The organism is Rhodococcus sp. NPDC055024, assembly GCF_053608585.1.
The window spans coordinates 1-115,343 of record NZ_JBSGVT010000003.1 but is presented as its reverse complement, the minus strand read 5'-3'; the positions used below and the strand labels follow the sequence as shown (position 1 = coordinate 115,343).

General features: G+C 62.9%; 105 protein-coding genes, 2 tRNA genes, 2 rRNA genes and 1 riboswitch (1 of these 110 running past the window's edge). Of the genes, 41 read left to right on the top strand and 68 right to left on the bottom strand.

Annotation, left to right across the window (positions count from 1 at the left end; all coding sequences use genetic code 11):
* The 6 genes from ACWF6P_RS09425 to pafA all read right to left on the bottom strand — a co-directional run.
* Positions 1–82: the 5' end (the start) of a DEAD/DEAH box helicase gene (locus ACWF6P_RS09425; RefSeq protein ID WP_452620853.1), read on the bottom strand. 2,630 nt of this gene lie to the left of the window's left edge; 82 of the gene's 2,712 nt are visible here — the first part of the coding sequence; its start codon is at positions 80–82; its stop codon lies beyond the left edge, outside the window.
* 48 nt (positions 83–130) lie between these two features.
* Entirely contained in the window at positions 131–1,159 is a 1,029-nt protein-coding gene (gene tatC, locus ACWF6P_RS09420; protein ID WP_452620852.1) for a twin-arginine translocase subunit TatC, read from the bottom strand.
* A gap of 73 nt (positions 1,160–1,232) precedes the next feature.
* Positions 1,233–1,508, bottom strand: a complete 276-nt coding sequence (tatA, locus tag ACWF6P_RS09415) for a Sec-independent protein translocase subunit TatA (protein WP_452620851.1) — start codon at positions 1,506–1,508, stop codon at positions 1,233–1,235.
* 134 nt (positions 1,509–1,642) lie between these two features.
* Complete coding sequence (locus tag ACWF6P_RS09410) at positions 1,643–2,620, bottom strand: helix-turn-helix transcriptional regulator (RefSeq protein WP_452620850.1); 978 nt, start codon at positions 2,618–2,620, stop codon at positions 1,643–1,645.
* Complete coding sequence (locus tag ACWF6P_RS09405; RefSeq protein ID WP_378544066.1) at positions 2,620–3,630, bottom strand: helix-turn-helix transcriptional regulator; 1,011 nt, start codon at positions 3,628–3,630, stop codon at positions 2,620–2,622. Before ACWF6P_RS09405 ends, ACWF6P_RS09410 begins: the two co-directional genes overlap by 1 nt.
* A 110-nt stretch (positions 3,631–3,740) precedes the next feature.
* Positions 3,741–5,099 carry a Pup--protein ligase gene (gene pafA / locus ACWF6P_RS09400; protein ID WP_230815667.1) on the bottom strand — a complete coding sequence of 453 codons (1,359 nt, stop codon included), beginning with the start codon at positions 5,097–5,099 and terminating at the stop codon, positions 3,741–3,743.
* Positions 5,100–5,243: 144 nt separating this feature from the next.
* Between pafA and ACWF6P_RS09395 the strand changes: the two genes are divergently transcribed.
* The gene (locus tag ACWF6P_RS09395) at positions 5,244–6,662 is read left to right on the top strand and encodes a phosphatase PAP2 family protein (RefSeq protein WP_452621000.1); all 1,419 of its coding nucleotides are present in this window, start codon (positions 5,244–5,246) and stop codon (positions 6,660–6,662) included.
* Positions 6,663–6,680: 18 nt separating this feature from the next.
* Here ACWF6P_RS09395 and prcA read toward each other — a convergent pair whose 3' ends face one another.
* From prcA to dop, 4 genes are all read right to left on the bottom strand, one after another.
* Complete coding sequence (prcA, locus tag ACWF6P_RS09390) at positions 6,681–7,448, bottom strand: proteasome subunit alpha (RefSeq protein WP_452620849.1); 768 nt, start codon at positions 7,446–7,448, stop codon at positions 6,681–6,683.
* On the bottom strand, positions 7,445–8,323 hold the full coding sequence (prcB, locus tag ACWF6P_RS09385; RefSeq protein ID WP_378544057.1) for a proteasome subunit beta: 879 nt from the start codon (positions 8,321–8,323) through the stop codon (positions 7,445–7,447). The genes prcA and prcB overlap by 4 nt, the downstream gene beginning before the upstream one ends.
* Positions 8,320–8,514: a ubiquitin-like protein Pup gene (locus ACWF6P_RS09380; protein WP_003944925.1), complete on the bottom strand. Its 195-nt coding sequence runs from the start codon at positions 8,512–8,514 to the stop codon at positions 8,320–8,322. Before ACWF6P_RS09380 ends, prcB begins: the two co-directional genes overlap by 4 nt.
* A 148-nt stretch (positions 8,515–8,662) precedes the next feature.
* Positions 8,663–10,162, bottom strand: coding sequence for a depupylase/deamidase Dop (gene dop / locus ACWF6P_RS09375; RefSeq protein ID WP_452620848.1), 1,500 nt, complete (start codon positions 10,160–10,162; stop codon positions 8,663–8,665).
* Between the two features lie 58 nt (positions 10,163–10,220).
* On the opposite strand from dop, the gene ACWF6P_RS09370 reads away from it, so the two are divergent.
* Positions 10,221–10,778 carry an NUDIX hydrolase gene (locus ACWF6P_RS09370; RefSeq protein WP_452620847.1) on the top strand — a complete coding sequence of 186 codons (558 nt, stop codon included), beginning with the start codon at positions 10,221–10,223 and terminating at the stop codon, positions 10,776–10,778.
* Positions 10,779–10,796: 18 nt separating this feature from the next.
* Here ACWF6P_RS09370 and ACWF6P_RS09365 read toward each other — a convergent pair whose 3' ends face one another.
* The 4 genes from ACWF6P_RS09365 to arc all read right to left on the bottom strand — a co-directional run bounded on the left by ACWF6P_RS09365 (position 10,797) and on the right by arc (position 14,525).
* Positions 10,797–11,474, bottom strand: coding sequence for a TIGR00266 family protein (locus ACWF6P_RS09365; protein ID WP_230815672.1), 678 nt, complete (start codon positions 11,472–11,474; stop codon positions 10,797–10,799).
* Between the two features lie 105 nt (positions 11,475–11,579).
* Positions 11,580–11,933 (bottom strand): hypothetical protein, encoded by a 354-nt coding sequence (locus ACWF6P_RS09360; RefSeq protein WP_452620846.1) that lies wholly within the window; start codon positions 11,931–11,933, stop codon positions 11,580–11,582.
* Positions 11,934–11,977: 44 nt separating this feature from the next.
* A complete protein-coding gene (locus ACWF6P_RS09355) occupies positions 11,978–12,604 on the bottom strand; it encodes a nucleotidyltransferase domain-containing protein (RefSeq protein WP_452620845.1) in 627 nt (208 codons plus the stop codon).
* A gap of 145 nt (positions 12,605–12,749) precedes the next feature.
* Complete coding sequence (gene arc / locus ACWF6P_RS09350; RefSeq protein WP_003944870.1) at positions 12,750–14,525, bottom strand: proteasome ATPase; 1,776 nt, start codon at positions 14,523–14,525, stop codon at positions 12,750–12,752.
* Positions 14,526–14,720: 195 nt separating this feature from the next.
* Between arc and ACWF6P_RS09345 the strand changes: the two genes are divergently transcribed.
* Positions 14,721–15,245: a hypothetical protein gene (locus ACWF6P_RS09345; RefSeq protein ID WP_003944789.1), complete on the top strand. Its 525-nt coding sequence runs from the start codon at positions 14,721–14,723 to the stop codon at positions 15,243–15,245.
* A 64-nt stretch (positions 15,246–15,309) separates the two neighbouring features.
* On the opposite strand, the gene ACWF6P_RS09340 is transcribed toward ACWF6P_RS09345, so the two are convergent.
* Entirely contained in the window at positions 15,310–16,233 is a 924-nt protein-coding gene (locus ACWF6P_RS09340) for a tRNA (adenine-N1)-methyltransferase (RefSeq protein ID WP_452620999.1), read from the bottom strand.
* Between the two features lie 138 nt (positions 16,234–16,371).
* Between ACWF6P_RS09340 and ACWF6P_RS09335 the strand changes: the two genes are divergently transcribed.
* On the top strand, positions 16,372–17,262 hold the full coding sequence (locus tag ACWF6P_RS09335; protein ID WP_452620844.1) for a RecB family exonuclease: 891 nt from the start codon (positions 16,372–16,374) through the stop codon (positions 17,260–17,262).
* A 1-nt stretch (position 17,263) separates the two neighbouring features.
* Positions 17,264–18,073 carry a thioesterase family protein gene (locus ACWF6P_RS09330; RefSeq protein ID WP_452620843.1) on the top strand — a complete coding sequence of 270 codons (810 nt, stop codon included), beginning with the start codon at positions 17,264–17,266 and terminating at the stop codon, positions 18,071–18,073.
* A 46-nt stretch (positions 18,074–18,119) separates the two neighbouring features.
* Here ACWF6P_RS09330 and hisG read toward each other — a convergent pair whose 3' ends face one another.
* The 6 genes from hisG to metH form a co-directional block, all read right to left on the bottom strand.
* Entirely contained in the window at positions 18,120–18,971 is an 852-nt protein-coding gene (hisG, locus tag ACWF6P_RS09325; protein WP_095970083.1) for an ATP phosphoribosyltransferase, read from the bottom strand.
* Positions 18,972–19,068: 97 nt separating this feature from the next.
* Positions 19,069–19,332, bottom strand: coding sequence for a phosphoribosyl-ATP diphosphatase (locus tag ACWF6P_RS09320; RefSeq protein WP_003944933.1), 264 nt, complete (start codon positions 19,330–19,332; stop codon positions 19,069–19,071).
* 59 nt (positions 19,333–19,391) lie between these two features.
* On the bottom strand, positions 19,392–20,252 hold the full coding sequence (locus ACWF6P_RS09315) for a pseudouridine synthase (protein ID WP_452620998.1): 861 nt from the start codon (positions 20,250–20,252) through the stop codon (positions 19,392–19,394).
* A gap of 57 nt (positions 20,253–20,309) precedes the next feature.
* Positions 20,310–21,170, bottom strand: a complete 861-nt coding sequence (gene trhO / locus ACWF6P_RS09310) for an oxygen-dependent tRNA uridine(34) hydroxylase TrhO (RefSeq protein WP_452620842.1) — start codon at positions 21,168–21,170, stop codon at positions 20,310–20,312.
* A 12-nt stretch (positions 21,171–21,182) separates the two neighbouring features.
* Complete coding sequence (locus tag ACWF6P_RS09305) at positions 21,183–21,881, bottom strand: HAD family hydrolase (RefSeq protein ID WP_452620841.1); 699 nt, start codon at positions 21,879–21,881, stop codon at positions 21,183–21,185.
* Positions 21,874–25,443 carry a methionine synthase gene (gene metH, locus ACWF6P_RS09300; protein ID WP_452620840.1) on the bottom strand — a complete coding sequence of 1,190 codons (3,570 nt, stop codon included), beginning with the start codon at positions 25,441–25,443 and terminating at the stop codon, positions 21,874–21,876. The genes ACWF6P_RS09305 and metH overlap by 8 nt, the downstream gene beginning before the upstream one ends.
* Before the next feature lie 168 nt (positions 25,444–25,611).
* On the opposite strand from metH, the gene ACWF6P_RS09295 reads away from it, so the two are divergent.
* From ACWF6P_RS09295 to ACWF6P_RS09270, 6 genes are all read left to right on the top strand, one after another.
* Positions 25,612–26,466 carry a PAC2 family protein gene (locus ACWF6P_RS09295; RefSeq protein WP_452620997.1) on the top strand — a complete coding sequence of 285 codons (855 nt, stop codon included), beginning with the start codon at positions 25,612–25,614 and terminating at the stop codon, positions 26,464–26,466.
* Positions 26,463–27,626, top strand: a complete 1,164-nt coding sequence (locus ACWF6P_RS09290; protein ID WP_452620839.1) for an MFS transporter — start codon at positions 26,463–26,465, stop codon at positions 27,624–27,626. The genes ACWF6P_RS09295 and ACWF6P_RS09290 overlap by 4 nt, the downstream gene beginning before the upstream one ends.
* 147 nt (positions 27,627–27,773) lie before the next feature.
* A complete protein-coding gene (locus ACWF6P_RS09285) occupies positions 27,774–28,859 on the top strand; it encodes a hypothetical protein (protein ID WP_452620838.1) in 1,086 nt (361 codons plus the stop codon).
* 33 nt (positions 28,860–28,892) lie between these two features.
* Positions 28,893–30,398 carry a TIGR02677 family protein gene (locus ACWF6P_RS09280; protein WP_452620837.1) on the top strand — a complete coding sequence of 502 codons (1,506 nt, stop codon included), beginning with the start codon at positions 28,893–28,895 and terminating at the stop codon, positions 30,396–30,398.
* Positions 30,395–31,837 (top strand): TIGR02678 family protein, encoded by a 1,443-nt coding sequence (locus tag ACWF6P_RS09275; protein WP_452620836.1) that lies wholly within the window; start codon positions 30,395–30,397, stop codon positions 31,835–31,837. Before ACWF6P_RS09280 ends, ACWF6P_RS09275 begins: the two co-directional genes overlap by 4 nt.
* A complete protein-coding gene (locus ACWF6P_RS09270) occupies positions 31,834–36,009 on the top strand; it encodes a TIGR02680 family protein (protein ID WP_452620835.1) in 4,176 nt (1,391 codons plus the stop codon). The genes ACWF6P_RS09275 and ACWF6P_RS09270 overlap by 4 nt, the downstream gene beginning before the upstream one ends.
* A gap of 57 nt (positions 36,010–36,066) precedes the next feature.
* Here ACWF6P_RS09270 and mshC read toward each other — a convergent pair whose 3' ends face one another.
* On the bottom strand, positions 36,067–37,308 hold the full coding sequence (mshC, locus tag ACWF6P_RS09265) for a cysteine--1-D-myo-inosityl 2-amino-2-deoxy-alpha-D-glucopyranoside ligase (RefSeq protein WP_378532915.1): 1,242 nt from the start codon (positions 37,306–37,308) through the stop codon (positions 36,067–36,069).
* A 10-nt stretch (positions 37,309–37,318) separates the two neighbouring features.
* Positions 37,319–39,406: an MMPL family transporter gene (locus tag ACWF6P_RS09260; RefSeq protein WP_452620834.1), complete on the bottom strand. Its 2,088-nt coding sequence runs from the start codon at positions 39,404–39,406 to the stop codon at positions 37,319–37,321.
* Positions 39,407–39,539: 133 nt separating this feature from the next.
* Here ACWF6P_RS09260 and ACWF6P_RS09255 point away from each other — a divergent pair, with 133 nt between their 5' ends.
* Positions 39,540–40,001: a MarR family winged helix-turn-helix transcriptional regulator gene (locus ACWF6P_RS09255; RefSeq protein WP_378544032.1), complete on the top strand. Its 462-nt coding sequence runs from the start codon at positions 39,540–39,542 to the stop codon at positions 39,999–40,001.
* Here ACWF6P_RS09255 and ACWF6P_RS09250 read toward each other — a convergent pair.
* Genes ACWF6P_RS09250 through ACWF6P_RS09235 form a run of 4 tightly spaced genes read right to left on the bottom strand, consistent with a single transcriptional unit; the run spans position 39,998 to position 43,063 of the window.
* The gene (locus ACWF6P_RS09250) at positions 39,998–40,804 is read right to left on the bottom strand and encodes an SCO1664 family protein (protein ID WP_378544029.1); all 807 of its coding nucleotides are present in this window, start codon (positions 40,802–40,804) and stop codon (positions 39,998–40,000) included. The two genes, ACWF6P_RS09255 and ACWF6P_RS09250, sit on opposite strands and share 4 nt — an antisense overlap.
* 4 nt (positions 40,805–40,808) lie before the next feature.
* Positions 40,809–41,408, bottom strand: coding sequence for a DUF3090 domain-containing protein (locus ACWF6P_RS09245; protein WP_030537532.1), 600 nt, complete (start codon positions 41,406–41,408; stop codon positions 40,809–40,811).
* A gap of 55 nt (positions 41,409–41,463) precedes the next feature.
* On the bottom strand, positions 41,464–42,159 hold the full coding sequence (locus tag ACWF6P_RS09240; RefSeq protein WP_452620833.1) for a histidine phosphatase family protein: 696 nt from the start codon (positions 42,157–42,159) through the stop codon (positions 41,464–41,466).
* Positions 42,160–42,217: 58 nt separating this feature from the next.
* Positions 42,218–43,063, bottom strand: coding sequence for an undecaprenyl-diphosphate phosphatase (locus tag ACWF6P_RS09235; RefSeq protein WP_378446071.1), 846 nt, complete (start codon positions 43,061–43,063; stop codon positions 42,218–42,220).
* A gap of 228 nt (positions 43,064–43,291) precedes the next feature.
* Here ACWF6P_RS09235 and ACWF6P_RS09230 point away from each other — a divergent pair, with 228 nt between their 5' ends.
* The 5 genes from ACWF6P_RS09230 to ACWF6P_RS09210 all read left to right on the top strand — a co-directional run bounded on the left by ACWF6P_RS09230 (position 43,292) and on the right by ACWF6P_RS09210 (position 48,031).
* A complete protein-coding gene (locus ACWF6P_RS09230; protein WP_003946175.1) occupies positions 43,292–44,227 on the top strand; it encodes an aldo/keto reductase in 936 nt (311 codons plus the stop codon).
* Positions 44,228–44,319: 92 nt separating this feature from the next.
* Complete coding sequence (locus ACWF6P_RS09225; protein WP_452620832.1) at positions 44,320–45,006, top strand: biliverdin-producing heme oxygenase; 687 nt, start codon at positions 44,320–44,322, stop codon at positions 45,004–45,006.
* Complete coding sequence (locus tag ACWF6P_RS09220) at positions 45,003–46,010, top strand: heme/hemin ABC transporter substrate-binding protein (protein WP_452620831.1); 1,008 nt, start codon at positions 45,003–45,005, stop codon at positions 46,008–46,010. The genes ACWF6P_RS09225 and ACWF6P_RS09220 overlap by 4 nt, the downstream gene beginning before the upstream one ends.
* A gap of 138 nt (positions 46,011–46,148) precedes the next feature.
* Positions 46,149–47,171, top strand: coding sequence for a FecCD family ABC transporter permease (locus tag ACWF6P_RS09215; RefSeq protein WP_347873118.1), 1,023 nt, complete (start codon positions 46,149–46,151; stop codon positions 47,169–47,171).
* Positions 47,168–48,031: a heme ABC transporter ATP-binding protein gene (locus ACWF6P_RS09210; RefSeq protein ID WP_452620830.1), complete on the top strand. Its 864-nt coding sequence runs from the start codon at positions 47,168–47,170 to the stop codon at positions 48,029–48,031. Before ACWF6P_RS09215 ends, ACWF6P_RS09210 begins: the two co-directional genes overlap by 4 nt.
* Here the strand turns inward: ACWF6P_RS09210 and ACWF6P_RS09205 are convergent.
* Positions 48,012–48,434, bottom strand: a complete 423-nt coding sequence (locus ACWF6P_RS09205) for a hypothetical protein (protein WP_378446075.1) — start codon at positions 48,432–48,434, stop codon at positions 48,012–48,014. The two genes, ACWF6P_RS09210 and ACWF6P_RS09205, sit on opposite strands and share 20 nt — an antisense overlap.
* Positions 48,435–48,617: 183 nt before the next feature.
* Here ACWF6P_RS09205 and ACWF6P_RS09200 point away from each other — a divergent pair, with 183 nt between their 5' ends.
* From ACWF6P_RS09200 to ACWF6P_RS09190, 3 genes are all read left to right on the top strand, one after another.
* Positions 48,618–49,643, top strand: a complete 1,026-nt coding sequence (locus ACWF6P_RS09200) for an NHL repeat-containing protein (RefSeq protein ID WP_378446076.1) — start codon at positions 48,618–48,620, stop codon at positions 49,641–49,643.
* Positions 49,643–49,891 carry a DUF5703 family protein gene (locus tag ACWF6P_RS09195; protein WP_007733391.1) on the top strand — a complete coding sequence of 83 codons (249 nt, stop codon included), beginning with the start codon at positions 49,643–49,645 and terminating at the stop codon, positions 49,889–49,891. Before ACWF6P_RS09200 ends, ACWF6P_RS09195 begins: the two co-directional genes overlap by 1 nt.
* A 75-nt stretch (positions 49,892–49,966) precedes the next feature.
* Positions 49,967–51,037, top strand: a complete 1,071-nt coding sequence (locus ACWF6P_RS09190; RefSeq protein ID WP_452620829.1) for a quinone-dependent dihydroorotate dehydrogenase — start codon at positions 49,967–49,969, stop codon at positions 51,035–51,037.
* A 58-nt stretch (positions 51,038–51,095) separates the two neighbouring features.
* Here ACWF6P_RS09190 and ACWF6P_RS09185 read toward each other — a convergent pair whose 3' ends face one another.
* Both ACWF6P_RS09185 and ACWF6P_RS09180 read right to left on the bottom strand, forming a co-directional pair.
* A complete protein-coding gene (locus ACWF6P_RS09185; RefSeq protein WP_452620828.1) occupies positions 51,096–51,632 on the bottom strand; it encodes a YbhB/YbcL family Raf kinase inhibitor-like protein in 537 nt (178 codons plus the stop codon).
* Between the two features lie 65 nt (positions 51,633–51,697).
* A complete protein-coding gene (locus ACWF6P_RS09180) occupies positions 51,698–53,050 on the bottom strand; it encodes a M20/M25/M40 family metallo-hydrolase (protein ID WP_378532893.1) in 1,353 nt (450 codons plus the stop codon).
* 118 nt (positions 53,051–53,168) lie between these two features.
* Between ACWF6P_RS09180 and ACWF6P_RS09175 the strand changes: the two genes are divergently transcribed.
* From ACWF6P_RS09175 to ACWF6P_RS09145, 7 genes are all read left to right on the top strand, one after another.
* A tRNA-Leu gene (locus tag ACWF6P_RS09175) sits at positions 53,169–53,254 on the top strand.
* 108 nt (positions 53,255–53,362) lie between these two features.
* Positions 53,363–54,904 carry an SDR family NAD(P)-dependent oxidoreductase gene (locus tag ACWF6P_RS09170; RefSeq protein ID WP_378446080.1) on the top strand — a complete coding sequence of 514 codons (1,542 nt, stop codon included), beginning with the start codon at positions 53,363–53,365 and terminating at the stop codon, positions 54,902–54,904.
* Between the two features lie 184 nt (positions 54,905–55,088).
* Positions 55,089–55,520 carry a universal stress protein gene (locus ACWF6P_RS09165; protein ID WP_347872800.1) on the top strand — a complete coding sequence of 144 codons (432 nt, stop codon included), beginning with the start codon at positions 55,089–55,091 and terminating at the stop codon, positions 55,518–55,520.
* 44 nt (positions 55,521–55,564) lie between these two features.
* Positions 55,565–56,815 (top strand): saccharopine dehydrogenase family protein, encoded by a 1,251-nt coding sequence (locus tag ACWF6P_RS09160; protein ID WP_452620827.1) that lies wholly within the window; start codon positions 55,565–55,567, stop codon positions 56,813–56,815.
* 152 nt (positions 56,816–56,967) lie between these two features.
* Complete coding sequence (locus ACWF6P_RS09155) at positions 56,968–59,151, top strand: malate synthase G (protein ID WP_452620826.1); 2,184 nt, start codon at positions 56,968–56,970, stop codon at positions 59,149–59,151.
* A gap of 159 nt (positions 59,152–59,310) precedes the next feature.
* A complete protein-coding gene (locus ACWF6P_RS09150; RefSeq protein WP_452620825.1) occupies positions 59,311–61,005 on the top strand; it encodes a VWA domain-containing protein in 1,695 nt (564 codons plus the stop codon).
* Positions 61,005–62,153: a metallophosphoesterase gene (locus tag ACWF6P_RS09145; protein ID WP_452620824.1), complete on the top strand. Its 1,149-nt coding sequence runs from the start codon at positions 61,005–61,007 to the stop codon at positions 62,151–62,153. The genes ACWF6P_RS09150 and ACWF6P_RS09145 overlap by 1 nt, the downstream gene beginning before the upstream one ends.
* A gap of 22 nt (positions 62,154–62,175) precedes the next feature.
* Here the strand turns inward: ACWF6P_RS09145 and gcvP are convergent, their stop codons facing one another.
* From gcvP to ACWF6P_RS09090, 11 genes are all read right to left on the bottom strand, one after another.
* Complete coding sequence (gcvP, locus tag ACWF6P_RS09140) at positions 62,176–65,034, bottom strand: aminomethyl-transferring glycine dehydrogenase (RefSeq protein WP_452620823.1); 2,859 nt, start codon at positions 65,032–65,034, stop codon at positions 62,176–62,178.
* Positions 65,035–65,087: 53 nt separating this feature from the next.
* Positions 65,088–65,217: riboswitch (glycine riboswitch) on the bottom strand.
* Positions 65,218–65,426: 209 nt separating this feature from the next.
* A complete protein-coding gene (locus tag ACWF6P_RS09135) occupies positions 65,427–65,981 on the bottom strand; it encodes a MerR family transcriptional regulator (protein ID WP_021344354.1) in 555 nt (184 codons plus the stop codon).
* A 332-nt stretch (positions 65,982–66,313) separates the two neighbouring features.
* Positions 66,314–66,787, bottom strand: coding sequence for a bifunctional nuclease family protein (locus ACWF6P_RS09130; protein WP_003946194.1), 474 nt, complete (start codon positions 66,785–66,787; stop codon positions 66,314–66,316).
* Positions 66,788–66,880: 93 nt separating this feature from the next.
* Complete coding sequence (ftsR, locus tag ACWF6P_RS09125) at positions 66,881–67,618, bottom strand: transcriptional regulator FtsR (protein ID WP_452620822.1); 738 nt, start codon at positions 67,616–67,618, stop codon at positions 66,881–66,883.
* Positions 67,618–68,112 (bottom strand): glycogen accumulation regulator GarA, encoded by a 495-nt coding sequence (garA, locus tag ACWF6P_RS09120; RefSeq protein WP_003946166.1) that lies wholly within the window; start codon positions 68,110–68,112, stop codon positions 67,618–67,620. Before garA ends, ftsR begins: the two co-directional genes overlap by 1 nt.
* Before the next feature lie 211 nt (positions 68,113–68,323).
* On the bottom strand, positions 68,324–68,728 hold the full coding sequence (gene gcvH / locus ACWF6P_RS09115) for a glycine cleavage system protein GcvH (protein ID WP_317552772.1): 405 nt from the start codon (positions 68,726–68,728) through the stop codon (positions 68,324–68,326).
* A 45-nt stretch (positions 68,729–68,773) separates the two neighbouring features.
* A complete protein-coding gene (locus tag ACWF6P_RS09110) occupies positions 68,774–69,553 on the bottom strand; it encodes a DUF881 domain-containing protein (RefSeq protein ID WP_214889796.1) in 780 nt (259 codons plus the stop codon).
* 3 nt (positions 69,554–69,556) lie between these two features.
* Entirely contained in the window at positions 69,557–69,907 is a 351-nt protein-coding gene (locus tag ACWF6P_RS09105; protein ID WP_003946178.1) for a small basic family protein, read from the bottom strand.
* Between the two features lie 13 nt (positions 69,908–69,920).
* The gene (locus ACWF6P_RS09100) at positions 69,921–70,787 is read right to left on the bottom strand and encodes a DUF881 domain-containing protein (protein WP_452620821.1); all 867 of its coding nucleotides are present in this window, start codon (positions 70,785–70,787) and stop codon (positions 69,921–69,923) included.
* Positions 70,784–71,383, bottom strand: coding sequence for a CDP-alcohol phosphatidyltransferase family protein (locus tag ACWF6P_RS09095; RefSeq protein ID WP_378446087.1), 600 nt, complete (start codon positions 71,381–71,383; stop codon positions 70,784–70,786). Before ACWF6P_RS09095 ends, ACWF6P_RS09100 begins: the two co-directional genes overlap by 4 nt.
* A 109-nt stretch (positions 71,384–71,492) precedes the next feature.
* Positions 71,493–72,107 (bottom strand): NUDIX hydrolase, encoded by a 615-nt coding sequence (locus ACWF6P_RS09090; RefSeq protein ID WP_378446088.1) that lies wholly within the window; start codon positions 72,105–72,107, stop codon positions 71,493–71,495.
* 138 nt (positions 72,108–72,245) lie between these two features.
* On the opposite strand from ACWF6P_RS09090, the gene ACWF6P_RS09085 reads away from it, so the two are divergent.
* Both ACWF6P_RS09085 and ACWF6P_RS09080 read left to right on the top strand, forming a co-directional pair.
* Positions 72,246–74,381 (top strand): bifunctional lysylphosphatidylglycerol flippase/synthetase MprF, encoded by a 2,136-nt coding sequence (locus ACWF6P_RS09085; RefSeq protein ID WP_452620820.1) that lies wholly within the window; start codon positions 72,246–72,248, stop codon positions 74,379–74,381.
* Positions 74,382–74,385: 4 nt separating this feature from the next.
* Entirely contained in the window at positions 74,386–76,653 is a 2,268-nt protein-coding gene (locus tag ACWF6P_RS09080; protein WP_452620819.1) for a DUF2254 family protein, read from the top strand.
* Here the strand turns inward: ACWF6P_RS09080 and ACWF6P_RS09075 are convergent.
* The 5 genes from ACWF6P_RS09075 to ACWF6P_RS09055 form a co-directional block, all read right to left on the bottom strand.
* Positions 76,615–77,904 carry an alpha/beta hydrolase gene (locus ACWF6P_RS09075; protein ID WP_452620818.1) on the bottom strand — a complete coding sequence of 430 codons (1,290 nt, stop codon included), beginning with the start codon at positions 77,902–77,904 and terminating at the stop codon, positions 76,615–76,617. The two genes, ACWF6P_RS09080 and ACWF6P_RS09075, sit on opposite strands and share 39 nt — an antisense overlap.
* 65 nt (positions 77,905–77,969) lie before the next feature.
* Entirely contained in the window at positions 77,970–80,453 is a 2,484-nt protein-coding gene (gene pepN / locus ACWF6P_RS09070; protein WP_452620817.1) for an aminopeptidase N, read from the bottom strand.
* A 48-nt stretch (positions 80,454–80,501) separates the two neighbouring features.
* Positions 80,502–81,302: a bifunctional hydroxymethylpyrimidine kinase/phosphomethylpyrimidine kinase gene (thiD, locus tag ACWF6P_RS09065; protein WP_003946192.1), complete on the bottom strand. Its 801-nt coding sequence runs from the start codon at positions 81,300–81,302 to the stop codon at positions 80,502–80,504.
* A 93-nt stretch (positions 81,303–81,395) separates the two neighbouring features.
* On the bottom strand, positions 81,396–81,989 hold the full coding sequence (locus ACWF6P_RS09060; RefSeq protein WP_452620816.1) for a class F sortase: 594 nt from the start codon (positions 81,987–81,989) through the stop codon (positions 81,396–81,398).
* A gap of 17 nt (positions 81,990–82,006) precedes the next feature.
* Positions 82,007–82,744: a hypothetical protein gene (locus ACWF6P_RS09055; RefSeq protein ID WP_452620815.1), complete on the bottom strand. Its 738-nt coding sequence runs from the start codon at positions 82,742–82,744 to the stop codon at positions 82,007–82,009.
* A gap of 342 nt (positions 82,745–83,086) precedes the next feature.
* Here ACWF6P_RS09055 and ACWF6P_RS09050 point away from each other — a divergent pair, with 342 nt between their 5' ends.
* The gene (locus ACWF6P_RS09050; protein ID WP_452620814.1) at positions 83,087–83,530 is read left to right on the top strand and encodes a DUF7144 family membrane protein; all 444 of its coding nucleotides are present in this window, start codon (positions 83,087–83,089) and stop codon (positions 83,528–83,530) included.
* A gap of 21 nt (positions 83,531–83,551) precedes the next feature.
* Entirely contained in the window at positions 83,552–84,373 is an 822-nt protein-coding gene (locus ACWF6P_RS09045; RefSeq protein ID WP_452620813.1) for a class II glutamine amidotransferase, read from the top strand.
* Positions 84,374–84,458: 85 nt separating this feature from the next.
* On the opposite strand, the gene ACWF6P_RS09040 is transcribed toward ACWF6P_RS09045, so the two are convergent.
* A complete protein-coding gene (locus ACWF6P_RS09040; RefSeq protein ID WP_378532852.1) occupies positions 84,459–85,016 on the bottom strand; it encodes a QsdR family transcriptional regulator in 558 nt (185 codons plus the stop codon).
* 275 nt (positions 85,017–85,291) lie between these two features.
* On the opposite strand from ACWF6P_RS09040, the gene ACWF6P_RS09035 reads away from it, so the two are divergent.
* The 8 genes from ACWF6P_RS09035 (at position 85,292) to ACWF6P_RS09000 (ending at position 92,925) form a co-directional block, all read left to right on the top strand.
* Complete coding sequence (locus ACWF6P_RS09035) at positions 85,292–86,203, top strand: ABC transporter ATP-binding protein (RefSeq protein ID WP_452620812.1); 912 nt, start codon at positions 85,292–85,294, stop codon at positions 86,201–86,203.
* Complete coding sequence (locus tag ACWF6P_RS09030; protein WP_452620811.1) at positions 86,203–87,177, top strand: oligopeptide/dipeptide ABC transporter ATP-binding protein; 975 nt, start codon at positions 86,203–86,205, stop codon at positions 87,175–87,177. The genes ACWF6P_RS09035 and ACWF6P_RS09030 overlap by 1 nt, the downstream gene beginning before the upstream one ends.
* A 130-nt stretch (positions 87,178–87,307) precedes the next feature.
* A complete protein-coding gene (locus ACWF6P_RS09025) occupies positions 87,308–88,840 on the top strand; it encodes an ABC transporter substrate-binding protein (RefSeq protein ID WP_452620810.1) in 1,533 nt (510 codons plus the stop codon).
* A 98-nt stretch (positions 88,841–88,938) separates the two neighbouring features.
* Positions 88,939–89,883 (top strand): ABC transporter permease, encoded by a 945-nt coding sequence (locus tag ACWF6P_RS09020; RefSeq protein WP_452620809.1) that lies wholly within the window; start codon positions 88,939–88,941, stop codon positions 89,881–89,883.
* Complete coding sequence (locus tag ACWF6P_RS09015; protein WP_452620808.1) at positions 89,880–90,740, top strand: ABC transporter permease; 861 nt, start codon at positions 89,880–89,882, stop codon at positions 90,738–90,740. Before ACWF6P_RS09020 ends, ACWF6P_RS09015 begins: the two co-directional genes overlap by 4 nt.
* 65 nt (positions 90,741–90,805) lie before the next feature.
* Entirely contained in the window at positions 90,806–91,690 is an 885-nt protein-coding gene (locus tag ACWF6P_RS09010; RefSeq protein ID WP_452620807.1) for an SCO6745 family protein, read from the top strand.
* A gap of 177 nt (positions 91,691–91,867) precedes the next feature.
* Entirely contained in the window at positions 91,868–92,548 is a 681-nt protein-coding gene (locus ACWF6P_RS09005; RefSeq protein WP_452620806.1) for a hypothetical protein, read from the top strand.
* 35 nt (positions 92,549–92,583) lie between these two features.
* Positions 92,584–92,925, top strand: a complete 342-nt coding sequence (locus tag ACWF6P_RS09000; protein ID WP_452620805.1) for a hypothetical protein — start codon at positions 92,584–92,586, stop codon at positions 92,923–92,925.
* On the opposite strand, the gene ACWF6P_RS08995 is transcribed toward ACWF6P_RS09000, so the two are convergent.
* Complete coding sequence (locus ACWF6P_RS08995) at positions 92,926–93,381, bottom strand: hypothetical protein (protein ID WP_452620804.1); 456 nt, start codon at positions 93,379–93,381, stop codon at positions 92,926–92,928.
* 337 nt (positions 93,382–93,718) lie between these two features.
* Here ACWF6P_RS08995 and ACWF6P_RS08990 point away from each other — a divergent pair, with 337 nt between their 5' ends.
* Together ACWF6P_RS08990 and ACWF6P_RS08985 are read left to right on the top strand one after the other, a co-directional pair.
* Positions 93,719–94,135 carry a hypothetical protein gene (locus tag ACWF6P_RS08990; RefSeq protein WP_452620803.1) on the top strand — a complete coding sequence of 139 codons (417 nt, stop codon included), beginning with the start codon at positions 93,719–93,721 and terminating at the stop codon, positions 94,133–94,135.
* A gap of 324 nt (positions 94,136–94,459) precedes the next feature.
* Positions 94,460–94,621 carry a hypothetical protein gene (locus ACWF6P_RS08985; RefSeq protein WP_452620802.1) on the top strand — a complete coding sequence of 54 codons (162 nt, stop codon included), beginning with the start codon at positions 94,460–94,462 and terminating at the stop codon, positions 94,619–94,621.
* A 62-nt stretch (positions 94,622–94,683) separates the two neighbouring features.
* Here ACWF6P_RS08985 and ACWF6P_RS08980 read toward each other — a convergent pair.
* The 20 genes from ACWF6P_RS08980 to ACWF6P_RS08885 all read right to left on the bottom strand — a co-directional run.
* A tRNA-Pro gene (locus ACWF6P_RS08980) sits at positions 94,684–94,757 on the bottom strand.
* 102 nt (positions 94,758–94,859) lie between these two features.
* Positions 94,860–96,287, bottom strand: coding sequence for a ribosome biogenesis GTPase Der (der, locus tag ACWF6P_RS08975; RefSeq protein WP_452620801.1), 1,428 nt, complete (start codon positions 96,285–96,287; stop codon positions 94,860–94,862).
* Entirely contained in the window at positions 96,284–96,964 is a 681-nt protein-coding gene (cmk, locus tag ACWF6P_RS08970; protein ID WP_452620996.1) for a (d)CMP kinase, read from the bottom strand. The genes der and cmk overlap by 4 nt, the downstream gene beginning before the upstream one ends.
* Before the next feature lie 11 nt (positions 96,965–96,975).
* The gene (locus tag ACWF6P_RS08965; protein ID WP_452620800.1) at positions 96,976–98,397 is read right to left on the bottom strand and encodes a pseudouridine synthase; all 1,422 of its coding nucleotides are present in this window, start codon (positions 98,395–98,397) and stop codon (positions 96,976–96,978) included.
* A 77-nt stretch (positions 98,398–98,474) separates the two neighbouring features.
* Positions 98,475–99,203, bottom strand: coding sequence for an SMC-Scp complex subunit ScpB (gene scpB / locus ACWF6P_RS08960; protein WP_452620799.1), 729 nt, complete (start codon positions 99,201–99,203; stop codon positions 98,475–98,477).
* Positions 99,200–100,021: a segregation and condensation protein A gene (locus tag ACWF6P_RS08955; protein ID WP_452620995.1), complete on the bottom strand. Its 822-nt coding sequence runs from the start codon at positions 100,019–100,021 to the stop codon at positions 99,200–99,202. The genes scpB and ACWF6P_RS08955 overlap by 4 nt, the downstream gene beginning before the upstream one ends.
* Positions 100,022–100,071: 50 nt before the next feature.
* On the bottom strand, positions 100,072–101,085 hold the full coding sequence (locus tag ACWF6P_RS08950; protein WP_452620798.1) for a ParA family protein: 1,014 nt from the start codon (positions 101,083–101,085) through the stop codon (positions 100,072–100,074).
* A 143-nt stretch (positions 101,086–101,228) separates the two neighbouring features.
* On the bottom strand, positions 101,229–102,152 hold the full coding sequence (xerD, locus tag ACWF6P_RS08945; RefSeq protein WP_230817918.1) for a site-specific tyrosine recombinase XerD: 924 nt from the start codon (positions 102,150–102,152) through the stop codon (positions 101,229–101,231).
* 1 nt (position 102,153) lies between these two features.
* The gene (locus tag ACWF6P_RS08940) at positions 102,154–102,786 is read right to left on the bottom strand and encodes an NUDIX domain-containing protein (RefSeq protein WP_452620797.1); all 633 of its coding nucleotides are present in this window, start codon (positions 102,784–102,786) and stop codon (positions 102,154–102,156) included.
* Between the two features lie 6 nt (positions 102,787–102,792).
* A complete protein-coding gene (locus ACWF6P_RS08935) occupies positions 102,793–104,553 on the bottom strand; it encodes a CTP synthase (protein ID WP_003946139.1) in 1,761 nt (586 codons plus the stop codon).
* A 155-nt stretch (positions 104,554–104,708) separates the two neighbouring features.
* Positions 104,709–105,662 (bottom strand): copper transporter, encoded by a 954-nt coding sequence (locus ACWF6P_RS08930; RefSeq protein WP_283304820.1) that lies wholly within the window; start codon positions 105,660–105,662, stop codon positions 104,709–104,711.
* Positions 105,659–106,843, bottom strand: coding sequence for a putative cytokinetic ring protein SteA (gene steA / locus ACWF6P_RS08925; protein WP_452620796.1), 1,185 nt, complete (start codon positions 106,841–106,843; stop codon positions 105,659–105,661). The genes ACWF6P_RS08930 and steA overlap by 4 nt, the downstream gene beginning before the upstream one ends.
* Positions 106,844–106,929: 86 nt before the next feature.
* Positions 106,930–108,708, bottom strand: a complete 1,779-nt coding sequence (gene recN, locus ACWF6P_RS08920; RefSeq protein ID WP_452620795.1) for a DNA repair protein RecN — start codon at positions 108,706–108,708, stop codon at positions 106,930–106,932.
* Positions 108,709–108,710: 2 nt separating this feature from the next.
* The gene (locus ACWF6P_RS08915; protein ID WP_378446109.1) at positions 108,711–109,658 is read right to left on the bottom strand and encodes an NAD kinase; all 948 of its coding nucleotides are present in this window, start codon (positions 109,656–109,658) and stop codon (positions 108,711–108,713) included.
* On the bottom strand, positions 109,655–110,494 hold the full coding sequence (locus ACWF6P_RS08910; RefSeq protein ID WP_452620794.1) for a TlyA family RNA methyltransferase: 840 nt from the start codon (positions 110,492–110,494) through the stop codon (positions 109,655–109,657). The genes ACWF6P_RS08915 and ACWF6P_RS08910 overlap by 4 nt, the downstream gene beginning before the upstream one ends.
* 1 nt (position 110,495) lies before the next feature.
* Positions 110,496–110,738: a hypothetical protein gene (locus ACWF6P_RS08905; protein ID WP_452620793.1), complete on the bottom strand. Its 243-nt coding sequence runs from the start codon at positions 110,736–110,738 to the stop codon at positions 110,496–110,498.
* A gap of 76 nt (positions 110,739–110,814) precedes the next feature.
* A complete protein-coding gene (locus ACWF6P_RS08900) occupies positions 110,815–111,798 on the bottom strand; it encodes an HAD-IIA family hydrolase (RefSeq protein ID WP_452620792.1) in 984 nt (327 codons plus the stop codon).
* Positions 111,795–112,733, bottom strand: coding sequence for a hypothetical protein (locus ACWF6P_RS08895; RefSeq protein ID WP_452620791.1), 939 nt, complete (start codon positions 112,731–112,733; stop codon positions 111,795–111,797). The genes ACWF6P_RS08900 and ACWF6P_RS08895 overlap by 4 nt, the downstream gene beginning before the upstream one ends.
* Before the next feature lie 61 nt (positions 112,734–112,794).
* Positions 112,795–112,911: ribosomal RNA gene (gene rrf / locus ACWF6P_RS08890) — 5S ribosomal RNA — on the bottom strand.
* A gap of 146 nt (positions 112,912–113,057) precedes the next feature.
* Positions 113,058–115,343: ribosomal RNA gene (locus tag ACWF6P_RS08885) — 23S ribosomal RNA — on the bottom strand; the annotation flags it as partial.

Below are 115,343 nucleotides of genomic sequence, written 5' to 3'. Positions count from 1 at the left end.
GCGCAACGCATGCCTTCACCTGGAATGGATCGAGTTCGAACTTCAGGCTGGACGCAAACGTGCTCAGTTCACTCTTGTTCATAACCACCTCGTCAGGGTTTCACACGCCGCCGACGTGGTGGCAGGGCGCTCAGAGAGTGTCAGTGAAATCCTGGCCGGGCGCGTTGTCGCCGGCGGTGTCGGATTTCTCCGCGACCGGAGCCTTGGACTTGGACTTACGTCCGAACAAGCCACTCGATTCGGCCTTGGGTTTGGTCGGGTTGTCGAAAGCCTCGTTCAGATCGGACGGAGCCGAGATGGAAGAAGCTTCCTCGTCGGAGATTGCGCCCCAGTCTTCACCGGCTCGCTTGGCCTTACGTTTGTCGTTGAGGCGAGCGATCTGGACCGCGACCTCGAAGAGAAGCGTCAGGGCCAGTGCGAGCGCCAGCATCGAGAACGGATCCGAACCCGGTGTGGCAACTGCGGCAAATACGAACAGCCCGAAGATCAATCCTCGACGCCAGGCCTTCAAACGCTCGTACGTCAGAATGCCGGCAAAGTTCAGTACGACCACGAGCAACGGAATCTCGAAGCTGACACCGAAGATGAGCAGCAGATTGATGATGAAGCCGAAGTACTCCGAACCACTGAGCGCCGTGATCTGGACGTTGTCGCCGATGGTCAGGAGGAAGTGCAAAGCCTTTGCCACGACGAGGTACGCCAGGATCGCGCCGAGAATGAAGAGGGCGGCACCCGCGGTGACGAATCCGACCGCGTATCGACGTTCCTTGGCGTAGAGGCCCGGGGTGATGAATGCCCACAATTGGTACAGCCACACTGGGCAGGCGAGAACGATGCCGGCGGTGAGCGCCACTTTGAATCGCAGCATGAACTGCTCGAACGGCCCGGTCGCCAACAATCGGCACGCGTCGTCGGTGCTGAGGTTGGCACGACTTTCGGACGGAAGCTCGCAATACGGTCCGCGAAGCAGATCGCCCAGACTCTCGAGACCGAGTATCGAGTGTGAGTACCAGAAGAAGCCGAACGCCGTGGTGATGATCACGCCGAGGAATGCGAACAACAAACGAGTCCGCAATTCGTACAGGTGGTCGACCAACGACATGGTGCCGTCTGGATTGACCTTCCGCTTGCGGTTACGCGGGTCTAACGGAATACGCACTGTGCATCCTGGTCTTGGTCAGCAGACAACCGGGGTGAACGAATATTTCACCCCGGCTTGAACGCAGTGTGTACTAGAGCGGCTTGACTTCGGTCGGCTGCGCAACAGGTGCTGCTGCACCGTTTGCGACCACCGCGGTGTTGGCCGTCGGCAACTGTGCCGGAGCAGGCTGTGCGACCGGCGCGTTTGCGGGCGCCGCATCGTCGTTCTGCATTTCCTTGACTTCGCTCTTGAAGATGCGGAGGGATCGACCCAGACCGCGTGCTGCATCGGGAAGCTTCTTCGACCCGAACAGAATTACGACGACAACAGCGACAATCAGCCAATGCATCGGCTGCATTGCACCCATAACGACCTCCCATGATCAGATTCCTCGATGCTACCGGACACAACCGGCGCTCGGAGGTGCCAAAGCACTTACTTCAGCTACCTTTTACCTGTTTGTTTCCTGCGAACACACTGAAGGTGAAGTTTCCCGAAGTTTTACGAACCGATTACGTCGTACGCGTCGAGTGCCGCAGCGGCCCGATCATGTACTTCGGAAACCAACTCCGGCGGATGCAGGACCCGAACACCCTCACCGAACCCGAGGACCAGCCTTGCCATCCATTCGAGAGTTCCGAAACTCATCGTCGCCTCGACCGACCCGTCGTCGTTCACATGCACGACGTCCATCGGGTAGTAGTCGAGCATCCACACCCACTCCCTGGTGATGAACAACCGAGCTTCCGGAAGAGAACCGTCGCCGCTGAACAACTCGAGATTCGAATCCTCCTCCAGGGCTTGCGGCGGAGGATCGGCAGGTTCGTCGAGTTGGACGGCGGCGTCGATCCGATCGAACCTGAACAACCGCACCCCCTCGGCCTGGCGGCACCAGGCCTGGAGGTAGCTGTAGTTGTCGACCAACACGATACGAACGGGATCGACGATGCGCTCGGAAACCGCGTCTCGCGAAGCCGAGTAATACGTCAGGCGGAGGGCAGTCTTGTCTGCGAGCGCGGCTCTGACCGTCGCGGCGATCGGATCTTCGGCGATATCCGGAGTCGGCGAAGTATCGCGGTCTTGGCCAACGGCTCGCGCCGCGGCCGAGCCTGCTGCGTCCTCGATCTTCGCGATAGCGCGCTGGGCCGAGGACGGATCAACCATGCCCGGCATTTCGACCAACGACCGGAGGGCAATCAGCAATGCAGTCGCCTCCGTGGAGGTGAGGCGCAACGGACGATCGATCCCCGCCGAGAACGTGACCTCGATGCTCTCCTCGGAGAAAGACAGGTCGATGAGATCGCCCGGACCGTAACCGGGCAGTCCACAGACCCACAGCTGATTGAGGTCGGTCATCAGTTGAGTGGTGCTGACGCCGAGTTCCTCGGCGGCCTCGGCGGGACTGATTCCCGGATTCGCGATGAAGTACGGCACGAGGTTGAGCAGCCGCGCCAACCGTGATGACAGTCGATTGCTCATCAGTTCTCCCCCTGTCCGTCGTTGCCGGTGATCGGGCTCGCCGCGGCGCGTAGCTTCGCGACGACCTCCGCACGCAAATCCGGTGGGTCCAACACCAGTGCATCCACCCCATGTCCGGCGATCAACCGAGCGGTCCACTCCCAGGATCGGACGGGGATGGACAGCACGCTGCCGTCGCGATCGGTCAACCGCCGATCGGACGACGCCGTCGCAAGCCGGCGAAGCTCGTGTGCGCGACCGTCTGCGACCCACACCGTAGCGGTCCCGGTCACCACGCCCGACCCGGTCACCCGGTCGACGACCTCGCGAAGATCGACACCCTCGGGTTTGTGGACCGATCCGGCGGGCCCGAACTCCCTGACGTCGTCACCGATCCGGGAGAGCCGGAAGGTTCTCACCGCATCACGGTCGACGTCGTGCCCGACCAGGTACCACTTGCCGTTGTGCGTGACGACGCCCCACGGTTCCACAGTGCGTTCGGTGAACGGTTCGTTCAATGCGCCGCGGTGCTGAAAATGAACTGCTCGGCCGGCGTCGACCGCTGCAAGCAGCTTTCCGAGGGCGGGCTCCGAGCCGCGGGTGCGTGCGGGAATCGCAGTGACCGGTGCGGCACTGACTTCTGCGTCGACCTGCACGCCGGCTGCTCGGAGTTTGAGTAGCGCACTCTGGGCTGCCGAAATAAGTTCCGGGGATTCCCACAACTGCACTGCGACGGCGACGGCGGCAGATTCCTCGCTGGTGAGGTCCACGTCCGGAAGCTCGTAGGCATTGCGATTGATCCGGTACCCCTCGACCGTCGAGAACCGTCCTGCCAGACCGGTTTCCAAAGGGACACCCAGGTCACGAAGTTCGTTCTTGTCGCGCTCGAACATGCGACTGAACGCTTCGTAGTTCGCGGAATCGTTGTACCCGGCCACACTGTCGCGGATTTTCTCCGCCGTGAGGAACTGTCTGGTGGACAGCAATGCGATCACCAGGTTCATCAACCGCTCGATTTTTGATGTCGCCACGCCGAAATCCTAGTGGCTATCCGATAACCGAACGCGCGCCGGACACTTTCGTGCCCGGCGCGTCGCCGCAAAACAGACCTGCCGTCTTGTACATCTCGAAAATGAGTGACCTACATCGAAGCGATCAAACGCTCGACACGCTCGTCGACAGAACGGAACGGGTCCTTGCAGAGCACAGTTCTTTGCGCCTGATCGTTGAGCTTGAGGTGAACCCAGTCGACCGTGAAGTCCCGGCCGGCGGCCTGGGCTGCGGTGATGAAGTCGCCCCGCAGCTTGGCGCGGGTGGTCTGCGGCGGATTCTCGACGGCCTCGTCGATCGTCTCGTCCTCGGTGACCCGCTTGACCAAGCCTTTGCGCTGCAGCACGTCGAAGACCCCGCGGCCACGTTTGATGTCGTGGTAGGCCAAGTCGAGCTGCGCGATCTTGGGATCGGACAGATCGAAGCCGTGACGGTCCTGGTAGCGCTGGAACAGCTTGCGCTTGATGACCCAGTCGATCTCCGTGTCGACCTTCGCGAAATCCTGAGCTTCGACGGCGTCGAGGGTACGACCCCAGAGATCGACAACCTGCTCGACCTGCGGGTCCGGTTCGCGGTTACGCAGATGTTCGACTGCCTTGGAGTGGTACTCGCGTTGAATATCGAGAGCACTGGCCTGACGTCCACCGGCCAGACGGACCGGCTTCTTGCCGGTCACGTCGTGGCTGACCTCGCGGATGGCACGAATCGGGTTGTCCAGGGCGAAATCGCGGAACGAAACTCCGGCTTCGATCATTTCGAGCACGAGTGCTGCAGAACCGACCTTGAGCATCGTCGTCGTTTCGGCCATGTTCGAATCGCCGACGATCACGTGCAGACGGCGGTACTTCTCGGCATCCGCATGCGGTTCGTCGCGGGTGTTGATGATCGGACGCGAGCGAGTGGTCGCCGACGAGACGCCCTCCCAGATGTGTTCCGCACGCTGCGAGAGGCAGAACGTCGCAGCCTTCGGTGTCTGCAGCACCTTGCCGGCGCCGCAGATCAACTGGCGCGTGACGAGGAACGGCAACAAGACATCCGAAATCCGGGAGAACTCCCCGGCGCGCGCGACGAGGAAGTTCTCGTGGCATCCGTACGAGTTTCCGGCCGAGTCGGTGTTGTTCTTGAAGAGGTAGATGTCGCCACCGATCCCCTCCTCGGCGAGTCTCGCCTCGGCATCGATCAGCAGTTCTTCGAGCACACGCTCACCGGCTCGGTCGTGATTGACCAATTGGATGAGGCTGTCGCACTCGGCCGTCGCGTACTCCGGGTGCGAACCCACATCCAGGTACAAGCGGGCTCCGTTGCGGAGGAAGACGTTGGAGCTGCGACCCCACGACACGACACGACGGAAGAGGTAACGAGCAACCTCGTCGGGGCTCAGTCGCCTGTGCCCGTGAAAGGTGCAGGTAACGCCGAATTCCGTCTCGATACCCATGATTCGTCTCTGCACACTTCGACAGTACAACCAGAATGCGAGGTTCACCCCTGTACTTCGATCGCGTCGTAAGTCACGACTCGACAACGTCGGGCGGCGGCATAGTGTGACGGTGTGAGCCTTATTCGCCGAAAAGTTGTCCGAAGCGACGTCAAAGTCATGGAAAGCACTGGAGCACTGCGCCCTTCCGTGCTCGACCCGACCATGCGGTTTCTCTCCAGAGCGGCCGATCACGGCGTTTTGTGGATGGTCGTCGCCGCCTTGCTCGCGCTGATCGGTGGCCGGCCCAGGAGGGCCGCGGCACGTGGGATGCTCGCACTTGCCGGTTCGAGCGCGCTGGCCAACGGCATACTCAAGCCCCTGTTTCCCCGGCGGCGCCCACCGGCGCGTGTCTGGCTGAGCCCGAAGCGAGGAGTCGACATTCCGACGTCGTCCTCGTTCCCCTCCGGTCATTCGTCATCAGCGGCGGCATTCACCGCGGCAGTGGCCATGGAATCCCCGGTGGCGGGCGCGGCCATCGCACCATTGGCCGCAGCGGTCGCGTACTCACGCGTTCACAACGGAGTGCACTGGCCGTCCGACGTGTTCGCCGGCCTCGCGGTTGGCGGCGCAATCGCTGCCGGCACACGACGTTGGTGGGCGGTGCGCGACGAAGAGCCAGCCGAACTCGGACCCGAGTGCGTAGTTCCCGCACTCCCTCGGGGAGTAGGCTCGTTGGTCTTCACCAATCCGGGTTCCGGCTCCGAGGACGACGGGATCGTCGAATCGATTCGAGAATCACTACCGGCAGCGATCATCTACGAATTCGACGCCGACATCGACTTCGACATGCAGATCGACGCCAAGATCCCCGAACTCTCGCCGAAGGCGTTAGGCGTATGCGGGGGCGACGGAACAGTGGTCACGGTCGCGACCGCGGCAACAAAGCACGACCTACCCCTTGCGGTTTTTCCCGGCGGAACGTTGAACCATTTCGCCCGTGACGTCGGCGCGGTGAACGTCGAGGAGACCGCGCAGGCAGTCGAGTCCGGGCAGGCCGCATTTGTCGACCACGCTGTGGTGCGCACGGATTCCGGCGTAACTGCACGCTTTCTCAACACCGCCAGCCTGGGTGGATACCCGGACGCCGTGCGACTTCGAGAGAAGTGGGAACCGCGATTCGGAAAGTGGCCGGCCGCGGGCGCCGCAATGATCCGTGTTCTCGCGGCGGCGGAGCCGATGACTGTCACCATCGACGGGAAGCGGAGCACCATCTGGATGCTGTTCGTCGGAAACGGGCGATACTCCCCCGCTGATCAGGTGCCGATGTCGCGTCCGGAGATGAACCGTGGACTACTCGACGTCCGCTATCTGCGCGCTGACAAGAAGTTCTCGCGCTCACGTCTTCTGTTTGCAGCTGCCACAGGAACATTGGGCAGCTCGCGGGTCTACGTTCGCGAACTCGTGTCGTCGATGTCGGTGCGGGTGGCCGATTCACCGGTAGCCATAGCCACCGACGGTGAAGTGGTGGCAGACGCGCGCCGGTTCGATTTCGACACCGAACCGGGCGCGGTGGCCGTCTACAGAATCACGCAGTAACTCCCAGACCTGCAGTAACTACGAGGGTGCGTCGCCGTTAGCCGGCGGCGCATCCTCAGTCGCTGCCGGAGCTGGAAGCATCTCTTCCAAAACCGTTCCAGCGATTCGTTTGAACGCGCGGCGTGGACGGTTGCTGTCGAGGACGGCCACCTCGAGCGCACTCACATCGAGTGTTCGTGGTTCCGCCTCAGTGGTTCCGGCCGGTGCCGGGCCACCCTTTTGAAGCGCGCCCACCGCGATCCGCACTGCGGATTCGAGGTCGAGATCTCGCTGGTACGACTCACGCATCGCCGTCACGATCGGTTCGGTTGTACCGCCCATGACGACAAATTCCTGCTCGTCCGCGATGGAACCGTCGTACGTGATCCGGTAGAGCTGAGCCGGCGTACTGCTTCCGAAGCGGCCGATCTCGGCAACGCAGATCTCGACCTCGTACGGCTTGGGCTGCTCGGTGAAGATCGTTCCCAACGTCTGCGCGTACGCATTGGCGAGGGAACGCCCCGTGACATCCCGACGGTCGTACGAGTACCCGCGCATGTCCGCGTGCACGATGCCCGCGCGGCGCAGATTCTCGAACTCGTTGTACTTGCCCACTGCAGCAAATCCGAGACGGTCGTACAGTTCGCTGACCTTGTGCAGCGCCCGCGACGGATTCTCCGCGACAAAGAGAACTCCGTCGCGGTAGGTGAGAACGACGACGCTGCGTCCGCGGGCAATTCCCTTGCGCGCCAATTCCGAACGATCGCGCATGATCTGTTCGGCTGATGCGTAGTACGGCATCGTCATAGCGCAGACTCCCCTTCCGGACTCGCGGTCGCAGTGCGAGCCGCGACGATCTCCCTGGCAATCTCGGCAGCCCGCGTTGTCGACAACTCCACCGCGCCGGCGGAGGTGATGGTGACCGCTGTCGGATAGATCCCGCGTGTCAGATCGGGACCACCGGTAGCCGAATCGTCATCTGCTGCGTCGTACAGCGCTTCGACTGCGAACCGAAGCGCGGTGTCCTCGTCGATTCCCGGGGAATACAGCTTCTTGAGCGCCGATTTCGCGAACAGAGAACCCGACCCGACTGCGTGATATCCAGCGCGCTCCTCGTATCGCCCACCGACGACGTCGTAGGAGACGATCCGGCCGGCCGTTGACGGATCGACCGCGTCCAAGTCGTAACCCACCAGCAGCGGCACGACCGCCAATCCCTGCATCGCTGCTCCGAGATTTCCTCGAACCATCGACGAAAGTCGATTGGCTTTACCGTCGAACGTGAGTGGGACGCCTTCGATCTTCTCGTAATGTTCGAGTTCGACTGCGAAGAGCCGAACCAGTTCGATTGCGATCCCGGCCGTTCCGGCGATACCCGCAGCCGAGTAATCGTCGGTGACGTACACCTTCTGCACGTCACGGCTGGCGATGAGGTTGCCCATCGTCGCTCGGCGATCACCGGCGAGCAGAACACCACCCGCATAGCTGATCGCGACGATGGTGGTGCCGTGCGGAGCTATGTCTCCCCCGCCCATGACAACACCTCCTGTGTCGGCGAAGCGGTTCTGCGGAAGGTGCTCCGGTGCATGCACCCGAAGGTATTCCGAGAATGACGACAGATTCGAGCCGAAGCTCAACCGTGTGTCCCCGTCTGTGATCCGGGGCGCGCGATCCACCGTCACTGGCCGCCCTTCTGGACATAGGCGCGGACGAAGTCCTCGGCGTTCTCTTCCAACACGTCGTCGATCTCGTCGAGCAGGTCGTCGGTTTCTGCAGCCAGCTTCTCGCGACGTTCCTGGCCGGCACTGCCGTCGCCACCAGTGGTTTCGTCGTCTTCGCCGCCACCGGCACGCTGCGTCTGTTCTTGAGCCATCGCCGTCGACCTCCTTGTGTGAAGGGAGCTCTCGCGAGCATCCTGTTCGGCCCAGCAGAGTCGGTAACTGATCCCGCTCGGACCTTCACCCTACCGAGCGGCACCGTCAGGTGTGGAGAGACGCGACGGCGAGCCGCATCGGCTGATTTCAGTGAGTGAGCTGATCAACCAATTCCGCGGCGCTGTCGACGGAGTCGAGCAACGCTCCGACGTGCGCTTTGGTGCCTCGAAGCGGCTCGAGGGTGGGGATTCGGATCAACGACTCGCCCCCGAGATCGAAGATGACCGAATCCCAGCTCGCAGCCGCGATATCGGCACCGAATCGACGTAGGCACTCGCCGCGAAAGTATGCGCGAGTGTCGGTGGGAGGGTTCGTGATCGCGTCGAGAACCTGCTGTTCGGTGACAAGCCGCTCCATGGAGCCGCGAGCAACCAGGCGGTTGTACAGCCCCTTGTCGAGCCGCACGTCGGAGTACTGCAGATCCACCAGATGCAACCGCGGCGCCGACCACGCGAGTCCCTCACGATTGCGGAAACCTTCGAGCAGACGCAGTTTGGCCGGCCAGTCCAGGATGTTCGCGCACTCCATGGGATCGCGCTCGAGGAGGTCGAGAACCATCGCCCACTTGGCGACGATGTCGTCCGCTCGCGGATCACGATCGGTCTCACGGTCCAGGAACTTCGAGACACGTTCGAGGTAAATACGTTGCAGCGCAAGTCCTGTCAGTTCACGTCCGTCTGCCAGCGCCACGGTCTTGCGCAGAGTCGGGTCGTGGCTGATGTGGTGGACAGCGGTGACCGGACGTGCCAGTTGCAGATCGGTGAGGTCGACACCAGCCTCGATCAGGTCGAGTACCAGCGCCGTTGTTCCCACCTTGAGGTACGTCGACATCTCCGCGAGGTTCGCGTCGCCGATGATGACGTGCAGCCGGCGGTACTTGTCCGCATCCGCGTGCGGTTCGTCGCGGGTGTTGATGATTCCGCGCTTGAGCGTGGTCTCGAGGCCTACTTCGACCTCGATGTAGTCCGATCGCTGCGAAAGCTGGAATCCGGCCTCGTCGCCGGACTGACCGAGACCCACACGACCGGAACCACAGATCACCTGCCGGGACGCGAAGAACGGCGTCAAGCCGGTCACGATCGAGGCGAACGGGGTGTCGCGCGAGCACAGGTAATTCTCGTGCGTGCCGTACGAGGCACCCTTGCCGTCGACGTTGTTCTTGTACAGCTGCAGCCGTGGCGCACCCGGCACGCTGGATGCGTGCCGCGCAGCAGCTTCCATCACTCGTTCGCCGGCCTTGTCCCAGATCACTGCGTCGAGCGGGTCGGCGACCTCGGGGGCCGAATACTCGGGATGGGCATGATCGACGTACAACCGTGCCCCGTTGGTGAGAATCATGTTCGCGGCGCCGATCTCGTCCGCGTCGATCACCGGTGCGGGGCCGCTCATTCGCCCCAGATCGAAGCCTCGGGCGTCACGAAGCGGAGATTCGACCTCGTAGTCCCAGCGTGTGCGCTTGGCTCGTGGCACACCCGCTGCGGCGGCGTAGGCAAGCACCGCCTGAGTTGAAGTGAGAATCGGATTCGCCGACGGCTCACTGGGTGAAGATATTCCGTATTCGACCTCGACACCGATGATCCGCTGCATGACACAAGAGCCTATGTGATTGAGGCGCGGCGCCTACAGGCGTGGCACAGTTGGAGGAATGCACCAACCTCTCACCGCAGACCTCAATCCCGCGGACGAGGTAGTCGCCGTGTACGACCGGACGGGTAATCCGATCGGCCGAGCAACACGTTCCGTCGTCTACTCGGGTGGGCTCTGGCACGCGAGCGCAGGCGTCCTTGTTCGCACCATGGACGGCTCTCGTATCTACGTCCATCGCCGAACTGACACGAAGGCAGTGTTCGGGGGCTATCACGACTGTCTTGCCGGAGGTGTCGTGGATCCAGGTGAGACGCCGCAGGAAACTGCGATCCGTGAAATTGGTGAAGAGCTCGGAATCTTCGGAACGGCAGATCAGCCACTCCAACTGACGGAGATCGCTCGAAAATCCTGGGACGGCGAGTGGAACAATTCTCCGCTGCGCTGTCACCTGTTTGCGTTCGAACTCAGGTACGACGGTCCGATGGCTCATCAGCCCAGCGAGATCGCCGAAGGTTGGTGGTGGACGCCGGATGAACTCGGCGCCCACCTGCAAGACCCGTCGTGGCCGTTCGTTCCGGACTCGCGCGCTCTGCTGGCCGACTATTGCTGGAGCTGAACACCACTGGGACGGTGATCAGCCCGGGGTGATCGCCGAGAGCCACGCCGCAAACGCGCTGGGGTTGCGGGTCTGTGCGAGAACGCGTCCGGGGCCGGTGAAGTCGAAGACAAATCCTTCGCCGGACTTCATCGATTGAATAGTGCGTCCCTGAACGGCGCGCCGCATGTTGAAGTTCATCCCGAGGTCGTAGGCGACCACGTGACCGGTGTCGATCGTGATCGTCTCGCCCGGCTGCAAGTCGATGACGTCGATAGCGCCGTACACGGCCAGTACTACCTCACCGTCGCCACTTGCCCGCAGGCCGAATCCGCCCTCACCGCCGAAGAGGTTGGACATCCCTCCCCATTTGGACTCGACCGTGACGCCGTAGGAGTTGGCCAACCAGGTTCCACGGTTGAGGAAGAACGGACGATCGGACGTGATGGTCAGCGGGATCAGATCACCGGGAAGAACACCCGTCACATCGACCCAACCACCTTGCGGCGGAGCGGTATACGTCGTGACGAAAAACGATTCTCCACTGAGCATCGACCGCTTGAGGCCTTGCAGGACGCCGCCCTGCGCCTTCGCTTCGAGAACCACGCCGGCAGAATGCGCGAGCATCGCCCCGCTCTCCACGCGCAGCGGTTCGCCGGGCGCGAGGTAGCAGCGAGCGACGGTGGACGACGGATTGTGTCGAAGATGTATCTGCACGGCGGGACTCTAAACCAGCGCGACCGACCGGTCCAATCGGCCATGTCACCTCACACACCCTGAGGCACCGCTGGTCAGTCAACACGCGAAGTACAAGGCTCCAGGTCAACCGCCCGCGTGCGCGTTGGCCCGCCGCGCCGCCTCGATCAAGGCTCGCGCAGCACGCCCCGCTCGTTTCGTGTCATCACGACCAATAGCCAGATGGGTGTATCCCGCGCGAGTTTTCAGTCCGAGCAGAATCTTGAGATTCTTCGCCGACACCTTGTCGACGGACCCGAGCAGCGTTATGGCCTCGTTGTGGTTATCACTTTGCGAGAACTCCCCAAGCCCCGCACAGCAAATGACGTCGGATGCGGCGATGCCGGCATGAACCCAGAGCGTGACAATTGCATCATCGATGTCATCAGCCCCGTCGAGGGCAATATCGGCAGCTTGGATGAACTGTTCGGCTTTGTTCATGCGCCCGTCACGAAGAACCTTGTCACACAACCTCGTTCGAGCCATTACGCATCCCCTTGCCTCAGCAACCGCACAAACGCCGTTCTCGAACCGACGATGGTGAGCCCCTCCCGGACGACGTCCATCAGGACCGGCTCAGCTGCTCCAACTCGAATGATTTCCTGTTCGGTGAACTGGAGATCACGAGCGTCATTGCCGGTCCAGCTGGTCACGTTGGCCGTCAACGACGCGACCTGAGAATCCCAGAGATCGCCGTCGACCAGATTCGGCCGCACGAGGAAGATGTCAATGTCACTGTCCGACGTCATCGATCCCCGTGCTGCCGAACCGAACAGAGCCGAATAGACGGGCGGGGTCTCCCAACCTGTCATGGTCGATTCCAGTCGCTCCAAGAAGACCGTGAACATACGGGCAAGGCCGATTACGTGGTTGTACGCCAGGTGCTCACGATTGAGTCGATATGCGTAGGCGTTTCCAACCTTCGACGAGAGGACGGTCCCCTGCACGTCCAATCGGCGCAATACCTTTCGAATTCCCTCTTCGGAATGCCGGTTGAGAACACGGTGCAGTTGCCCGGGCGTGAAAGCGATTTCCTCGGCAGATGACATCGCAGTGAGGACGTCACCGTCGACGGTCGGCGTGATGGACTGGAATGGGCGATTCAAATTCATGACCCGGCACTCGCCTCCGTTCAACCCGAACTCCATTGGGCATCCCCCACTATAGTACGGATTACTGGAGAATAGTACGCATTATGGAAAGAGATCGGGCCGACAACTCTCGAGGAGTGGCCGGCCCGATCGGTGTTGGTTTTCGCTACAGGTACTGGCCCGTGTTCGACTCCGTGTCGATTGCGCGGCTTGCACTGGCGTTCTTGCCCGTGACGAGAGTGCGGATGTAGACGATCCGCTCCCCCTTCTTGCCCGAAATACGTGCCCAGTCATCAGGATTGGTGGTGTTGGGCAGATCCTCGTTTTCGGCGAACTCGTCGACGATGGAATCGAAGAGGTGCTGCACACGCAAGCCCGGAGCGCCGGTGTCGAGCACCGACTTGATCGCGTACTTCTTGGCGCGGTCGACGATGTTCTGGATCATCGCACCCGAGTTGAAGTCCTTGAAGAACAGAACTTCCTTGTCACCGTTGGCGTACGTGACCTCGAGGAAACGATTCTCTTCGCTCTCCGCGTACATGCGATCGACGACGCGAACGATCATCGCCTTCAAGCATGCAGTGCGATCTCCACCGAACTCGGCGAGGTCGTCCGCATTGATCGGCAGACCGTCCACCAGGTACTTCGAGAAGATGTCCTGAGCAGATTCCGCGTCGGGGCGCTCGATCTTGATCTTCACGTCCAGTCGGCCCGGACGCAGGATGGCCGGGTCGATCATGTCCTCACGGTTGGACGCACCGATGACGATGACGTTCTCGAGCCCTTCCACGCCGTCGATCTCGCTGAGCAGCTGCGGGACGACCGTTGTCTCCACGTCGGAGGAGACTCCCGAACCACGGGTACGGAAGATCGAGTCCATCTCGTCGAAGAAGACGATCACCGGAGTACCCTCGGACGCCTTCTCGCGAGCACGCTGGAAGATCATCCGAATGTGACGCTCGGTTTCGCCGACGAACTTGTTCAGAAGTTCCGGGCCTTTGATGTTCAGGAAGTAGGACTTGGCGTCCTTGCTGTCCTGACCGCGGGCTTCGGCGATCTTCTTGGCCAACGAGTTGGCGACGGCCTTGGCGATGAGCGTCTTACCGCAACCGGGAGGACCGTAGAGCAGTACTCCCTTCGGCGGTCGCAGCGAGTACTCGTGAAACAGGTCCTTGTGCAGGAACGGAAGCTCGACGGCGTCACGGATCTGCTCGATCTGACGTCCGAGACCACCGATGTCGTCGTAGTGAACGTCCGGAACTTCCTCGAGAACCAGATCCTCGACCTCGGCCTTCGGGATGCGCTCGAAGGCGTATCCGGCCTTGGTGTCGACGAGCAACGAGTCGCCGGGACGCAGTTTTCTGGTCGGAGAATCGGCGTCGTACGCGATGATGTCGGCTTCGGGATCGGCGAAGACGGCCGCCAACGGTGCTGCGAGCCAGACGATGCGCTCTTCGTCGGCATGCCCGACCACCAGCGCGCGCAGTCCGTCGTCGAGTACCTCACGGAGCGTGCTGATCTCGCCGACCTGCTCGTAGGTGCCCGCCTCGACGATGGTGAGTGCCTCGTTGAGGCGAACCGTCTGTCCGAGGGCAAGGGTGTCCGTGTCGATGTTCGGTGAGCACGTCAATCGCATCTTGCGACCGGACGTGAACACATCGACGGTCTTGTCCTCGTGTACCGAGAGAAGGACTCCGTAACCGCTCGGCGGCTGACCGAGTCTGTCGACTTCTTCACGAAGTGCGATGAGCTGCTGACGGGCCTCCTTGAGGGTGTCCATCAGCTTGCTGTTTCGGATGGACAGCGAGTCCACCTTCGACTCCAGCTCACGCACCTGCTCCGGCGATTGTGCGAGTTGTCGGCGCAGTACCTGTGCTTCCACTCGTAGCGCGTGGAGTTCTTCTGCTGCCGCAACCGAATCCGGGTTCTCTGTCGAGCTCATGTGCGTCTCCTCCCAGTGCGATCCATCAACGCTACCGGCATAAGGCCCCAACTGTCGCCAGACACGGTGCGCGAGTGCGAATTCACACCCGCACGGGGACCGTGCCGACTGGTCTCGAGCCAGAATTTGGTCATGTTAGCCTTGCCTACAAGATGGAGACAGCGCCTGTCTCTCTTTACAACGAAAGGTAACGCTGTGATCATCCGCAAGACTCTCATCAGCGCTTGTGCCGTCGCTGCCGTCCTGACCATGGGTGCATGCAGCTCGGACGACAACAAGGATTCGACGGCTGCCAGCTCGACTTCCGCCGCCGCCTCGAGCACCACGGCCAAGGCCTCGGCTTCCGCCACGACGTCAGCTGCCGCTGCCGCAGCGGCTCCGACGGCCGAGGAACTCAACGCCTCGCTCGTCGCTCTGATCGATCCGGCCAAGCCGATCGAGGAGAAGACCGCTCTGGTGGTCGACGGAACGAAGCGTCAGGCCAACATCGAGACGATGAGTGCTGCGCTGGGCGGTAACCCGGCCTACGCGATCACGTTCAACGTGGACAACGTCAAGGTCGACGGTCAGACCGCAACTGCAGACGTCGCCGTCGTCAGCCCGCACGGCGCCGCCCCGGCCACCCCGTGGACCTGGGAGCTCGAAGACGGCTCCTGGAAGCTGTCCGACACCTCGGCTTGCGTGCTCCTGGAAATGGGCCGCGCTTCCTGCACCGCATAACTTCCAGCTACGACAAGAGCGGCGATCCGGATACCGGATCGCCGCTCTTGTCGTTTTCGTGTAATTACTTGGCCGCGATATTCGAGCCCTTGCCCGCACGCCGCTGGGGCTTCGGGGTGACAGTTCCTTCGGCGAGACGACGAGCGCTCACGAGGAACGCGGTGTGGCCTTGCATCCGATGTTCGGGGCGCACCGCCAAACCGACGACGTGCCAACCGCGCACGATCGATTCCCACGAGCGCGGCTCGGTCCAGCATTCCTGCTCGCGCATCGCCTCGACGACCTTCGAGAGCTGAGTAACGGTCGCGACGTAGACGATCAGAACGCCGCCAGGCACGAGCGCCTTCGAGACGGCGGGCAGGACGTCCCACGGAGCCAGCATGTCGAGTACGACGCGATCGACCTTGCCGCCGTGCGCTTCCGGATCGAACTCCGCGAGATCGGCGATGGTCAGTTCCCAGTTCGGGGGACGCTCCCCGAAGAAGGTCTCGACGTTGCGGACCGCGTGTTCGGCGTGATCGTCGCGGACCTCGTAAGAGATGACCTTGCCCTCGGGGCCGACAGCACGCAGCAGGGAACACGTCAGTGCGCCGGAGCCGGCTCCTGCTTCGAGCACCCGTGCTCCGGGGAACACGTCGCCCTCGTGGACGATCTGAGCCGCGTCCTTCGGGTAGATGACCTGGGCACCGCGCGGCATGGAGAGCACGTAGTCCACCAGTAGTGGACGCAGAGCGAGGTAAGGCGTGCCGTTGACCGACTTGACGACGCTGCCCTCGTCGGCACCGATCAGGTCGTTGTGAACGATTCCGCCCTTGTGGGTGTGGTACTCACGATTCGCCTCGAGGACGATCGTGTAGTGGCGTCCCTTGCCGTCGGTCAGCTGGACGCGATCGCCGACGCGGAACGGTCCCGACGGCCGCTTACCCGGCGCGGTGAGATCAGCGTCTGGAAGCTCTTGTTCGGGAATCTCGGCGACAGCGGACTGCACAACCTCATCCACTTCGGTCGTAACTTCTTCTGGTTGCAGCTCGTTCGCCATGCGCAGATGATCCCTGTTCGTTTGTTTCCGGTGTCCTCGCCACCGGCTCCGACGGAGTTGTCGGACCAACCGCATAGCCTGCCAGGTGTGAGCTCTGTCGAATTGCCAACCCCCACTCCAACGGGTGCCACATCACACCAGCGCCCGCGTAGTCGGCCGGCGCTCTCTCCGTCTCGGGCGGGTGACTACAAACAATGCCCCCTGCTCTATCGGTTTCGAGCGGTCGACAGAATTCCGGAAACACCAACCAGAGCGCAGGTCAGAGGCACCGTCGTACACGCGGCACTGGAAGCGCTGTTTGCACTCCCGACCGGTCACCGGGTTCCCGATCGCGCAGCCGAACTCGTCCGTCCCGCGTGGGAACGTGTCAGTGCCGAGTCTCCCGAGGCCGCTGACCTTGTTCCGGAAGGCGAGCTGGATTCGTTCCTCGACGAAGTCGGCAAGCTCGTCGCGACGTACTACACGCTCGAAGATCCCACTCGATTCGATGCCGAGGCGTGCGAGGTCTACGTCGAGACCGAATTGGAGAACGGCGTTCGACTCCGCGGCTTCGTCGACCGGATAGACGTTGCACCGACGGGTGAGGTGCGGGTGGTCGACTACAAGACCGGAAAAGCGCCTCGCGAGTTCACCGAATCCAAGGCGCTCTTCCAGATGAAGTTCTACGCGCTCGTACTGCTGCGCACTCGCGGAATCGTTCCCGCACAACTGCGCCTGATCTATCTGGCCTCCGGCTCGATTCTCACGTACGCACCGGATCACGACGAGCTCATCCGATTCGAGCGAACCCTCTCCGTCATCTGGAAAGCGATCCTCGCAGCAGGTGCGACCGGAGACTTCAGACCCAAGCCTGGCAAACTGTGCGACTGGTGCGATCACAAGTCACTGTGCCCCTCGTTCGGCGGAACACCTCCGCCGTATCCAGGTTGGCCGGACCTGCTGAGCACCGAACCTGTTGCCGCAAAGGAGAATTCATAACATGACGGACAGTTCGTACTACCGCTACCTCGGAACGACGGAGGAAGGGCACGAGCGGTTCGCGAGCACGCAGGCAACTGTCAGCATCTGGGGCCCGACACTGCAGCACGGCGCTCCCCCGTCGGCGCTGTTGGTACGAGCCCTCGAGCGGTGCGGTGCGCGCGACGAAACCCGTCTGACGCGCGTCGTCGTCGAGATTCTCGGACCGATTCCGATTGCCGACCTCGAAGTCCGGTCCTGGATCGAACGACCCGGTCGCCGTATCGAATTGATCGTCGCCGAACTGTGGGCGACCACCGCCGACGGATCTGCACGCGCTGTTGCACGAGGGACGGCATGGCGGATGGAGACAGTGGATACCGGTGACGTCGTCCACGTTGTCGATCCCCCGCTCGAACCCCGCGACAGTGGAACCCCGGGCGTTCTCGAGGGTCTCTGGAGCGTCGGCTACCTCAAGACCCTCGATTGGTCCTGGATTGCTCCGATCGGGTGCGTGGGCACCGGAAAGGTGTGGGCACGCCCCAATCCCGAACTGGTCGAGGGCGAGAAGATGTCTGCCCTCGAGCGCTTGTTCGCGGTGGCCGACATCTCCAACGGCGTCGGCGCCAAGCTCGACCCGGAGCACTGGACGTTCCTCAACACCGATCTCACGGTGCACATCTTCCGCGTGCCCGAGGGTGACTGGGTCGGTGTCGCCGCCGAAACCACAACCGGTCCGGACGGCGTCGGCATGTGTGCGGGTGTGCTCTACGACGAGCAGGGTGCCGTCGGCCGTATCGCCCAGACTTTGCAGATTCGCGCCCGTTCCTGACTTCCAGGAACGGGCGCGAATGCGCGTAGATCTATTCAGGCAGTGATCAGAAAGCGCGTACCGAGCGGATGTTCGACGCGAGGATGGCCTTGGCACCGAGTTCGGCCAAGGCATCCATCACTTGGTTGTGTCCCTTGATCGGGACCATCGCGCGAACCGCGACCCAGTCGGGATCGGCCAACGGCGAGAGCGTCGGCGACTCCATACCGGGGGTCATCTTGATGGCGTCGTCGAGGATGGTGCGCGGGCAGTCGTAGTCGATCATCAGGTTCTGCTGAGCGAAGACGATTCCCCGTACGCGTTCGATGAGCTGGTTGCGGGCGGGATCGTCCTGCGGAGCGCCGGTGCGCTCGATCAGGACACCCTCGGAATCGCAGAGCGATTCGCCGAAAGCCACGAGGTTGTGTTGACGGAGAGTGCGACCCGATCCGACCACGTCGGCGATCGCGTCGGCGACACCGAGCTGAATCGAGATCTCCACGGCGCCGTCGAGACGGATGACGGTGGCGTCGAGTCCGCGATCTGTGAGGTCCTTGCGGACGAGGTTCGGGTACGACGTCGCAATACGAAGGCCGGACAGATCCTCGACCGTCCAATCCTTGCCGGCCGGTGCTGCGTAGCGGAACGACGAACGGCCGAAGCCCAGCGACAGACGCTCGGACACGGGAGCTCCCGAGTCGCCGGCGAGGTCGCGACCGGTGATGCCGAGATCCAGTTCACCGGAGCCGACATAGATCGCAATGTCCTTGGGGCGCAAGAAGAAGAACTCGACCTGATTGGCAGGATCGAGGACCGTCAGATCACGGGAATCGGTGCGTCGACGGTAGCCGGCCTCGCTGAGAATCTCGGCGGCGGACTCGGACAGTGAGCCTTTGTTGGGAACTGCTACGCGCAGCATGGTGGATGTCCTTTCGGAAGGTGTGGTTGACGTGAGACGACGTGAATCGGAAGCCCTGGACGAGCGAGATGGCGAACATCTCGCTGGTCAGCTCCGATCACAGATGTCGGTACACGTCCTCGAGGGTCAGTCCGCGACCGACCATCAACACCTGCGTCCAGTACAGCAGCTGGGAAATTTCCTCGGCTAGCTGCTCATCGCTCTGGTATTCCGCAGCGATCCACACTTCACCGGCTTCCTCGATGACCTTTTTGCCCTGCGCATGCACACCGGCGTCGAGGGCGGCGACAGTGCCGGATCCCTCGGGGCGAGTAGCAGCACGCTCGGTCAATTCGGCGAACAAGGATTCGAAGGTCTTCACGGGTAGACATTCTTTCACGAGGACGGAAGCGGTTTTCACACGCCCACGAACAGCGGTGTTCACAGCCCTGCGTCGAGGCTGCGCGAACTGACGAACCTGCGGGTCTGCCCGGTGATCGGATCCGGGTACTCCAGCGCCCGCGCCAACAATCGCAATGGCGTGGAGAAGTCGCCGGGCACCGCGGGGAGGTACTGGGGGTAGTAATTGTCGCCGACGATCGGGATACCGAGAGAGTTCAGATGCAGGCGAAGCTGATGGGTCCGGCCGGTCCGTGGGAGCAACTTGTATCGCCCAAGTGTCCGGCCGACAGAGTCGGTGATCACCTCGATCAGTTCGATCGAGGTCTCACTGTTCGGCTCACCCGCGATCTCGGTGGCCGTCATCTCGCCGTGAACCTTGTTGATGCGACTGCGCACTGTGCGCGGAAAAGTCAGTTCCGGATCGAAGCCTGCAATCGCCTCGTATTCCTTGACGATCCGCTGCTCGGCAAAAAGTTCCTGGTACGGCCGTCGTAGGTCCGGTGTCATGGTGAACACGATGACCCCCGCCGTCATCCGGTCGAGGCGGTGAACTGGCGCAAGATCCGGAAGATCCAGGTCGCGACGCAGTCGCACGACCGCGCTTTCGACAATGTGTGCTCCCCGCGGAATGGTCGCCAGGAAGTGTGGTTTGTCGATCACGAGAATCGAGTCGTCGCGGTACAGGATCTCGATCTCGTGCGGGACCGGAATCTCGGGAGCTGGTTCGCGGTAGAAGTACACGAATCGGGTCGGCTGATAAGGCGTTTCGCCGGTGATCTTCCGCCCGTGCTCGTCGACGACATCCCCGGCGTTCACGAGGTCCGCCCACAGATCCCGCTCCCCCGGATTGTCGGCGATCAGGTGCTCGAGGACGGTACGCGCGGACGACTCGGCCGGCATCCGCAGCCGATCCGGCCCGAGACCGTTTCGGATCGGCAACGGAGCCTTGGGCACTGCTCAGTCCCGCTCGAGGTCTGGTGAACAGCTTTCGCAGAGCAATTCGAGGGTGCGACCGTCGCCGTCGATCCGATTGCGGAACCGCGGCGTCGGAGTACCGCAATCGACACAGACGCCGAGCGTCTTGGCTTCGGATGAGAACTCGATGTTCATCCGCTTGTCGAACACGTACAGGGAACCGTCCCAGAGACCGCGGTCGCCGAAAGTTTCGCCGTAACGGACGATTCCGCCGTCCAACTGGTAGACCTCGTCGAAGCCACGTGAGCGCATCAGTGAAGACAACACCTCGCAGCGCACTCCCCCGGTGCAGTAGGTGACCACGGCTTTGCCCTTGAGATGGTCGTACTTGCCGCTGTCGAGTTCGTCGACGAAATCGCGAGTCGTGGCCACGTCCGGAACCACTGCATCTCGGAAACGGCCGATCTCGGCTTCGAACGCATTGCGCCCGTCGAAGAACACGACCTCGTCACCGCGACTGTCGACGAGTTCGTGTAGTTCTTTGGGCGCCAGGTGAACTCCGCCGCCGACTACACCGTTCTCGTCGACCTTCAGCTCGTCGGGGGCACCGAACGTCACGATCTCCGACCGAGCCTTGACGCTCAGGCGAGGGAAATCGTCACCGAGTCCGTCCGACCACTTGATATCAGCGGTGCGGAACGGCTCGTAGCCACGCGTACCTCGGACGTATCGCTTGACATCCTCGATGTCTCCGCCGACCGTCGCGTTGATCCCGTGCGGCGAGACGATGATTCGTCCCGTCAGGTTGTTGGACTCGGCCAGGCTGTGCTGCCACAGCTTGATCGCTTCCGGGTCCGCCAGCGGCGTGAACTGGTAGAAGAGAACAATTTTCGGAATAGCCACAGCAAATCCAGCCTAACGTGCCGCGCTCGAGTGAACGTCGTGAAGATCGTGAATGGACAAGTCCACCAACGACTCTCGAAACACGCGTCCAGGGCCGGCCGGGACATCGACCTCACACGGAACGACGAGCACCGCGCAACCCGCGGCGCTAGCCGACGCCGTACCGGTCGGTGAGTCCTCGATCGCGAGGCACTGCGCCGGCTCGAGTCCGAGCAGATGCGCGCCGCGCAGGTACGGATCCGCCGCCGGTTTTCCGTTGGGGACCTCGTCGCCGCACACCGAGTGGTCGAAGAACTCACGGCCGAGCATGCCGAGTGCCCGATCGACCAGAACTCGCTCGGTGTTGGTGACCAGTGCAGAACGCAGACCACCGTCACGCACGGTCGACAGAGCATCGCGAGCGCCCGGTCGCCAGGTCACGCCGTCCTCGAACAGATCGCCGACGCGGGTGTACATCCAGTCCTTCGCCTCGGCGATGGCATCGTGATGCTTCTCCAGGCCGAGCGCGTCGAACACCGTCGCCAGGGCGAAGGGGCTCGACGCACCGATGACGGCGATGCGAGTCGCTTCCGTCATCGGTCCGCCCAGGCGCAGGGACAGCTCACGTAGCGCGATGTCCCACAGCTTCTCCGAATCGAGCAGGGTGCCGTCCATGTCCCACAGGACACCACCGAGGGTCGTTTCGGATACTTCGGTCAACAACTCAGACATTGAAATACTTTGCTTCCGGGTGGTGCAGGACAAAAGCGTCAGTGGACTGCTCGGGATGCAGTTGCAGTTCCTCGGACAGTTCGACGCCGATCCGCTCGGGTTCGAGCAAAGCAACCAACTTGGCACGATCCTCGAGGTCCGGGCACGCGCCGTATCCGAACGAGTAACGAGCGCCGCGGTACTCGAGATCGAAGTACCCGGCAACCTCGGTCGGGTCCTGTTCCGCGACGGTGTGGCCCTCGGGAAGCACAAGCTCTTCACGGACGCGTCGATGCCAGTACTCGGCCAGAGATTCCGTGAGCTGGACGCCGATTCCGTGTACTTCGAGGTAATCGCGGTACGAGTTCGACGCGAATAACTCGTTGGCGAAGTCCGCGATCGGCTGCCCCATCGTCACCAGTTGGAACGGAAGCACGTCGACCTGGCCGGTGGCCTCGGCGTCCTTGCGCGAGCGGACGAAGTCCGCGATGCACAAGAAGCGGTCGCGGTGCTGACGCGGATAGGTGAACCGGAACCGTTCGGGTGCATCCGGTTTCGGCTCGGTGAGCACGATGACGTCGTCGCCCTCCGAGATCGCCGGGAAGTACCCGTACACAACAGCGGCGTGCGCGAGGATGCCCTCGGACGTCAGGCGATCGAGCCAGTATCGAAGCCGCGGACGGCCTTCCGACTCGACCAGTTCCTCGTACGTCGGACCGTCGCCCTTGCGCTGACCGCGAAGACCCCACTGGCCGAGGAAGAGAGCGCGCTCGTCGAGCAGGCCCGAGTACTCGGACAGCGAGATTCCCTTGACGATGCGCGAACCCCAGAACGGAGGTGTCGGCACCGCAATGTCGGTGGCAACGTCGGAACGCTCCGGCAGGATGACGGGAACCGCTGCAGCCTTACGCTTTTCTGCGATTCGCTTGGAACGCTCGTGACGGGCTTTACGCTCGGCAACCTTCTCACGCGCTGCGATGGCCTCCGGGCTGTCCGGCGCTGGGCCGCCGCCACGCTTGGTCGTCATGATCTGGTCCATCAAGTTCAGACCCTCGAAAGCGTCGCGGGCGTAGCTGACGTCACCCTCGTACACCTCCTGCAGATCGTTCTCGACGTACGAGCGCGTCAGCGCCGCACCGCCGAGCAGAACCGGGAACTTCTCGGCGACACCGCGTGCGTTGAGTTCCTGCAGATTTTCCTTCATCACGACAGTGGACTTCACGAGCAGTCCGGACATGCCGATGACGTCGGCCTTTTTGTCCAACGCGACGTCGAGGATGGTCGCGATCGGCTGCTTGATGCCGATGTTGACTACCTCGTAGCCGTTGTTGCTCAAGATGATGTCGACCAGGTTCTTGCCGATGTCGTGAACGTCGCCCTTGACGGTCGCGATTACGATACGGCCCTTGCCGTCCTCGTCGGTGGCTTCCATGTGCGGTTCGAGGAAAGCAACCGCAGCCTTCATGACCTCGGCCGACTGCAACACGAACGGCAGCTGCATCTGACCGGAGCCGAACAGCTCACCGACGGTCTTCATGCCGGACAGCAGAGTCTCGTTGATGATGGCCAGCGGCGGCTTGATCGTCATCGCCTCGGTGAGGTCGTCGTCGAGGCCGTTGCGCTCACCGTCGACGATGCGACGCTCGAGGCGGTCGAACAGCGGAAGTCCCGCGAGTTCCTGTGCACGGGACTCACGCGCCGACGCAGCCGAAACGCCCTCGAAGAGAGCCATCAGCTTCTGCAGTGGGTCGTAACCCTCGCGACGACGGTCGTAGACCAGGTCGAGTGCAGTTTCACGCTGCTCGTCCGGAATGCGGGCCATCGGCAGAATCTTGGACGCGTGAACGATCGCCGTGTCCAGACCGGCCTCTGTGCACTCGTGTAGGAACACCGAGTTGAGGACCTGACGTGCGGCCGGGTTCAAACCGAACGAAATGTTGGAGATACCCAGGGTGAAGTGCAGGTCCGGGTAGGCGGCCTTGAGCTGACGGATGGCTTCGATGGTCTCGATGCCGTCGCGTCGAACCTCTTCCTGACCGGTCGAGATGGGGAAGGTCAACGCGTCGACGATGATGTCGGACTCGGCGAGTCCCCAGTTTCCCGTGATGTCCTCGATCAGACGCTTGGCGATGGCAACCTTGGTCTCGGCGGTACGAGCCTGGCCTTCTTCGTCGATGGTCAGGGCGACAACGGCCGCGCCGTGTTCCTTGACCAGCGTCATGATCTTGTGGAAACGCGATTCCGGGCCGGCGCCGTCTTCGTAGTTGACGGAGTTGACGGCGCAGCGGCCACCGAGGTGCTCGAGACCGGCCTGCAGCACGGCAGGCTCGGTGGAGTCGAGCATGATCGGGAGCGTCGAGGACGTCGCCAAACGGCTTGCCAGTTCTGACATGTCGGCGGCACCGTCACGGCCCACGTAGTCGACGTTGAGGTCGAGCATGTGTGCGCCGTCGCGGGTCTGGTCCTTGGCGATGTCCAGGCACTTCTGGTAGTCCGCGGAGAGCATTGCCTCGCGGAAAGCCTTGGAGCCGTTGGAGTTCGTGCGTTCGCCGATCATCAGGATGCTGGCGTCCTGCTCGAACGGCACCGCGGAGTACAGCGAAGAGGTGCTCGGCTCGTGGATCGGAGTGCGCTGGGCCTTCTCGACCTGGCGGACCGCCTCGGCCACCGCACTGATGTGCTCCGGTGTCGTACCGCAGCAGCCACCGACGAGACCGAGTCCGAACTCGGAGACGAAACCACTGAGGGCTTCGGCCAATTCGTCGGCGGTCAGCGGGTACTCGGCACCCTTGGGGCCGAGTTGCGGCAGGCCGGCATTGGGCATGACCGACACCGGCAGCGTCGAGTACTTGGAGAGATGTCGGAGATGCTCGCTCATCTCGGCCGGCCCGGTGGCGCAGTTCAGGCCGATCATGTCGATACCGAGCGGCTCGAGTGCCGTCAGCGCCGCACCGATCTCACTGCCCAGGAGCATCGTTCCGGTTGTCTCGACCGTCACGTGCGTGATGATCGGCAACCGCAGTCCGAGTTGCTCCATCGCGCGCTGACTGCCGAGGATTGCAGCTTTCACCTGAAGCAGGTCCTGGCAGGTTTCGACGAGGATGGCGTCGGCGCCACCGTCGATCATGCCGAGCGCAGCTTCGGTGTACGCGTCACGAAGGACTGCGTACGGTGCGTGTCCGAGGCTGGGGAGCTTGGTTCCCGGCCCCATCGAGCCGAGTACGAATCGGGCCATCCCGTCGCGGCCTGGTCCCATCTCGTCCGCTACTTCGCGGGCGAGAGCAGTGCCCTTTTTCGAGAGTTCGCGGATCCGGTGAGAGATGTCGTAGTCGGCGAGGTTGGGCAGGTTGCAACCGAAGGTGTTGGTCTCGACGGCATCGGCACCAGCTGCGAAGTACGCACGGTGGATGTCTTTGAGCACGTCGGGACGGGTGTCGTTGAGGATCTCATTGCACCCCTCGAGGCCGAGGAAGTCGTCCAGGGTGAGGTCCGCGGCCTGCAACATGGTGCCCATCGCTCCGTCGCCGATGACAACGCGCTGTTTCAGCGCATCAAGCAGGGCAGAGTTAAATGGGGCAGACATGCCGTCCAGAGTAGTGGGCGCACCGACAAGCTCTGGCCGTAGGCTGGGTGGGTGAGTCCAAGTGAGTTCCCCGTCACTCCCGACGGCCCGGTCGATTTCGACGATTCCGCGGCCTTCGAGAGCCCTGACGGCTTTGCCGTCGACAGCAGCGACCGCCTCGAGGGCGACATCCCTGTCCTACGTGATCCCATCCTCGTTGCAGCTTTCGAGGGCTGGAACGACGCCGGTGACGCGGCCAGTGGTGCGGTCGAACATCTCGAGCTGATCTGGGATGCCCAGCCGCTCGCCGAACTCGATTCCGAGGACTACTACGACTATCAGGTCAACCGTCCCACGGTCCGTCAGGTCGACGGAGTCACCCGCGAAATCGTCTGGCCGGCAACACGTTTGTCGGTCTGTTCGCCTCCTGGCAGCGAGAGCGACATCGTCCTGCTGCGCGGGATCGAACCCAACATGCGGTGGCGCAGCTTCTGCGAGGATCTGCTCGAATTGATCGACCAACTGAACGTCAAGACCGTGGTCATCCTCGGTGCACTGCTTGCAGACACTCCGCACACACGCCCGGTCCCGGTCACCGGCACCGCGTACAGCAGTGAATCCGCCGCCCGGTTCAATCTGGAACAGACCCGCTACGAAGGACCGACCGGCATTACCGGAATCCTTCAGGACGAGTGCGTTCGTGCTGGTGTACCCGCTATTTCGTTCTGGGCAGCGGTTCCGCACTACGTGTCGCAGCCACCCAACCCGAAGGCGACAGTGGCCCTCCTTCAACGCGTCGAGGATGTTCTCGACATCGAGGTCCCCCTCGGGGAGCTCCCAGCTCAGTCGGAGGACTGGGAGGAAGCGGTCAACGAAATGACCGCGGACGACGAGGAAATCGGCGAATACGTGCGCACCCTGGAAGAACGGGGCGACGCTGAAACCGACATCAGCGAAGCCATCTCCAAGATCGACGGCGACGCCATCGCCGCGGAATTCGAGCGCTACCTCAGACGGCGAGGCCCCGGCAGCTTCGGACTGTGAGCAAGAACACTCCAGAGGAAGAAGGCGGAAGTACACAGCGCCCCGTGCGTCTCCGGCTTCAACTGATCGCGCTGTACGCCGGCGGGTTCCTCGGCCCGTTCGGCGGCGGTGTGGTTGCTTCGATCCTCCCCGAAATCGGTGACGATCTCGAGGTCGGGCCGTCGGCGGCCGCCTCCTCGCTCACCGCGTACCTGCTCCCCTTCGCCGCACTGATGTTGGTGTCCGGGACACTCGGGACACGGTGGGGCAAAGTCCGGACCGTGCGGATCGCATACGGGGTCTACGTCTTCGCGTCGTTGGCGTGCTTCCTCGCCCCGACTCTCGAGATCTTCCTGGCCGCCCGGGTACTGCAGGGCTCGGCGAACGCATTCACCACACCGCTACTGCTTGCTTCGTTGGCGGCTGCAACACCGCAGGCTCGACTGGGCCGAGCGCTCGGAGCCTTCGGCGCTTTCCAGGCTGCTGGGCAGTCGTCAGCTCCGTTGATCGGCGGCCTCGCGGCCGAATTCGACTGGCGTCTGGCCTTTCTCGTCATTGCTGTGGTCGCAGGCATCCTGGGAGCCGTCGGGCTCCCGAAGTCCGAAGCGCCGACGGCAACTACTCCCGCACGCCTACGCGATGCACTGCGCCCCGAAGTGCTCCGGATCGGCATCGCTGCACTACTCGGCTGGGGCGCCCTCGGTGGGCTGAGCTTCCTGCTTGCCTTCCGCTTCGAAGACGAGTTCGGACTGTCCCCCACCGTCCGCGGCCTACTGCTCACCGTTTTCGGTGTGGCCGGCATCCTCTCGGCCCGACGCATCGGAATCCTCATCGATCGCATCGGCGCACGGTCCTCCGTGATGATCGGCGCCCTGGGCGGTGCAGTTCTGGTGTCCGTCGTCGGCCTCGCCGGCCTGGTGCCGGTGATCGCGATCGCTTGGTTTGTCGCAGGCGTCGCAAGCCAGTTCGTCCTGGTAGGCGTCAACGCGGCGGTACTCGGCTCCGAGGGGCCCAACCGCGGCGGCGCCGTGTCGGTCGTGCAAGCGATGCGCTTCGGCGGCGCTGCCCTTGCTCCCCTGGCCCTGACACCGATCTACGACTCTTCGCCTGCCGCGAGCTTCCTGATCCCCGCGATACTGCTCGCCGTCGTCGCTCCCCTGGTGATGCCGAAGCAACGCTGATCGGTCTTGGCTGGTTTCGGACATTTTGTCGCGCGAATGGTGAGGTGTTTGGGGAAAAGAGCCACCGTTGTTTGGTGACCGACCGTCCGAGCCATATTCGGAAAATTTCGTGTTTCCGTCCGCGACAGATATTGGTACCATTGGAACATGAGCGAATCTGAGTCGGAACCGGAACGGCCGATCGACATTTTCCGGCGATCGGTTGCCGTCATCGAAGAAAATTTGCCTCCTACCTGGTCTTTGTCGACACAGCGCTCCCCCGACCTGTCCGAGGCGCCGCTCCGCCTCGACCTCCGCTCCCCTGACGGCGCGGTGGCCAAATTCGGCGTGTACGCCGCTCACGGTGTCCTGAGCAGCGACGTTCCCGGTATCGCCGACCGCTTCCCCACCGGCCAATCGGGCTTCGTGTGCGCAAAATATCTGTCCGAGCCGGTCCGCCGGCAGCTCGATTCCCACGCGATCTCGTACGCAGATGCCACGGGCAACGTGTCGTTGACCGCAGATCGACCCGCCGTCTGGGTTCGCGGACGCGGGGCCGATGCCGATCCGTGGCGGGGGCCCGGACGTCCTTCCGGACAGCTGACGGGCGATCCGTCAGCTCGCGTCGTGCGTGCGCTTGCCGATTTCGCGGCGCCACTGGCGATCACTGCCTTGGTGCGCCTGGCCGGTGCGTCGACGGGAGCAACCTATCGGGTGGTGCAGACACTTTCGGATCGCGAACTGGTGACGCGTCTCCCCCGCGGCGGAATTGGCGACGTCCGCTGGCCGAAGATGCTTCGTGAATGGGCGGCTGAGGCCGGGGCCAAAGCACCAACGCCTCGCGGCTTTCACGCGCCGGACGGGTTGGAAGCTCTCTTCGACCAACTGCGTCAGCTCAGCGGTCACATCTATGCCGGTACCGCCTCGGTGGCCGCGGCGCCCTTTGCTCGGTACGCCCCCACCCAACGCGCACACTTCCATGCCGACAACGTCGACCAGTTCGCCGACGCTCTCGGCCTTCGACGTGTGGAATCCGGCGGTGACGTGTGGATCACCGCTCCCCTCTCACCGTCCGCGTTCGATCGATTGCTCACTCGCGACGGCATCCGCATCGTCGCGCCGAGCCAGGCGTTCGCTGATCTTCTGGTCGGCCCGGACTCCGACGAAGCGGCAGCCGAGCACCTGCTCACGTGGATGATCGAGAACGAATCACAGTGGCGACGCGCCGCATCCCCTGCTACGGATCGCCCGTAGGAAAAAGAGGGGGCGTCTCTCGCCTACCCTGTCATGGTGGAAGAAACGAGTGCGCCCGATTACGCCGCGTACGCCGACACCAATCGACTGAAGCTGTTTTCGTTCACGATCGCGGAAAAACGGGCCGAGTACCTCTGGGTGCTTCGTGCCTTCGACCATGCTCGGGCCAACTACACCGTGCTGCTGCATGCCGGAACCGTCGCACACATCCTCGAGAAGATCGGCGGCTCGGATCCGGCCGCCGACCTGTCGGCAGCAGAGGTCACTCCCCTGTTGGATCAGCTCCACGTGTGGGAGATCCTCGAGCGCAGCTACGACGGCACCCGTGCAGCGACGCTGGCCGAGTACCGTAATCGCCACTTCGTCTACCAGTTCGGTCAGGCCGGATACCAGGTCTATCGATCAGTCGAGGACGTTCTTGCCGCACGCCTGGACTCGGCGTCGCTCTCTCGTCTCGCTCTGGCGGACCTGCTCGCAGACATGTCCGAACTCGCGGAAGCCAACCGAAGCTCCGACGGCGATCTGATCTTCCGCAAGCTCAAGCGCCTCGACTCGACGCTCTCCGACATGGCCGATCGAGCCGCGCACTTCTATCTGACCCTCGGCGACTTGGTGCGGACCACGGAGATCACTCCGCAGACTTTCCTCACGCACAAGGACGCTCTGCTCACCCACATGCGCGAGTTCAGCTCCGATCTGGCGCGCTACGCCCCGAAGCTCAAGGAAGCGATCGAGCACGTCGAATCCACCGGTGTCGATCGCATGATCCGCCTCGCCGCCGCCAGTGACGAGCGGGTGTTCGTCCCGATCGCCGAACGCGAAGACGACTGGGCTGCGCGTTGGCGAGGATTGACCGCCTGGTTCGTCTCCGCGGAATCGGGGATCAGCGAGTCCGAACGCCTGCGTGAAGGCACGATGAGTGCGATCGCCGCGGTTCTGGCGCTCCTTCGCCGCGTCACGGAGACCCGTCGCGGCGGCGTCAGCCGTGAGAGCCAACTCAGGCACCTCGCCGGCTGGTTTGCCGCCACCCCGTCCGAAGACGCAGCTCACGCTCTGTTTCAAGCTGTCTTCGATCTCGGCCGACCCCGCCACTTGTCGATGGTGCATCCGGACGCCGACATCATTTCGCACTCGCGTTCGTGGTGGGAGGCACCGCCGGTGGAGATCGCGCGGACACTCGCCGAAACCGGCCGGCCGCCCTCACCCGGGCTGCCGAGCAAGGTTGCCCGCAACGACGGCAGCATCCGCCGACTGCGCGAAGAGCAGTTGGCGGCGCAACGTACCCGCAGCGCCGCCGCGCAATCTCTCGCGTCGAACGGTGTTTATCAACGCGAACTCAACGAGCAGGAGACCGAAGTTTTGCTGAGTCTGCTCAATGCAGCACTGACCGCGCGCGTTCCGGTGGTGGGACGCGTCAAGAGTTCCACCGGTAGCGAGAACGGGGTGAAGCTCACGCTCAGTCCCTCGGACGGTTCGACCACCATCAAGACTGCTCGCGGACGTATGCATCTCGACGGTATCGAGGTCAGTGTTCGATGAGAGCTCGCGAGATCACGCCCCTTGCCCTCGATTCGTACCAAAGAGCGGCGCGTGTGATTCTGTCCAATCACCTGATCACCTCGACGTACCCGGATCGAATTGCGTTGCCGCTCTTGCGCCGTTGGGCCACCGAGCTACGTGACGACTTGCTCGAACTGTTCGGATACCGCCTCGAGGTGACGGAGACCACCGCGCGCCTGTTCACGGTGTCGGATCGACTCAACCCGTCAGCACCGGCCAGAACTGCCTCCGAGCGAACTTTCGATCGCACGCGCTACGCCTATCTGGCGTTGTGCCTGGCAGCTCTGGGCCGCGCCGGAAATCAGATCACGTTGTCGGAGTTGGCCGATCACGTCGCGGCCGACGCCGCGCAGGTCGACGGCGTCGAACTGTCCACCGATCGTGCGTCGGACCGCGACGCCTTCGTCGATGCCGTCGGCTGGCTCGGCGTCCGGGGCGCTATCGCCCTCGCCGACGGTGACGCAAACGGCTGGGCGTCCAATCCCGAAGCGGGAGAAGCGCTCTACGACATAGATCGTTCCGTCGTCGTGGCCCTGTTCCGTCCGCCGCGCGCCTTGCAGCACCTGCACTCCATCCGAGGGCTACTGGCGGCGGAGACCTCGAGCGCCTCCGAGGACGACGGAATTCCCGTGGACGCGAAAGAGATCGGACGCCGAGTGCGTCGGGCACTCGTCGAGCGCCCGGTCGTACTGGCCGGCGAACTCGATCAGCACGAGTTGATCGCGTTGGCGCAGTCCAAGACCGCGTCGGAAGTCGAACTCCTGACGGGGTTGGTGGCCGAGCGTCGCGCCGAGGGAATCGCGATGATCGATCCCACCGGTCGACTCTCCGACGTCCGCTTCCCGAGCACCGGAACGATCGCTCAGGTGGCACTTCTCCTGGCCGGCGAGATTGCCGACCGCGTACTCGACGTCGACGCTCCCGAACTGCCGAAACTTCCGATCCCGCACGTGTCGGACGATCACCTGATCGAACAACTCGATGCCGCCATCCCCGAGGCTGGAATCTTCGAGGACCTCGCCGACGAGGACGACGACTTCGTGCTGCCCGTCGGCGAACCGGCCGAGCCACCGGAACCCGTCACGTACCCGAAAATCGACGACGACTGGCTCGCCGACAAGGTCACCGAGTTGGTGGACCAGTTCGGGCGAACCTTCGCGGCACAGTGGCAGGCCGATCACAACGGACTGCGCAAGCAGGCGCTCGGGTTGTTGCAGCGTCTACGACTGACGCACGTGGTCGACGGCGGAGTTCTGGTCTTGCCCGTGTTGGCCCGGTACCGCGACGTCGTGGTCTCCGTGCGCGAACGCGACCCTCAGATCGACTTCGCGGTGGACAACTCCGCACCGGATCCGGTCGACGAATTCGGCCCCGAACCATCCCCCAACGGCGAACTATCAGAGGTAGAGAACGTATGAGCAACGCCCGCTTCCGACCTACTCGGGCTGGAATCATCAACCTCTGGGATTACCGAGACCAAGAGTTCTCGTTCGCCGATGGTCGACTGGTTCTGCGAGGACCCAACGGATCCGGCAAGACCAAGGCCCTCGAGGTCCTGTTCCCGTTCGTCTTCGACGGCCGCATCGAACCGCGGCGCCTCAACCCGTTCGCCGGTGAAGAGCGCACCATGAAGTCCAACCTGCTCTACCGCGGTCAGGACAGCGCGCACTCCTACGTGTGGATGGAGTTCTGCCGCGGCTCACTCGAAGATCCCGAGTCGGTGACCGTGGGAATCGGCATGCGTGCAACACGCACCAATGACAAGGTCACTCGCTGGTACTTCGTCGCCGACGGCCGCGTCGGGGTCGATTTCTCGCTGATCGGCAACGACGATCGTCCCCTGACCAAGAAGCAGTTGGCCGAACAACTCGGCAGCGATTCCATCACCGACCGTCCCCTCGACTACCGCACTGCCATCGACGCGCGGATGTTCGGTCTCGGTGTGCAGCGCTACGACCAGCTGATCAACCTCATTCTCACGCTTCGCCGCCCCCAGCTCGCGAAGAACCTTGACCCGAAGGGCCTTTCGCAGGCACTCACCGACGGTCTCCGTCCGCTCGACGACCAGCTGGTCCTCGAAGCTGCGCGTTCGTTCAGCGACATGGAGGAGGTCGGCCGGGCGCTCGAGGGGTTGGCGGCCGCCGATCAGGCGGCGCAGAGTTTCATCGGGGTCTACACCAAGTACCTGCGTCAACAGTCCCGCGGAGAGATCGAACAGGTCAGTACCCGCCTCGCAGCGGTCACCAGAGGTGTTGCCGCCATGGACGAGTCGTCGCTCGCCCAGACCCGCAGCCGTGAGGCACGGGCAGCTGCCGAGGAACGCTTCAACCAGGCCGAGCAGGCACTCGAGAACGCGCGCGCCAATGTCGAAGCACTGCAACGCTCGAGCGCGTACGAAGGCAAGCAGCAACTCGACGATCTCGCCCAGGCCGTCGCGACGCTGAAGCTCTCGACCGAGCAGCAGGCAGACAAGTCACGGAAAGCGCAGGCCGCACTCGCACAACGCGGCGACGAAGCCGACAAGGCCGCATCGTCGGTCAAGCGTGCAGCCGAAGCACTCTCGCGCGCCGAGGACGAACTGCAGGCAGCAGCCGAGGACGCCGGCATCGTCTGGACTCCCCTGCCCGACGGCTCACGCAGCGACCAGATCACGGCCGCCGTCCGTGGCCATGCCGAGGAACGTGACGGTGACGTACGCGTCGTCCGCACCGCACTGGCGACCGTCGAGAAGGCCGCGACCGAACGAACCCGGGCCGAAAACAGCTCTCGCCGTGGACAAGAGCTGCTCGAAGCGTCCAAGGCGGCTGTGCTCGAGGGCGAAGCTGCCGTGGAACTCGCACGCAGTCAGTGCGCCAGCGGGCTGCGCGCGTGGTGGACCGATCACTCCTCTCTGTTCTCGGCTGTCGGCGCCGACACGTCGCTGTTCGAGGCTCTCGACGCAGCGCTCGCCGAAGTCGGCGACGAGGACGCTCCGGCGCTGTCCGCAGTTCTCGCCGAGCACACCGAGGCCGGAACCGAGACGCTGCGCGAGCGTCGTCGCGAAGCAGAAGCGGAAATCTCGGCATCACACACCTCCATCGCGGCTCTCAAATCCGAGCGCAAAGCCGTCTCGGCGGAACACGACGACGCTCCGCCTGCCTTCCACGCACGCACCGACAACCGCAGTGAACTGGGTGGTGCACCGCTGTGGCAGCTGGTGCGCTTCGCCGACTCCGTCGAACCGGACGTGGCCACAGGTATCGAATCCGCGCTCCAGGCGGCAAATCTGCTGGACGGCTGGGTCTGCCCGGACGAAAAGATTCCCGATCACGTCAGCGAGCAATTCCTGACCGCTCTTCCGGTCAAGCAGCGCCCGAAGGGACGAACGCTGGCCGACGTCCTCGAGGTCGAAGGCAATGCCGACGTACCCGACGCTCGGGTACAGGACATTCTCGCGTCAATCAGTCTCGTCGAGGCACCGGGCAACTCCGACGCAAGCGTCGCGATCGGCGTCGACGGCCGCTTCTGGCAGGGCGTCGCACGTGGCCGGCACGTCAAGGCCGACGCCGAGTACATCGGCACCACAGCACGGGCGCGTCGACGCGAAGCTCGGATCACCGAGATCGACGCGGCTCTGGAAGAGCTTGCGGCGACAGTCGATGCAGCCAAGGCACTGGTGACGCAAACCAACGAGCAGCTGAGCCGGATCAACTCTGCGGCAAAGGAATTGCCGAAGACCGGTTCGATCCTGCGCGCACTCAAGACCGTCACCGAATCCGCCGGTGCTCTCCGCACTCGCTCGGAGGCCACCGAAACAGCGCAACGCGAACTCGACGCGGCGATCGCCGATCTCGCAGCGAAGGAAAAGCAACTCCGGGCGACGGCGTCGCAGCACCGGACGCCGCACGTCGGCCGTGAACTGGACTCCCTCGCCGCAGCGATCCGGCACTTCGAGAAGCAGGGTGAACTGGCGCTGCGCTGCCGGCGCGAGCACGCCAAGGAAGTCGAACTCGAGCGCGAGTCCCGCGACCGCCTCGACGAATCACGGGCCAACGCCGAGGAATTCGCCGAAGAAGCCGCCATCGCCGAGGAGAGTCTGCTCCAGCAGGTGCAGCGTCTCGAGACGCTCCGCGACACTCTCGGTGCCAGCGCCGAGCAGATCGATCTCGACCTGGCAAAAGCACGCGCGAAGATCGAAGAATGCAAGGTCGAGCAGCGTGCTGCGCGAAAGGCGTACGACGCTGCAGTCCTCCAGATCGGCACGGCAGAGGGTGCATACAACACCGCTGTCGAGACGTTGCGTCACACCCTGACCGAAACCCGCAGTGATGCAGAGCGACTCGCGCCCTACGCTCGTCCCGACCTACTGGAATTGTTGGGCGTCAAGGAACATCTGAGCTGGCCGGCCAGTTCGGCGGCGTGGATGAGTCCCGATCAGTTGGTCTACCGCATCCAGAACGAAGATCGCAGCGAGGACGCGGCGCACCCGCCCGTCCTCCCCGAAGACGTCGACAAGTTGTACCGAGCGCTCGAGGCTGCGACCTCGGCGGTCCGCGTCACCGACGGCGCCCGCAAGGCAACCCGCACGGCACTGACCTCGGCGCTGCAGGACTTCGACGCGCAACTCGCCGCCGCCGGACAGGACTACCGCCTGCAGTGGGACGCACCGGACGGACTGACCGTCGTACGAGTGCAGGACGATCAGGGCTATTCGTCGATCGGTGAATTCGCGACGCGGATCCACGACGCTCGCGGCGATCAGGAGCAGTTGCTCACCGAATCCGAGCGTCGCATTCTCGAAGATGCCCTGCTGACCGGATTGGCTCAGCAGATTCACGAGCGCACCGTCGACGCTCGAGAGTTGATCGCACAGATGGGCACCGAGATGCGTGAGCGTCGCATGTCCTCGGGCAACACCATCGGCGTTCACTGGGTGCTCGCCGACAACCTCGACGACAGCTCGCGGGCGATCTCCAAACTGCTGGATCGAGATGCGTCGGCCCTCGGGGTTGACGAATTGGCGACGCTGCGAGCGCATTTCGCGACTCAGATCCGTACCGCCCGCGCAGCGCACCCCGAACGCTCGTACCCGGAGATTCTGTCCTCGGCCCTCGACTACCGGCAGTGGCGTGTGTTCTCGTTCACTCTGATCAGCGGTGAGGGCAAGGAAGACCGGCTCACTGTTGCTCGGCACAGCGCGCTGTCCGGTGGCGAGCAGTCGGTTTCGCTGCACCTTCCGCTCTTCGCAGCAGCGCATGTCATGTTGGACTCGGCCGACCCGCACGCCCCACGTCTGCTGGCACTGGACGAGGCTTTCGCCGGCGTCGACGACAACGGTCGCAGCGAGCTTCTCGGCTTGAGCGTTCAGTTCGATCTGGATCTCTTCATGACCGGCTACGACCTGTGGATCACGTACGCAGACGTCCCCGGCTGTGCGCACTACGACCTCGCGCACTCCACTGCCGAGCAGGCAGTCAGCGCCGCGCTGCTGGTGTGGTCCAACGGTGAGTTGCTCGCCGAGCACGACGGAACGGATCTGGCGCGGGCGCTGGGCTCGCCGCTGCGGCGCCGGGTGCCGACCCCAGCCGAGGGTGCGTTGGACTACGCCTAGAAACCACTGTGCGCCTTTATTAACCGCCCGCGGTTAATAAAGGCGCACAGCAGGACTTCAGCGAAGCGAAATACCCAGCAACGCATCCACGGCATCGGCGAACTCGCCGGGTGCCTGTGCGTCGGATCCGCCACCTTCGATTGCGCGGCGTGCCCACCCGTCGAGCGCGTCGAGAGCCTTCGGGGTGTCGAGGTCGTCGGCCAGGTGCTGACGCAACCGTGCGACGGTGTCGGTGACGGACTGTGCGGAACCGAGGGCCGCTGCCTCCCGCCACACCTGAAGACGCGACTGAGCATCCTCGAGGACTTGTTCGGTCCACGCGCGATCCTGGCGGTAGTGGCCGGAGAGCAGTCCGAGTCGGATTGCTGCGGGGTCCACGCCCTCGCCGCGCAACTTGGAGACGAAGACCAGGTTTCCGCGACTCTTCGACATCTTCTCGCCGTCGAGGCCGATCATGCCGGTATGCACGTAGTGCCGTGCGAAACGGCGATCGCCCGTCGCCGATTCGGCATGCGCAGCCGAGAACTCGTGGTGCGGGAAGATCAGGTCGCTGCCACCGCCCTGGACGTCGAAGCCGGAGCCGATGCGGTTGAGCGCAATGGCAGCGCATTCGATGTGCCAACCGGGGCGTCCCGGCCCGAAGGGCGAGGGCCACGAGGGCTCGCCGGGACGCTCCGCACGCCAGACGAGTGCGTCGAGCGGATTGCGCTTGCCGACGCGATCGGGATCTCCGCCGCGTTCGGCGAAGAACTTCTCCATCGTCGCGCGGTCGTAGCCCGACTCGTAACCGAACTGCTCGGTCGCGTCGGCGCGGAAGTAGACGTCGGGGAACTCGGCGTCGTCGACGACGTAGGCGGCGCCGGATGCCACGAACTTCTCCACCAACTCGACTACTTCGTTCACCGACTCGACGGCGCCGATGTAGTCCTTCGGCGGTAGCACTCGCAACGCTTCCATGTCCTCACGGAAGAGTGCCGTCTCACGCATGCCGAGGACCATCCAGTCCTCGCCGTCGCGATTGGCGCGCTCGAACAGCGGGTCGTCCACGTCGGTCACGTTCTGGACGTAGTGGACGTCGTGTCCGGCGTCACGCCAGATGCGGTTCACGAGGTCGAACGTGAGGTACGTGGCCGCGTGACCGAGGTGGGTGGCGTCGTACGGGGTGATGCCGCAGACGTACATCGTCGCCTTCTTGCCCGGCGTGACGGGACGAACCTGACGGTCGGCTGTGTCGTACAGCCGCAACGGCGGCCCCTGACCGGGAACGGACGGGAGTGCGGTATCGGACCAAGACTGCATGCTGCCGAGCCTAGTGGAGGCTGCTCTGAGGCTGAGAAGGTGCTGGCTGATCCTGCTCCGGTTCGGGCGTCGACGCGAGCTTGCTCGGCCACCAGATCTTCTGACCGATGTCGTAGGTCAAGGCCGGTACCAGCAGAGATCGGACGATCAGGGCGTCGAGTAGGACGCCGAACGCCACGATGAACGCGATCTGCGCGAGGAACAACAGCGGGATCACCGCCAACGCCGAGAAGGTTGCTGCCAGAACAACTCCGGCAGAAGTGATCACGCCGCCGGTGACTGTGAGTCCCCGCAGAGCACCCGCGCGAGTGCCGATCTTCAGCGCTTCCTCCCGCACCCTCGTCATGAGGAAGATGTTGTAGTCGATTCCCAGCGCCACGAGGAACACGAATGCGAACAGCGGAACCACTGGATCCGCACCGGGGAAGCCGAAGACGTGGTCGAACACCAGCGACGAAATGCCCAGTGTCGCAGCAAACGAGAGCACAACGGTGCCCATGAGGAGCAACGGCGCCAGAAGCGAACGCAGCAGGAGTGAAAGAATGACGAACACCACGATGATCACCACCGGAATGATGAGAGTCCGGTCCCGAGTCGACGTGGTCTTGGTGTCGAGATCGGTCGCTGTGACACCGCCTACCAATGCGTCGGCGCCGTCCACAGCGTGAACTGCATCACGTAGGCGGACAATCGTGTCTTCGGCCGCGAGTGAGTCGGCAGCGTCGGTCAGCGTCGCCTGCAGGGAGACTCGTCCGTCGACAACCAGCGGTGATCCCCCGTTCTGGACGACACTCACATCACTGACACCGTCGACGCGACTTGCTGCCGCGACCGCATCGACCTGGTCGGCATTGGCGATCACCACGGCCGGCGACCCTGAACCGGCGTCGAAGTGCTCACCGAGAATCTCCTGGCCTGCAACCGAATCGACGTCGAGCAAGAAGATGTCGGACGAAGAGACACCGCTGGCCTTGAACTGCGGCATCATCAGCGCGAAGATCACCAACACCAGCGTCGACGCCACCCAGAAGCGGCGCGGATGCCTACCGATTCGAGCAGCGAGCCCGGCCCAGAACCGGTGATCGTTCGCCTCGTCGTGGTGCTCGCGGTCGGCGTCGAACTTCGGCTTGGTCGGCCAGTAGGCAGTTCGCCCGAACAACACCAGCACTGCCGGTAGGAACGTCATCGACGCGAGGAAGGACGCGGCAATCCCGATGGCAGCCACCGGACCGAGTCCGCGGTTGGAGTTCAGGTCGGAGAGCAACAGGCACAGAACGCCCGCGATGACCGTTCCGGCGGACGCTGCGACGGGTTCGAGCGTCGCGCGCCACGCGGTACGCATCGCCGCGTACTTGTCCTTCTCGATCCGCAACTCCTCGCGGTAGCGCGAGACCAGGAGCAGCGCGTAGTCGGTGGCGGCGCCGAACACGAGGATGAACAAAATGCCCTGGCTCTGACCGTTCAAGGCGATGACGTCTGCGTCCGCGAGCAGATATACGAGCAAGCTCGACAAACCGAGGGCGAAGATCGCCGAGAAGATCACGACGAACGGCAGGATCGGGCTCCGGTAGACGACGATCAGAATCAAGATCACCACGGACCCGGCGACCAACAACAGCAATCCGTCGATGCCCGCGAATGCTGCCGAAAGATCCGCAACCTGCCCCGCGGGTCCGGTCACCTTGACCGTGAGTCCATCAGGGCTCGATTCCAGCGCCGTGCGCAGCGCTTTCACACTGTCCTTGACCTCGAGCGTGCTGTCGACCGGCAAAAACATTTGCAGTGCCTGGCCGTCGGCTGACGGGATCGGCGGCGATGACGCGTCCCCGAACCCCTCGGTACCGACGAATGAATCGACAGTCTGGGACAGGAAGGTGGAGTCCGAAGGCTCGAGTCCACCTGATCGTTCCGCCACGATGATGGCCGGCACGAAGCGTGTGTCCGTGAAGCTCTCTTGAAGCTTCGCGACCTCGGTGGCTTCGGCCGAGGCGGGCAGGAACGAGGTGTTGTCGTTCTGCTGCACCGTGCTGAGCTTTCCGGCGAACGGCCCTCCGATCCCTCCGATTGCCAGCCAGCCGATCACGAGGAGAGCTGGCACAATCCATCGAAGGCGACGAACAGGACGATTTTGTACTGGTGTGCTCACTGGGTCTCCAGAGATCGGCAACAGATGAGGACTTGCCGACTATTTTGTTCAGCATGCTGAGTAATTGCAAACGGAAGGCAAAAACATGAGCAGCGACGGCCTGGACGACTGGCCCACCGGCCGACTGTTGTCCACCGCTGCACGCCTGGTAGAGCACTCGTGGGAGAAGGTTCTGCGGTCTCAGGACATGACTCACGCGGGCCTGATCGTGCTCCATTCGATCGCTGGTGGACCCGCGTCGCAACGCGACATCGCGAAGAACGCCCGAGTCACCGATCAGACGATGAGTCGCACGATCGACCGTCTCGAACGAGCGGGGCACGTCACCCGAGACACCGATCCGCGGGACGAGCGTCGGCGCGTGATCGCGATTACCGACGCCGGCCGCCAGACGTACGAGCGACTGCTGACGCTCGAGAAGGAAGATGCGGCATTGACCGTCGGGGTCGGGGATGTCGCCGCGCTGCGCGAACAACTACTGCGATTGGTTCGCTCACCCGGATTGAAGACCGCAACTCGCGAACAGCAGGAAACGTCTCGAGACTAGAAAGCCGGCCAGGGAATCGTTCGATGGCCGTTCGGTTCGGGCATCACAGCGGACTCTGCGAACTGCATCGCCCGCACCGCCAAAGCCACGATCTCTTCCTCGGTGATCAGTTCGGACAACTCGTCGCCCAGATCCCCGTCGAGAGTTGTCGCGAGTTCGGCGACGTCGGTAATCAAGGCGCCCGGTACGGGCTGCCCCGCCCACCCCCACAACACGGTCCGCAGCTTGTTCTCCGAGTGAAGACAGATTCCGTGATCAACCCCGTACACCGAGCCGTCGACGCCCTCGAGGGCGTGACCGCCCTTGCGGTCGGCATTGTTGATGAGGACGTCCAGAACGGCCATTCGTTGCAGCCGCGGATCGTCCGCATGGATGAGGGAGACGGGTTCGCCCTCCGAGTCGAAGGCCTGCAGAACCTCGAACCACCCGGGTGGGACATTGCCGGGACTGCACAGGTCGACCATCTCGAGGCCGCCCGATCCGTCCGCGCGGCGATCGACGGTGTCGATCCACCGCTGCACCATTCCTGGCCCGAAAGGACCGTCCCGCAACACTGTTCGCGGAATCACTCCCCAGCCCAGCGCCTCGGACACTCGGTACGACGCGACCTCACGCCCCGCCAGAGTGCCGTCCGGGAAATCCCACAGGGGGCGTTCCCCACGCACCGGCTTGTAGACCACACGGGTGGACTGCTCCCCCAGAGTCGACTCGCACACCAGCGTGGCGTTGCTCGCCGTGGTGATCTGACCGATCAGAGTCAGATCACCCTCGAGCAGAACGTCCGGCACCCCAGGTTCGGCCACGACGTCAGACCTCGTCGTCGTCTGCGTCGTCGATCGCAAAACCAAAGGACTCGCCGCGTCGGTAGCCGTTGGTGCGGATGCAGACGTGCCCCTCGGGCGCCAACGGTTCACCACACAGTGGGCACGGCGCGCGTCCCGCCGCGATGACGCGTTCGGACCGCAGCGAAAATTCGCGCGCTTGCTCAGGTGTCAGAAACACACGGACCGCGTCCGGACCGTCGTCGGCGTCGTCGAGGACAACCGATTCGTCGAACTCCGTCTCGCTGACGGCAAGCAACTCCACGACGACCGCGCCGGCATCGGCGTCCCAGCCGAGTCCCATCGTGCCCACCCGGAACTCCGCGTCGAGCGGAGTGACCAACGGGCTGAGATCGGAGACGTCGTCGGCTTGCGGCGGAACCTCGGTTCCGAACCGGCGATGTACCTCTTCGAGGAGTAGGCCCATGCGGTCGGCGAGGACCTGAACCTGCTGCTTCTCGAGCAGCACACTCACCACCCGTGCTTCGTGCACGGCCTGGAGATAGAAAGACCTGTCACCGGGTTCGCCCACCGTCCCTGCGACAAATCGGTCAGGAGTGCGAAATACGTGAATCGCGCGCGACATTGCACCTCCTCGAGTTCGAGCAGAACATCACTGAGTACCCATTATCCGTCACAGCTCACGCACCGACCTCTCCGCCGGGGACGGACTCCTGTGCAGGAGCCGAGCCGTTGGTCGCGGCCTTCGCTGCACCGATCGCTGCGAGCACGTCTCCGGTGTCGTTGACCCTCAGTACGAACGGCAGAGTGGCCGTGTACCGAATCACGCTGACCGAAGCGGGCTCGGCGACGATGCGCTGGAACGAATCGAGGTGCATCGCAAACGCATCGGCGAGAACCGATTTGATGACGTCGCCGTGCGTGCACGCGATCCAGACGACGTCTTTGCCGTGTTCTTCGGCCAGCCGTGCGTCGTGCTCGCGGATCGCGGCAACGGCTCGCGCCTGGACCTGGGCCAGTCCTTCACCGCCTGGGAACACGGCACCGGAAGCGTGGCGCTGCACCACTTTCCAGAGCGGTTCCTCCAGCAGTTCCTTGAGAGGGCGGCCCGTCCAGTCTCCGTAGTCGACCTCGATGAGGCGATCCTCCACCCGCGGCGTCAGACCACGGTCGACGGCAATGGGGCCGACCGTCTGCTCGCACCGCAACAGCGGCGAGCGGACGATCTCCGCGATGTCCAGACCAACCAGCCGATCGACGACGCCTTCGGCCTGTTTCCGGCCGTGATCGTCGAGTTCCACACCCGGCGTTCGACCGGCCAGGGTATGGGCAGTGTTGGACGTCGACCGCCCGTGCCGCAGTAGGACAACTGTCATTCCACAACCCTAATGGGGCGGTGGCCGCACGGACGGGTGGTCGACGTCGAAACGGGCCCTATGTCGCGGACACGACCCCTGTGGCCAGCAACGCAAGGACGACTACGCCGAGAGCGATTCTGTATCCGACGAACCAGTACATGGAGTGATCGACAACAAATCGAAGCAGCCAGGCGATCGCTGCGTAACCGACCGCGAAGGCGATGACGGTTGCCACCAGCAACTGCGGACCGCTCGCGTTCAGACCCTCACCGGCCGGCTCGAAGGCATCCGGGAGGCTGAACAAACCGGAGGCGAGAACTGCCGGAATCGCCAAGAGGAACGAGTAACGAGCTGCGGCCTCACGGGTGAGCCCGAGGAAAAGACCGGCGCTGATCGTGCCACCTGAGCGCGAGACGCCCGGGATGAGCGCGAGTGCCTGCGCCGAACCCATGATGATGCCGTCGCGCGCTGTGAGCGTTTCGATGGGCCGAGTCTTGCGCCCGTAGTACTCGGCAGCGGCGATGACAAGCGCGAACACGATCAACATTGTGGCGATCAACCACAGATTGCGTGCGCCGGTACGGATCTGGTCCTTGAAGAAGAACCCGAGAATGCCGACTGGAATGGTGCCGATGATGACGTACCAACCCATGCGGTAGTCGAGATCGCCCCGATGCTCGGCGTTGAACACACCCCGGAACCAGGCAGTGATGATCCTCACGATGTCGCGCGCAAAATAGATCAGCACTGCCAGCTCGGTGCCGAGCTGCGTCACCGCGGTGAAGGACGCACCGGCGTCACTGCCGAAGAATATCTCCGACACGATTCGCAAATGTCCGGAAGACGAGATGGGCAGGAACTCGGTCAATCCCTGCACGAGGCCCAGGATCACGGCCTGGAGCCAGGTCATCGCTTCGCCCATCACTCACCGATCCCGGCTGATTCGAATGGGGTTACTGCACACAGGTTTCGTGTGTCGGGTTCACGTTTCACCGGCGCCACGCTACCGGTGCTCACTGCAGCGCGCCGCGCCCGGCACGTCCGTGTCCGAATACCCCGACTCGAGGCGAGCGCCCACTAGTCTGCACGTGGTGAGATCTCTCGGGTGCCGCACTTGCGCACACGAGTCGGGCGCGAGATGCAGGCGGTTATGAAGCACAGATCTGTCGGAACGAGCGGACTTCGGGTCTCGCGACTTGGGCTCGGCACACTGACATGGGGACGCGACACGGACGGCGACGAGGCTGCGGCGCAGCTGCTCGCCTTCGCCGAGGCCGGCGGAACCTTGGTCGACACCTCGCCCGCGTACGGCGCCGGTGCGGCGCAACGGATCCTCGCCGAGTTGCTCGACGACGTCGTTCCGCGTGACGAACTCATCATCAGCTCTAGCGCCGGCATCGATCCCACTCCGATCGGCACCGACCGCGTCGACTGCTCGCGGCGCGGATTGCTCCGCCAACTCGACGCGACTCTTCGTGAACTCGGAACCGACTTCCTCGACATGTGGCAGGTCGCAACCTGGGATCCGCTCACGCCCGTCGACGAGGTTGCAGCAACCCTCGACTACGCGGTCTCGAGCGGCAAGGTGCGGTACGTCGGGGTACGAGGTTACCTCGGCTGGCAGCTCGCGACGGCCGTCGGAGCCGGTGGCGCAACAACACTCGCCGCGACGCAGGCCGAGTACTCACTGCTCGCACGCGGCGTCGAGGAGGAATTGTTCGCAGCGGCGGCCCATCACGGCGTCGGAGTGTTCGCCGCAGTGCCTCTCGCGGGCGGCGTTCTGACTGGCAAATACCGCGACGGCATTCCCGTCGATTCCCGCGGCGCCGACGAAGCACATTCACAGGACGTTCAGAGCTACCTCACCGATTCCTCGATCCGGGTGGTCGACGCCGTCGTTACCGCCGCCGACGGTCTGGGTACTTCACCACTGGCGGTGGCACTGGCCTGGGCGCGCGATCGCGCCGGGGTGGCCAGCGCCGTCGTCGGCACGCGTGATCTCGCCCAGTTGACAGGAGTACTGGCAACCGAAGAATTGGAACTTCCGAAAGCGATTGCCGCGGCTCTCGACGACGTGAGCGCTTGATCTGTCCCGCTGATCGAAATACCGAAGGTATCGTCTTGGCGAGGGCAGGCTAACCTAGTAGGCAACGCTTTACTACAGCCTCAGGAGAATCCATGACCACGCTCGACGCAGACAGCCTTTCCGCAGACGCAGGCCCCGCCTTCTCCGAACGAATCAAGACCGAGACGGACGCAGCGCACCGCGAGACCGAGCAGTCGCGTTTCGTGGATGCTCTGCTCGGCGGTGAGCTGACCACCGCAGGCTATGCCGCTCTCCTGGGGCAGACCTACCTCGTCTACACCAGCCTCGAAGAAGCCGGCCGCACCCACGCCGACAACGAGTTGGTCACTCCGTTCCTGTCCGAGGATCTGCTGCGGGTGGCTTCACTCGAGTCCGATCTCGAATTCCTCGGCGGACCGAACTGGCGCGACGAACTCGTGGCACTGCCGGCAACCGAGCGCTACATCGCCCGCCTGAAGGAGGTGGCGTTCGACTGGCCTGCCGGCTTCGTCGCACATCACTACCTTCGGTACATGGGCGATCTCTCGGGCGGACAGATCATCCGCCGCATGCTCGAACGCGCCTACGGATTCGAGACCGACGGACTTCGCTTCTACATCTTCGAAGGCATCCCCAAGCCGAAGCCCTTCAAGGACGATTACCGCTCGAATCTGGATGCACTGCAGATTCCTGCCGAGGAACAGCAGCGTTTCATCGACGAGGTGAATCTGGCGTACCGCCTCAACGGCGACCTGTTCGCCGACCTCGAAGGCGACATCGAGAGCTACCTCGTCAAATGATGAAACGCTTGGCCGCGGCGGCACTGGTCGCAGCAGCCGGTTTCGGTCTGGTGGCTTGCGGTTCCAGCGACAATTCCACGACATCTCAGGGTGCCCGGACCGCAGTACTCGAAGACTCCAGCCCGGTTCCCGTGTCCGACAACCCGACCGCGACACTGCCCGTGACGGTGAAGAGCTTCGACGGCGTCGACGTGACCATCACCGACATCAGCCGGATCGTTGCGGCCGACCGCTACGGGACGCTCGCGACGACGACGGTGGCGCTCGGCCTCGGTGACAATCTTGTCGGCCGCGACACTGCAGCCAAGTTCCCCGCAGTCGCAGACGTTCCGGTTGTCACGGTCGGCGGCCAATCGCTCAACACCGAGGCGATCCTCGACCTCGATCCCACCGTGGTTCTCACCGACACGAGTATCGGGCCCAAGAGCGTCCAGGATCAGTTGCGCGCCGCCGGTGTTCCTGTCGTCTTCTTCGATCCCACCCGAACACTCGAGGGTGTGCCGGGACAACTCCAGGCCGTCGCCGACGCGCTCGGCGTCCCCGCCCAGGGCGCGGCGCTGGTCGATCGGACCGAATCGGAAATCGCTGGAGCTCGTGATCTGGTCCCCGCCGAGGGCGATCCACTGAAGATCGCGTTCCTCTACATGCGCGGATCGGCCATCACCATGATCGGCGGTGAAGGGTCCGGAGCCGATTCCTTGATCGAGGCACTCGGCGCCACCGATGCAGGAACCGCCTCGGGCATCACACAACAGTTCGTGCCCATCACCAGCGAAGCGCTCATCGCCGCCGCGCCGGACGCCCTGCTCATGATGACGGACGGGTTGGCGTCGATCGGCGGTATCGACGGCCTCGATAAGGTCCCTGGCATTGCTCAGACACCGGCCGGAAAGAACAAACGAGTAGTCGACATGGAGGACGGAGTGTTGCTCAGCTTCGGGCCGAACACCGGACGTGTCATGGCGGCACTTGCCGAAGCGATCTACGAGCCCGGTGGATCGTGAGCAGAGATTTGTGAGTGTTGATTCGTGAGTACAGAAACAGATAGTTCCGACGCAGGTAAGACCGGGTCCGCAGCGGAGGATTCACACGACGTCAAGGGCGCCGACAAGTCGGCATCTCGCCCCGCGTCGCGGTCGCGGGTGAGTGCGGTTCTGATCAGCTTGACTCTCGCTCTGGTGATCGTCGCAGTGCTGTCGGCGTGCATCGGTCAGGTTCCGACGTCACCGCTCGAGGTTTTGGGCAGCATCCTGCACCGCATCGGGCTCGATCTCGGTCCGATGCCCGCCCATCCCAGTGGTGAAGTGACCTTGTGGGAGGTTCGTTTCCCCCGCGTCGTGCTCGCCATCTGTGTCGGCGCGGCGCTGGGATGTTCCGGTGCGCTTCTGCAAGGTGTGTTCTCCAATCCGCTGGCCGAGCCCGGAGTGATCGGAGTGTCCGCGGGTGCGGCGGTCGGCGCGAGCGCTGTCATCGTTGTCGGCGGCACGTTCGTGGCCGGCTGGGCTGTAGCTGCCGCCGCGTTCGTCGCCGGACTGGTCACCACCGCTGCGGTGTATCTGCTCGCTCGGCACGAGGGCAGAACCGAAGTGGTGACGCTGGTGCTGACCGGCGTTGCGATCAACGCGTTCGCCGGCGGTCTCATCGCCTTCTTCACCTTTGTCGCCAGCCCGTCTGCTCGCGATCAGATCGTGTTCTGGCAACTCGGCTCACTCAACGGTGCTTCGTGGAACGCAGTCCTGATCGTGGCCCCGATGACCGTCGTCGGGATCGCCGCGACCATGATGATCGCCCCACGTCTCGACCTGCTGGCGCTCGGTGAACACGCGGCCCGTCACCTGGGCGTCAATGTCGAACGGCTTCGCCAGTTCGCGGTTCTGATCGTCGCTCTCCTGGTCTCGGCGAGTGTTGCCTTCACCGGCATCATCCTCTTCGTCGGTCTGGTCGTTCCGCACCTGATGCGCATTCTCGTCGGACCTGGCCACCGCGCGCTGATTCCCGCGAGCGCCCTTGCCGGCGCACTGGTTCTGCTGGTCGCAGACCTCGGCTCGCGGTCGCTGATCGACAACGCGGACCTGCCACTCGGAATGCTGACCGCTCTGGTGGGTGGACCGTTCTTCTTCTGGCTTCTCCGACGCACTCGCGCACAACAGGGCGGGTGGGCATGAGCAGCCTCATCCGAAACTGGCGCGAACTCTTCGGCCGCGTCACCCCCGAACCGGAGAGCCCTGACGTCGGTGATGTCACCCTCGAAGCGCGCGACATCTCCGTCGAGCGCGGTGGTCGGCACATTCTCGAAGGCGTGTCCATCGAAGTCCGCGCCGGAGAAGTCGTCGTCCTCGTCGGACCGAACGGCGCCGGTAAGTCGACACTTCTTGCGGCGTTGGCCGGTGATCAGCCCGTCATCGCGGGGCGGGTGGACGTCGACGGCACCGACCTCACACAGTGGTCGCCGATCGACATGGCGCGCCGACGCGCGGTGCTCCCCCAGAAACACACCATCGGATTTTCGTTCAGTGCTCGCCAGGTCGTTCGCATGGGCCGCGCACCCTGGGCCGGAACTCGCCGAGAAGACCGCGACGGCGCTGCCATCACCGCGGCGATGAAGACCTGCGATGTCGAAGGGTTCGCCAATCGGCCGTTTGCCGTGCTGTCCGGTGGCGAGCAGGCGCGAGTCGCACTTGCGCGGGTACTGGCGCAGGAAACGTCGACCATCCTGCTGGACGAACCGACGGCAGCACTCGATCTCGGACACCAGGAGGCGGTGATGTCCGTGGCGCGCGCCCGCGCTGCGGACGGCGATGCCGTCGTCGTCGTGTTGCACGATCTCGCGTTGGCAGCGGCGTACGCGGATCGGATCGTCGTGCTCGAAAATGGACGGATCGCCGCTGACGGTCCCCCGGAATCGGTGTTGCACGAAGAACTTCTGACCCGCGTCTACGGTTATCCGGTCGAGGTGTTTCCGCATCCGAAGACCGGAGCAACCCTGGTGATCCCGCGCCGAGAATTCACCGAACAGAATCGATGATCGATCCCAGCCTGCTGAGGACGGCTCTCACCGTCGGCAGGCTGCGACTGTCGGCCTCACGAACTCCGTCACCGGAACCGGGCTGTGACCAATCAGCCTCCGTCGAGAGAACTGCGTCGCGGACCACACCGGCGATGCTTCGCTCGTCGGTCAGATCGATATCGGTCACCGATCGCTCGGCCGTAGCAATGACATCCGACGGGGTTGGCACACTGTGCTCGCAGTATTCGCCGTAAACCTCGACGAACAACACGCTCTTGCGTACGCGAAACGCGAAAGTTCGACCGTCGGACCTGCCGAAACCGTGTGCGTGAGCGCCGACGGTGAGGTCCTCGATCTCGAAGCCCGGCCGCGCCGGTTCGGGCGACTGCGCGCCGGAATCGGTGGGTTCTGTGGGAATCACAATGATCTCCTCGGTGATTGCAGCGTCAACCGCAATCGCTGTTCGTACGGTATCGCGTCAAGGGTGTGAGCGGAATGGTCGGTAGTTCCTCGACGCGATGAACGGCGCCCGACTGCGATCAGGGATGATCGATGACAGTCGCACTGCGTGAAGAACAGATGACAAGAAAAAGAGGAACTACACATGGCTCGCCTAGGGATCCGCACCACTGCAGCAGCAATGGGGGCGGCGGTTCTGCTGGTCACAGGATGTTCTTCCGGAGATGGCGGAGACGACCTCATCACGATCGATCCCGCAACGGCCGCGGTCTCGCCGGCCACCACCAGCACCCCGGACGGCGTGGTTCACCCGTATTCAGGTCTGATCGATTCCATCACATTCGACCCGATCACGCGCAGCGCTGTCCTGGTCGCCGGCAACCCCCGCTCGGTGCTGGTCGTTCCTGCGGACGGCTTGTCCGGCGCCGACCCGGCCTCGACAGGTCGTCCGATCACCCTGAATTCGGACGTGCGCGACGTCTCGATCGCCGCTGACGGCAACGCGCTGCTGTCGATGGATCGCCAGGTAGTGAAGCTGAATCTGACTTCGGGCGAGCAGACGTCCATCCCGGTCGACGGCCAGGCAAACTCCGCGGTCGAACTCACCGACGGCCGCATCGCGATCGGTACGGACAATGGTTCAGTTCACATCGTCGACCCGAAGACCGATCAGTCACAGAAGGTTTCGGGATTCGCATCCGTGGACGAACTCGCGGTGACCGGCGACAACCTGAGCGCCCTCGATCACCGTCAGACCTCGCTGACGGCGATCAACCTCGAAGACGGCAAACTCGGCGTTGCACTCCGTGCCGGTGAGGGTGCGACCCACCTGGCCACCGATCGCTTCGGACGCATCCTTGTCACCGACACCACCGGCAACGAACTGCTCGTCTTCACTGCCGATCCGCTCCTGATGCACCAGCGCTACCCCGTCGGCGAGTCGCCGTACGCCGTTGCCTACGACGAGACCGCGGATCGAGTGTGGGTCACGCTGACCGCAACCAACGAGGTAGTCGGCTTCGACCTGTCGTCCGGCATCCCTGTGGAGACCGGACGGTTCAAGACGGTGCGACAGCCGAATTCGTTGGCCGTAGACTCTTCCAACGGCAATCTGATCGTCGGATCGGCAACCGGTGACGGGCTGCAGGTCATCCCGTCACGGGAGAACTGATGGAAAAGCGTGCGCGCGGGATCCCCGCGCAGTGGGAAACGTCGGACGACAAGTTCGACTACGTGCCACTCCGGCTACCGCCGAACGTTTCGCGGGTCACGGCGTCGATGCGGCTGGCGATCTCCGCCGAGTTCGGCGGTTGGGAACTCTCCCGCGTTCGTCTCTACCCCGACGGCAGCCGACGTGTGCTTCTCAAGCGCAAGAAGACGCCGCTGCACGTGACCGATCCGGACGGCATTCAGCACTGATCGTTCGAAATACGAACAGGATCCGTCGCCGTCGAAGCCGCTGACAACATCACACCACCGAAGAGCTGGAGAATCGTGTACCAACTGCTGCTGAGCCTGATGTTCCGGGTACCACCGGAACGCATCCACCACATTGCCTTCACTGCGATGAAACTGGTGACACGGTTCGCTCCCCTTCGCTGGCTGGTCTCGAAAGTTCTTGTCGTCGACGACCCGGTTTTGCGCAGTCAGGCTTTCGGTCTGACGTTCCCCGCACCTCTCGGTCTGGCGGCCGGATTCGACAAGGACGCCACCGGAGTCGACGCCTGGGGCCCGTTGGGCTTCGGTTTCGCCGAGGTCGGTACGGTGACGGCCCAGGCTCAGCCCGGTAACCCCGCGCCGCGTCTGTTCCGGCTTCCGGCCGATCACGCTCTGATCAACCGGATGGGCTTCAACAACCACGGCGCCGGTCATGCCGCCAACTTCCTGCGGCAGCGCCGCGTCACGGTGCCGATCGGCGCCAACATCGGCAAGACCAAGATCGTCGAAGCCGCCGACGCCGCCGCCGACTACACCGCCAGCGCGCAGCTTCTCGGACCGCTGGCCGACTTCATGGTCGTGAATGTCAGCTCGCCGAACACACCCGGACTCCGTGATCTACAGGCCGTCGAATCACTGCGCCCGATCCTGCAGGCCGTGCTCGACACCGTCAGCGTGCCGGTACTGGTGAAGATCGCGCCCGACCTCTCGGACGAGGACGTCGACGCGGTCGCCGATCTGGCAATCGAACTCGGACTTGCCGGAATAGTCGCGACCAACACCACGATCCGTCGCGACGGTTTGAACACCCCGGACGCAGAGGTAGCTGCACTCGGCGCGGGCGGGCTGTCCGGCGCACCGGTTGCCGAGCGCTCGCTCGAGGTACTTCGGCGCCTGTACGCCCGAGTGGGCGACAAGATAACCATCATCTCGGTCGGCGGTATCGAGACGGCCGATCAGGCGTGGGAACGGATCCTCGCCGGCGCGACGCTGGTGCAGGGATACACCGGCTTCATCTACGGCGGACCGTTCTGGGCCCGCAGCATCCACAAAGGCATCGCCAAGCGCGTGCGCGCGGCAGGCTTCTCGTCGATCGCGCAGGCGGTCGGAGCTGAGAACCCTCGTTAGAAACTGCTGTGCGCCTTTATTAACCGCGGGCGGTTAATAAAGGCGCACAGCGGGGTGACTATTCGACCTCGAACGTCCCGGTCAGGGTTGCACGCGCAATCGCGTGATGGAACACGTTGAAACCGAGGAACGCCGGTGACGAGTCGGCAGTGACACCGTCGAGCGTCCCCACGTCGAGGGCATGCACTGCGACGATGTAGCGATGCGGACCGTGCCCGGGAGGCGGGCCTGCACCGATGAAACCGAACCCGCCGCCGTCGTGGCGGAGCGTGACGGTTCCGGCAGGCAGGACACTGCTGTCGGCCGCGCCGGCACCGGCCGGAAGTTCGGTGACGGAAGCCGGAATGTTCGCCACGGCCCAATGCCAGAATCCCGACGCCGTCGGTGCGTCCGGGTCGAACACCGTCACGACAAAACTCTTCGTCTCGGCCGGAAAGCCCGACCACGAGAGCTGCGGTGAGATGTCTTCGCCACCGGGAACACCGAAGGCACCACTGGCCTGAGCAAGCTTCAGCGGCTGGCCGGCAGTGATGTCGTCACTGGTCAGCTCGAAACTCGGCAACTTCGGCAATGGTTCGTACGGATCGTGCGCCATGCGAATCCTTTCTGTGACAAGAGAGCTCGATGTGAGTCGAGCTCACGGATCTATCCACGTGCTCGTCAGGAATTGAGCAGGAAATGTTCCAGAACACGTGTCCCGAACAGTAGTGCGTCCACCGGAACTCGCTCGTCGACGCCGTGGAACAGCGCGCTGAAATCCAGCTCGGGCGGCAACTGCAACGGTGCGAAACCGAAGCAGCGAATGCCGAGTTTCGCGAATGCCTTCGCGTCGGTTCCACCGGAGAGCATGTACGGAACTGTGCGAGCCTCCGGATCGTGGGCGAGAATCGCCTCGTTCATGGCGTCGACAAGGTGGCCGTCGAACGTCGTCTCGTACGAGTCCAGCTTGGTGATCCACTCGCGGGTCACGTCGGGACCGATCAGTTGGTCCACCGTTCGCTCGAATTCGGCCTGCCGGCCCGGCAGCACACGGCAGTCGAAGACCGCCTCGGCCGTCTGCGGAATGACGTTCGCCTTGTAACCGGCCTTGAGCATCGTCGGGTTCGCGGTGTCACGGAACGTCGCCCCGATGATGTTGGCGATCGTGCCCAGCTTCGCGAGGGTCCCGTCGATGTCGGGTGATCCCGGATCGAAGTCCAATCCGGTCTCTTCGCCGACGGCGGTCAGGAACTCCGCGACGGAATCGGAGATCACGATCGGGAACTGGTGGGCAGCCAGCCTCGAGACCGCGCCGGCGAGTGTGGCGACCGCGTTGTCGTCGTGCAGGAAGGAGCCGTGCCCGGCGCGTCCCTTGGCGGTCAGACGCATCCACCCGAGACCTTTTTCCGCAGTCTCCACCAGGTAGAGGCGGCGGTCGGTTCCGTCAGGTCGCGGAACCGTCAGCGAGAAGCCGCCGACCTCACCCACGGCCTCGGTCACTCCCTCGAACAGATCCGGGCGATGCTCGACCAGCCACTGGCATCCGTACTTTCCGCCGGCTTCCTCGTCCGCCACGAAGGCGAACACCAGATCACGCGGCGGTACGACGCCTTCCGCCTTGAACTGTCTGGCGAGGGCCAGGATCATCCCGACCATGTCCTTCATGTCCACGGCGCCGCGCCCCCAGACGTAACCGTCCTGGACGGTGCCGGCAAAGGGGTGCACGCTCCAGTCGGCGGGCTCGGCCGGGACGACGTCGAGGTGACCGTGAAGCATCAGCGCGCCGCGACCCGACTCGGCTCCCTTCAAGCGAGCAAAGACATTCCCGCGGCCAGGTGCACCGGACTCGACGTATTCCGTCTCGTAACCGACTTCTTGAAGCTGCGCGGCAACCCACTCCGCGCACGCACGCTCGCCTTTGGTGGTTTCGAGTTCTCCCGTGTTCGAGGTGTCGAAGCGGATGAGAGAACTGACCAGTTCGACTACTTCTGCTTCGGCTCTGCTCGGATTCGGATTAATCGGGGTTGTGGTCATTCCACTTTCCTACCATCGAATCAAACGGCGCGGGCGACCGGAATGCCCCGCAACCTGGCGATTTGGGGCAGCTGAGCTAATCGGATACTCTTTCCCAGCACCGAGAAATCGGGGCCGAGTCCGAGTGGCGGAATGGCAGACGCGCTAGCTTGAGGTGCTAGTGTCCTATTAACGGACGTGGGGGTTCAAGTCCCCCCTCGGACACTCTGTGTTGAGACAGACAGGAAAAGCTCCGGTTCATCGAACCGGAGCTTTTCTCGTAATTGGCGAAGTTCCCGAACCAGGGAACAGTCCGCGCGAGCGGCGATCGAGATGGAACAGAAGTTCGAAGTGGATACAGACACCAAGAAGTCGGATGCACTGCAGGCAGATTCGCTGGAAACAGCCGATTCAGAATCTGCTCGAGCCGAACTCACCGGACTCGACCCCTCAGAACTCGAAATCTGCTTGAAGGTCCTTTCCGAAGCCGCCGAACTCGACGACGAGCATCCCGACTCGATCACCATGCAGCGCGCTGTCGGCCATCTGTTCAAGCGACTCAAGAAGAAGCGCCGCCTCGCTTCGCGCGCAGCCGTCAACGAAGCCGACCGCCAAGTGGTCGCCGCGACGGCCACCGGTTCACCCGATCGCATCGACGACGAAACCGCTGGAATTCCGATCAAGTCGAACACCGCGGGCGCTTCCGCCGGCACGCTCATCAAGGCGCGGCCGTGCTACATCTGCAAGCAGCGCTACACCGCAGTCGATGCCTTCTACCACCAACTGTGCCCCGATTGCGCTGCCACCAGCCGCAGCAAACGTGACGCCAGCACCGATCTGACCGGCCGACGCGCACTACTCACCGGCGGCCGCGCGAAGATCGGCATGTACATCGCTTTGCGCCTGTTGCGTGACGGTGCGCATCTGACCATCACGACGCGATTCCCCAACGACGCGATCCGCCGATTCAAGGCGATGGAGGACAGCAACGACTGGATTCATCGTCTGCGCATCGTCGGCATCGACCTCCGCGACCCCGCCCAAGTTGTTGCACTCGCGGATTCTGTTGCCGCACAGGGTCCGCTCGACATCCTCATCAACAACGCCGCACAAACAGTTCGACGCTCCCCCGGTGCTTACGGCGCTTTGGTGGACGCCGAATCCGGCGCACTGCCTGCCGGTGAACTGCCCGATGTCCTGACCTTCGGCAAGACGAGCGACGCTCACCCCGCTGCTCTGGCCGGATCGCTGTCGGACGTCGCGAGTATCACCTCCGGAAATCTCTCGGCCGACGCGGTCAGTTCGCTCGCTCTCGTCGCCAAGTCGGCGTCACCCGATCGCATCGAGCAGGGCATTGCCATCGACGCCGGCGGACTGCTGCCGGACCTCGCGCACACCAACAGCTGGGTTCAGACCGTCGAAGAGGTCGATCCGATCGAGCTTCTCGAAGTCCAGCTCTGCAACTCGGTGGCGCCCTTCATCCTCGTTTCGCGCCTGCGCCCGTCGATGGCTGCGGCCGCAGCGCGACGCAAGTACGTCGTGAACGTTTCCGCCATGGAGGGTCAGTTCAGCCGCGCGTACAAGGGCCCTGGCCACCCGCACACCAACATGGCCAAGGCAGCACTGAACATGTTGACCCGCACCAGCTCCAAGGAAATGCTCGACGACGGCATCCTCATGACCGCCGTCGACACCGGCTGGATCACCGACGAACGCCCACACTTCACCAAGATGCGGTTGGCCGACGAAGGTTTTCACGCACCACTCGACCTCGTCGACGGTGCCGCCCGCGTCTACGACCCCATCGTTCAGGGTGAACTGGGCGTCGACCTGCACGGCTGCTTCCTCAAGGACTACAAACCCTCGCCGTGGTGAGATGGGCGGCACGGCCGCGGTGATGATGGGCGGCACCGCCGCAGTGGTGACAGGCGGCACCTAGCCGCCCCGATGTGGCGATCTCGTCACCCCCAAACCCCCGTGTCGAGTAGCTCATTTCAGGTAGAGCACAGCATCGCAGGCGATAATGGACTGCGAACCTGCTCACCGACTCGGAGGAACCATGACGATCGCCGTCGTACACAAGGACAGCCCGGAAGGCCGCGCCGCAATAGTGGCCGCTGCACGGGAATCCGTGGGTCGAAGCGAAGAACTGCTGGTTCTGCACGTCCTGGACGACGTCAACATCGGAGACACCGTCAGTATCGGAAACACCGAGGATGATCGGGCCGCTCTTCGCGGCGAGATTCAGTCGGCGCTCGACGCCGGTGGATTCTCGGAGACGAAGTGGGATCTGCGCACCACCGAGCATGACGGCGATCCAGTGACCGCGCTCGTCAACCTGGTGCACGGCGCGGGTGTCGATCTCCTGATCGTCGGAACGCGCCGGATGTCCCCCATCGGCAAGTTCCTGCTCGAACGCCCACTGCAGCGCCTGTTGCTCGAAGTCGAGGCTCCGATCCTCGTCGTCAAGGAACCCCTCCCCGCCGAGTGACCGCGGTCACATCACTTTCCGGTACTCGTTTGTAGGCTGGCTCCATGACTGGAACCTCGCCCGCCCGAGAACTCGACATCATCGTCTACGGAGCGAGCGGCTTCGTCGGAAAGCTACTCGCCGACTACCTGGTCAAACACGCACCCGAAGGCACGAAGATCGGCCTCGGCGGCCGCTCACTCGAGAAGTTGGCAGCCACCCGCGCGGATCTGGGTACCGCCGCTGCCGACCTCCCCCTGATCATCGCCGACGCCGACGACGCCACAGCACTGAAGGCACTCGCCCAGCGAACCCGGGTCGTCGCCACCACGGTCGGTCCGTACGCCAAGTACGGCCACGCTCTTGTTCACGAATGCGCTGCCGCCGGAACTCATTACGTCGACCTCACCGGCGAGGTGCTGTTCCACCGCGAGAGCATCGACGCCAACCACGACCTGGCCGTGTCGACCGGTGCCAAGATCGTCCATTCCTGCGGATTCGATTCCATCCCTTCCGATCTCGGAGTTCACGTCCTGCACGAGAAGGTCGCCGCCGACGGCGCCGGCGAACTCACCGACACCACCCTGGTAGTCACCGCGCTGCGCGGAGGCGTGAGCGGTGGCACCATCGATTCGCTTCGCAACCAGATCGACGTGTCGAAAGACGATGCGCCCCTGCGGAAACTCGCCGCCTCGCCGTACTCGCTGAGCCCCGATCGTGATCGGGAGCCCGAACTCGGACGCCAGAGCGACGTGAGCGTGGTCGACGGCAAGAAGATCGATCCTTCACTGAAGGGGTGGAAGGCACCGTTCGTGATGGCGTCGTACAACACACGAGTCGTCCGTCGCAGCAATGCGCTCCGAGAGTGGGCGTACGGCAAGAAGTTCAAGTACAGCGAGGTGATGAGCGTCGGCTCTTCCGTCGTGTCTCCGGTGATCGCGGGCGGAGTGGCGGTCGGCCTCGGTGCGCTGGTCGCCGGACTCGCCCTTCCGCCGACGCGCTTCCTTCTGGACAAGGTATTGCCTGCTCCCGGTGAAGGTCCGAGCGAGAGCACCCAGAAGAAGGGTCATTTCACGCTCGACGTGTTCACCACGACCACGACCGGCGCTCGATACACATCACGAGTGAAGGCGAAGGGCGACCCGGGATACAGCGCGACGGCGGTGATGCTCGGCGAATCTGCGTTGTCGTTGGCGAAGGACCACAGGGACCTCCCACAGGCCACCGGCGTCCTGACCCCCGCGACAGCGCTCGGCGACGTCCTGGTCGAGCGTCTGCGCAAAGCCGGTTTCGAGATTTCCGCGCGCAAACTCTAGACAGAACGAATTTCACTTGATCGTTTCAGCTATTCGCGCCCGATTATCGCAGCTCAGGGCGCGGACAGCGGTGGGAATACTCCCAGGTAACATTGATGTTGGTTCATGGCATCCATATGTGGTGCTCCGCTTTCGGAAAAGTGAGGCTATTCATGACTGAGCGCGTTCAGGTCGGCAGTCTTCAGGTTGCCAAGGTTCTCTACGACTTCGTGGTCGAGGAGGCTCTTCCCGGCACCGGTGTAGACGCCGAAACGTTCTGGGCCGGCGCCGACAAGGTCATCACCGAGCTCGCACCGAAGAACCGCGACTTGCTTGCCAAGCGTGACGATCTGCAGGCTCAGATCGATCAGTGGCATCGCGATCACGCCGGCGCTCCCATCGACGCCGCCGCGTACAAGGCGTTCCTGCAGGAAATCGGCTACCTTCTGCCGACGCCTGCCGAGTTCTCGGTCACCACCGCGAACGTCGACACGGAGATCACCTCTACGGCCGGCCCGCAGTTGGTCGTCCCGATCCTCAACGCGCGCTTCGCACTCAACGCGTCCAACGCCCGCTGGGGTTCGTTGTACGACGCGCTGTACGGCACCAACGCCATCTCGGAGGAGAACGGCGCCGAGAAGGGTTCCGGCTACAACAAGGTCCGCGGCGACAAGGTCATCGCCTGGGCGCGTGAATTCCTCGACGCCGCAGCACCTCTCGCGTCGGGATCGCACGCAGATTCAACCAAGTACATTGTCGACGGCAGCGAACTGAAGATCACGTTGGCAGACGGTACGGTCACCACGCTCGCCCAGCCGGAGAAGTTCGTCGGCTACCTCGGCGAGAAGGACGCACCCACGAGCATCCTGCTGCTCAACAACGGACTGCACGCCGAGATCCAGATCGACGCATCCTCGCCGATCGGCAGCACCGACGCAGCCGGCGTCAAGGACGTCGTTCTCGAATCCGCCGTCACCACCATCATGGACTTCGAGGACTCGGTCGCCGCTGTCGACGCCGACGACAAGGTTGTCGGTTACCGAAACTGGTTGGGCCTCAACCGCGGTGACCTGTCCGAGGAGATCAAGAAGGGTGCCAAGTCCTTCACTCGTACGCTCAACGGCGACCGTAAGTACACGGCCGTCGACGGCAGCGAACTCAGCCTGCACGGTCGTTCACTTCTGTTCGTCCGCAACGTCGGTCACCTCATGACCAACCCCGCGATCCTCGACGCCGACGGCAACGAGGTTCCCGAGGGCATTCTCGACGCTTTGATCACCAGCACCTGCGCAGTCCACGGCCTGTCGATCAGTGACGCCAACGGCCCGCTCGACAACAGCCGCACCGGCTCGATCTACATCGTCAAGCCCAAGCAGCACGGTCCCGAGGAAGTTGCGTTCACCACCGAACTGTTCGGCCGCGTCGAGCAGGTCCTCGGGCTTCCCGAGAACACGCTCAAGGTCGGCATCATGGACGAGGAGCGTCGCACGACAGTCAACCTCGCTGCCTGCATCAAGGAAGCCGTCGACCGCGTCGTGTTCATCAACACCGGCTTCCTCGACCGCACCGGCGACGAGATCCACACCTCCATGGAAGCCGGCGCGATGGTGCGCAAGGCCGAGATGAAGAAGCAGAAGTGGATCGGCGCCTACGAGGACTGGAACGTCGACACCGGACTGGCCTGCGGCCTGCAGGGCAAGGCTCAGATCGGTAAGGGCATGTGGGCCATGACCGAGCTGATGGCGGACATGCTCGAGCAGAAGATCGGCCACCCCAAGGCCGGCGCAAACACCGCGTGGGTTCCTTCGCCGACCGGCGCAACGCTGCACGCGACGCACTACCACCGCGTCGACGTGTTCGCTGTTCAGGACGGACTGAAGGGCAAGCCGCGCGCGAGCGTCGACGACATCCTGACCATCCCGCTCGCTCCCAGAACCGACTGGACGGACGCGGAGAAGAAGGAAGAGCTCGACAACAACTGCCAGTCCATCCTCGGTTACGTCGTCCGCTGGATCGACGCCGGCGTCGGCTGCTCCAAGGTTCCCGACATCCACGATGTCGCGCTCATGGAGGACCGCGCCACGCTGCGCATCTCGAGCCAGCTGCTCGCCAACTGGCTGCGTCACGGCATCGTCAGCGAAACCGACGTCGTGACTGCGCTCGAGCGCATGGCACCGGTTGTCGACCGTCAGAACGAGGGCGACGCCGAGTACCGCAACATGGCACCTGATTTCGATTCCAACATCGCTTTCCAGGCTGCCAAAGAACTCATCCTGGAAGGTGCGAAGCAGCCCAGCGGATACACGGAGCCGATCCTGCATCGCCGCCGCCGCGAGTACAAGGCTGCCAACGCCTGATTTCACCTTCTTCGAACTCGAAGCTGAACCCGAACAGCCTCGGCACCGCTCCCGGTGTCGAGGCTGTTCGCGTAGGCCCCGAAGATTCGTCACTAGACTGGCCGAGGACACAGTCCGTTCAACAGACATTCTTCGAGTGACCAAGGTAGGGCAAGGTACGTGGGCGAACATCGCGGCGGGTCAGGCGCCAGAGGTATCAGCAAGGGGCCGATTCTTGTCGTCGTGCTGATCGTCTTGATCGTGGCAGGCTTCTTCGGATGGAAGGCCCTCAGCAACCGGATCGACGATCAGGGACAGCAGGCAGCAGGCACGTGCGTCGAGGGCAACAAGACGCTCGACGTCTCCGCGGATCCGTCCATCGCCCCACAGGTCGAGGAACTGGCGAAGCGGTACACCCAAACCTCGCCGGTGGTGCGTGATCACTGCATCGCCGTTGTGGTGCACGGTGCGCCGTCCGCGTCGGTCTCGACGGCACTCGAAGCCGGTCCGGCGGCGCCATGGGACGACGCAGCATTGGGACCGCGTCCCTCCCTGTGGATCCCGACGAGTTCGTTCGAACTCGCGCCGCTAGCGGGCAAGGCCGTGATCAACGGTGATCCTCGCTCGCTCGCGAGTTCCCCGATCGTTCTGGCAGCCGGTCCCGAGACCGCAGCAGCATTGGCCGGCGCAGCATCGAGTTGGAAGTCATTGCCTTCGGATCTGACGGTTGCCCTGCCGGTCGGAAGTACCGAAACATCGATGGCTGCACAGGCAATCGCTGCCGATGTCGCCGATGCGGGCGCCGGTCCGGTCACGACGGATCAAGCGAAGTCCGCCCAGGTCAACGCTGCACTCAGTGCGCGGGCGTTGCAATTCCAATCCTTGCCGACTCCCCCCACGTCCACCGCCGAAGCCCTCGGTGCACTGAGCGCCGGAACACCGGATTCGGTGAAAGCCGTTCCGGCCACGGAACAGTCGATAGCGCAGAGCGCGAACGCTGCAATGACGACGTACTCACCCACCGGCGCAACGCCCGTCGCGGACTATCCGGCGGTCATCGTCGCTGGCAGCGGGATCGACGAAACGGCTTCGCGCGCAGCGGCACAGTTTGCCGACTTCATGCGTGAGCCGAATCAGTCACAGTTGTTCGTCGGCGCCGGTTTCCGGGTCGAGGGCCAAGACCTTCCCGATCTCGGTGCGGTGTCCCCGGCCAAGATCTCGTCCACGTTGAAACCGGCTTCGGCCGAAACCGCAGCCATGCTCGGTGACATCGTCGCCAACCCGGTCTCTCCGCGTAGTGCCACCATCCTGATGGACACGTCGGCGTCGATGGGTACCGACGACGGTGGCACTACCCGCTTGGCGAACGTTGCCGCGGCAGTGAACACTCAATTGGGTCGCAGCCCTGACGCTTCGGACATCGGCCTTCGCGAGTTCAGCACGGGCACCGACGGAAAACCGTCCGAGCGCATCCTGGTTCCGGGCGGTTCACTGTCCGAGCCGAATCGGCGTGCCACGATCACGGATTTCCTCAACGGGCTTCGCTCCGGCGGAAAGACCTCCAAGTATCCGGCGCTCGCCAGTTCGTACAAGGCTGCGGTGGACGGTTTCGACGCGGGACGGGTCAACTCGGTGCTGCTGATCACCTCGAGTACACCTGACGAGTCCACTACGACGCGAAGCGAATTGCTCAGCGCGATCGCCGCTGCGGGCAATCCGTCGCGTCCGGTGCAGGTCGACGTGATCGTCGTCGGTGCAGGCAACGACGTCTCCACGCTCCAAGACGTCTCGGATAGGACGGGCGGAAGTTTGGTTCGCGTCGATTCGACGTCCGACCCCGCTCTCGCGGCTGCAGTGACCAAGATGCTGTCCTGATGGGGCGCGTCGCGGTTTTTGCAGTCCTTCTCGCCCTTCTGACCTGGTTCCTGCATCGCCGACTCGTTCGCGCCACCGGCATCCCGAGGCGATGGGCTCGTCTCGCCGACACTGCGCTTGTCGTCTTGGCGGTCTCGACGCTCATCGGGGTCGGCAGCGGCGAAGTCTTTCCGACATCGTGGGCGCGACCGCTCGGATTTGTCGGATGGGTCTGGCTGGCTTCGTGGCTGTATCTGATTCCCGGACTGCTCGTGATCGGCCTGTTCGCCGGGATCGGTCGACTACGTGCACGCCACACGGATACCACGACCGAAGTCGACCCAGCCAAGCGTCGTACGTTGCAGTTGGCTACAGCAGCAGTCACTCTCGCGGCGATCGGCACCGCCGGCTACGGCGTCTACGAGGCGTCGGGCCCCAAGATTTCCCGCGTCCGCGTGCCGCTCGCTCGCCTACCTGAGGGCTTCAACGGGTACCGGATCGCCTTGATCACCGACCTGCACGTGGGACCGGCCCGCGGGGTCGGCTTCACCCGCAAGGTGGTCGATATCGTGAACTCGCAGAATGTCGATCTGATCGCGATCGGCGGCGACCTCGTGGACGGAACCGTCGCGAAAGTTGCTCCCGATCTTGCTCCGCTCGCCGATCTTCGGGCGCCCGACGGAATCTTCGGAGTCAGCGGAAACCACGAGTTCTACGCCGACGACGGCGGCAAATGGCTCGACGTGTGGGAGACATTGGGGATCACCACACTTCGCAACAGCCGCACCTCGATCCAGCATGGCGGCGATACCATCGACATCGTGGGCATCCACGACTACACGTCGCCGGTCCCGTACGAGCCGAACCTGACTGCCGCGCTCGCAGGTCGCGATCCGAATACTTTCGCCTTGCTTCTCGCGCACGAACCGCGTCAAGCGATCGAGGCGTCCGAGATGGGTATCGATCTGCAACTGTCCGGGCACACTCACGGCGGTCAGATGTGGCCGTTGAGGTATCTCGTTCCGCTGCAGCAGCCTTCGGTGCAAGGTTTGGACAAGGTCGGAAACACCGTGCTGTACACGACACGTGGCGCCGGGGCCTGGGGCCCTCCGGTACGCGTCGGCGCACCGCCGGAGATCACCGTTCTCGAACTCGTACGCGAGAGGTGATGATCTCCGGCGGGCACACGCCTTAGTTGCCCGCGAACGCTTCGATCGGCGGGCAGGAGCAGACCAGGTTGCGGTCGCCATGTGCACCGTCGATACGACGCACGGACGGCCACACCTTCGGGCGAGTCTTGCCACGCGGGAAGACGGCGATCTCACGCGAGTACGGGTGATCCCACTGCGCTGCAATGCTTCCCGCGGTGTGGGGAGCACCGCGTAGCGGGTTGTCCTCGACCGTCCACTCGCCGGCGCCGACGCGATCGATTTCGCCGCGAATGGCGATCATCGCCTCGCAGAACTCGTCGATCTCTTCGAGGTTCTCGCTCTCGGTGGGCTCGACCATCAGTGTGCCAACCACGGGGAAGCTCATGGTCGGAGCATGGAAACCGTAGTCGGCCAGACGCTTTGCGACGTCGTCGACGGTGACGCCGGTGTCCTTGGTCAACCCGCGCAGATCGAGGATGCACTCGTGCGCGACCATGCCGTTCTCACCGGTGTAAAGAACCGGGAAGTACTCGTCGAGTCGACGCGCGATGTAGTTGGCCGACGCGATGGCGGTCAGGCTGGCGCGGCGCAGGCCCGCAGCTCCCATCATCCGGATGTAGGTCCAGGTGATGGGCAGAATGGACGCACTGCCGTACGGCGCTGCCGAGATCGTGCCTCCACCACCGAGTTCGGGGGCCATCGGGTGTCCGGGCAGGAACGGCGTCAGGTGTGAGCGCACACCGATCGGGCCGACGCCGGGTCCGCCGCCGCCGTGCGGGATGCAGAAGGTCTTGTGCAGGTTCAGGTGGCTGACGTCGCCGCCGAAGCGTCCCGGACGAGCAAGGCCGACAAGCGCATTGAGGTTGGCGCCGTCGACGTACACCTGGCCGCCGGCGTCGTGTACCGCTGCGCAGATCTCGGAGATCTCGTGCTCGTAGACACCGTGGGTGGACGGGTAGGTGATCATGATCGCGGCGAGACGCTCGGCGTGATCGGCGATCTTCGCACGCAGATCGTCGACGTCGACGTCACCGTTGGGACGGCACGCGACAACCTCGACGCGCATCCCGGCCATGACAGCCGAAGCCGCGTTGGTGCCGTGAGCACTCGAGGGAATCAGGCAGGTGTCGCGGTGATCGTCGCCGCGACTGAGGTGGTAGTTGCGGATGGCGAGCAAGCCCGCGTACTCCCCCTGGCTGCCGGCGTTGGGCTGGAGGCTCACGTTGTCATAGCCGGTGACCGCGACCAACCAGTCTTCGAGATCCTTGATGATCTTCAGCAGACCGGGCGCATCCGACGTGGGCGCGAACGGGTGGATCGCGTTGAACGCGGGCCAGGTGATGGATTCCATCTCGGCGGTCGCGTTGAGCTTCATGGTGCACGAACCCAGCGGGATCATGCTGCGATCGAGCGCAATGTCCTTGTCGGACAACGCGCGCAGGTAACGGAGCATTGCCGTTTCCGTACGGTAACGGGTGAAAGCTTCGTGCTGCAGGTAGTCGGAGGTGCGCTCCTGAGCAGCGGGAACCGAGTTGCCCTCCGCTTCGATGGCGACAACAGCGTCTTCGATGCCGAACGCGTCGAGCACTGCGAGAACGTGATCGGCGGTGGTGGCCTCGTCGCAGGAGATGCCGACGTGATCGGCGTCGACCAGACGCAGGTTGATCCCGGATTCCTTGGCCGCAGCGACAACGTCGGCCGCCTTGCCCGGAACCTGAGCGAGCACGGTGTCGAAGAACGAATCGTGGACAACGGTCACGCCGCCTTCGCGCAGGCCGTTTGCCAACGCGTTCGCGCGGGCAGCGACGCGCAAAGCAATCGCCTTGAGCCCCTCGGCGCCGTGGTAGCTCGCGTACATCGCAGCGAGGATGGCGAGGAGCACCTGAGCGGTACAGATGTTGGACGTCGCCTTCTCGCGGCGAATGTGCTGCTCACGTGTCTGCAGCGCGAGGCGGTATGCCTTGTCTCCGTCGGCGTCGATCGAGACACCGACCAAGCGACCGGGTAGCTGACGCGCATGCTTGGAGTGCACGGCCAGGTAACCGGCGTGCGGTCCGCCGTACCCCATGGGAACACCGAAACGCTGGGTGGTGCCGAAGCACGCGTCCGCACCGAGTTCGCCCGGCGAGGTGATGAGCGTCATCGCAAGGAGGTCGGCGCCGACGGCAACAAGTGCGCCGCGCTCGTGAGCTTCCGCGATGATCGAGGTGTAGTCGACGACCCGTCCCGAGGCTCCGGGAATCTGGGCGATGACGCCGAAGAAGTCACCTTCGGGAAGACCAGCGGTGAGGTCTGCGGAGACGATCTCGATGCCGAGCGGCTCGGCGCGAGTCTCGATGACGGCGAGGGTCTGCGGGTACAGATCGGCGTCGACGACGAATCGCGGGGACTTGCTGCGGTTCGCGCGGCGCAGGAGCGTCATGGCTTCAGCGGCTGCGGTGGCCTCGTCGAGCATCGACGAGTTGGCCAATTCCATGCCGGAGAGATCGGCGACCATGGTCTGGAAGTTGAGGAGGGCTTCGAGGCGGCCCTGGCTGATCTCCGGCTGGTACGGGGTGTACGCGGTGTACCAGGCCGGGTTCTCGATGATGTTGCGCAACAACACCGGCGGCGTCAACGTGTCGAAGTAACCGAGGCCGATCATCGACGTCGCGACAGTGTTCTGGGCGGCGAGAGCGGTCAGTTCGGCGAGTGCCTCGTGCTCTCCGACCGGCAGCGGCAGAGCGTCGAGGCCGGCCGCGATGCCGTCCGGTGCAGCGTCGAGGATGGCGGAAGGAACGGCCTTGGTTGCCAGTTCGTCGAGTGAATCGACCCCGACAAGTTCGAGGATGCGCGCGAGTTCCGCGGCGTTCGGACCGACATGGCGGTCGGCAAATATACGGCTTGCAGCGTCGATCACGACAACTCCCAGACAGATCGGAGGATCAGGACACACACCGACCTGCGGTGCGTTCCTCCCCCTCTGTCGCATGCTCGATTCCCGAGCGCCTGAGAGATTCGGTAGTGACCCGCCAAGCGACGGAAGCCACAGCCTTTCCCCGTCGGCGGGTGGGTTTTCCCACCGCTTTCCAGAGGCGTCGGAGCCCGTACGGTCCTTGGTGCCTGAGAGATTGACGGGGAGGTATTGCTCCTTCGGCGCCCTGATCCCGCTCACCACTGGCCTTTGAAACAAAGACTAGTTCGGTGAATTCGGTATCCGAGGCTCTCCCGTACGCCGGCGACGCAGGCCCAGTCTAGTAGACCGAGGCGCCTACCTGCACCGTGGCATCCTCCAAAGAGATGTGACGTACGTTATCCGGTTTTGCGGCTGGCGCGATTCTTGCGTCGTGAGGCCAACTCGTCCTCCGGGTTGGGATCACTTTCACCGCCGTCGGCGCGCTCGGCCGGGAAGTCGGCGATGGTTCCGGTGAGTTCACGCATGGCGCCGCTGACCGCGATGCCGAACACACCCTGCCCACCTTGAAGGAGGTCGACGACCTCCTCGGGAGACGTGCATTCGTAGACGGTGGTGCCGTCGGAGAAGAGCGTGATGTTGGCAAGATCGCGCACGCCGCGCTTGCGCAGGTGATCGACGGCAACGCGGATGTTCTGCAGCGAGATTCCGGTGTCGAGCAGACGCTTCACGATCTTCAGGACGAGGATGTCCTTGAAGGAGTACAGGCGCTGGCTGCCGGATCCGGCAGCGCCACGAATGGACGGCACAACCAACGACGTCCGTGCCCAGTAATCGAGCTGGCGATAAGTGATCCCGGCAATCTGGCAAGCGCTGGGTACTCGGTATCCGACCAGGTCGTCGGGGATGGAATCGTCCGGGAACAGGCCCGGCTGCAGCTCTTCGGAAGACATTTCTGCAGTCGCGGCACTACCGGCTATGCCCGTCCCGCGCTCATTCGACTGTTCTTCCACTGCCGTCTCCCTCTCGCTTCGCCATCATGTAACCAACCTGTGCTATCAGCAGTCACGAGAATTCCGTGCCGACCGAACTTTCAGATGTGAATCCAAGGCAGGTAATTCCATGAGTGGACTTACCTAGAGTACGCCTCGATCGACAAGGCGAGAAGATCTCCACCGCACGCAACGCTAAGACCAGGAGGGTGCGCGGTCAACGCAACACGCCGACCGAGACTCAACCTCTACTTGAGAGTTGAAGACTAAAGTCCGCAACCAGTCAAATCAGGCTAGCCATCAGTGGCTTTGAAATCGTCCGGCGAGATTGTGTCGAGGAATTCCTTGAACTTCTCGACCTCGTCCTCGCGCTCGTCGGGAATGACGAGACCGGCTTCGGCCAGGACGGCCTCCGACGCGAAGATCGGAACGCCGATGCGCAAGGCCAATGCAATCGAATCCGACGGACGTGCCGACACGGTGGTCTGCTCGTCGAAGACCAGATCCGCGTAGAACGTGCCCTCTTGCAGGTCCACGATCCGCACTTCCTTGAGACTCCGACCGAAGGATTCGATCAGAATCTTGATCAGGTCGTGAGTCAGCGGTCGCGCCGGCTCGACTCCCTGTTGTTCGAGAACAATCGCGGTAGCTTCGGTTTGCCCGATCCAGATCGGCAGGTACCGATCGCCGTCGGACTCCCGCAGCAACAGGACCGGCTGATTCTGAGGCTGCTCGACACGAACTCCGATCACACGCATTTCGCCCATCGAGCTTGCCTCCAACCTGACGTGATCCAGTAGACCGACTCCGATGCGGTCGTACTGAAATTCTATTCGAGTGAGCCCCGCTGATCGAGGAACTCAGCGATCGAGACTTCCCCGAACCGCCGATTTGACCAGACACGTGTGCAAAGTCAGTGACAGGGCAGCCAGTTCCCGGACCATTTCCTCGGCGCGATCACGCGCTCCGGCGTCACGACCCTTGGCAACCGGTCCGGCGATTTGAGTCACCAGTCCCGCTTCGCGGTCAGCAGCCAACTTGAACGCCCGCAGATGGCGGACCTCCAAGCCGTACTCGGACATCGCTTTCGCGGTGCGCGCCAATGTCACGGCGTCCTCGTCGAAGAAGCCCGCCGCGCCGGGAACGATCAAACCGGTGCGGATCAGATCGGTCAGAAACCGATCGTCGATGTCGGCACGCGCGAGAAGATCCTGACGACCGACTCGAACTTCACGGTCGACACGGAAAGCTTCCGGCGAGACATCGCCCGAAGCAATCGACAGGACGCGGGCACGACGAGGCGGAGGAACTTCCGCACTCACCGTCGCCGCGCCGCTGTCGATCGCTTCGAGTTGTTCTTTGATCACTTTGAGCGGCAGGTACTGATCGCGTTGAGCGGTCAGCACGAAGCGAAGACGCTCGCAGTCCTCCACGGAGAATCTGCGGTATCCCGACGGTGTCCGTTGCGGGCTGATCAAGCCCTCGGACTCGAGGAAACGGATCTTCGAAATCGTCACGTCGGGAAAATCTGGACGCAACCGATCCAGCACGGAACCAATCGACATTCCGGGCTGGCTCTGCTGCCGCACTGCCGTCATTAGCTACCCGCACCTGCTGACGACTCGCCGACCTGCGAACCGCCGGCACGAGGGCCGGTGAGGAACACCAGACGGAACTTGCCGATCTGAACCTCGTCACCGTTCGCGAGAACTGCCGAATCGACAGGCTCACGGTTGACGTAGGTGCCGTTGAGGCTTCCGACGTCGACGACGTGGAAATCTGCATCTTCCTGACGGAACTCGGCGTGGCGACGGCTGACGGTCACGTCGTCGAGGAAGATGTCGCTGTCCGGGTGCCGACCTGCCGACGTCGTCGGCTGATCGAGCAAGAAGCGGGATCCTGCATTCGGTCCCCGCTTGACCACCAGAAGTGCGGCTCCAGCGGGAAGGCCTTCCACGCCCGAAACCGGCTGCTCGGCGGCCGGTGCTGCAGAGGAGGTGTTGTCGAGCTCATTGAGGAAGTCCGCACGGAAAACCGAAGTGGTCTCCGCCGGCGACTCCCCATAGCCCGCGTCGTTACCGTTCTCGCTCACTGTTTCTCCTCCTGGGTCAATCATCCAGATCATGAATCACTGGACTACGCAGTGCACTTTCTTCACGAGCATCTTTCACAGTCACGTTCGATACGGCCCTGCGCCCCGACTCGGCACATGCGTACCTAACGACCGTACCCTGCGCAGACCGCCGTGTGCAGCGAGACAGGCCGCGACACAACACGAGTTGGCCGGTCCACGCATAGGTTTTCTACTCGGACGTGAGTCCGTTGTACGCCTCCGCGTCCAGAGTTGCCGCGAGTGCGGCATCGAGTGTGGCTTCGTCGGCAACCTCGAGCTCGACCAACCAACCCTTGTCGTACGGATCGGTGTTGACGAGGTCAGGCTGTCCGTCCAATTCACCGTTGGCTGCAAGAACTTTCGCAGTGAACGGAGCAAAGATGTCGGAGACGCTCTTGGTCGACTCGACCTCACCGAGCGATTCACCGGCGGTCACGTCTTCGTCGACAGCGGGAAGCTGGACGAACACGACGTCACCGAGCTGCGACTGAGCAAAGTCGGTGATACCGACTCGAACTGAGGTCGGGCCGGTCCGCTTCACCCACTCGTGCTCCGCGGTGTAGCGCAGATCGGTAGGTGTATCGAGCTCACTCACAGTGGCTTCCTTTCACAGGCCGTCCGAAAGTCGGACGCAAAAAGATCAATTTCCAGGTTGAGCGTATTGGCGCGGATTCAATTGTCGCAAGACGGAGATCGTGACCTGCTGCGATTGCTCGACCGAGGAACTTCCGCCGTTGCGTGCGACGTTGTCGAAGACGCCTCCGGGAATGTTCAACGCTGCTGCCAACGTCGGCGGATCCCCGATCGCGGTCACAGTGTACGGCTGCTCGATCCGGGTTCCGTCCAATTCGATTTCACCGCCGCGCCCACTCACCCACGAGTTCACGCCGATACGAATAGGTTCGCCGTTCGCACCTGCGATCGAGATGGCTTCGGCACCGGCAGCACGCAATTCCTGGATGAGATCGAGAATCACTTCGGAGCCGACACCGCCCGCCGGATCCGTCAGGGTCATCGTCACACCCGGTCCGGCAGCAGGAGCGGTCCCGACTTGAATGGAGAGCGAGGTCAGCCGCGCCCGCGCCTCGTCCAATGCTGCTCCGGTGTTGCCACCGGCTTCCAAAGTGGCAAGCGATTCCTGAAGATTGGCAACTTCCTGCCTCAGCGCGGCTTCGCGCCGATTCAAGTTGTCGAGAACGACCAGGAGGTCGGCAGGGCGCGCGGCGTCGAGTGAATCTCCGGCCACGGTGCTACGTACCTGTGTGGCAATCGCGACACCGAGCACACCCAGGAGCACGGCCGCGAGGATGGCGAAGACGACGTTGGTGCGGTGTTTCGACGGTGAACGCAGTTCGTGCCGACCTTCACTCGCGGTGGTGACGGGTGGTTCTTCGGGTTCGGTCGTGGAGTGTTCCGCCATGACTCACGCTCCGAACAGTCGGCGTCGCAATGCCGCTGCGTTGCCGAAGATCCGGATACCCAACACGACGACGATCGCCGTCGAGAGTTGAGTACCCACACCCAACTGATCACCGAGCCAGACGATCAACGACGCGACGAGCACGTTGAAGACGAAGGAGACCACAAACACCTTCGCGTCGAAGATCTCGTCGAGATACGCGCGTAGTCCGCCGAAGACGGCGTCGAGTGCCGCAACGACCGCGATCGGAAGATACGGCTGGATGACGTCGGGCACCTGCGGGCTGAAAACTACGCCCAGGACGATGCCGACGACCAGTGCTGCGAGTCCGTACAGGGCGGAACCGGCCTTCATCGAACTCCTTCTGTCACTTGGGTTCTGTGGGTTCTGTTGCCACCCGGACGGCGCGCGGCGTCGCGGGTGGCAGTGTCAACGAATCGTCTTCGGCCACCGCGAAACCGACTCCGTACAGTTGCGAGACGCTCGACATTCTCCCGTAGGCGTCGCTGACGACGAACTCTCGCTGCAGTGCACGCGTGTCGCCGATCGCCTCGACGCGGTACGGCGAGAAGACAGGTTGGTTGTCGACGAGCATCGCGCCGCCGGCCTGACGGATGGTCACCGTCGGCCCGATTCGCACGCCGCCGACGGCGATTGCCTCCGCGCCGCCTGCCCACAGCGCGTTGACGACGGTCTGCAGATCTCGATCGAGGACGACGGTCTTGCCGCCGACGCTCCGCTGCGACGCGTCCGTGAGGTTCGGGCGTCCGGCCGGGTCCGTCAGCGTCACCACCAGTCCCTCACCGTGGACAGCTTCGGCCCCGGCACCGGATTCGACCGCTCGCAGTTGGTCGAGGACGGCGCCGCCGCGTACATCGCCTTCGAGCGCCACGCCTCTGGCAGCATCGACGTCGCCGCCGAGCGAATCGCGGGAGGCAGCCAGCGAATCGATTCGATCCTCCGCGTCACGGACCTTTGCCACCAACTCGCTTCGAACTTCTTCGGTGCCGGTCACCTGCGTTGTCGCCTGAACTGCTGAGACCGTGACGATGAACCCGATCAACAGAGCGCCGAGAGCCAGCCACGGCCCGGTCTTCGAGGACGTGTTCTTGGTGTGCTCGTGTTGGCGTTCGAATGCAGTTGCTTCGTAGCCCGGGTCGAGATGTTCGGTCATGAGCGACCGAAGCAGCGACGGTACCGGGTTACGACGGACGTCCTCCCCGGTCGACTTCATCGGGGCACGACCTCGTGCGTTCGCGCCACGTCGACGGCCTTGAGCACGTAGATCGCTGCAGTCCACACGTACAGGACGGTTCCCCAGATCAGGAAAGCGAAACCGAAGGCATGGGTGAACGGTCCGATGGCCCAGTCTCCGTGCCCGGCAAGGATCAGCGGCAGCGCGAACATCAGCAGGAAGGTCGCGGCTTTACCGAGATAGATGACCTCGGGTGGCGGCAGTCCACGTCTGCGGTAGATCGGCAGCGTCAACGCGAGCAGAAGGTCTCGGCCGATGAGTATCGCCGCAACCCACCAGGGAATGAAATCGCGGGCGACGAAGGTGACCAGCGTCGTCACGACGTAGAGGCGATCGACCAGCGGGTCGAGTAGCGCTCCCAGACGCGAGGTCTGTCCGAGCACCCTGGCCAGCTTGCCGTCGAGCCAGTCGGTGAACCCGCTGAGCATCAGCAGCGCTAACGCCCACCCGTCCGAGTGTGTGACGAGCAGCAGGTAGGCGAACAGCGGAAGGGCGAGTAGACGCACGATACTGAGCACGTTGGGAACAGTGAGAATCCGATCCGTGGGGATCGGTTCTTGTTCGCCAGAGTTCACTGCACACACCTCGCGTCGTTCGATTGCCGTGCGGTCAGCTTTCCACAGCGGGGCGCACTATTCGCCGAGGCACCAAAGCCCGAACGACCCCGAGCGTGTCGGGCTGCTCTCATCGCCAGGCGAACACCGGCTGTTCGAGGTTGTCGATGCGGGTGTGCCGGCCGTTCAACACCTCGCGGAACTGATAGATGACAGCTCCGGTCGGCGCATGGATCAGGCTCGTTCGGAACGGCCACTGGATCACCGGGTTCGGTGATTCCTCGATGGTGACGAATCGCGAGTCCACGTCGAGTTCCTCCGCCGTCACGGCGTACACCTGTGCCACCTCGTCCGGATTGGGTACCAGTCCCCCGACGTCCTCGCCGGACCAGACGACAAAAGGACGGATCACGAATCCCGAACGGGTGACGTAGTCGTCGAGCCGGCCGATGATGTTCGACTCGGGAACTTCGACGCCCAACTCCTCGGACAGTTCCCGAAGCGCTGCTTGTTCGGACGTCTCACCGGGATCGACGCTTCCGCCTGGCAACGCGAACTGACCGGGGTGAGCTCGCATCTTGCTGGGCCGCTTGGTTACCGGAAACACCGGTGTCCCGTCCGCGTTCCGCATGACGACGATGACCACCGACGCAGAACGCCTTCCGTCCAATTCGACCGATCGAGGTTCGAAAGCGGCAAGTGAAGTGACAACGTGGTCCCGATTCAGTAAATCTCCGTTCACCATGGCTCGACAGTAGCGCCACGAGTCCGAGACCCCAGTCAGTCTGCTCCATTTTGACCGCTTCGCCTGATTATCGGTCGGTATTCCTGTCATGCTGAACAGGCAGAATCCACCGTGCGGCATGGCGAGAAGAGAACCTCGATGGCTGAGCAGTCCCAGACCCCCACCCCGCAGACCGAGGAGAGCGCACCGGGTGCGCCGAATCGGGCCTCTCGCTTTGCTTCCGACGCACTGAGCGTCCTGCGGCGCGTGCCGTTCACTTCGATCGTTGTCCTCACCATCACCGTCGTCGGGATTGCGACCGGCGCTTTGTGGAATCACGTCCGCACCTACTCGTGGTTCGACGACATCGCCTACGGAGTCCCTGCCTTGCAGGAAGGCAAGTGGTGGACACTCGTCACGGGGTGGTTCTTCGGATTGACGCCGGGTCAGTATGTTTCGCTCATCGTCGTTTTCGCCTTCGCGGTCGGCTGGTGCGAATGGCGCCTGGGAACCAAGAACGCGGCCCTCGTCACGATCAGCGGGCAGTTGGCGGGCGAACTCGGTGCTTCGCTCCTCCTCTGGGCCGGCAGCCACACCGACTGGGATTGGGCCCGCAACCTCGCCACCCACCGCGACGTCGGTGTGACCACCGCAATCATCGCCGCCCTCGCCGCGACCACGGCAACACTCCGCTCGCCCTGGCGAATGCGAGTGCGCGCCATTCTGTGTGCGTACATTGCGATCGCGTTCCTCTTCGAAGGCCGCCTCGCCGACGTGCAGCACCTCATCGCGGTCGCGATATTCCTGCCGGTGGGCGAGAAGTTCTTCGGCGACGGAGAGCGCGGGTTCATCCCCCGAACGCGACGCGAGATCCGCCTGCTCGGATTCATCGGTCTGCTCCTGATCGGCGTGGTCGAGATCGCCGTCTGGCTGTTCCCCGGAAGCGGACCGTTCGGGCCGACGGAAGCCGAAACCGGTTCGGGGTGGACCGCATTGGTCGACGTGATCATCGTTGCCCTGATCGCGGATCAGTTGCGACGAGGACGACGCTGGGCCTGGTGGGTTGCCGTCGTGTTCGGTTCACTGACGGTTTTGGCCACCGCCCTCGTCCTCGGTTCGGTCATCTTCTTCGACTACGAGAGCGCCGGGGCCGTCACGGTCGGAACCGCGCTGCTCTGGCTTCTCGAACTCATCTTGTTGATCAAGGGCCGTCACGCTTTTCACGTACCGATGCGGCGCAAGATTCGAGGCGGGCCGTTGTCCGGGAACGATCCGCGCGCCGCCGCTCGGGAACTGCTCAAACAGCATGGCGGCGGAACCATGTCGTGGATGACGACGTGGGACGGCAACAATTACTACTTCGGCGAGTCGGGTGACAGCGTCGTTGCATTCCAACGGCACGTCGGCGTCGTCGTGGTCCTCGCCGATCCGATCGCGAGCCCCGACCGACTTGCCGCAGCGGTCGACGAATTCACGACGATGTCCGAGGCCAACGGCCTCACCCCCTGCTTGTTCTCCGTGGGGAAGGAGACAGCCGATGCCGCCGCCCGGCGCGGCTGGCGCACCGTTCAAGTCGCCGAGGACACGATCGTCGACCTGCCGGAATTGCAGTTCACCGGTAAATCCTGGCAGGACATCCGCTCGGCGCTCAACAAGGCCAAGAAGGACGACATCACCTTTCGGATGACAACTCTGGCCGACGAGCCGTTCTCCGTGCTGGCTCAGGTGCGCGCCATTTCCGAGGAATGGGTGGGCGACAAGGGACTACCCGAGATGGGGTTCACCCTCGGAAGCGTCGAGGAGGCGCTCGATCGCGACGTCCGGGTCGGTTTGGCCGTCGACCCGACCGGAAGCATTCACGGCGTCACCTCGTGGTTGCCGGTGTACGGCGAAGGCGGAGTGGTCCAGGGTTGGACGCTCGACGTCATGCGTCGACGCCCCGACGGGTTCCGTCCGGTGGTCGAGTTCCTCATCGCATCGTCGGCCCTCGAATTCAAAGAACAAGGTGCCCAATTCGTCTCACTGTCCGGAGCACCACTCGCCCGCAGCGCCGACGCCGCCGACGCCGCATCCATGGACCGCCTGCTGGACATGCTCGGAGCCGCGATGGAACCGCTCTACGGCTTCCGGTCTCTTCACGCGTTCAAGAAGAAGTTCAAGCCGAGGTACGAACCCGTTTTCCTGTGCTTCCGCGACGAGGCCGACCTGCCTCGGATCGGAATCGCACTGACGCGTGCATACCTACCCGACGCGACGGCTCCTCAGCTGATCAAGCTCGCTACCAGCAAGAGTTGACGCCGTGCGGTCCTGGTTCGAGCACACGGTCGTCGACACCGGCAGGCTCCCGCTGTTCTTCCTCCTACTCGCCTTTGTCCTGACGTTCCTGTTCATCCGCTTCAGCGTCCGGATGATCCGGGCGGAGGTCTCGTGGTGGCCAGGCAATGTCACGCCCGGCGGAATGCATATCCACCACATGGTTTTCGGTTTGATGATGATGCTCGTGTCCGGCTTTGCTTTCATCGCTTTGGCCGACTATCACACCCCGATCGCCAATTGTGTTCTCGCGTCGGTCTTCGGTATCGGCAGCGCGTTGGTCCTCGACGAGTACGCGCTCGTGTTGCATCTGCGCGATGTCTACTGGGCCGAGGAAGGTCGCTCGTCCATCGACGCGGTGTTCGTTGCCATCGCGATCTCGTTCCTTTTCCTTCTCGGGGTCCACCCGATCGGATTCGCGGGCGAGTTCGACCCGTACGAGCAGGACCGTAGCCTGGCGACGTTGATCAGCGTTGTCGTCGCGATCGTGATCCAACTCGGACTCGCCGTGATCACGTTGATGAAGGGCAAACTCTGGACCGGCCTGATCGGGCTGTTCTTCACCCCGCTTCTGTTGGTCGGAGCAATTCGGTTGAGTCGCCCGGGTGCGCCGTGGGCGCGCTCGCGTTACCGCGACAAGCCGGCCAAGATGAGCCGGGCAGTCGCCCGTGAGCAGCGCTATCGCGAGCCGATGATTCACGCGAAGATCTACATTCAGGAAACGGTGTCGGGAAGTTTCGGTTCCACTCCCCCGCCCCCACCGCCGCTCCCCGTCGTCGACACCACAACCCCCACGTCGAAGGTCGGATTGTCGCGGCGGCTCTCGGACATGATTCGCTGGCGTCGAACTCGCCGACGACTACGAACAGTCCCCGTCTGGCGCCTCCCCGTGATCCTCGTCGTCCTGTCCGTCGTCACCGCGAACATCCTCGTCGGGATCGACGGAGATCTCGTCAGCGACGGCGACGTCGGTACCATTTCCGAGGGCGTGGACGCCGGAGCGACTGCGACGTTGCTCAGCGTCATCGCCGGCGGGATGATCACTCTCACCGGTCTGGTGTTCACTGCCATCACTCTCGCCATGCAGTTCGGTGCCTCGCAGATTTCGGTGCGGGTCGTCCCGATGCTCGCGCAGCAGCGAGTGATGCGGTGGTCGATCGGCATGTTTCTGGCGACGTTCGTCTTCTCCTTGATCATTGCGCTCGATCTGGCGCTCGATTCGGAAAATTCTTCTCCGACCATCTCCACGGCGATCGCACTGCTTCTGGCGTTGGCCAGTGCGATCCTGTTCATCGCGTTGGTGGCGAAGGTCGGGTCGATTCTCAATTCCAGTCGGTTACTGCGTTGGATAGCGGCCCAAGGTCGCAGCGCGACAATCCGCGCCTATCCGTTGTACGAGGAGTTACCCTCCGGCGCACCGAAACCCAGCCGGCCACTCCCCTTGATCCAGCCGAGCGAGTCCGCAAACTCCGAGAACACCGACACACTGGTGATTCGGCTGCGCCATCTTTCTCCCAACGGCCGGATTCTGCTGGCGATCGATCTCGCACGATTGCAGCGGTTGGCCGGTCGCTGGGGCGTCGCTGTCGAGGTGGTGCCCAGCATCGGCGAGTTCGTCGCCCAGAACGCGCCCCTCTTCGAGATTCGCGGGCCGTCGCTGAAGGTTCGTCCGGACACATTGATGTCGTGCCTGATCTTCGGCGACACGCACAGCCCGGTCGTCAGCCCCGGTGCAGCGCTGCAGTCGATCGTGGACATCGCGCTCAAGGCGCTCTCACCCGCCATCAACGATCCGGGTCGAGCCGTCCAGGCGCTCGATCACATCGAGGATCTTCTGGTGCTGCTAGCTCCGAGAGTCCGCTTCGACACGGCCACCTCGGATCTCACGCTGATCCGCGGGCAGCAACGCACGTGGGCTGACTACGTGTCGGTCGCCACCGACGAGATCCGCCACTTCAGTACCAATTCCGCACAGGTGCAGCGGCGTCTACGCGCGGTATTCGCTACCTTGCTCGAGGCCTGCCCGCCGGACCAGCACCCTCCGCTGCTCGAGCGCGTCGACGCTCTCGATGCGCAGTTGACCCGTGAATGGACCGGTGCGCTCGACCTTCGGCTCGCGAGTGTGGCAGATCCGCAGGGGTTGGGCTCCGAGGCCGGGGCGACCGGACGAATTCACCCGCTGATCATCGGATCCACGAAACTTCCGGACGATCGTTCACCCGGGCAGACCGAGTCGCGTTCCCAGCCAACCTAATTGACTCGCCAAACCGGCGGACCATACCTGGAAGCTGTGTCCTCCGTCGACCTCGGCGTATTGGACGTCCATTCCTGCGGCCTTTGCGGATTCGTAGAGCGTTTGAAGACCTGGGCGGTAGTCGTTGTCCTGCCTACCGACGACAAACACTCCGGCGCTGTCGGGGAACTTCTTCTCCCGGAGCAGATCCTGCGGATTCACTGCCACGAACGCGGCTTCGTTGCCGCCGAACGCGGCATCGACCGTCTGTTTGCGGTCACCGAGGGTGGGCTCGATCTGACCGGACAGGTCCAGGAACGTCGGATACACAGCGGGGAAGTTCGTCGCCATCTGAAATGCGCAGGTTCCGCCGTAGGAAAGGCCCCCGATAGCCCACTTCCTCGGATCGGGATCCACCTGCAGGTTCGCGCGGACCCAGTCGGGAACATCACGCGATAGGTACGTCGCGACGTTTCCGAGTTGGGAATCGACGCAGAGCGGGTTCGCCAGTTCCGATCCGGTCCCGTCAGCTACCACGACAACGGGCGCCATTCCCGAATGCGCAGCGGCGTAGGCGTCCATCGTCTGGACGAGGCGGCCACCCTGCAGCCAGTCCTCGGGCGCGCCTGGTTGACCGGCAAGCAGTACCAACACCGGCAACTCCGGTCGCGGGTTGGTGAAATACGCGGGCGGTAGGTAGATCTCGGCGTCGCGGGCGCTGAATCCGGAGACCGTCCCCGCAATCGTGACCGTGCTGACCTTGCCGGCCGACGGCATGTCCGCCGGCGCCTTCCATTGCGATACCGGAACTGCGCCGTCCTTGCCGTCGTCCAAGTCTGCAAGCGAGACCTGCTCCGCGTCCGAAAGTCCCAGCGCTGTTCCCACAGTCGGGTACGACTGGAACTGCAGATTCACGTGAGCCGCGCTCGACACGACCACCAGCAGTACGGAGACCACGGTGAGCACACGGCCGTCGATTCGCGTCGCGGCAAAGATCCTCGAAAAACCCAGCAGCACACCCAGAATGCCCAGCCCGATCCACACGTAGACCGGACGGGCAATCGGATCCGGGAACGGATGCCACACCTTCTCGATCAGCCAGTACAGCACCAGGGTTATCCCGATTGCCGCGACGATGCAGACGGGAATCGAAATCAAGACGTGACGCCTCGACCTCGAAAACATGAGCCACAGAAGTGCCAGAATTCCGAGCACCGTCACCACAGGTGGGACGGGGCCCGTGACCAGCGACAGATCCGTGATCGTGTGCACGTCGTCTCCCGTCGCAGCCCTGCCTAGACAATATCCAAGAACAGGACATTTCGGAGCTGATGGCCTCAGATCACCGCGTTCGACGCCTGTGCACGCAGATCCCGGGCCAGGTGATCTCGCCGCTCGAGAACAAGCCTCCGCAGCGACGCGGGCGCCTCCGCATTGGCCTGGATCCAGGAATCGACTGCAGCGGTGTCTTCAGCTGCCGGAAAGAGTCCGTTCACCAACCGTCGCGCAATCTCGATGCTGCGTTCGGACCACCACTTCCCCAGAGACGAGAAGTATTCGTCCGCGTATCCCTCGATCAATGACGCGTCCGTGCCCGAACGGAATCCGGCAATCGTCGCATCCAGGCGGTCGTTGGAGAGTGAGCCATCAGTGGTCGCCGACGCCCAGGCAGCCGCCTTGGTCGCGGCATCGGGAATTGACGCCACAGCGCGGACGTACGCAGTTCGACCCGCCGACGTGCTGTCCTTGCTCAGCTCACCGTCGAAGTCGCTCACACTCGCATGGCCGGTCGCGGACAGGGCGATCCACAATGCCCACCGCAGATCAGGATCGAGAGCCAGTCCGACCGGTCCCGGGCAGGTGCCGTCGAGTATCGACCGCAACTCGTCGGCGCGAGCATCGTTGACCGCTGCAGCGGCCGACAGAGCCCGTGCCCATGCCAGCTGTCTTCCGGACTCCGGTTCGGCTTCGAACACCGCCTTCCAGGTCGTTTCCAACCAGCCTGCACTTACATTGGGCCGCAAGCTTTTCGGAACGTAGTGAAGAACCGCGTAGTGGGCATCGGTCAGGATCGAGCTGAGAATCGCAAGATCTGTCTCCGCGGGAGCGAATCGTTCCACCATGTCGAGGTACCGGAACACCGAGAGCTGCGCATCACGCACCGAGTTCCACAGCGACGACCAGATCACCCCGCGCGCAAGCGGATCGCTCACGCGGTCCAGGGATGACTCGACCGTGGACAGAGATTCCGCGTCCAATCGCACCTTCGCGTAAGTGAGGTCTTCGTCGTTGAGCAGTGTGAGCGCTCCAGGCGGAAGGTGGACCGACGTCCGGGATTCGGTGATGTCGAGTTCGACGCGTTCGGTGCGAACAAGATCTCCGGACTCGTTGTAGTCGTAGATTCCGACTGCGAGCCGATGCGGCCGCGGGTCCGTCTGGACCACATCGGTTCCGTCGAGCGACAGCGTGGACACCCCGGTGGTCTGCAACCAGATTCGGGCCCATTCACGCACATCGCGTCCGGAAGTCTCCGCGAGCACGTCGAGCAGATCGACCAGCGTGGTGTTCCCGTACGCGTGAGCCTTGAAGTACCGGCGTGCCGCTTCGAAGAACGCGTCACGCCCGACGAACGCCACAAGTTGTTTGAGGACACTGGCACCCTTGGCATAGGTGATTCCGTCGAAGTTCAGCTTCGCGGCTTCGAGATCGACGATGTCGGCGACGATGGGGTGCGTGGTCGGCAGCTGATCTTGGAGGTACGCCCACGCCTTCCGCTTGATGGCAAATGCTACCCAGGCATCGGTGAAGCGAGTGGCTTCGGCGCTGACCAGCGATCCCATGAAATCGGCGAAAGATTCCTTGAGCCACAGGTCATCCCACCAGACCATGGTCACGAGATCGCCGAACCACATGTGCGCCATTTCGTGCAGGATCGTGTTCGCGCGACGCTGATGCTGCTCGTCGGTTGCGGTGCCGCGGAACACATACGCCTCGGTGAAGGTCACCAGTCCCGGGTTCTCCATCGCACCGAGGTTGTACTCGGGGACAAAGATCTGGTCGTACTTACCGAACGGATACGGATAATCGAAGTGCTCGGCGTAGAAGTCCAGCCCCTGACGGGTGATGTCGAAAACGTTGTCTGCATCGAGATGAGGAGCCAACGACGCCCGGCACAAAGCGCCCAACTCGACAGTGAGTTCGCCGCGACTCCACGACGAGGCCACGCGGTGATACGGCCCGGCCGCGATCGCGGTGATGTAAGTCGAGATCGGCAGCGTCGGGGCGAAAGTGACGCGTTGCGCACCGTCGACGGAGAGAGTCTGTGTCGCGGGCTGATTCGACAGGACTTCCCAGCCGTCAGGTGCTGTCACCTCGAACGTGAAGGGCGCCTTGAGGTCCGGCTGCTCGAAGCAGGCGAAAACACGTCTGGCGTCGGCGGGCTCGTACTGCGTGTACAGGTACGTCTGATCGTCGGCGTCGTCGACAAATCGGTGCAGCCCCTCACCGGAACGGCTGTAGAGGCCATGAGCTGCCACCCGCACGACGTTCGATCCGCCGAGTCCGCGCAGCACAATCCGGGATCCGTCGTACTCCACCGGAATCGACGCACCGTCGACGTCCACGGAATCGACTGCAGCACCGATGAAATCGAGCCACGTGGAATCCTCCGAGGACGTCAGATCAATTGTCGTGACCGTCGAATAGGTCGTCGCGGCGCGGTCCACCGCCGATCGCAGATCCAACTCCACCCGGTAACCGGTGACGGTGATGGTTCGAGATCGTTCGGCGACTTCGCTTCGATTCAGGTTCGCAGTACTCACGCACTCGATCCTGCCAGGCCGCGCGCGGCGATGTGCGCCGCGCTGCGCCTATCCCTTGAACGCGCCTTGCCAGACGGTGTCGAACGGCGTGTGCGCCGAGACGCGGCCTTCGATGCCCGCCGTCACGAACTTCTTGGCCAGAGCGACGGCTTCTCCCACGTCGGCGCCCTTTGCCAGCTCCGCGGTCACTGCGGCGGCCAGCGTGCAACCGGCGCCGGAGACGCGCTCTTCGCCGACCTTGGGGGCGGAGAGAACAGTCACGTCGGTCCCGTCGAACAACACGTCGACAGCGTCGCCACCGGCAAGTTCGACGCCGCCCTTTGCGAGCACGTACTTGGGCCCGAGGTCATGGATACGACGTGCGGCCTCGATGAGATCGTCGACGCTCTCGATGCTGTCCATTCCGGCGAGGGTGCGTGCCTCGAACAGGTTGGGCGTGACGACGGTGGCGAGCGGCAGGATCGAATCACGAAGTGCCGTATCGGTATCGAGTGCCGCACCGGGCTCCTGGCCCTTGCAGATCAGGACCGGGTCGAGGACGACGTGGCGCCAGGACTGCCGACGCAATCCCTCTGCCACAACCTCGATGGTGGCGGGCGTGCCCAACATGCCGATCTTGACGACGTCCAGATCGTGAGCCGCAGTGGCAGCCTCGATCTGATCAGCGATCACATCAGGAGCGATCGGCACGAAGCGATGACCCCAGTTGTTCTTGGGATCGAAGGAGACGATGCACGTGGTGGTTGCCACACCGTAGACGTCCAAAGCCTGGAACGTCTTCAGGTCGACCTGCAGGCCGGCACCGCCAGTCGCTTCGGACCCAGCGATGACATAGGCGAGGTCAACCACAGCACAATCTCCTTCTTCGGACTTTCGAAACGTGCGTGGATGGCCACGAACGCGGGGCCCAGTTTATCAACCGTCCCTACGTCGAGTTTTCGCCTATGCGGCCACCGGGGTCCCCCACGCGACGTCGTTGTCCTCGTACCCGAACGGCGGACCGACGAATTCGCCACCACAGGTGATCAGAGCGATGGTTTCGGGTCCGTCGAGGCTGTTCAATCGCTCGACCGGCAGCTCGCCGTCCTTGCCGTAGTGATCGACTGCATCGATGCGGTAGTTCCAGACCTGTCCCCCGCCGCCCGTCACGGTCACGATCGAGCCGATGTCCAAGGTGGAGAACTTCTTCCCGAAACCGTCGCCTTGATAGATGTCGTTGATGTGGCCGGTGATCACCACGGTGCCCGCGCCGGAGCCGGGAAAGGCCGAGTCCGCCCACCACCCGATCTCGCTGACGTCCTCGGGCGGAACGAGCGCGCCATCCGTCGTCGTTTTGATCGGCAGAATGTCAGCGGTGCTCTCGCCTATGCGCAGGGTGGTCGGGACATCCGGACTGTCGACTGCGGCGAGAACTGCCGGCGGCAAATCTTCCTGGCCGGTCGCGAGGACTCGAGTCGGCGAGTTCCCGTCGTCGGAACATCCGCCGACCAGGAACATCGTTGCCACTGCCGCAGCGACCCATGTCCGACGGATCACAGATCCGTGTGTCGCTGTCACGGACGAGAAGTCGGGCCGGACGGGACCTGGGAAATCGGAACGCGGTTTCCGACGTCGCGACCGGGAAGCGCGCCGCCGTTGTCCCCGACGCCCCCGCCGGAACCGTTGTCGCCGTCACCACCGCCGTTCCCGCCGCCGCCATTCCCGCCACCGCCTGGGCCTGGGCCGGGACCGGGACATTCACCTCCCGGATCGGTAGTGTCGCCGCTCAAAACAATCTTGACCGCAGAGAGGTTGACTGTCCGATTCTGGGCTACCTGGCCCGGAGTGGCGACATCGAAGGTGAGCTTGGCACGTACAGGGATGACCGAACCGTCGTCAGCGTCGGTGACCGTTGATCCTGACCGGCCGAGATCTTGGGTCAACGTCATTCTGGAGATCAAATCCTGATCTCCGGTCAAGCCGGCGCCGTCGATCCGAAGCGTGCCTCGGACGGGGCTTCCGTGGGCTCTGATCGTCACCGACGCGCGAAACTCGAGGATGTCTCCGGGCACGGTTCGCCATGCCTCGATCGAGTTGATTTTCGTTCCCGGTGAACCAGTCGAGATGTCATACCAACCGTCGATCACGGCCGGATCGAGTGACATCGAATTCTCGTTGATTTCCGAGTTGCACGCGCGGGCGAGCGCGACGGGGGCAGCCGATCCCACAGCGGGGAGTGCTGTCGACACAACGGTCGCCAAGACGAAGGCCGTCGCGGTGATGCCCGCGGTACGCCTGCCGAAGATCGTCATTCTCTCGCTACTCTTTTCCGCGGACCGTAGCTTCCGGTCAATTCAGTCAAAATACCAGTACAGCTGGACAAATAGGTCGAATTCCGTGCCGAATTCTTGTTGTTTTCTGTGAACTTCGGTTACGAGCAATTCCTCCGCACACGCGTTCCGGCAAGGGATACATCGCATCCACAGGTGCCAGAAGTTACATTTCGCCCGCACATCGGAGCAGAACGCACTGATTTCTCACCGCATTGGACAGGTATTTCCGTTTCATAGCGGTCAGCCGGTGGAACAACGATCACTACAACGAGCGTGCCGGGCACGTGTCCGGTCGCCCCCACCGAATCAAGGGAAACCGTCATGTCGGATACAACGTCAGTCAAGCAGGGTTTCGCGGTAGGAACATCGATCGGGGCAGCCGTCATCTTGGTGACGGTCGGCATCGTGCAGTTCTTCCAGGGACTCGCTGCAGTCGCCGAAAACGAAGTGTTCGTAGTCGGTATCGACTACGTCTATCAGTTCGACCTGACGACGTGGGGTTGGATCCATCTCGTGTTGGGCGCGCTCGTCGCTCTCGTCGGGCTCGCACTGTTCACCGGAGCGGCCTGGGCACGGGTGTCGGCCGTCGTGATCTGCGCGATCTCGATCATCGCGAACTTCTTGTGGCTGCCGCACTACCCCTGGTGGTCGACTCTCATCATCGCGCTGAACATCGTCGTGATCTGGGCGGTGTCGACATGGAAGCCCAGCCATTCGACAAACGCCACGGCGCACGCATCGTCAACGCCGACTCGATCAGCTTGAGTTGAAAGTATGTGTAGGTGGATGGCGTATTCGGGAGAACCGATACTCGCCCATGACCTGCTGTTCAGGCCACAGCACTCGCTGATCGACCAGAGCCTGCATTCTCAACTCGGGGCCACGACGACAAACGGCGACGGCTTCGGAATCGGCTGGTACGGGGAAGGCCCACAACCGGCAGTGTTCAAGAGCATCGAACCCGCGTGGAACGACTCGAACCTGCGCGAGGTCACCTCCCAATTGCGTACCCCTCTGCTGTTCGCCCACATCCGTGCCTCGACGGGAACTGCAGTGCAGCGCAGCAACTGCCACCCGTTCCGGCACCGGCGGTGGTTGTGGATGCACAACGGTTCACTACACGGATTCCACGACATGAAACGGGAATTGGTGACTGCCATTGATCCGTCGCTCTTTCCGGATCTCGAAGGATCGACGGACTCGGAAACTCTGTTCTTCCTCGCGCTGACGTTCGGCCTGAGCGACGATCCATTCGAAGGTGTCGCGAGGGCCGTCGGATTCGTCGAGCACACGGCTCGCTCTCAGGGAATCGACAATCCGGTTCAGATGACCGTCGCCACGTCGGATGGCATCTCCACCTGGATCTTTCGCTATTCCAGCGAGCACCAGTCGAGGTCGTTGTTCTTCTCCACCGAGATTTCCACGCTGCGCAAGCTCCATCCAGAGGTGGAAGCACTGCACCATCTGAGCGAGGAGACCCGAATCGTCGTCTCCGAGCCTCTGCGCGACCTTCCTGGCGCCTGGAACGAGGTTCCCGAATCCGCCGCAGGCGTCATCCGGCCCGGACGGGACGAGATGCGGAACTTTGTGCCGATCCCACCAGCCTGATTGGGTCATACAATCAGGCATAGCTATGAAATAGCTTGCATTCGAAGCGCTTTCACGAATACTGAGAAAACGGAAACTCGGCACACTAGTCACGCGAGAGGATGAGCCGGAACGCCAAGCGAGCCTTCTCCGTATCCGGAGTGCCACCGGTGAGCAAATCGTTGTAGATGAACGACTCACCCACGCGAACCAGCAGATATGCCATGTCCTCGACGGGCAGGTCGGGCCGAATCTGCTCTGGTATTTCAGCTTCGATCAGCCTTCGCACGGATTCGACCATCGTGCCCTGAATCGGCCCCAGTCCAGTTGTGAGTATGCACAACGCCTTTTGCGGTTCGCGAGTCAAATACGTCCGGAAGAATTCGGTCTCGATTGTCGCCCGTGCATGGTAAGTGAGGACGTCGACAACCCTTGACGCTCCGCTTCCACTGCACTCCTCGAGGCCCATCCGCCATGTTCGGCGCGCCAGCGAATCGAGCACGTCACCGGTAATTGTGTCGCGATTCCCTGCACGCCGGAACAACGTGGTCCGATCCACCCCCAACTCGGTAGCCAAAGCGTTCACATCGAGCGGTTTTCCGGCTGCGAACTGTCGGCGGGCAGCACTCAACGCTTCCGCGCGGATGTCACGTGTCTCGGCCATGGAGTGAATGTATCGCTGACGACGTGCTGGTCGGTAGCCGGAGACGATCAGCCGGCGCCATCGACGGCAATCGTTGCAACATTCATTGACTTTGTTGCAGGTGAGTGTTTATGGTTCCCCGGTACGTGATTCCAGTCACAACAGTTCAGTTGTTTACGGAGGAATGCGATGAACGATCACACGTGGACGACCCGACGATGAGCCCACTTCTGCAAGTACGAGACCTCACGATTGACATTGGGACAGAATCGATTTCGAACAGACTCCTCGACCGAGTGAGCTTCGAGTTGGGGTCGGGCGAAATCACCGGCCTCGTAGGCGAGAGCGGGAGCGGAAAGACACTGACCGGACTCGCTCTGCTCGGTCTCTTGCCCCGTACGGCAACAACCAGCGGAAGCATCCGTTTCGAAGGACAGGAACTTGTGGGTCTGCCCGCCGCCGAGTTGAGGAAAATACGCGGTCGCGACGTCAGTATGGTCTTCCAGGACCCGAGTTCGGCTCTCAATCCCTCCGTCAGCATCGGTCGCCAGATCGTCGATGTGTTGAAGGCCCACCGCGACATCACGAAAGTCGATGCGGAGGACGTGGCTACAGATCTTCTCCACCAGGTCGGTCTGGCCGACCCGCGCAGAACCTTGAAGTCGTACGGGTACGAGCTTTCCGGCGGGATGTGTCAGCGGGTGATGATCGCGATGGCCCTGGCATGCGGTCCGAAGTTGTTGATCGCGGACGAACCGACAACAGCGCTCGACGTCACCATCCAAGCTCAGATCGTCGATCTCCTTCGAGAACTGGCAGAACAGCGCGATCTTGCCGTGTTGTTGATCAGTCACGACCTCGCGGTTGTCGCCGAGGTCGCGGATCGAGTCATCACCATGTTTCGCGGCGAGATCGTCGACGTCGCGCCGCGAGACGTGCTGCTTCGCCAGCCCGCGCATCCCTACACGTTCAGCCTTCTCGAGGCCGCACGCTCGACATTCGAAGAAATCTCCTCCCAATCACCCAAGGCGCGAGGCGATTTCACGACCAAAGCCCTTGCTGACAGCGTCGGGTGCCGATACGTCGCCCGGTGCAACTACTCCGAGGAGCTCTGCATATCCGATCATCCACTTCTGATCGGGTCATCAGAATCGGCAACAAGATGTCACCGCAGTTCCGACCTCGAGTTGCTCGGACTGGTGAGCTGATGAGCAACACCGACATCATCGTCGATGTTCGGAATCTGGCCGTCGAGTATGGAAGAGGCCGCAAAACTCTTCGAGCAGTCGATGACGTCAGCTTCTCGGTGCAGAGGGGTGAAACCCTTGCAATCATCGGCGAATCAGGGTCAGGAAAGTCGTCGACAGCTCACGCCCTCGCGGGTCTGGTGGCTATGGCCGCAGGCTCCATCACGATGAATCTCGACGACCCGGCGTTCGGGAAGGGCGGATCTTCCCATCTCATTTTTCAAAACCCTACGTCGGCCTTGAACAATCGGATGACCTCATGGGCTTGCGTAGCCGAGCCGATGGTGCCAGGGCGTCTGCGCATCCCACAGTCCTTGCGGCCGAAAGCCGTCGAGCTGTTGCGTCGGGTCGGTCTCGGCGCTGAGCTTGCCGACCGCCTCCCGACCCAGCTCTCCGGCGGCCAACGCCAACGCGTGACCATCGCTCGTGCACTTGCCTCCAAGGCGCCACTGATTCTCTGCGACGAACCTGTTGCCTCCCTCGATGTTTCGCTTCAGGAAGAGGTGCTGCAACTTCTTGCCGATCTCCGAGAAGAACATGACCTCACGTACATCTTCATTTCGCACGATTTGGGTTCGGTGGCACGGATCGCCGATCGCGTCGCGGTGATGTACCTCGGCCGAATCGTCGAGATCGGACCGGTTGCCACGGTCCTGAGGACTCCATCGCACCCCTACACGCAGGCACTTCTCGCCGCGGCCCCGCACATCGAACTCGAGCGGCGCAGTCGTCGGAAAGCATTGGTGCGGGGCGAGTTACCCGACCCACGGAATCCACCCTCGGGCTGTCGATTCCGCACACGCTGCCCGTTTGCGATGGATCGCTGTGCGTCGGAAGCGCCGTCACTTCGCGCGGCCTCGAATTCCGCACACAGCTCCGCCTGCCATCTATCGTCCCCGGCCACATCGACCGGAATCTCCAACCCGCCGGGGTAAATGCGTGCCGCGTCAGTCTCCCCATTCCGAGAAGACCAAAGCGAAAGTCCACCATATGAATCGACGTCTGTCTTTGCGATCCCGATATCCGATCACACGCTTCCAGAATCATGGGAAAAGTGACCCACGTGTGCTGGTAGCTGCGTTCGCACTTTCTGCTCTCGTGCTCAGCGGCTGTTCGAGTAGCGCCACCGGTACCGCCGGCAGTACCGGACCTGCCGATCCGAATGCCGAACTCAAGGTCGCGACATCGCACGTTCCAGCTTCACTCGACCCGTGTGCGGGAAACATCGGATACGACATCGACTACTTACAGTTGATGTATGCACCTCTGATCGATGCTGAACCTGCCACCCAGAAACTGCGGCCCGGAATCGCCAGCGAGTGGGGTTTCTCCGGACCGGACAACCTCACGTTCAAGATGACGTTGCAGAACGGCTTGACCTTTCACGACGGTACAACTCTCGATGCAGCAGCAGTCAAGGCAAGCATGGAACACTGCTTGAGTCTCGGAATCGTTTCCGTCCCGACGATCAAGAGCATCGAAGCAACGTCCCCAGATCACATCACGATCTCGTTGAGTTCACCTACCTCCGGCTTACCAGGGTGGCTCAACGGCAGATTGGGAATGGTGGTCTCCCCCACTGCGCTGGCAGCAGCAGGGGCAGACTTCGCCAACAAGCCTGTAGGCGCAGGGCCGTACACATTCACCAGCGCAGTCCCGAACAGTTCATACACATTCAGTCGATTCGACGACTACAAACCGGCGGGTCCACCCAGCCCTCAGCTCGCCAAGATCCAGATCCAGGTGATCTCCAATCCCACAGCGCTGACAAATGCCCTGACATCGAACGCTGCGGATTTTGCATACGGGCTCACACCGTCGAGTGCTCCGATCCTCGAACGCAACCCCAACCTGAAGGTCAGTCACGACCCGAGACTCGGAGTTGCGCTCGTCGTGATCAACAACAAGAACCCCGTGGTTAACGACGTCCGGGTTCGTCTGGCGATGCAGTATGCGCTCGACCGCAAGGCAATTGCGCGAGCTGCACTGGACAGCGCGGAAGGTACTGCGGCCTTCGGTCAGTATCCTCCCGGTTCGCAGTTCTACGACGAGCAAACCGAAGATGCATGGCCATACGACCCGGAGAAGGCCAAATCGCTGCTAGCGGAGGCGGGGTATCCGAACGGGGTCACCGTGCGCGGACTAGCAGGCAACCTACCGCCGTACTCGACCAACGCGGTCCTTGTCGGAGAACAATGGGAGAAGGTCGGCATCAAGGTCGACTTCGTCGAAATGAGTGGACCTCAGGCGATTACGGAGTTCGTCGCACACAACAGCGCGGACGTCTTCAGCGTGGGATGGCCCACGCGAGCATCCGCACCGCTCAATTTCGAAGCCTCTCTGGGTTCGCGATCGTACTTCCGGCAGAATTCCGTCCCCAACGAGGAGTTGGAGAAGCTGATCGCACTGCTGAACAACACGTATGACGAAACCGCTCAGCTCGACATCGTCAAACAGATCAATCAAGTCGTGATCAAGTCCGCTGAGTACGTACCGTTGTACTTCACTCCCGACGTGGTCGCGTACACGAAGAACGTCCACGGGGCCGTTCCTGCTCTGAACGGATCCCCCAATCTCACATACCTCTCGAAGTCATGACAGCGACCGTCGTATCACACGAGAATTCGGTGATGCCCGAGCCTGAGAGCGTTCCGACTCGAAACTCTCACCGATCGCCCGTCAATCCATATATACGGATGATCGCCGTCCGGTTCGCGCAAATCATTCCGACCGCGGTTATCGCCAGTTTCATAACCTTTGCCCTTATCCGGATAATCCCCGGTGGACCAGCCGAGGCCCTTCTCGGTCCGAACGGCAGCGATGAAGCGATCGCGGCACTCAACGAGCGCCTCGGATTGAATCAACCTCTGCTGGTCCAGTACTGGAACTGGGTGGTGTCGGCTCTGCACGGAGATCTGGGAACGTCGCTACAGAACAGCGCCCCCGTCGGCCCACAGATCCTTGCGCGCCTGCCGGCGAGCGCCGAGCTCGTTGTACTCGCACTGTTACTCTCCGCCGTCGTCGCCATACCGCTCGGTGTGTGGACCGCGACGCGAATGGGCCGACGCAGCGATGGCCTGACCCGCACGGTTTCAGGGATCGGACTCGCGGTGCCGGACTTCTTCCTCGCTATCGTGCTGGTCGATGTCTTTGCCCTCGGCTTGGGAGTTCTACCGGTGCTCGGCTGGGTTCCTCCGGGCGACGGTGTGATCGACAATCTGAGCCATCTCGTCCTACCTGCAACGGCACTCGCTGCCGGCGCAGCATCGATTGCGGTTCGGCAGACCAGGGCCGCGATGATCGAGACGCTGTCCGGCGACTACGTGCGAACCGCGCGTGCGATGGGTATCGACGAGCGGAAGATCGTGTGGCGCTATGCGTTACGAAACATCGTTCCCACCATTGTCACAGTCTATGGATTGCTCGGCGTGGCGATGCTGGGTGCGACGGTCATCCTCGAGCAAATCTTCGTGCTACCGGGCCTCGGCAGCGCTTTGGTCATCGCGATCGACACGCGAGATTATCCGATGCTTCAAGGCATCGTGTTGCTGTTCGTCGTGATCGTGCTTCTCGTGAACATCCTGGTCGACGTCGTCAACAACATGATCAGCCCGCAATTGAGAAAGGGAACGATCTCGTGAGCCAACTCGTAGTGACCACTGCAGGCGAATCTCGTTCCAAGCGGCCTCGTTACCGACTGACGCCCGGATTATGGCTCAGCTACTGCTTTCTCGGAATACTGATCGCGGCGTCCGCCTTGGCCTCGTTCGTGGCTCCGTACAGTCCGACCGATCAGAACCTGACCAACACGTTCGCCGGGCCAAGTGCCCAGCACCTGCTGGGCACTGACGGTTTCGGCCGCGACGTGCTCAGTCGGCTCATCTGGGGAGGACGCTCCGCCTTCTTCGGCGTTGCGATTGCGGTCGCTGTCAGCCTGCTGTTGGGAATTCCATGGGGACTGATCGCCGGATACTGGCCACGCTGGATCGGTGCGTCGCTCCTCCGGGTGGCAGACGCACTACTGGCATTCCCCGGTTTGGTTCTTGCAGTGGCAATTACGGGCGTTCTGGGGCCGAGCCTGATTACGTCGATGTCTGCCCTCGGAGTCGTCTACGCACCCACGATTGCAAGAATTCTGGCTGCCGGGGTCAGCGAGACGAGGAACCGAGACTTCGTCCTGAGCGCGCGACTCTCGGGATGTCCGCCGCACGTAGTGCTTTTGCGTCATCTCCTACCGCACGCGATCGGACCGGTTGTCGTTCAGGTGACTGTGCTCACCGGTCTGACCTTTCTCGCGCAGGCCGCCCTCTCGTTCCTCGGGTTGGGTATACAGCCGCCCACTCCGAGTTGGGGCGGTGACTTATCCGATGCGTACCTGCACATCTTGAGCGCCCCACAACAGATTCTCCCCTCCGGCATTCTGATTTCGCTGGTCGTCCTGGCCGTCTACCGAGTGGGTGATGCCGTCCGAGATCGCATGTATGTCAAAGGGAGATAGCTTACGAAGATCCCGCACCCAGTCCGACTTCTCGACCACCACACCACCCGCATGAAGGAATACCGATGACCTTGATCGCACCAGAAACTGCGCGCCGCGTCTTCCGTGGAGCCGAACCGATACACGGCATGATCTACTTCACTCCATTCGGCGCGGAAGCCTATGCTGCGCTGGGCTTTACGCATCCTCGAATGGGGTACTTCGCTTCGCGGTCCGCACCCATGGGTGCAGTAGCGGCAGAAGTCACCATCGCTACCTTCTTCAACTTCAACCCCGAACTGGTACACGCGGTCCTGCCGAATGCCTGGACGATCGCCACCCCCGAACAGATCTTGGCCGCTCGACTCGACGCTGTCGACCGTTCGCTGCGCAAGGCATGGGGAGAACATGTCGACGGCGCCGAGGTTCGAGAAGCCGCCGAACTCGCACGTCGAGCAGCGGAGCGCGCATGCAACAGACCGCAAGGTCGGCCGCTGTTCGGTGGACACGCATCCCTACCGTGGCCAGAAGAGCCCCATCTCGTGTTGTGGCATGCCCAATCCTTGCTCCGGGAATATCGCGGTGATTCTCATGTCGCCCTACTTCACACCGAAGGGCTCAACGGTGTCGAAGCGCTGGTAGTTCACGCCGGAACCGGTGATGTTCCTGCTGCTGCTCTGCAAATGAGCCGGGCATGGGACAACGATCAGTGGGCGGAAGGCGTCGAAAGTGTGCGGGCGCGTGGATGGCTCGAAGACGGCCCCGAGCTTCACCTGAACGAGGTGGGTCGCGATCGCCGGCAGAGGGTTGAGCATCAGACCGATGTGCTGGGGTCGTACCCGTACGAGGCGATCGGAGAGACCGGATGCAGTCGACTGATCGAAATCTCGGAACGTCTCTCCGGTGAAGTGATCGATGCAGATCTCGGATTTCCGGCAGCACTGGCAGCACGTCGCCGATTGCGTGCGTGACAGCAGGTCGTGAGTGTCGGACGTGGGCTGGTGATGATACGACGAGGGTGTCACCACCAGCCCCTTCACACGATTGTCGCCGAAGTCGGCTGCGCCCCGAATCTGCACAGTGAGAAGGCATCCGGATGAGACTGCCGTTGTGCCGAATTCCCGCTCCGTTTAGGTGATGATGGCTTGATGTGGAAACAGGCTCTCGGGTTTGCTTTGTTCGGGGCGGCCGTTGCCTTGGTCGCCGCGTCGCTGACACAGGGGTCTTCACAGGCATCGGCCACGATCACCCTCTTTTCGGGTGGCACGACAATCTCGGGCTTCGCGGGTGAACAGCAATGGAACTGGCCGATAGAGGCTGCGGTGATCGGCGCCGTTCTGGGCGCGCTGACCGGGTTCGTGCTCCGCCTCGCGGGCGTGCGAATCTCCGGAGGCCAGGACAATCGAATGGTCCGAACTGTGGTGGCAGGCCTCGCAGGCGTCACGCTTGGGCTGACGCCCCTGTTGGTCTTGATCGGCATGGCATTCACCGGGTCGGTTGATATCGGATGGTCCCCGCTCCTGGTCTATGCCGTAAGCGGTCTCCTGGCTTATGGCATTTCGGTCGCCGCCGTGTTCGGAGTCCTTCGCGCTGCCGGGGATCGACTTACTGTTCGCACGACGCGAGCGGTCGCGGCGATGCTTCCGGTAGGGGCGTTGGCGGCGACTGCTGCGGGTGTCGGTACTGCGTGGAAGCTGGGCTTCTCCACCGCCGCTCCCACCTGGATTGCAGTCGTACTGCTGGTGGTGCTCGTATTGGCCGTGACGTTCGTTGCGGCCCGGGCGTGGGCACTGCGGATGCAGGCTCGTGACTTTCCAGAAGTGGCATAGGCGGTGGAACGATTGATTCCGACGGGCGCATCGAGATGAGGGGCGAGCGAATCTTCGCGGGACTCGTCGTCGGCTTTCTGCTCGGGCTGTTCGGCTATCTGCCGTTGGTACTCCTGTGGCAACACTTCGCAGATGTCCCGCAGCCGCAGCTTTATCTGAACCGTTCGTTCACGTCGTTCGGCCCCAACCCGCCACCGCTCACCTACTGGATAAGTTGGGCGGCGCCTGCCGCCGTGTTCGTCATTCTCGGACTTATGACTATTCCCAGCCGCACCGGCAGGCAATTCGCGTTGCCATTGGTGCTCGCGTTCCTTTCTGTCGCGGCAATGGTGGCGTGGTTCTGGATCTCGATGGAACTGTTCTTCAGCCCCGACTGATCACTCACTCGATCGCGTATTGCGAAGCCCGCCGCGAGCACGCGCAGTGGCGCCCTTGTTCTGCAAGGCGATCCCCTGATGCACCGCAGCAAGTACCAATGCCAGCACTGCCGCAGGGAGACTCCCCACCATCGACAGCAGAGACGGCATACCAGAGCTGAAAGCGGTAAAGAAACCCACCACTGCAGCACAAAGCATTGTCGCCGAGACGATCCAGGAAACGAATGGTCGCGGGATCACGGCTGGAATGACGCACAGGGCCACCGGTAAGGCGAGCACCAAGAAGAGTTCGCGTCCGAAATAGTCATGAATCGAGCGGTAACAATCAGCAGAGCTGAGCGGGCCGAGGCCTATTTCGCAATCGGTGATCTCATACAGCGGCCACTGTGCCGTCGCGGATCCCAGAATTCCGGTGGCAACCGCCAATACAACCCACGCGATCCGAATCCCCGTCATACGAAGAGATCATGCCAGTAACGAACATTGCGGTCCGGAGCAGAAAGCGATTACAACCCGAAAGAAGCGGAGATTACCTCTCGCGGTGGGACCGTTCCCAACGCGAGCGGCACAACATGTTCGGCGTGCTCAACTCCCGTGTTGGATATTGAGTCTGATCAGGACACTCCGCGTCGTCGACAACTATTGGGAGACAGCACCTTCTCTGAGCGCGGGCATATCCGTCGCTGTACTCGGAGCAGTCAACGGTCTGCCTAGTTTGGTTATCACCGTGATGCACAACCAAAGCGTGCAGCGGGCTTGAGGTTTGCGACGCGGTTTGTGGGAAGGTGCTTGTATGGCGACACAACGGCAGCCCCAGTCGATCACCCCGGCTTGGAAGGTATTCACGGCCATCGGATTTGCAGCTGTTCTCGGCGGCGCTGTGACGTACATCCGCGACGGGTCCGATGGGGCCACGGTAGGCGGGATAGTCATGCTCGCGATTGGGGTACCGCTCACTGTCTGGTCCGTCCTGCGAATGCTGCGTGAGAATCGAGGACATCGCCTTCATTGGTGGAGAACGCCGCCAGTCAACCCGAGAAACGTCGATCTATCTCGTGCTGTCGGCATTACGACCACGATCTTCGGTGCAATGACACTCTGGCTGAGCACAGCAGATTCGGCGCCGTGGTGGTTGGCAGCAGTCTTTGCCGCAATTCTGATCGCGCTATTCGAAGCAACAGTGGCCATCCACAACATTCGTCTGAATTGACGGGTTCAGGGAGCAAAATCGCCAAACGGCGGATAAGCGCCCTAGAAATACTCAGTTTTTCGGCCAGTCGACACTACGAACTTAGCAAGCTCTTGTGCTCGTGCTGCTAACCTTCCGCCCATGCCGGCTTCTGCGGATGTTCGCGAGCGCCTTCGGTCTCACTTGGATCCAGATGACGAGATCCGGTACGTATTTCCAGCGGACGTTCTGATGAGCGCGAAACCGAGTGTGATTGTCGTGGTGAGCCGAAAGGCGATCACCGTATTCTCGACGAGCTTTCGGTCCAGAAAAGTGCCGAGTTCGATCCTCACCCAGTTTCCGAGAATGACCGTTCTCGGACCGGTCGATACTGCGTCCACGCCGCACTTCACTGCGGCGGGCACAACGTACGAGATCGACGAAGAATATGTTGCAGTCGTGAACGCTGCCGACGCGGAGATCACGTCACCGCGGGACTTCCCGCGCGATCCGTTGCCGAACCTCTGAAGGCACAAACAAAAAAGGCAGTTTCTCATTTCTGAGAAACTGCCTTTTTGATCTAACTTCGGTCGGGCTGACAGGATTTGAACCTGCGACCACTTGACCCCCAGTCAAGTGCGCTACCAAGCTGCGCCACAGCCCGTCCCACGCCCTTGTTTCGGGCGCTTGGAAAGATTACATCAGGGACGGGCCGAAGTACCAATCGGCTGGTCAGAGCCGTTTCAGTACCGAATTGGACGCAGAATCAGCGGCCCTTGCGGTCACGCTTCTCGCGCACTCGGACGGATACGCGGATCGGGCTGCCGTCGAAGTTGAACTCTTCACGCAGACGCCGCTCGATGAAGCGGCGGTAGCCGGCCTCGAGGAAGCCCGTGGTGAAGAGAACGAATGTCGGCGGGCGCGTGCTTGCCTGCGTCGCGAACATGATGCGCGGCAGGCGACCACCACGCATCGGCGGCGGCGTGGCCGCCACAACTTCCTTGAGCCAGGTGTTCAGGCGACCCGTGGGGATGCGCTTGTCCCAGGACTCGAGAGCCGTGTCGAGCGCCGGCACGAGCTTCGCCACGGCGCGACCGGTGTGGGCGGAGATGTTGACTCGCTGAGCCCACGGAACGCGGACCAGATCGCGGTCCACTTCCTTGTCCAGCATGAGTCGACGGTCCTCGTCCACGAGGTCCCACTTGTTGAATGCGATCACCAGTGCGCGACCGGTGTCGGCCACCATGCTCAGAACACGCAGGTCCTGCTCGGTGATCGGCTCGTGTGCGTCGATGAGCAGGATCGCGACCTCAGCGGCCTCGATCGCGCTCTTCGTACGCAGCGACGCGTAGAACTCGGCACCGCTGGCATGGCTGACGCGCTTACGCAGACCAGCTGTGTCGACGAAACGCCAAGGGCGCCCGCCGAGTTCGACGATGGAGTCGACGGGATCGACGGTGGTGCCGGCAACATTGTGCACGACGGACCGCTCGTCACCGGACAGCTTGTTGAGCAAGCTGGACTTTCCGACATTCGGCTTTCCGACGAGAGCAACACGACGCGGACCGCCGCCGGGGATACCTTCACGCGGGGTTTCCGGCAGCTTCTCGAGAACCTCGTCGAGCAGGTCGCCGGTGCCGCGGCCGTGCGTCGCACTCACGGAGTACGGCTGACCGAGGCCCAAGGACCACAGCGCTGCAACCTCGGACTCGGTGCGTCCGTCGTCCACCTTGTTGGCAACGAGGATGACCGGAGTCTTCGAGCGGCGAAGCACCCGAGCCACAGCTTCGTCCGTCGCCGTAGCGCCGACTACGGCGTCGACGACCAGGAGAATGGCGTCAGCCGTTCCCATGGCCAACTCGGCCTGCCGGGCAACGGCCTGCTGAAGACCCTTTGCGTCGGGCTCCCATCCGCCGGTGTCCTGGACGAGGAAACGTCGTCCGGCCCAGTTCGCCTCGTACGAGACACGGTCACGGGTAACGCCGGGGATGTCCTCGACTACCGCTTCACGACGGCCGATGATGCGGTTGACGAGCGTCGACTTGCCGACGTTCGGTCGACCGACAACAGCCAAGGTCGGGACGGCAATGTGCGCTTCGCCTTCGCCGTCCGCTTCGAGATCGGCAAAATCCCACTCCGATTCCTCGGACCAAGTTCCGTCACCGGCATATTCGGTTACCAGATCGTCGCTCACTGCACTGCTCCAGTTCTGTCGCTGACCACCAACAGCAACTTGGCGATCACATCTTCAATTCCCAATTCGCTCGTATCCACCAGAATGGAATCCTCGGCAGGGCGCAACGGCGACACTGCCCGAGTCGAATCGAGATGGTCACGGCGCTGCACATCAGCCAGCACCGCTTCGTAATTGTCTTCGCGGCCTTGGCCGATGTTCTGCGTATTGCGCCGTGCCGCACGGGTTTCCGCCGATGCGGTCAAGAAGATCTTGACGTCTGCATCGGGGAGTACGACGGTTCCGATGTCGCGACCTTCCACGACGATCCGGTCTGCGCTTGCCGCCAACTCACGCTGAGTGGCGACCAGCAGGTCGCGAACCTCGGGTACGGCCGACACTGCGGAGACAGCCTTGGTTACCGCGTCGCCGCGGATCTCCTCGCTGACGTCCGTGCCGTCGAGATGCACCTGCTCGCTGCTCGGATCGGTACCGATGGACCACGGCAACGCCGCAACGGCGGCCGTGATCGCGGCGGAATCCGCCAGATCGATTCCCTGACGCAGCACGTGCAGGGTCGCGATCCGGTAGATGGCTCCGGTGTCGAGGTAGCGAGCACCCAAACGCTGCGCCAACGCGCGAGAGACGCTGGACTTGCCGGTTCCGGACGGTCCGTCCATTGCGACTACCAGCGGCATGGACGAATCGGTCACAGGCCTACCGCCTCGTACAGTCCACCGACCTCGCTACGTCCGAGGACGCGCTGCGTTCCCGGACGCTGATCGCCGAGAGCGACAACTCCGACGTTGGTGCGAACCAGACGGACAACGGGGTGACCAACGGCATCGAGGAGACGACGCACGATGTGCTTGCGACCTTCGTGCAGAACGAGCTTGACGAGCGTCTTGCCCTCGTTGATCTCGAGCACGGTGAACGCGTCCACCTTGGCCGGACCGTCGTCGAGGGTGACACCGTCGCGCAACTGCTTGCCGGTGCTGCGCTCGACAACGCCGTGAACCGTGGCGAGGTACGTCTTCGGAACCTCGAACGACGGGTGCATCAGGCGGTGAGCCAGATCGCCGTCGTTGGTGAAGAGGAGCAAGCCTTCGGTGTCGGCGTCGAGACGGCCGACGTGGAAGAGTCGCTGACCCGACTGAACGCGCTCGGAGACGATGTCACCGACGCACGGACGACCGAGATCGTCGGACATGGTGCACTGCCAGCCACGCGGCTTGTTCATCGCGAGGTAGACGAGATCCTTCTGCACGACGACACGGACGCCGTCGACACGAACCACTGCGTTCTCAGGGTCGACACGCAACCCCTGCTCGACAACGATGCGGCCGTCGACCTCGACGCGACCCTGGTCGATCAGCTCTTCAGCTGCACGACGTGATGCCACGCCGGCCTGAGCCAGCACCTTCTGCAAGCGGACGCCGTCGCCCTTCGGCGGGCCGTCGTGCTTGGTGATCTCGGCATGCTGGTGACGCGCCGGCTTGGCGTTGGAGACCAACGGGTTCTGAGAGACGACGCGCTGCGGCTTCTCGGTCTTCGGCTTGCCACGCTTGTTGGTTGCCGCCGGTGTCGGGGCTGCCGGACGCTTGCGCGGAGGTCCGTCGAATTTGGATCCGCGAGGAGCGTTTGCCCAGGCAGTGCCGCGAGGAGCCTCGGGGCGTGCGCCGCGCTGATCGTCACTACGACGGTCATCGCCGCCACGCGGTGCGCGACGAGCGTCGACGTGGGGGGTACGACGGTCGTCGCTGCGCGGTCCGCGGCGGTCGTCAGTGCGGGGTCCGCGGCGGTCGTCGTTGTAACCACCACGACGGTCGTCTGTGCGTGCGGGGCGACGGTCGTCACTGCGCGGCGGGCGACGGTCGTCACTGCGCGGCGGGCGACGGTCATCATTGAATCCGCCGCGACGGTCGTCCGTGCGGGGACGGTCGGCTCCGGAACTGCGGTCGTATCCGGAGGTACTGCGGGAAGTGTTGCTGCGTCCACCACGGGGCGCTTCGCTGCGTGCGCCGCGGGGTGCGTCGCTGCGACCGCCACGGGGGGCATCGCTGCGTGCGCCGCGGTTGTCGCGGGAGTTGTTACGGTCCGGTGTGCCATCTCGGCGAGCGGGATTGTTCACTTTTTTCCTGTCAGTTTTCTACTGTTTCCCGAGCGTGGTCGGGTCTTTCTCGGTGCTGACGAGCGCCGGAGTTCCGGTCAGTCGTCGACTTCGGTGTCCACTACGTCAGCGGGCACGTCTGCCTTGTTCATTCTCGCAAATCGCGGATCGGATTCCAGGCTTTCGCTGATGTCGTCGATGAGATCGACATCAGGCAAGAGCGGGGCCAACTCCGGGAGCTCGCTCAGCGAGGCCAGGCCGAGCCGTTCGAGGAACAGTTCGGTCGTGGAGTACCGTGTCGCGTTGGTGTCCGGGTCCGGCCCGGCTTCCGCGATCAGTCCGCGGGCAAGGAGGGTGCGTACCACCCCGTCCACGTTGACGCCTCGTACCGCACTGATCCGCGCACGAGTCAACGGTTGACGGTATGCGACTACGGCCAAAGTTTCCAATGCCGCCCGGGTCAATTTGGTGCGTGCGCCGTCCAATAGCAGCTTTTCCACATACGGGGCAAACTCTTGTCGCGTGTACAGACGCCATCCGTCGCCCGCGTAGCGAAGGTCCATTCCGCTGCCGCGAGCGGTCAATGCGGCCGACATCAACGTCAGGCGTTGTTCGACGCGCTCCGGTGCGGTACCGGTGACAGATGCGAGTTGGTTCACTTCGGCCGGTGAATCCACGACGAGCAGAAGCGACTCCAGCACTGCGTCGAGTTGATCGTCGTCGAGATCGAAATCGGGGGCAGAATCTTCGGAATCCGCAGCGTCGTCAGTGGGCTCGATCATCTCGTCTAGCTGCGAAGATTCCGATTCCGTCGGCTCGGCGTTCATCCGTAGTCCTCCTCTGTGACTGGCGCGGTCGGGTCGTCTCCGGTCCAACTCACCATCAGCGGTCCGAGGGCTTCGGGTTGCTCGAACACGATCACCCGCCGCCGATACAGCTCGAGCAACGCGAGAAACCTTGCGACTATCTCGACGGTGATCTCACACTCGGCAACAAGGTCCCCGAAGGGTGTCCACTCCCCCATGCCTCGCTCGCGCAGCAACTCGAGAATTCGCTCGGCCTGCTCGGGTATCGAGATATTGGACACATGGAGGTGATCGAGGCCCACTGTCGGCACCGGACGCGGTGTGAACACCGTCGCCGCGATCTCCGCAAAACGCTGAGGATCGACGCCCAACAACACCTCGGGCAGGAGTTCGGTGAACTGATCCTCGACGGCAACCGAACGCGGATAGCGCCGCAGTGCGGCTTCCTCCAACTCACCGAACAGCGCCGCAACTTGCTTGTAGGCCCGGTACTGCAACAGTCGCGCGAAGAGGAGGTCGCGGGCTTCGAGAAGCGCTAGATCCTCGGCGTCCTCGACCTGCCCGGCGGGCAACAGCCTGGCGGCTTTCAGGTCCAGAAGCGTGGCCGCGACGACCAGAAACTCTGTCGTCTGATCGAGGCCCATCGCACTGCCGAGTTCCTTGGTGTACGCGATGAAATCATCCGTGACGGTGTGCAGGGCGACTTCGGTGACATCGAGCTGCCGTTGATTGATCAGGTTCAACAGCAGATCGAACGGGCCTTCGAAGTTCCGGAGAGTGACTCGGAAACCGGCGGCCTTGGCTGCGGTCTGAGCGTCGGTCGGCACGTTCGGGTCGATCGAATCCGGCTCGACTTCGACCGAATCTTCTTGCGATGCAATCAGTTCCACTAACGACCAGACCGGTGAATGACCTCGCGGGCCAAAGCTCGATATGCCTCGGCCCCAGCCGATTTCGGCGCCCAAGTCGTGATCGGCTCACCGGCCACGCTGGTTTCGGGGAATCGAACGGTGCGGTTGATCACCGTGTCGTAGACGACGTCGCCGAACACCTCGACGACGCGCGCCATCACCTCACGAGCGTGCAGGGTCCGAGCGTCGAACATCGTGACGACGATACCGGCCAACTCCAGCTTCGAATTGAGACGGTCGTGCACCTTTTCGACGGTGTCGTTGAGGAGTGCCAGTCCGCGCAGGCTGAAGTACTCGCATTCCATCGGAATGATGACCGAATCGGCGCAGGCCAGCGCATTCACGGTGAGCAGGCCAAGCGACGGCTGGCAGTCGATGAGCACGTAGTCGTACCGATCGAGAACAGGGTGCAACACGCGCCCCAAAGTCTGCTCACGCCCGACCTCGGTGACCAATTGGATCTCGGCGGCCGAAAGGTCGATGTTGCTGGGGAGCAGGTCGAGGCCGTCTACCCGAGTGCGCATCAACACATCGTCGATGGACACACGCGGTTCGACCAGAAGGTTATGGACGGTCAGTTCCAGGTCGTGATGCTGAACGCCCAGTCCGGCAGACAACGCGCCTTGGGGATCGAGATCTACCAGGAGCACTCGACGACCGTATTCGGCCAACGATGCACCCAGGTTGATGGTCGACGTCGTCTTGCCGACGCCGCCCTTCTGGTTGCACATCGCGATGATCATCGCGGGGCCGTGGTGCGCCAACGGTGTCGGTTGCGGCACCTCGCGGACCGGTCGGCCCGTCGGGCCGAGTTCTTCCGCGGAAACGGTAAGGGTTTCCGCAGGTGGAGAGGCTACTGGCGTCGTATCTATTTCGAACATCGCCTCTGGTTCGGAGGGTACAGCTGGTGCTGATTCGTTCACGCGCTCGAAGAGTTGGGCATTGACATGCGGCGGCGCGGACTCCGCCGCTGGTGGCTGCGATGTCGACACGGTCCGATGCTCCCCTACTCTTTCGGCGGTTGCTCTCGGCGCCGGCAAACCCCCGAAACTGCGGTGGAGGCCGCTCGCGCTCCTTGAACGCTACCGCTTACATCACCGAATGGTCTCGCAGACACGCATGAGCCAACCAACCCCTAACGGGCACGCGGGTGTGCCTGAGCCCACACTTCGCGCAACGCGGTGACGGTGACCAGTGTGTAGATCTGCGTCGTGGTTACCGAAGCGTGGCCAAGGAGTTCCTGCACGACACGTACGTCCGCGCCGCCGTCCAGCAGGTGTGTGGCAAACGAGTGCCTGAGCGTATGGGGCGAGACGTCCGCCTTGATTCCGGCAGACGCCGCCGCATCCTGAAGAATCTGCCACGCGCTTTGACGCGAAAGGCGGCCCCCACGAGCGTTGAGAAACAGGGCGGGAACACCGCGCGTCGCCAGGCTGGGGCGCCCACGGACGAGATACGCGTCTACGGCGGCGATCGCAGGCCTGCCGACGGGGACGATCCGTTGCTTTCCGCCCTTGCCTTTGAGGAGCACGGAACGGGTTTCGGTATCGATGTCGTCGACGTCCAGATCGATCGCTTCGGTGATTCGCGCTCCGGTCGAGTACAGGAGCTCGAGCAGAGCGCGATCGCGCAGGTCGCGGGGCCCGTCACCGGCCGCACCGCCACCCGAAGCGTCGAGGAGGGCGATCACGTCGTCGAGAGGAAGGGCCTTGGGCAGCTTGCGCCCGGGCGTCGGCGGCTTGACCGTTCGGGCCACGTCAACGCTGACCAGACCCTCGGCGGCGGAGAACTTGTGGAATCCGCGAACCGCGATCAGGGTGCGTGCTGCCGAACTGGCCGCCAACGGTACGACGCCGGCCTCGGAGTCACCGAGCCGCAGATGTGTCACGAATTCGGTGACGTCGTTTTCCGTCACGCCCGCGACGTCGTCGATGCCGCGTCCGTTCAGGTACTCCGCGTACCGATTCAGGTCACGGCGATACGAAAGTAGAGTGTTGCGCGCCGATCCTCGCTCGACCGCTAGATGGTCGAGATACGAGTCCACCTGTCGGGCAAGCACTTCAGGCTCGCGACTTGCGTTCTCCGAATGCGCGAGGACGATCGGGCCACGGTGCGTCGGCGGGGCGCAACGGCTTTCCCGTCGCGCGTGCGGTGGCGATCGCGAGAATGCCCGATACCGCTGTGGCATTGACGATGTCGCCACGTAGCGCCATGTCGACGGCGTCGGCGAGCGGAACCCGCGAAATCTCGAGATCGGCTTCTTCGTGTTCGGGATCGTCGCGCTTCACCTCGTGCAGCCCCTCGGCGAGGAAGACGCGAACCGCCTCGTCCGTGAACCCGGGTGAGAGAGCGACATCGACCAGTACCGACCATCGATCGGCGCCGAGTCCGGTTTCTTCGCCCAGCTCGCGCGCTGCCGCCTCGACCGGGCTCTCCCCCGCAGCGTCGAGCAGACCGGCGGGGATCTCCCACAACCGGTGCCCGAGCGGGTGACGGTACTGGTGAATCAGCACCAGGTTGTCGTGCTCGTCCAGTGCCACGACGGCAACGGCGCCGTGGTGTTCGACGACTTCCCGATCGGCACGCTGACCACCAGGCATCGCAACGGTGTCGACGCGCAACGCGATGATCGCGCCGGTGTAGACCGTCTTGGAGCCGAGGGTGTCGAATTCGTGCCGACCGGGATCGCTCATGTGTGGCTAGACCTTTTCCACGTTCTCGACTGCAGCGTCGAGCGCTGTCTCGGTGGCAGCGGTGTCGATCTTCTCGTCACCGTGGACGTCGACGGGCAGGCGCTCTTCGAGCTTGTACGTCAACGCTGCTTCGACGAAGGCCGCGAACAGCGGGTGCGGGCGTGTCGGACGGCTCTTGAGCTCCGGGTGTGCCTGGGTGGCAACGAAGAACGGATGCTGCTCACGCGGGTACTCGACGAACTCGACCAGGTGGCCGTCCGGTGAGGTTCCACTGAACTGCAAGCCGGACTTGGCAATCCGATCGCGGTAGGTGTTGTTGACCTCGTAGCGGTGACGGTGACGCTCGGAGACGTCCTCGGTTCCGTAGGCCTGAGCGACGACGGAACCCTTGGTCAGCACGGCCGGGTAAGCACCCAGACGCATGGTGCCACCGAGGTCGGCGTCACCGGCGATGACGTCTTCCTGATCAGCCATCGTCGAGATGACCGGGTGCTTGGTGTCCGGCTCGAACTCGGCCGAGTTGGCATCGTCGAGGCCGACGCTACGAGCAGCTTCGATGACGACGCACTGCAGACCCAGGCACAGACCCAGCAGCGGCAGCTTGCGCGAACGTGCGAAACGGATCGCCCCGAGCTTGCCTTCGATGCCGCGGATGCCGAAGCCGCCCGGGATCAGAACACCGTCGACGTCACCGAGAGCGGCCTGCGCTCCGGCTTCGGTCTCACAGGCGTCCGACGGGACCCAGGAGATCTCGACCTTGGACCGGTTCGCGAATCCACCGGCGCGCAGTGCCTCGGTGACGGATAGGTATGCGTCGGGCAGGTCGACGTACTTGCCGACCAATGCGACGCGCACGGTCTCGCGCGGCTGGTGAACACGATCGAGGAGGTTGCCCCACACGGTCCAGTCGACGTCGCGGAACGGGAGACCGAGCTGGCGAACGACGTAAGCGTCGAGGCCCTCACGGTGCAGAACCTTCGGGATGTCGTAGATCGAGGGAGCGTCGGGCGTCGAGATGCAGGCGTCGACGTCCACGTCGCACATCAGGGCGATCTTGTTCTTGAGGCCCTGCGGAACGTCGCGATCGCAACGAAGGATCAGCGCGTCGGGCTGAATGCCGATGCTGCGCAACGACGCAACCGAGTGCTGCGTGGGCTTGGTCTTGAGTTCTCCGGAGGGGCCGAGGTACGGCACGAGGGAGACGTGCAGGAAGAAGACGTTGTCGCGGCCGACGTCGTGGCGGACCTGGCGAGCGGCTTCGAGGAAGGGCTGCGATTCGATGTCGCCGACCGTTCCACCGATTTCGGTGATCACGACGTCCGGGCGGTGCCCTTGCAGATCCGGACCGCTCATCTCGAGGATGCGACGCTTGATCTCGTCGGTGATGTGCGGGATGACCTGAACGGTGTCACCGAGGTACTCGCCGCGGCGTTCCTTGGCGATGACCGTCGAGTACACCTGGCCGGTGGTGACGTTCGCCTGGCCGGAGAGGTCACGGTCGAGGAACCTCTCGTAGTGTCCGACGTCGAGGTCGGTCTCGGCACCGTCTTCGGTAACGAAGACCTCGCCGTGCTGGAAGGGGTTCATGGTGCCCGGATCCACATTGAGATAGGGATCGAGCTTCTGCATGGTCACGCGCATTCCCCGCGCGGTCAACAACTGTCCCAGGCTCGAGGCGGTCAAACCTTTGCCGAGCGAGGAAGCTACACCTCCGCTGACGAAGATGTGCTTGGTGGCGGTACGCGTGTTAGTGCGTGACTGTGGCAAAGGGGCTCCCGTGACGACTGTGCAGGGCTTGGTCTGATGAAGCATGCTGGGGCCTGCCGACCCACGGGATTTCACGGTAACACCTATCGGGGGTCGGTGCCTACAACGCGCCGACTTTCCGCCCCCGATGTGACCGGCGTATCAATACCGGGGTGTCAGTTGGTAGGTGCGCCGACGGTGACCGCCGCCGCTCCCGGTCCCGTGCCGTAGCGGCCCGCGCCGCCGTTCAGCTGTTCCTGCAGTGCCAACGGCGTCGTGATCTTGCCCGACTCCCGATCGATGTTGTCGATGGTCGTCAAGCCCGCTGAGAGCGCCGCATCCGCACGGGCGACGGCAACTGGACCACTGCCCTCGGCCGAGCCGGGACGGCCCGCGAGAATCGTTCCTGCGCCGCGTCCGTCGAGCGCACCCGCAAACCGGGCGATCACAGCGCCGCGGTTACCTGTGGCTGCGTCGGATTCGCTCTTGTTGTCGCCGGTGAGAACGACCGCGAGCTGAGCCGGCTTGACCGCGCCGTCGTCGTAGCTGATGAAGCCGGCGCTGCGCAGCGAGTCGAGCGCAAGATTCATCTCGTCCGGAGTGCTCTGCGGTTCGCTGCTCTGCCCGTTGAGAAGCAGAACCGATCCGAGCAGATCGCCCGCGAGACTGCCCTGATCGACCGCACCGGTCTTGAGGGTGATGCCCGCAGGAATGACATTGGTGACGACGGTCCGCAAGCGGTCACCACCCGTGGCGTCGACAAACGAATCGGTGAGCGAGACACGTCCGGTCACGGCGCCGCCGGCGGCAGTGACGAGTCGGTTGACACCGTCGAGATCACCGGGATCGGCGTCCGGTGCCGTGATGACGACGACGGTGCGACCAGCGAGACTGTCACGCACGACGCGACCACCGACAGCGGCATCGAAGCCGTCCGCGGAATTGAGTTGCTGCTGAAGCTGATTGGACTGTTGATTGAGGTCTTCGATCTCGTTCTGCAGGTCTGCCTTGTCGTCACGCAGACCCGAAAGCAATCCACTGGACAGCATTCCGGAACCCAGCACCACGCCGATCGCGAGTGCCAGGAAGATTGCCGCTATGGAAATTGCATGTTGACGCATCGAAATCACTTGAAGAGCCCCTGAACCCACAGCGCGAAGCTGTTCCACGTTGCGACTGCCCAGTCGAGAACTTCACTACCGGCATTGGACACGACCAGGGCGACGATCACTGCCACCAGGGCGGCAAGCACCAGGAGCGCGATCGCGCCGCCGGACACTCGACTTCGATACAGCGTTGCGACGGCCTTGGCGTCGACTAGTTTCGGTCCCACTTTGAGCCGCGTCATGAATGCCGACGGATTGCTTTCACGGCGTCCGCGGTCGAAGAATTCGTCCAAGGACACCACGTTGCCGACCGTCACGATCAGCGAAGCCCCGTGATGATCGGCAAGGAGCAAAGCAAGGTCGGTCGGTGAGCAGGTCGCGGGGAACGTCATCGCCCCGATACCGAGATCCTGGATTCGGGAAAGTCCTGCAGCATGACCGTCCTGGTCTGCGGGCAGAACAACTTCGGCTCCGGACTTGAGGGTGGAACTGGTGATTTCTTCCGGGTCGCCCACGATCAGATCGGGGCGGTATCCGGCCTTGCTCAACACGTCCGCACCTGCACCGACACCGATCAGAATCGGCGAGTACTCCTTGATGAAGGGCTTGAGGTTTTTCAGATCGGCCTCGTGTTCGGGGCCGTCCGAGACGACCACGACGTGGCGATCCTTCAAATCGATGTCGATGTCCGGGACACCGATTCCGTCGATGAGCAACGGACTTTCGGTGCGGATGAACTCGATGGTGTTGCCCGAGAACGCTTCGAGGTGATCCACCAGGCCGGTCTTGGCCTCGATCATCCGGTCGGAGATCTCGGCTTCGGTCTGCTCTTCACCCTTGACGAGACTCTTCTCGCCGTTGAAGACCTCGCCCTCGTGCAGGCGGATCTTGCTGCCGTCCTTGACGTTCTTGAAGACGTCACTGTCTACGGCATCGATCAGAACGATGTCGTTGGCGACGATCACTTCCGGTCCGAGGTTGGGGTAGCGCCCCGAAATCGACGGCGACGCGTTGACCACGGCCATGACTCCGGCTTTCACCAGAGCATCGGCGGTCCGGCGATCGATGTCGACTTCGTCGAGGATCACGATGTCTCCAGGACCGACACGGCGTAAAAGCTTCGCCGTGTTCCGATCGGCCCTGGCGATGCCACTGATCCCAGGCAAGGATTCGGTGTTACGTGAGAGCAATCCGGGCATCTTCATGGCTTCGATGATGAACCTGAAACCGCCTTGACCGGTGGAGGCGCGCCGACAACTACCACATCAGTCACACCAACACCACAGAACCTTCAATCTGTGACGCGGGCCGCATTCGCGATCTCGAGCAGTTCTTCGGCGTGTGCACGCCCGGTCTCGGTGTCGTCCAATCCTGCCAACATACGGGCCAACTCGACCACCCGATCAGAATCCGACAAAGTCCGCACACCACTGCTGACCACTCCGCCCTTGTCGTCCACCTTGTCCACCACGAGGTGGGTGTCGGCAAACGCAGCGACCTGCGGAAGGTGAGTGACGACGATAACCTGATGCGTCCGAGCGAGTTTCGCCAATCGGCGGCCGATCTCGACGGCAGCGCGGCCACCGACCCCAGCGTCCACCTCGTCGAAAACCATCGTCGCGCCGGTGTCGCTACCGGCGAGAACCACCTCGAGCGCAAGCATGACGCGCGAAAGCTCGCCGCCGGAAGCGCTCTTACTGATGGGCAACGAGGGCGCCCCACTGTGCGCGGACAGACGAAATTCCACCTCGTCGACGCCGGCAGATCCGGCATGCAGGTCTACTCCCCCGACACTGAGCGGCGCCGAATCCTGCGGGCCCGCGGGCTGCGAACGAACCGTCACCTCGAGGCCCGCACGTCCCATCGCCAGACCGGCGAGTTCCGCGCTGACAGCCTTGGCGAGCTTTGCCGCCGCCTTGACTCTGGCGGCGCTCAGCTTGGTAGCTGCCTCCGCGGTCAGTCCAGCCGTTTCCTCGACCTGCTTGGCCAACAGCGACAACGCGTCCGAGGACACGTCGAGTTTGGACAGACGAGCGCGAGCGGTTTCCGCCCATTCGAGAACACCGTCGACATCGGCGGCGTACTTGCGAGTCAGAGTCTTGAGTTCGGACTGCCGCGACAGCAGCGAGTCCAGAGCCCCCGGATCGGCGGGTAGCCCGGAGAGATAGGTGTTGAGGTCTCCGGCAACATCGGTGACGACGGCAATAGCGTCGGCCAAGCGGGAACCGAGGCCGTCCAGATCGGCATCGGTGACCGACTCGATACGCGCTCGCGCTTCGGACATCAGGTCGAGCGCCGGCATGACCCCGACGTCACCGCTGGCCATGTCGTCACTACCGGCGAGCGCAGCGTGCGCTTCTTCGGCAGCGGAGCGGAGCGAGTCGAGTTCGCTGAGTCGACGCACCTCGGCAACGATCGCCGTATCCTCACCCGGCTCGGGTGCCACGCCGTCGATTTCGTTGAGCGCGAAGGTCAACTGGTCTGCCTCTTGCGCCAGTTCACGAGCCTTCGACGTGCGCTCGATCAACTCCGAACGAGCATCCAGCCACTCACGACGGTGTTTGCGGTACCGCGTCAGGAGCGTTCCGATTGTCTTGTCCCCGAAGCGGTCCAGTGCATTGCGTTGCTGGTCGGGACGAAGCAAACGCAGCTGATCGTTCTGTCCGTGAACCGTCAGAAGCGGATCCGTGAATTCGGAGAGAACGCCCGCCGGCACGCTTCGACCGCCGAGATGTGCACGTGAACGCCCGTCGCTGCCGACGGTGCGTACGGCGATGATAGTCCCGTCCTCGTCGCGCTCGGCCCCGGACGATTCCAGGATCCGGACGATTTCACGCTCGGTGGCCGGTGAAACGTCGTCGGCGATGAATCGTCCCTCGACGACGGCTCGCGACGCACCCAACCGCACGCGACCGGCATCGGCTCGCGCACCGCTGAGGAGGTGCAAGCTCGTGACGACCATGGTTTTACCCGCGCCGGTTTCACCGGTCAGGACGGTCAGGCCCTCGTGAAACTGGGCGCTGGCCTCGGAGATCACACCAAGACTGTCGATACGGATCTCTGCGAGCACGATTAGGGCTTCCTTCCTCGCCATCCGGTAACCGGAAGCTCGAACTTGCGAACCATCCGATCAGCGAAAGGCGCAGAGTCCAACCGGACCCACTTGACGGGAGTGGCGCCGCGAACGACCTCGACACGGGCGCCGGCAGGCAGTTCCAACGTACGACGGCCGTCACAGAAGACCAGGCCGTCGTGGCTACCGGCGACGGTCTCCACCGCGATGATCGAATTCGGGCTCGTGACCAACGGCCGCGCGAACAGCGCATGCGCGTTGCTGGGTACGACGAGCAATGCTTCTAGTTCAGGCCACACGACGGGGCCGCCTGCGGAAAACGCATAGGCGGTCGAGCCGGTCGGAGTGGACACGAGAACGCCGTCGCAACCGAAGGCAGAAACGGGTCGGCCGTCGACTTCGAGAACAACTTCGAGAACGCCGAGACGCGAACGGTTCTCGATACTGGCTTCGTTGAGCGCCCACCCGCGGTCGATGATCTCGTCGTCCACCCGAATCACGACGTCGAGTGTCATACGGGACTCGACGCGATACTCCTTGCGAACTACCTGTGCGAGAGCCTCGTCGAGATGCTCGGCCTCGGTCTCTGCCAGAAATCCGATCCGTCCGAGATTGATGCCCAATACCGGGATGGACGCTTCTTGCGCGAGTTCGGCGGCGCGAAGAAATGTGCCGTCGCCACCGAGAACCAGTACCAACTCGCATCCGACGGCAGCATCAGGGCTGGGATGAACAACCGTGACGTCGAGACCCGGCGCAGAGAATCCCGCGGGCTCCGTCATTGCTTCGATGCGCGAACTGTCTGCTTCGTCGACGAGGACTCGCAGTCCGATTCCCGCGCGCTCGAAGATCTTTCCGACTCGCTTGGCGGTTTCCGTGATGTCGCGTCGGCCGGGATGTGCGACAAGAAGGATCTCGCGCGACTCGCCGTTCGTGACCGCGTTCACTGGGGCCCTTCCTCTACAGCCTTGCGAATCATGTCCTCCACCGAAGAGATTCCCTCGGTGTCCGGCTCGTGATCACCGGACGTACCTGTCTTTCGAAGCCACAGGAAGTACTCGACGTTTCCCGACGGACCGGGCAATGGGCTGGCCACCACACCTAACGTCCGCAGGCCTACCTTTGCAGCAGCCTCCGACACGTCGAGCACAGCGGAAATTCGCAATTCCGGATCTCGTACGACGCCACCGGCACCGACGCGGTCCTTGCCGACCTCGAACTGAGGCTTGACCATCGGAACCAGGTCCGCACCGTCAGCAGTACAGGCGACAAACGCCCCGAGTACGAGTTTGAGAGAGATGAACGACAGATCCGCGACAACCAGGTTGACGGTTCCGCCGATGGTCTCCGCATCAATTGCACGAACATTGGTTCGGTCGATCACGTGCACCCGGTCGTCGGACTGCAGGCGCCACACCAGTTGTCCGTAACCGACGTCGACTGCGACAACTTCCTTCGCACCACGCGTCAGCAGAACATCGGTGAAGCCACCGGTGGATGCGCCGGCGTCAAGGCAGCGTCGGCCTTCGACCGTCAATCCTTCGGACCCGAAAGCGTCGAGGGCGCCGATCAATTTATGCGCCCCACGCGAAGCCCACGAAACTTCCTGCTCGACCTCGACGACCCGAAGCGGAGTACCGGCTTCGATCGCCGTCGCAGGCTTGGTAGCAACAGCTCCCGAGATGAGAACTCGGCCGGAGGAAATCAGTTCTTGCGCATGATCTCGCGACCGTGCGAGTCCGCGACGGACCAGTTCGGCGTCCACCCGTGCTCTACGTGCCACGTCAAGCCCTGTCCACAGAGGCGAGTGCCTGGACGAGCACCTCGTGTGCCTGTTCCAAAATATGTGCCTTCTGCGGAATCACACCTGCTCCGTGCTGATCGTTCGGATCGTGTTCGATGCCGCCGAGGCGCGCCAGCAAACCGTCGACGTCAGAACGTATGCGTTCCGGTTCGACGGTAGGGCGTGGCCCGGGCAACGGAGATCCGTTACTCGTGTTTCCGGGGTGCGGGGTCGGCGTGCTCATCGGGCACAACGTTAGTGCATGACTCTCGGTTACGCATACACCCGCACCCCCGCGAGTCGAACACATTTGCGAGAACTCAGACGAGCCAGGATGCAAACAGATCCGCCACGCCGGCATCCGACGCTTCCAGGGTCTGGAACGACGGATTCGCCCATGCGACAGGCGCAACCGCACGTAGAAGTGACATCTCGTCCCCGACAACCGGGCCGTCGACTACCAGCGCCGACCCGTTCACCGAAACGGACCACTTGGAGTCCGCACCGACCAGCGACTCGACGGCCGGCTGATTGAGCGAATCCAGGGTTGCTGCAATGTAGGTGGGACGCTGCTCAATCGGAGCCCGCAGTACGTCACCGGGCGTGCTCACACCGGTGAGAACCAACAGCGAGTCGATCGAAACAGCATGTGCGCCTTCGATATCGGTGTCCAAACGATCACCGACCACCAGAGGACGCGAGCACCCACTGCGAGCGAGCGCGTCCTCCATCAGCGGCGCAGCAGGCTTACCTGCCACCAACGGTTCCTGCTTGGTCGCAGCGCGTAGGGCTGCCACCATCGAGCCGTTGCCCAGCACCAAACCCCGCTCCGACGGCAGTGTTGTGTCCAGGTTCGCAGCCACCCACAGCGCGCCGGCCCTGATCGCAAGGCACGCTTCGGCAAGGATCGACCAGTTGGTCTCCGTCGAATGTCCTTGAACGACAGCAACCGGGGAATCCGCGAACTCACGAACCGGCAGCAATCCGACGCGTGTCACCTCGTCCGCAAGTGCGTCGGTGCCGACGACCAGAACAGCGGCACCGGGTTCGAGACGCTCCGCCAACAGACGCACGGCAGTCTGGGAGCTGGTAACCACACGATCGTCTTCGGAATCGAAACCCAGTTCCGTGAGGTGCGCCGACACTGCCGAAGGTGAGCGACTGGCATTGTTGGTCACGTAGTACAAAGCCTGCGAGCCTTGACCCAAAGCAGCCTGGGTACCGGGAATCGCATGAGCTCCGGCGTACAGCGTGCCGTCGAGATCGAGCAAAAGTACGTCGTACTGGGTACGAAGCACGGTCACTGATCTTCTCCGGTCAACTCGGCCACCCGTTCTTCAGCATCCGTGTCACCCTCGAGGTCTGCAGCTGCAGCGTTGAGGAACCACTTCAGTCCGTCTTCGATACGACCGGCTGCAACGAGGGCATCGGCGTACGCGTAGAACAAGCGAGCCGCAGCTTCACCGGTACGCGCTGCATCGAGATCCTTGGTCTGCAGTGTGACAACTGCCTGATCGAACTGTCCGAGATCCATCCGAGCACCGGCGACGACGATCCGCAACTCCGAAGCCTCGTCGCCTGAAAGCAGCGCAGCCTCGTCACTGCGACCGAGTTCGATCGCGCGTTCGGGTCGACCCAAACCGCGTTCGCAATCGGCCATCACCGCGATCAGACCCGGTCCACCAGCCATTCGACGGGCAGCACGGAGCTCGGAGAGAGCCTCGGCCCATTCACCCGCGTGGTAGGCAGTGATTCCGGCAGCTTCACGAACGACAGCAATGCGGCCGGCACGCTGACGAGCAGCGCGAGCGTGGAGCAGTGCAAGTTCCGGGTCTTCGTCGACGAGCTTGCCCGCCATGACGAGGTGACGCGCAACTGTGTTGGCGTTGTCCTTGTCGAGGCTGAGCAGATCCCGACGAACAGCCGGATCCAACTCGGTCGGCTCTACGTTATCGGGCAAATCTGGTTCGTCAGGTCGAGCTTGCTGACGGTTGCGGTCGCCGTCGCGCCCACGAGGGGTGAACCCACCCTCGCCGCCGCGACGCTGTCCGCCACTGAATCCGCCGCTATTGCTGTTTCCAGCCCTGCCACGGTTGTTGTCTCCGGCACCACCGCGGCGGTCTCCGCCTGCAGCGCTGCGTGATCCACGCCCGTCGTTGTCACGACGGGGGCCACCTGATCGAGGCGCTCCTCCCCCACGGAAGGACCGACGCTCGTCGCCATTCTCCGACACAGTCATTCCTTTCATACAACGCACGAAAGGGGACCCAGTATGTTGGGTCCCCTTTCGGTTAACGGGTGTTCGGCGGTGTCCTACTCTCCCACACCCTGTCGAGTGCAGTACCATCGGCGCTGAAGGGCTTAGCTTCCGGGTTCGGAATGGGACCGGGCGTTTCCCCTTCGCTATGACCGCCGTAACTCTATGAAACTGTCACAGTAACCAGCCCTGAACCAGATCCTCCACACACCCACCAACCTCAAGAGGGTTGATCGATGATGGATGATCGACATCAAGGTATCTGTGTGTTGTTTCAGATACCGCACAGTGGACGCGTAGCTTCTTTGTGGTAAGTCCTCGGCCTATTAGTACCAGTCACCTGCATGCATTACTGCACTTCCAGTTCTGGCCTATCAACCCGGTGGTCTGCCGGGGGCCTTAACCCCTCGAGGGGGTGAGAAACCTCATCTTGGAACAGGCTTCCCGCTTAGATGCTTTCAGCGGTTATCCCTTCCGAACGTAGCTAACCAGCGGTGCTCCTGGCGGAACAACTGGCACACCAGAGGTTCGTCCGTCCCGGTCCTCTCGTACTAGGGACAGCCTTCCTCAAGTTTCTTACGCGCGCGGCGGATAGAGACCGAACTGTCTCACGACGTTCTAAACCCAGCTCGCGTGCCGCTTTAATGGGCGAACAGCCCAACCCTTGGGACCTACTCCAGCCCCAGGATGCGACGAGCCGACATCGAGGTGCCAAACCATCCCGTCGATATGGACTCTTGGGGAAGATCAGCCTGTTATCCCCGGGGTACCTTTTATCCGTTGAGCGACACCGCTTCCACTTGCCGGTGCCGGATCACTAGTCCCGACTTTCGTCCCTGCTCGACCTGTCAGTCTCACAGTCAAGCTCCCTTGTGCACTTGCACTCGACACCTGATTGCCAACCAGGCTGAGGGAACCTTTGGGCGCCTCCGTTACATTTTGGGAGGCAACCGCCCCAGTTAAACTACCCACCAGGCACTGTCCCTGAACCAGATCATGGTCCGAGGTTAGAGGTCCAATTCGATCAGAGTGGTATTTCAACAACGACTCCACGATAACTGGCGTCACCGTTTCACAGTCTCCCACCTATCCTACACAAACCGAACCGAACACCAATACCAAGCTGTAGTGAAGGTCCCGGGGTCTTTTCGTCCTGCCGCGCGTAACGAGCATCTTTACTCGTAATGCAATTTCGCCGAGTCTACGGTTGAGACAGCTGAGAAGTCGTTACGCCATTCGTGCAGGTCGGAACTTACCCGACAAGGAATTTCGCTACCTTAGGATGGTTATAGTTACCACCGCCGTTTACTGGGGCTTAAATTCTCAGCTTCGCTCCGAAGAACTAACCGGTCCTCTTAACCTTCCAGCACCGGGCAGGCGTCAGTCCGTATACATCGTCTTACGACTTCGCACGGACCTGTGTTTTTAGTAAACAGTCGCTTCTCACTGGTCTCTGCGGCCCCACCCAGCTCAGACAGTAAATGTCGTCACCAGACAGGGCCCCCCTTCTCCCGAAGTTACGGGGGCATTTTGCCGAGTTCCTTAACCATAGTTATCTCGATCGCCTTAGTATTCTCTACCTGACCACCTGTGTCGGTTTGGGGTACGGGCCGTGTGAAAGCTCGCTAGAGGCTTTTCTCGGCAGCATAGGATCACTGAATTCGCCTCAATCGGCTACGCATCACGTCTCAGGCTTGTATGCGACCCGGATTTGCCTAGGTCACGCCCTACACGCTTACACCAGTATTACCACTGACTGGCTCAGCTACCTTCCTGCGTCACCCCATCGCTTGGCTACTACCAGATCAGGTCCCATGCATCCACCAACTCGAGACCCGAAGGTCTTCTCGTGGCTTCAGGATGGTTAGTATCACTGATTCACCATGGGCGCGTTCACACGGGTACGGGAATATCAACCCGTTGTCCATCGGCTACGCCTGTCGGCCTCGTCTTAGGTCCCGACTCACCCTGGGCGGATTAACCTGGCCCAGGAACCCTTGGTCATTCGGCGGACGAGTTTCTCACTCGTCTTTCGCTACTCATGCCTGCATTCTCACTCGTGTGGCCTCCACGGCTAGGTCACCCTGCCGCTTCCATGGCCACACGACGCTCCCCTACCCATCCACACACCTGCCCAACACTCCGCAGAGTGAAGGGGGGCTATTGCGTGAATGCCGCAGCTTCGGTGGTGTACTTGAGCCCCGCTACATTGTCGGCGCAGGATCACTTGACCAGTGAGCTATTACGCACTCTTTCAAGGGTGGCTGCTTCTAAGCCAACCTCCTGGTTGTCTTCGCGACCCCACATCCTTTTCCACTTAGTACACGCTTAGGGACCTTAGCTGGCGATCTGGGCTGTTTCCCTCTCGACTACGAACCTTATCGCCCGCAGTCTCACTGCCGCGCTCTCACTCACCGGCATTCGGAGTTTGGCTGATTTCGGTAAGCTTGTGGGCCCCCTAGACCATCCAGTAGCTCTACCTCCGGTGAGAAACACGCGACGCTGCACCTAAATGCATTTCGGGGAGAACCAGCTATCACGGAGTTTGATTGGCCTTTCACCCCTACCCACAACTCATCCCCTCAGTTTTCA

Coding starts and splice junctions, on each gene's coding strand:
- tatA (WP_452620851.1), bottom strand. CDS start 1,508: ATGGGTGCAATGCAGCCGATGCATTGGCTGATTGTCGCTGTTGTCGTC.
- ACWF6P_RS09410 (WP_452620850.1), bottom strand. CDS start 2,620: ATGAGCAATCGACTGTCATCACGGTTGGCGCGGCTGCTCAACCTCGTG.
- ACWF6P_RS09395 (WP_452621000.1), top strand. CDS start 5,244: ATGGAAAGCACTGGAGCACTGCGCCCTTCCGTGCTCGACCCGACCATG.
- prcA (WP_452620849.1), bottom strand. CDS start 7,448: ATGACGATGCCGTACTACGCATCAGCCGAACAGATCATGCGCGATCGT.
- ACWF6P_RS09380 (WP_003944925.1), bottom strand. CDS start 8,514: ATGGCTCAAGAACAGACGCAGCGTGCCGGTGGCGGCGAAGACGACGAA.
- dop (WP_452620848.1), bottom strand. CDS start 10,162: ATGCAGCGGATCATCGGTGTCGAGGTCGAATACGGAATATCTTCACCC.
- ACWF6P_RS09370 (WP_452620847.1), top strand. CDS start 10,221: ATGCACCAACCTCTCACCGCAGACCTCAATCCCGCGGACGAGGTAGTC.
- ACWF6P_RS09360 (WP_452620846.1), bottom strand. CDS start 11,933: ATGAACAAAGCCGAACAGTTCATCCAAGCTGCCGATATTGCCCTCGAC.
- ACWF6P_RS09355 (WP_452620845.1), bottom strand. CDS start 12,604: ATGAATTTGAATCGCCCATTCCAGTCCATCACGCCGACCGTCGACGGT.
- arc (WP_003944870.1), bottom strand. CDS start 14,525: ATGAGCTCGACAGAGAACCCGGATTCGGTTGCGGCAGCAGAAGAACTC.
- ACWF6P_RS09330 (WP_452620843.1), top strand. CDS start 17,264: ATGACGGACAGTTCGTACTACCGCTACCTCGGAACGACGGAGGAAGGG.
- hisG (WP_095970083.1), bottom strand. CDS start 18,971: ATGCTGCGCGTAGCAGTTCCCAACAAAGGCTCACTGTCCGAGTCCGCC.
- ACWF6P_RS09315 (WP_452620998.1), bottom strand. CDS start 20,252: ATGCCGGCCGAGTCGTCCGCGCGTACCGTCCTCGAGCACCTGATCGCC.
- ACWF6P_RS09305 (WP_452620841.1), bottom strand. CDS start 21,881: ATGTCTGAGTTGTTGACCGAAGTATCCGAAACGACCCTCGGTGGTGTC.
- metH (WP_452620840.1), bottom strand. CDS start 25,443: ATGTCTGCCCCATTTAACTCTGCCCTGCTTGATGCGCTGAAACAGCGC.
- ACWF6P_RS09285 (WP_452620838.1), top strand. CDS start 27,774: ATGAGCGAATCTGAGTCGGAACCGGAACGGCCGATCGACATTTTCCGG.
- ACWF6P_RS09280 (WP_452620837.1), top strand. CDS start 28,893: ATGGTGGAAGAAACGAGTGCGCCCGATTACGCCGCGTACGCCGACACC.
- ACWF6P_RS09275 (WP_452620836.1), top strand. CDS start 30,395: ATGAGAGCTCGCGAGATCACGCCCCTTGCCCTCGATTCGTACCAAAGA.
- ACWF6P_RS09270 (WP_452620835.1), top strand. CDS start 31,834: ATGAGCAACGCCCGCTTCCGACCTACTCGGGCTGGAATCATCAACCTC.
- mshC (WP_378532915.1), bottom strand. CDS start 37,308: ATGCAGTCTTGGTCCGATACCGCACTCCCGTCCGTTCCCGGTCAGGGG.
- ACWF6P_RS09255 (WP_378544032.1), top strand. CDS start 39,540: ATGAGCAGCGACGGCCTGGACGACTGGCCCACCGGCCGACTGTTGTCC.
- ACWF6P_RS09245 (WP_030537532.1), bottom strand. CDS start 41,408: ATGTCGCGCGCGATTCACGTATTTCGCACTCCTGACCGATTTGTCGCA.
- ACWF6P_RS09240 (WP_452620833.1), bottom strand. CDS start 42,159: ATGACAGTTGTCCTACTGCGGCACGGGCGGTCGACGTCCAACACTGCC.
- ACWF6P_RS09235 (WP_378446071.1), bottom strand. CDS start 43,063: ATGGGCGAAGCGATGACCTGGCTCCAGGCCGTGATCCTGGGCCTCGTG.
- ACWF6P_RS09230 (WP_003946175.1), top strand. CDS start 43,292: ATGAAGCACAGATCTGTCGGAACGAGCGGACTTCGGGTCTCGCGACTT.
- ACWF6P_RS09225 (WP_452620832.1), top strand. CDS start 44,320: ATGACCACGCTCGACGCAGACAGCCTTTCCGCAGACGCAGGCCCCGCC.
- ACWF6P_RS09220 (WP_452620831.1), top strand. CDS start 45,003: ATGATGAAACGCTTGGCCGCGGCGGCACTGGTCGCAGCAGCCGGTTTC.
- ACWF6P_RS09210 (WP_452620830.1), top strand. CDS start 47,168: ATGAGCAGCCTCATCCGAAACTGGCGCGAACTCTTCGGCCGCGTCACC.
- ACWF6P_RS09200 (WP_378446076.1), top strand. CDS start 48,618: ATGGCTCGCCTAGGGATCCGCACCACTGCAGCAGCAATGGGGGCGGCG.
- ACWF6P_RS09195 (WP_007733391.1), top strand. CDS start 49,643: ATGGAAAAGCGTGCGCGCGGGATCCCCGCGCAGTGGGAAACGTCGGAC.
- ACWF6P_RS09185 (WP_452620828.1), bottom strand. CDS start 51,632: ATGGCGCACGATCCGTACGAACCATTGCCGAAGTTGCCGAGTTTCGAG.
- ACWF6P_RS09180 (WP_378532893.1), bottom strand. CDS start 53,050: ATGACCACAACCCCGATTAATCCGAATCCGAGCAGAGCCGAAGCAGAA.
- ACWF6P_RS09170 (WP_378446080.1), top strand. CDS start 53,363: ATGGAACAGAAGTTCGAAGTGGATACAGACACCAAGAAGTCGGATGCA.
- ACWF6P_RS09165 (WP_347872800.1), top strand. CDS start 55,089: ATGACGATCGCCGTCGTACACAAGGACAGCCCGGAAGGCCGCGCCGCA.
- ACWF6P_RS09160 (WP_452620827.1), top strand. CDS start 55,565: ATGACTGGAACCTCGCCCGCCCGAGAACTCGACATCATCGTCTACGGA.
- ACWF6P_RS09155 (WP_452620826.1), top strand. CDS start 56,968: ATGACTGAGCGCGTTCAGGTCGGCAGTCTTCAGGTTGCCAAGGTTCTC.
- ACWF6P_RS09145 (WP_452620824.1), top strand. CDS start 61,005: ATGGGGCGCGTCGCGGTTTTTGCAGTCCTTCTCGCCCTTCTGACCTGG.
- ACWF6P_RS09135 (WP_021344354.1), bottom strand. CDS start 65,981: ATGTCTTCCGAAGAGCTGCAGCCGGGCCTGTTCCCGGACGATTCCATC.
- ACWF6P_RS09130 (WP_003946194.1), bottom strand. CDS start 66,787: ATGGGCGAAATGCGTGTGATCGGAGTTCGTGTCGAGCAGCCTCAGAAT.
- ftsR (WP_452620822.1), bottom strand. CDS start 67,618: ATGACGGCAGTGCGGCAGCAGAGCCAGCCCGGAATGTCGATTGGTTCC.
- ACWF6P_RS09110 (WP_214889796.1), bottom strand. CDS start 69,553: ATGGCGGAACACTCCACGACCGAACCCGAAGAACCACCCGTCACCACC.
- ACWF6P_RS09105 (WP_003946178.1), bottom strand. CDS start 69,907: ATGAAGGCCGGTTCCGCCCTGTACGGACTCGCAGCACTGGTCGTCGGC.
- ACWF6P_RS09100 (WP_452620821.1), bottom strand. CDS start 70,787: ATGAAGTCGACCGGGGAGGACGTCCGTCGTAACCCGGTACCGTCGCTG.
- ACWF6P_RS09090 (WP_378446088.1), bottom strand. CDS start 72,107: ATGGTGAACGGAGATTTACTGAATCGGGACCACGTTGTCACTTCACTT.
- ACWF6P_RS09085 (WP_452620820.1), top strand. CDS start 72,246: ATGGCTGAGCAGTCCCAGACCCCCACCCCGCAGACCGAGGAGAGCGCA.
- ACWF6P_RS09055 (WP_452620815.1), bottom strand. CDS start 82,744: ATGACGATCTTCGGCAGGCGTACCGCGGGCATCACCGCGACGGCCTTC.
- ACWF6P_RS09050 (WP_452620814.1), top strand. CDS start 83,087: ATGTCGGATACAACGTCAGTCAAGCAGGGTTTCGCGGTAGGAACATCG.
- ACWF6P_RS09045 (WP_452620813.1), top strand. CDS start 83,552: ATGGCGTATTCGGGAGAACCGATACTCGCCCATGACCTGCTGTTCAGG.
- ACWF6P_RS09040 (WP_378532852.1), bottom strand. CDS start 85,016: ATGGCCGAGACACGTGACATCCGCGCGGAAGCGTTGAGTGCTGCCCGC.
- ACWF6P_RS09030 (WP_452620811.1), top strand. CDS start 86,203: ATGAGCAACACCGACATCATCGTCGATGTTCGGAATCTGGCCGTCGAG.
- ACWF6P_RS09020 (WP_452620809.1), top strand. CDS start 88,939: ATGATCGCCGTCCGGTTCGCGCAAATCATTCCGACCGCGGTTATCGCC.
- ACWF6P_RS09010 (WP_452620807.1), top strand. CDS start 90,806: ATGACCTTGATCGCACCAGAAACTGCGCGCCGCGTCTTCCGTGGAGCC.
- ACWF6P_RS09005 (WP_452620806.1), top strand. CDS start 91,868: ATGTGGAAACAGGCTCTCGGGTTTGCTTTGTTCGGGGCGGCCGTTGCC.
- ACWF6P_RS09000 (WP_452620805.1), top strand. CDS start 92,584: ATGAGGGGCGAGCGAATCTTCGCGGGACTCGTCGTCGGCTTTCTGCTC.
- ACWF6P_RS08995 (WP_452620804.1), bottom strand. CDS start 93,381: ATGACGGGGATTCGGATCGCGTGGGTTGTATTGGCGGTTGCCACCGGA.
- ACWF6P_RS08990 (WP_452620803.1), top strand. CDS start 93,719: ATGGCGACACAACGGCAGCCCCAGTCGATCACCCCGGCTTGGAAGGTA.
- ACWF6P_RS08985 (WP_452620802.1), top strand. CDS start 94,460: ATGACCGTTCTCGGACCGGTCGATACTGCGTCCACGCCGCACTTCACT.
- cmk (WP_452620996.1), bottom strand. CDS start 96,964: ATGCCGCTGGTAGTCGCAATGGACGGACCGTCCGGAACCGGCAAGTCC.
- scpB (WP_452620799.1), bottom strand. CDS start 99,203: ATGAACGCCGAGCCGACGGAATCGGAATCTTCGCAGCTAGACGAGATG.
- ACWF6P_RS08940 (WP_452620797.1), bottom strand. CDS start 102,786: ATGAGCGATCCCGGTCGGCACGAATTCGACACCCTCGGCTCCAAGACG.
- steA (WP_452620796.1), bottom strand. CDS start 106,843: ATGAAGATGCCCGGATTGCTCTCACGTAACACCGAATCCTTGCCTGGG.
- ACWF6P_RS08905 (WP_452620793.1), bottom strand. CDS start 110,738: ATGAGCACGCCGACCCCGCACCCCGGAAACACGAGTAACGGATCTCCG.
- ACWF6P_RS08895 (WP_452620791.1), bottom strand. CDS start 112,733: ATGACTGTGTCGGAGAATGGCGACGAGCGTCGGTCCTTCCGTGGGGGA.